The sequence below is a fragment of the Curtobacterium sp. NPDC090223 genome, from assembly GCF_044746585.1.
In the GTDB taxonomy this organism is placed as follows: Bacteria; Actinomycetota; Actinomycetes; order Actinomycetales; family Microbacteriaceae; genus Curtobacterium.
On sequence record NZ_JBIVCN010000004.1, the window covers coordinates 226,259 to 335,517 of the forward strand.

121 protein-coding genes (2 of these 121 running past the window's edge) are annotated in these 109,259 nt (G+C 70.4%); 63 read left to right on the forward strand and 58 right to left on the reverse strand.

Annotation, left to right across the window (positions count from 1 at the left end):
* The 4 genes in view from ACIPJY_RS11095 to ACIPJY_RS11110 are tightly spaced (each overlapping or abutting the next) and all read left to right on the forward strand, a layout consistent with a single transcriptional unit that may run on beyond the window.
* Positions 1–138 carry the 3' portion of an ROK family protein gene (locus ACIPJY_RS11095; protein WP_400464645.1) on the forward strand. It extends 786 nt beyond the left edge of the window, so the window shows 138 of its 924 coding nt (coding positions 787–924); its start codon lies off the left edge, out of view; its stop codon occupies positions 136–138.
* A complete protein-coding gene (locus tag ACIPJY_RS11100; RefSeq protein ID WP_400464644.1) occupies positions 135–1,244 on the forward strand; it encodes an N-acetylglucosamine-6-phosphate deacetylase in 1,110 nt (369 codons plus the stop codon). The genes ACIPJY_RS11095 and ACIPJY_RS11100 overlap by 4 nt, the downstream gene beginning before the upstream one ends.
* Entirely contained in the window at positions 1,241–2,164 is a 924-nt protein-coding gene (locus ACIPJY_RS11105; RefSeq protein ID WP_400464641.1) for a 1-phosphofructokinase family hexose kinase, read from the forward strand. Before ACIPJY_RS11100 ends, ACIPJY_RS11105 begins: the two co-directional genes overlap by 4 nt.
* Complete coding sequence (locus ACIPJY_RS11110; protein ID WP_400464639.1) at positions 2,161–2,997, forward strand: class II fructose-bisphosphate aldolase; 837 nt, start codon at positions 2,161–2,163, stop codon at positions 2,995–2,997. Before ACIPJY_RS11105 ends, ACIPJY_RS11110 begins: the two co-directional genes overlap by 4 nt.
* A gap of 12 nt (positions 2,998–3,009) precedes the next feature.
* Here ACIPJY_RS11110 and ACIPJY_RS11115 read toward each other — a convergent pair whose 3' ends face one another.
* From ACIPJY_RS11115 to ACIPJY_RS11130, 4 genes are all read right to left on the reverse strand, one after another.
* A complete protein-coding gene (locus ACIPJY_RS11115) occupies positions 3,010–5,346 on the reverse strand; it encodes a hypothetical protein (protein WP_400464637.1) in 2,337 nt (778 codons plus the stop codon).
* Positions 5,347–5,564: 218 nt separating this feature from the next.
* Complete coding sequence (locus ACIPJY_RS11120; protein ID WP_400464634.1) at positions 5,565–6,959, reverse strand: L-serine ammonia-lyase; 1,395 nt, start codon at positions 6,957–6,959, stop codon at positions 5,565–5,567.
* A gap of 34 nt (positions 6,960–6,993) precedes the next feature.
* Complete coding sequence (locus ACIPJY_RS11125; protein WP_400464632.1) at positions 6,994–7,185, reverse strand: PspC domain-containing protein; 192 nt, start codon at positions 7,183–7,185, stop codon at positions 6,994–6,996.
* A complete protein-coding gene (locus ACIPJY_RS11130) occupies positions 7,185–8,111 on the reverse strand; it encodes an NADP-dependent oxidoreductase (protein WP_400464629.1) in 927 nt (308 codons plus the stop codon). The genes ACIPJY_RS11125 and ACIPJY_RS11130 overlap by 1 nt, the downstream gene beginning before the upstream one ends.
* An 82-nt stretch (positions 8,112–8,193) precedes the next feature.
* On the opposite strand from ACIPJY_RS11130, the gene ACIPJY_RS11135 reads away from it, so the two are divergent.
* Positions 8,194–9,012, forward strand: coding sequence for a shikimate 5-dehydrogenase (locus ACIPJY_RS11135; protein WP_400464626.1), 819 nt, complete (start codon positions 8,194–8,196; stop codon positions 9,010–9,012).
* Between the two features lie 60 nt (positions 9,013–9,072).
* Here ACIPJY_RS11135 and ACIPJY_RS11140 read toward each other — a convergent pair whose 3' ends face one another.
* Genes ACIPJY_RS11140 through ACIPJY_RS11150 form a run of 3 tightly spaced genes read right to left on the reverse strand, consistent with a single transcriptional unit; the run spans position 9,073 to position 11,701 of the window.
* Positions 9,073–9,516: an SRPBCC family protein gene (locus tag ACIPJY_RS11140; RefSeq protein ID WP_400464623.1), complete on the reverse strand. Its 444-nt coding sequence runs from the start codon at positions 9,514–9,516 to the stop codon at positions 9,073–9,075.
* A 5-nt stretch (positions 9,517–9,521) separates the two neighbouring features.
* The gene (locus ACIPJY_RS11145; protein ID WP_400464620.1) at positions 9,522–10,967 is read right to left on the reverse strand and encodes a phytoene desaturase family protein; all 1,446 of its coding nucleotides are present in this window, start codon (positions 10,965–10,967) and stop codon (positions 9,522–9,524) included.
* A gap of 56 nt (positions 10,968–11,023) precedes the next feature.
* Positions 11,024–11,701, reverse strand: a complete 678-nt coding sequence (locus tag ACIPJY_RS11150) for a hypothetical protein (protein ID WP_400464617.1) — start codon at positions 11,699–11,701, stop codon at positions 11,024–11,026.
* A gap of 103 nt (positions 11,702–11,804) precedes the next feature.
* Here ACIPJY_RS11150 and ACIPJY_RS11155 point away from each other — a divergent pair, with 103 nt between their 5' ends.
* On the forward strand, positions 11,805–12,080 hold the full coding sequence (locus ACIPJY_RS11155; RefSeq protein WP_400464615.1) for a hypothetical protein: 276 nt from the start codon (positions 11,805–11,807) through the stop codon (positions 12,078–12,080).
* A gap of 19 nt (positions 12,081–12,099) precedes the next feature.
* Here the strand turns inward: ACIPJY_RS11155 and ACIPJY_RS11160 are convergent, their stop codons facing one another.
* Genes ACIPJY_RS11160 through ACIPJY_RS11170 form a run of 3 tightly spaced genes read right to left on the reverse strand, consistent with a single transcriptional unit; the run spans position 12,100 to position 14,671 of the window.
* Positions 12,100–12,627 carry a GNAT family N-acetyltransferase gene (locus tag ACIPJY_RS11160; protein ID WP_400464612.1) on the reverse strand — a complete coding sequence of 176 codons (528 nt, stop codon included), beginning with the start codon at positions 12,625–12,627 and terminating at the stop codon, positions 12,100–12,102.
* A gap of 26 nt (positions 12,628–12,653) precedes the next feature.
* On the reverse strand, positions 12,654–13,931 hold the full coding sequence (locus ACIPJY_RS11165) for an ABC transporter permease (protein ID WP_400464610.1): 1,278 nt from the start codon (positions 13,929–13,931) through the stop codon (positions 12,654–12,656).
* Positions 13,928–14,671 carry an ABC transporter ATP-binding protein gene (locus ACIPJY_RS11170; protein WP_400464607.1) on the reverse strand — a complete coding sequence of 248 codons (744 nt, stop codon included), beginning with the start codon at positions 14,669–14,671 and terminating at the stop codon, positions 13,928–13,930. Before ACIPJY_RS11170 ends, ACIPJY_RS11165 begins: the two co-directional genes overlap by 4 nt.
* 81 nt (positions 14,672–14,752) lie before the next feature.
* On the opposite strand from ACIPJY_RS11170, the gene ACIPJY_RS11175 reads away from it, so the two are divergent.
* Entirely contained in the window at positions 14,753–15,382 is a 630-nt protein-coding gene (locus ACIPJY_RS11175) for a TetR/AcrR family transcriptional regulator (RefSeq protein ID WP_400464604.1), read from the forward strand.
* Here the strand turns inward: ACIPJY_RS11175 and ACIPJY_RS11180 are convergent.
* The 8 genes from ACIPJY_RS11180 to ACIPJY_RS11215 all read right to left on the reverse strand — a co-directional run bounded on the left by ACIPJY_RS11180 (position 15,369) and on the right by ACIPJY_RS11215 (position 22,312).
* Positions 15,369–16,379 (reverse strand): glycine betaine ABC transporter substrate-binding protein, encoded by a 1,011-nt coding sequence (locus tag ACIPJY_RS11180; RefSeq protein WP_400464601.1) that lies wholly within the window; start codon positions 16,377–16,379, stop codon positions 15,369–15,371. The two genes, ACIPJY_RS11175 and ACIPJY_RS11180, sit on opposite strands and share 14 nt — an antisense overlap.
* A complete protein-coding gene (locus ACIPJY_RS11185) occupies positions 16,376–17,143 on the reverse strand; it encodes an ABC transporter permease (RefSeq protein WP_400464598.1) in 768 nt (255 codons plus the stop codon). Before ACIPJY_RS11185 ends, ACIPJY_RS11180 begins: the two co-directional genes overlap by 4 nt.
* Positions 17,136–18,413: an ABC transporter ATP-binding protein gene (locus ACIPJY_RS11190; protein ID WP_400464595.1), complete on the reverse strand. Its 1,278-nt coding sequence runs from the start codon at positions 18,411–18,413 to the stop codon at positions 17,136–17,138. The genes ACIPJY_RS11185 and ACIPJY_RS11190 overlap by 8 nt, the downstream gene beginning before the upstream one ends.
* Positions 18,400–19,077 (reverse strand): ABC transporter permease, encoded by a 678-nt coding sequence (locus ACIPJY_RS11195; protein ID WP_400464592.1) that lies wholly within the window; start codon positions 19,075–19,077, stop codon positions 18,400–18,402. The genes ACIPJY_RS11190 and ACIPJY_RS11195 overlap by 14 nt, the downstream gene beginning before the upstream one ends.
* A gap of 180 nt (positions 19,078–19,257) precedes the next feature.
* Complete coding sequence (locus ACIPJY_RS11200) at positions 19,258–19,971, reverse strand: DinB family protein (protein ID WP_400464590.1); 714 nt, start codon at positions 19,969–19,971, stop codon at positions 19,258–19,260.
* Positions 19,968–20,579 carry a hypothetical protein gene (locus tag ACIPJY_RS11205; RefSeq protein ID WP_400464587.1) on the reverse strand — a complete coding sequence of 204 codons (612 nt, stop codon included), beginning with the start codon at positions 20,577–20,579 and terminating at the stop codon, positions 19,968–19,970. The genes ACIPJY_RS11200 and ACIPJY_RS11205 overlap by 4 nt, the downstream gene beginning before the upstream one ends.
* A gap of 59 nt (positions 20,580–20,638) precedes the next feature.
* The gene (locus tag ACIPJY_RS11210) at positions 20,639–21,514 is read right to left on the reverse strand and encodes an aminoglycoside phosphotransferase family protein (RefSeq protein ID WP_400464584.1); all 876 of its coding nucleotides are present in this window, start codon (positions 21,512–21,514) and stop codon (positions 20,639–20,641) included.
* Between the two features lie 138 nt (positions 21,515–21,652).
* The gene (locus ACIPJY_RS11215; RefSeq protein WP_400464581.1) at positions 21,653–22,312 is read right to left on the reverse strand and encodes a ScbR family autoregulator-binding transcription factor; all 660 of its coding nucleotides are present in this window, start codon (positions 22,310–22,312) and stop codon (positions 21,653–21,655) included.
* 70 nt (positions 22,313–22,382) lie between these two features.
* On the opposite strand from ACIPJY_RS11215, the gene ACIPJY_RS11220 reads away from it, so the two are divergent.
* Entirely contained in the window at positions 22,383–22,844 is a 462-nt protein-coding gene (locus ACIPJY_RS11220; RefSeq protein WP_400464578.1) for a hypothetical protein, read from the forward strand.
* On the opposite strand, the gene ACIPJY_RS11225 is transcribed toward ACIPJY_RS11220, so the two are convergent.
* The 3 genes from ACIPJY_RS11225 to ACIPJY_RS11235 are packed head-to-tail and all read right to left on the reverse strand — an operon-like array spanning position 22,798 to position 25,837.
* A complete protein-coding gene (locus tag ACIPJY_RS11225; protein WP_400464575.1) occupies positions 22,798–23,967 on the reverse strand; it encodes a GAF domain-containing protein in 1,170 nt (389 codons plus the stop codon). The two genes, ACIPJY_RS11220 and ACIPJY_RS11225, sit on opposite strands and share 47 nt — an antisense overlap.
* Positions 23,964–24,716: a ThuA domain-containing protein gene (locus tag ACIPJY_RS11230; protein WP_400464572.1), complete on the reverse strand. Its 753-nt coding sequence runs from the start codon at positions 24,714–24,716 to the stop codon at positions 23,964–23,966. The genes ACIPJY_RS11225 and ACIPJY_RS11230 overlap by 4 nt, the downstream gene beginning before the upstream one ends.
* A complete protein-coding gene (locus ACIPJY_RS11235; protein WP_400464569.1) occupies positions 24,713–25,837 on the reverse strand; it encodes a Gfo/Idh/MocA family protein in 1,125 nt (374 codons plus the stop codon). Before ACIPJY_RS11235 ends, ACIPJY_RS11230 begins: the two co-directional genes overlap by 4 nt.
* A 242-nt stretch (positions 25,838–26,079) precedes the next feature.
* Between ACIPJY_RS11235 and ACIPJY_RS11240 the strand changes: the two genes are divergently transcribed.
* Complete coding sequence (locus ACIPJY_RS11240; protein ID WP_400464567.1) at positions 26,080–26,535, forward strand: DUF3817 domain-containing protein; 456 nt, start codon at positions 26,080–26,082, stop codon at positions 26,533–26,535.
* Between the two features lie 214 nt (positions 26,536–26,749).
* On the opposite strand, the gene ACIPJY_RS11245 is transcribed toward ACIPJY_RS11240, so the two are convergent.
* Positions 26,750–28,960 (reverse strand): NADP-dependent isocitrate dehydrogenase, encoded by a 2,211-nt coding sequence (locus ACIPJY_RS11245; protein WP_400464564.1) that lies wholly within the window; start codon positions 28,958–28,960, stop codon positions 26,750–26,752.
* Positions 28,961–29,130: 170 nt separating this feature from the next.
* Here ACIPJY_RS11245 and ACIPJY_RS11250 point away from each other — a divergent pair, with 170 nt between their 5' ends.
* A complete protein-coding gene (locus tag ACIPJY_RS11250; RefSeq protein ID WP_400464561.1) occupies positions 29,131–29,496 on the forward strand; it encodes a hypothetical protein in 366 nt (121 codons plus the stop codon).
* A gap of 27 nt (positions 29,497–29,523) precedes the next feature.
* Complete coding sequence (locus ACIPJY_RS11255) at positions 29,524–31,221, forward strand: cation:proton antiporter (RefSeq protein ID WP_400464558.1); 1,698 nt, start codon at positions 29,524–29,526, stop codon at positions 31,219–31,221.
* A gap of 25 nt (positions 31,222–31,246) precedes the next feature.
* Here ACIPJY_RS11255 and ACIPJY_RS11260 read toward each other — a convergent pair whose 3' ends face one another.
* Entirely contained in the window at positions 31,247–31,741 is a 495-nt protein-coding gene (locus ACIPJY_RS11260; RefSeq protein ID WP_400464557.1) for a hypothetical protein, read from the reverse strand.
* Positions 31,742–31,821: 80 nt separating this feature from the next.
* Here ACIPJY_RS11260 and ACIPJY_RS11265 point away from each other — a divergent pair, with 80 nt between their 5' ends.
* The 6 genes from ACIPJY_RS11265 (at position 31,822) to ACIPJY_RS11290 (ending at position 37,162) form a co-directional block, all read left to right on the forward strand.
* On the forward strand, positions 31,822–32,436 hold the full coding sequence (locus tag ACIPJY_RS11265) for a TMEM175 family protein (protein WP_400464554.1): 615 nt from the start codon (positions 31,822–31,824) through the stop codon (positions 32,434–32,436).
* A 53-nt stretch (positions 32,437–32,489) separates the two neighbouring features.
* The gene (locus tag ACIPJY_RS11270) at positions 32,490–33,392 is read left to right on the forward strand and encodes a M23 family metallopeptidase (RefSeq protein ID WP_400464551.1); all 903 of its coding nucleotides are present in this window, start codon (positions 32,490–32,492) and stop codon (positions 33,390–33,392) included.
* A gap of 57 nt (positions 33,393–33,449) precedes the next feature.
* Positions 33,450–34,703: a hemolysin family protein gene (locus ACIPJY_RS11275; RefSeq protein WP_400464548.1), complete on the forward strand. Its 1,254-nt coding sequence runs from the start codon at positions 33,450–33,452 to the stop codon at positions 34,701–34,703.
* A gap of 102 nt (positions 34,704–34,805) precedes the next feature.
* Entirely contained in the window at positions 34,806–35,711 is a 906-nt protein-coding gene (locus ACIPJY_RS11280; protein WP_400464545.1) for a helix-turn-helix domain-containing protein, read from the forward strand.
* A 20-nt stretch (positions 35,712–35,731) separates the two neighbouring features.
* Positions 35,732–36,517: a class I SAM-dependent methyltransferase gene (locus tag ACIPJY_RS11285; protein ID WP_400464542.1), complete on the forward strand. Its 786-nt coding sequence runs from the start codon at positions 35,732–35,734 to the stop codon at positions 36,515–36,517.
* 162 nt (positions 36,518–36,679) lie between these two features.
* On the forward strand, positions 36,680–37,162 hold the full coding sequence (locus ACIPJY_RS11290; protein ID WP_400464540.1) for an FBP domain-containing protein: 483 nt from the start codon (positions 36,680–36,682) through the stop codon (positions 37,160–37,162).
* Between the two features lie 28 nt (positions 37,163–37,190).
* Here the strand turns inward: ACIPJY_RS11290 and ACIPJY_RS11295 are convergent, their stop codons facing one another.
* On the reverse strand, positions 37,191–38,177 hold the full coding sequence (locus tag ACIPJY_RS11295) for an aldo/keto reductase (protein WP_400464538.1): 987 nt from the start codon (positions 38,175–38,177) through the stop codon (positions 37,191–37,193).
* A gap of 78 nt (positions 38,178–38,255) precedes the next feature.
* Between ACIPJY_RS11295 and ACIPJY_RS11300 the strand changes: the two genes are divergently transcribed.
* Positions 38,256–39,836 carry an FAD-binding protein gene (locus ACIPJY_RS11300; RefSeq protein ID WP_400464535.1) on the forward strand — a complete coding sequence of 527 codons (1,581 nt, stop codon included), beginning with the start codon at positions 38,256–38,258 and terminating at the stop codon, positions 39,834–39,836.
* 190 nt (positions 39,837–40,026) lie between these two features.
* On the opposite strand, the gene ACIPJY_RS11305 is transcribed toward ACIPJY_RS11300, so the two are convergent.
* Positions 40,027–40,410 carry a hypothetical protein gene (locus ACIPJY_RS11305; protein ID WP_400464532.1) on the reverse strand — a complete coding sequence of 128 codons (384 nt, stop codon included), beginning with the start codon at positions 40,408–40,410 and terminating at the stop codon, positions 40,027–40,029.
* A 75-nt stretch (positions 40,411–40,485) separates the two neighbouring features.
* On the opposite strand from ACIPJY_RS11305, the gene ACIPJY_RS11310 reads away from it, so the two are divergent.
* Positions 40,486–41,067: a YdeI family protein gene (locus ACIPJY_RS11310; RefSeq protein ID WP_400464529.1), complete on the forward strand. Its 582-nt coding sequence runs from the start codon at positions 40,486–40,488 to the stop codon at positions 41,065–41,067.
* Between the two features lie 10 nt (positions 41,068–41,077).
* Here ACIPJY_RS11310 and ACIPJY_RS11315 read toward each other — a convergent pair whose 3' ends face one another.
* Entirely contained in the window at positions 41,078–41,809 is a 732-nt protein-coding gene (locus ACIPJY_RS11315) for an SDR family oxidoreductase (protein WP_400464526.1), read from the reverse strand.
* A 103-nt stretch (positions 41,810–41,912) separates the two neighbouring features.
* Between ACIPJY_RS11315 and ACIPJY_RS11320 the strand changes: the two genes are divergently transcribed.
* Positions 41,913–42,482: a TetR/AcrR family transcriptional regulator gene (locus ACIPJY_RS11320; protein ID WP_400464523.1), complete on the forward strand. Its 570-nt coding sequence runs from the start codon at positions 41,913–41,915 to the stop codon at positions 42,480–42,482.
* 66 nt (positions 42,483–42,548) lie between these two features.
* Positions 42,549–43,430, forward strand: a complete 882-nt coding sequence (locus ACIPJY_RS11325; protein ID WP_400464520.1) for an aldo/keto reductase — start codon at positions 42,549–42,551, stop codon at positions 43,428–43,430.
* A 63-nt stretch (positions 43,431–43,493) separates the two neighbouring features.
* Here ACIPJY_RS11325 and ACIPJY_RS11330 read toward each other — a convergent pair whose 3' ends face one another.
* Positions 43,494–43,706 carry a hypothetical protein gene (locus ACIPJY_RS11330; RefSeq protein ID WP_400464517.1) on the reverse strand — a complete coding sequence of 71 codons (213 nt, stop codon included), beginning with the start codon at positions 43,704–43,706 and terminating at the stop codon, positions 43,494–43,496.
* 83 nt (positions 43,707–43,789) lie between these two features.
* On the opposite strand from ACIPJY_RS11330, the gene ACIPJY_RS11335 reads away from it, so the two are divergent.
* On the forward strand, positions 43,790–44,335 hold the full coding sequence (locus ACIPJY_RS11335; protein WP_400464514.1) for a TetR family transcriptional regulator: 546 nt from the start codon (positions 43,790–43,792) through the stop codon (positions 44,333–44,335).
* A gap of 80 nt (positions 44,336–44,415) precedes the next feature.
* Here ACIPJY_RS11335 and ACIPJY_RS11340 read toward each other — a convergent pair whose 3' ends face one another.
* Positions 44,416–45,447, reverse strand: coding sequence for an SDR family NAD(P)-dependent oxidoreductase (locus tag ACIPJY_RS11340; protein ID WP_400464511.1), 1,032 nt, complete (start codon positions 45,445–45,447; stop codon positions 44,416–44,418).
* A 32-nt stretch (positions 45,448–45,479) separates the two neighbouring features.
* Positions 45,480–46,697, reverse strand: a complete 1,218-nt coding sequence (locus ACIPJY_RS11345) for an FAD-dependent monooxygenase (protein ID WP_400464508.1) — start codon at positions 46,695–46,697, stop codon at positions 45,480–45,482.
* A 32-nt stretch (positions 46,698–46,729) separates the two neighbouring features.
* Between ACIPJY_RS11345 and ACIPJY_RS11350 the strand changes: the two genes are divergently transcribed.
* A complete protein-coding gene (locus ACIPJY_RS11350) occupies positions 46,730–47,716 on the forward strand; it encodes an aldo/keto reductase (protein WP_400464506.1) in 987 nt (328 codons plus the stop codon).
* 4 nt (positions 47,717–47,720) lie between these two features.
* On the opposite strand, the gene ACIPJY_RS11355 is transcribed toward ACIPJY_RS11350, so the two are convergent.
* Positions 47,721–48,026 (reverse strand): EthD family reductase, encoded by a 306-nt coding sequence (locus ACIPJY_RS11355; protein ID WP_400464503.1) that lies wholly within the window; start codon positions 48,024–48,026, stop codon positions 47,721–47,723.
* 38 nt (positions 48,027–48,064) lie between these two features.
* Positions 48,065–48,550: a DUF4126 family protein gene (locus tag ACIPJY_RS11360; RefSeq protein WP_400464500.1), complete on the reverse strand. Its 486-nt coding sequence runs from the start codon at positions 48,548–48,550 to the stop codon at positions 48,065–48,067.
* 70 nt (positions 48,551–48,620) lie between these two features.
* Here ACIPJY_RS11360 and ACIPJY_RS11365 point away from each other — a divergent pair, with 70 nt between their 5' ends.
* Together ACIPJY_RS11365 and ACIPJY_RS11370 are read left to right on the forward strand one after the other, a co-directional pair.
* Positions 48,621–49,151, forward strand: a complete 531-nt coding sequence (locus tag ACIPJY_RS11365) for a hypothetical protein (protein ID WP_400464497.1) — start codon at positions 48,621–48,623, stop codon at positions 49,149–49,151.
* Positions 49,152–49,324: 173 nt separating this feature from the next.
* Positions 49,325–50,050, forward strand: a complete 726-nt coding sequence (locus tag ACIPJY_RS11370; RefSeq protein WP_400464494.1) for an alpha/beta fold hydrolase — start codon at positions 49,325–49,327, stop codon at positions 50,048–50,050.
* 56 nt (positions 50,051–50,106) lie between these two features.
* On the opposite strand, the gene ACIPJY_RS11375 is transcribed toward ACIPJY_RS11370, so the two are convergent.
* A complete protein-coding gene (locus ACIPJY_RS11375) occupies positions 50,107–50,811 on the reverse strand; it encodes an SDR family oxidoreductase (RefSeq protein ID WP_400464492.1) in 705 nt (234 codons plus the stop codon).
* Positions 50,812–50,889: 78 nt separating this feature from the next.
* Here ACIPJY_RS11375 and ACIPJY_RS11380 point away from each other — a divergent pair, with 78 nt between their 5' ends.
* Positions 50,890–51,273 (forward strand): MerR family transcriptional regulator, encoded by a 384-nt coding sequence (locus ACIPJY_RS11380; protein ID WP_400464489.1) that lies wholly within the window; start codon positions 50,890–50,892, stop codon positions 51,271–51,273.
* Here the strand turns inward: ACIPJY_RS11380 and ACIPJY_RS11385 are convergent.
* From ACIPJY_RS11385 to ACIPJY_RS11405, 5 genes are all read right to left on the reverse strand, one after another.
* A complete protein-coding gene (locus tag ACIPJY_RS11385) occupies positions 51,230–51,856 on the reverse strand; it encodes a hypothetical protein (protein WP_400464486.1) in 627 nt (208 codons plus the stop codon). The two genes, ACIPJY_RS11380 and ACIPJY_RS11385, sit on opposite strands and share 44 nt — an antisense overlap.
* Positions 51,853–52,689: an endonuclease/exonuclease/phosphatase family protein gene (locus tag ACIPJY_RS11390; protein ID WP_400464483.1), complete on the reverse strand. Its 837-nt coding sequence runs from the start codon at positions 52,687–52,689 to the stop codon at positions 51,853–51,855. Before ACIPJY_RS11390 ends, ACIPJY_RS11385 begins: the two co-directional genes overlap by 4 nt.
* Positions 52,686–53,498 carry a glycosyltransferase family 2 protein gene (locus tag ACIPJY_RS11395; protein WP_400464480.1) on the reverse strand — a complete coding sequence of 271 codons (813 nt, stop codon included), beginning with the start codon at positions 53,496–53,498 and terminating at the stop codon, positions 52,686–52,688. Before ACIPJY_RS11395 ends, ACIPJY_RS11390 begins: the two co-directional genes overlap by 4 nt.
* Positions 53,499–53,537: 39 nt before the next feature.
* Positions 53,538–53,858: a hypothetical protein gene (locus ACIPJY_RS11400; RefSeq protein ID WP_400464477.1), complete on the reverse strand. Its 321-nt coding sequence runs from the start codon at positions 53,856–53,858 to the stop codon at positions 53,538–53,540.
* A 66-nt stretch (positions 53,859–53,924) separates the two neighbouring features.
* Positions 53,925–55,160: an FAD-dependent monooxygenase gene (locus ACIPJY_RS11405; protein ID WP_400464474.1), complete on the reverse strand. Its 1,236-nt coding sequence runs from the start codon at positions 55,158–55,160 to the stop codon at positions 53,925–53,927.
* 130 nt (positions 55,161–55,290) lie between these two features.
* Here ACIPJY_RS11405 and ACIPJY_RS11410 point away from each other — a divergent pair, with 130 nt between their 5' ends.
* The gene (locus tag ACIPJY_RS11410) at positions 55,291–55,719 is read left to right on the forward strand and encodes a MarR family winged helix-turn-helix transcriptional regulator (RefSeq protein WP_400464471.1); all 429 of its coding nucleotides are present in this window, start codon (positions 55,291–55,293) and stop codon (positions 55,717–55,719) included.
* 527 nt (positions 55,720–56,246) lie between these two features.
* Here the strand turns inward: ACIPJY_RS11410 and ACIPJY_RS11415 are convergent.
* The gene (locus tag ACIPJY_RS11415) at positions 56,247–56,831 is read right to left on the reverse strand and encodes a TetR/AcrR family transcriptional regulator C-terminal ligand-binding domain-containing protein (protein ID WP_400464469.1); all 585 of its coding nucleotides are present in this window, start codon (positions 56,829–56,831) and stop codon (positions 56,247–56,249) included.
* Between the two features lie 89 nt (positions 56,832–56,920).
* Here ACIPJY_RS11415 and ACIPJY_RS11420 point away from each other — a divergent pair, with 89 nt between their 5' ends.
* Positions 56,921–58,114, forward strand: coding sequence for an MFS transporter (locus tag ACIPJY_RS11420; RefSeq protein WP_400464466.1), 1,194 nt, complete (start codon positions 56,921–56,923; stop codon positions 58,112–58,114).
* 4 nt (positions 58,115–58,118) lie between these two features.
* Here the strand turns inward: ACIPJY_RS11420 and ACIPJY_RS11425 are convergent, their stop codons facing one another.
* Complete coding sequence (locus ACIPJY_RS11425) at positions 58,119–58,766, reverse strand: nucleotidyltransferase domain-containing protein (protein WP_400464463.1); 648 nt, start codon at positions 58,764–58,766, stop codon at positions 58,119–58,121.
* A gap of 147 nt (positions 58,767–58,913) precedes the next feature.
* Between ACIPJY_RS11425 and ACIPJY_RS11430 the strand changes: the two genes are divergently transcribed.
* The 7 genes from ACIPJY_RS11430 (at position 58,914) to ACIPJY_RS11460 (ending at position 64,897) form a co-directional block, all read left to right on the forward strand.
* Entirely contained in the window at positions 58,914–60,416 is a 1,503-nt protein-coding gene (locus tag ACIPJY_RS11430; protein ID WP_400464460.1) for an MFS transporter, read from the forward strand.
* Positions 60,409–61,383, forward strand: a complete 975-nt coding sequence (locus tag ACIPJY_RS11435) for an alpha/beta hydrolase fold domain-containing protein (RefSeq protein WP_400464457.1) — start codon at positions 60,409–60,411, stop codon at positions 61,381–61,383. The genes ACIPJY_RS11430 and ACIPJY_RS11435 overlap by 8 nt, the downstream gene beginning before the upstream one ends.
* Positions 61,384–61,524: 141 nt before the next feature.
* Positions 61,525–61,932 carry a cupin domain-containing protein gene (locus ACIPJY_RS11440; RefSeq protein ID WP_400464454.1) on the forward strand — a complete coding sequence of 136 codons (408 nt, stop codon included), beginning with the start codon at positions 61,525–61,527 and terminating at the stop codon, positions 61,930–61,932.
* Positions 61,933–61,951: 19 nt separating this feature from the next.
* Positions 61,952–62,326 carry a DUF2255 family protein gene (locus ACIPJY_RS11445; protein WP_400464451.1) on the forward strand — a complete coding sequence of 125 codons (375 nt, stop codon included), beginning with the start codon at positions 61,952–61,954 and terminating at the stop codon, positions 62,324–62,326.
* A gap of 64 nt (positions 62,327–62,390) precedes the next feature.
* Complete coding sequence (locus ACIPJY_RS11450) at positions 62,391–63,296, forward strand: helix-turn-helix transcriptional regulator (RefSeq protein WP_400464448.1); 906 nt, start codon at positions 62,391–62,393, stop codon at positions 63,294–63,296.
* Positions 63,293–64,282 (forward strand): aldo/keto reductase, encoded by a 990-nt coding sequence (locus ACIPJY_RS11455; RefSeq protein WP_400464447.1) that lies wholly within the window; start codon positions 63,293–63,295, stop codon positions 64,280–64,282. The genes ACIPJY_RS11450 and ACIPJY_RS11455 overlap by 4 nt, the downstream gene beginning before the upstream one ends.
* 180 nt (positions 64,283–64,462) lie before the next feature.
* Positions 64,463–64,897, forward strand: coding sequence for a bleomycin resistance protein (locus tag ACIPJY_RS11460; RefSeq protein WP_400464445.1), 435 nt, complete (start codon positions 64,463–64,465; stop codon positions 64,895–64,897).
* Between the two features lie 6 nt (positions 64,898–64,903).
* Here the strand turns inward: ACIPJY_RS11460 and ACIPJY_RS11465 are convergent, their stop codons facing one another.
* The 3 genes from ACIPJY_RS11465 to ACIPJY_RS11475 are packed head-to-tail and all read right to left on the reverse strand — an operon-like array spanning position 64,904 to position 66,662.
* Entirely contained in the window at positions 64,904–65,347 is a 444-nt protein-coding gene (locus tag ACIPJY_RS11465) for a barstar family protein (RefSeq protein WP_400464442.1), read from the reverse strand.
* Positions 65,348–65,397: 50 nt separating this feature from the next.
* Entirely contained in the window at positions 65,398–66,162 is a 765-nt protein-coding gene (locus ACIPJY_RS11470; protein ID WP_400464439.1) for a hypothetical protein, read from the reverse strand.
* A gap of 44 nt (positions 66,163–66,206) precedes the next feature.
* Positions 66,207–66,662, reverse strand: a complete 456-nt coding sequence (locus ACIPJY_RS11475) for an aldo/keto reductase (RefSeq protein ID WP_400468188.1) — start codon at positions 66,660–66,662, stop codon at positions 66,207–66,209.
* Here ACIPJY_RS11475 and ACIPJY_RS11480 point away from each other — a divergent pair.
* The 10 genes from ACIPJY_RS11480 (at position 66,549) to ACIPJY_RS11525 (ending at position 71,726) form a co-directional block, all read left to right on the forward strand.
* Positions 66,549–66,986 (forward strand): flavodoxin, encoded by a 438-nt coding sequence (locus tag ACIPJY_RS11480; protein ID WP_400465168.1) that lies wholly within the window; start codon positions 66,549–66,551, stop codon positions 66,984–66,986. The two genes, ACIPJY_RS11475 and ACIPJY_RS11480, sit on opposite strands and share 114 nt — an antisense overlap.
* Before the next feature lie 57 nt (positions 66,987–67,043).
* The gene (locus ACIPJY_RS11485) at positions 67,044–67,175 is read left to right on the forward strand and encodes a hypothetical protein (RefSeq protein WP_400464436.1); all 132 of its coding nucleotides are present in this window, start codon (positions 67,044–67,046) and stop codon (positions 67,173–67,175) included.
* Positions 67,176–67,288: 113 nt separating this feature from the next.
* Entirely contained in the window at positions 67,289–67,678 is a 390-nt protein-coding gene (locus ACIPJY_RS11490; RefSeq protein ID WP_400464433.1) for a hypothetical protein, read from the forward strand.
* Positions 67,679–67,723: 45 nt separating this feature from the next.
* Positions 67,724–67,927, forward strand: coding sequence for a hypothetical protein (locus tag ACIPJY_RS11495; protein ID WP_400464430.1), 204 nt, complete (start codon positions 67,724–67,726; stop codon positions 67,925–67,927).
* An 87-nt stretch (positions 67,928–68,014) separates the two neighbouring features.
* Positions 68,015–68,839 carry a hypothetical protein gene (locus ACIPJY_RS11500; RefSeq protein ID WP_400464427.1) on the forward strand — a complete coding sequence of 275 codons (825 nt, stop codon included), beginning with the start codon at positions 68,015–68,017 and terminating at the stop codon, positions 68,837–68,839.
* A gap of 152 nt (positions 68,840–68,991) precedes the next feature.
* Positions 68,992–69,291, forward strand: a complete 300-nt coding sequence (locus tag ACIPJY_RS11505) for a hypothetical protein (protein WP_400464425.1) — start codon at positions 68,992–68,994, stop codon at positions 69,289–69,291.
* A gap of 50 nt (positions 69,292–69,341) precedes the next feature.
* The gene (locus ACIPJY_RS11510) at positions 69,342–69,668 is read left to right on the forward strand and encodes a hypothetical protein (RefSeq protein ID WP_400464422.1); all 327 of its coding nucleotides are present in this window, start codon (positions 69,342–69,344) and stop codon (positions 69,666–69,668) included.
* Positions 69,669–69,886: 218 nt separating this feature from the next.
* Complete coding sequence (locus ACIPJY_RS11515; RefSeq protein ID WP_400464419.1) at positions 69,887–70,741, forward strand: hypothetical protein; 855 nt, start codon at positions 69,887–69,889, stop codon at positions 70,739–70,741.
* A 178-nt stretch (positions 70,742–70,919) separates the two neighbouring features.
* Positions 70,920–71,144 (forward strand): cold-shock protein, encoded by a 225-nt coding sequence (locus ACIPJY_RS11520; protein WP_400464416.1) that lies wholly within the window; start codon positions 70,920–70,922, stop codon positions 71,142–71,144.
* A 177-nt stretch (positions 71,145–71,321) separates the two neighbouring features.
* Positions 71,322–71,726, forward strand: a complete 405-nt coding sequence (locus ACIPJY_RS11525) for a hypothetical protein (RefSeq protein ID WP_400464413.1) — start codon at positions 71,322–71,324, stop codon at positions 71,724–71,726.
* Between the two features lie 72 nt (positions 71,727–71,798).
* On the opposite strand, the gene ACIPJY_RS11530 is transcribed toward ACIPJY_RS11525, so the two are convergent.
* Entirely contained in the window at positions 71,799–71,999 is a 201-nt protein-coding gene (locus ACIPJY_RS11530; RefSeq protein ID WP_400464410.1) for a hypothetical protein, read from the reverse strand.
* Between the two features lie 250 nt (positions 72,000–72,249).
* Between ACIPJY_RS11530 and ACIPJY_RS11535 the strand changes: the two genes are divergently transcribed.
* The 5 genes from ACIPJY_RS11535 to ACIPJY_RS11555 all read left to right on the forward strand — a co-directional run bounded on the left by ACIPJY_RS11535 (position 72,250) and on the right by ACIPJY_RS11555 (position 78,012).
* Positions 72,250–72,552 carry a hypothetical protein gene (locus ACIPJY_RS11535; protein ID WP_400464408.1) on the forward strand — a complete coding sequence of 101 codons (303 nt, stop codon included), beginning with the start codon at positions 72,250–72,252 and terminating at the stop codon, positions 72,550–72,552.
* Between the two features lie 84 nt (positions 72,553–72,636).
* The gene (locus tag ACIPJY_RS11540; RefSeq protein WP_400464405.1) at positions 72,637–72,918 is read left to right on the forward strand and encodes a hypothetical protein; all 282 of its coding nucleotides are present in this window, start codon (positions 72,637–72,639) and stop codon (positions 72,916–72,918) included.
* A complete protein-coding gene (locus ACIPJY_RS11545; RefSeq protein WP_400464402.1) occupies positions 72,906–73,208 on the forward strand; it encodes a hypothetical protein in 303 nt (100 codons plus the stop codon). Before ACIPJY_RS11540 ends, ACIPJY_RS11545 begins: the two co-directional genes overlap by 13 nt.
* Positions 73,209–73,867: 659 nt before the next feature.
* Positions 73,868–74,251, forward strand: a complete 384-nt coding sequence (locus ACIPJY_RS11550) for a hypothetical protein (RefSeq protein WP_400464400.1) — start codon at positions 73,868–73,870, stop codon at positions 74,249–74,251.
* A gap of 107 nt (positions 74,252–74,358) precedes the next feature.
* Complete coding sequence (locus ACIPJY_RS11555) at positions 74,359–78,012, forward strand: P-loop NTPase fold protein (RefSeq protein ID WP_400464397.1); 3,654 nt, start codon at positions 74,359–74,361, stop codon at positions 78,010–78,012.
* A gap of 1,066 nt (positions 78,013–79,078) precedes the next feature.
* Here ACIPJY_RS11555 and dnaB read toward each other — a convergent pair.
* The 6 genes from dnaB to ACIPJY_RS11585 all read right to left on the reverse strand — a co-directional run bounded on the left by dnaB (position 79,079) and on the right by ACIPJY_RS11585 (position 84,480).
* On the reverse strand, positions 79,079–80,446 hold the full coding sequence (gene dnaB / locus ACIPJY_RS11560; protein WP_400464394.1) for a replicative DNA helicase: 1,368 nt from the start codon (positions 80,444–80,446) through the stop codon (positions 79,079–79,081).
* A 669-nt stretch (positions 80,447–81,115) separates the two neighbouring features.
* On the reverse strand, positions 81,116–81,568 hold the full coding sequence (gene rplI, locus ACIPJY_RS11565) for a 50S ribosomal protein L9 (protein WP_123655007.1): 453 nt from the start codon (positions 81,566–81,568) through the stop codon (positions 81,116–81,118).
* A gap of 14 nt (positions 81,569–81,582) precedes the next feature.
* A complete protein-coding gene (rpsR, locus tag ACIPJY_RS11570; protein WP_071278496.1) occupies positions 81,583–81,840 on the reverse strand; it encodes a 30S ribosomal protein S18 in 258 nt (85 codons plus the stop codon).
* Between the two features lie 48 nt (positions 81,841–81,888).
* The gene (locus ACIPJY_RS11575) at positions 81,889–82,455 is read right to left on the reverse strand and encodes a single-stranded DNA-binding protein (protein ID WP_400464390.1); all 567 of its coding nucleotides are present in this window, start codon (positions 82,453–82,455) and stop codon (positions 81,889–81,891) included.
* A gap of 3 nt (positions 82,456–82,458) precedes the next feature.
* The gene (gene rpsF / locus ACIPJY_RS11580; protein ID WP_123655009.1) at positions 82,459–82,851 is read right to left on the reverse strand and encodes a 30S ribosomal protein S6; all 393 of its coding nucleotides are present in this window, start codon (positions 82,849–82,851) and stop codon (positions 82,459–82,461) included.
* Between the two features lie 183 nt (positions 82,852–83,034).
* On the reverse strand, positions 83,035–84,480 hold the full coding sequence (locus ACIPJY_RS11585) for a CCA tRNA nucleotidyltransferase (protein ID WP_400465165.1): 1,446 nt from the start codon (positions 84,478–84,480) through the stop codon (positions 83,035–83,037).
* Positions 84,481–84,602: 122 nt separating this feature from the next.
* Between ACIPJY_RS11585 and ACIPJY_RS11590 the strand changes: the two genes are divergently transcribed.
* The 6 genes from ACIPJY_RS11590 to ACIPJY_RS11615 all read left to right on the forward strand — a co-directional run bounded on the left by ACIPJY_RS11590 (position 84,603) and on the right by ACIPJY_RS11615 (position 93,284).
* Entirely contained in the window at positions 84,603–88,724 is a 4,122-nt protein-coding gene (locus ACIPJY_RS11590) for a DUF6049 family protein (protein WP_400464387.1), read from the forward strand.
* Positions 88,725–88,818: 94 nt separating this feature from the next.
* Positions 88,819–89,805 (forward strand): thioredoxin-disulfide reductase, encoded by a 987-nt coding sequence (trxB, locus tag ACIPJY_RS11595; RefSeq protein ID WP_400464384.1) that lies wholly within the window; start codon positions 88,819–88,821, stop codon positions 89,803–89,805.
* Positions 89,806–89,863: 58 nt separating this feature from the next.
* Complete coding sequence (gene trxA, locus ACIPJY_RS11600) at positions 89,864–90,190, forward strand: thioredoxin (RefSeq protein WP_017887828.1); 327 nt, start codon at positions 89,864–89,866, stop codon at positions 90,188–90,190.
* Positions 90,191–90,352: 162 nt separating this feature from the next.
* A complete protein-coding gene (locus ACIPJY_RS11605) occupies positions 90,353–91,657 on the forward strand; it encodes a PLP-dependent aminotransferase family protein (RefSeq protein WP_400464380.1) in 1,305 nt (434 codons plus the stop codon).
* Positions 91,658–91,702: 45 nt separating this feature from the next.
* Positions 91,703–92,665: a D-alanine--D-alanine ligase gene (locus tag ACIPJY_RS11610; protein ID WP_400464377.1), complete on the forward strand. Its 963-nt coding sequence runs from the start codon at positions 91,703–91,705 to the stop codon at positions 92,663–92,665.
* A 58-nt stretch (positions 92,666–92,723) separates the two neighbouring features.
* A complete protein-coding gene (locus tag ACIPJY_RS11615; protein WP_400464374.1) occupies positions 92,724–93,284 on the forward strand; it encodes a YdcF family protein in 561 nt (186 codons plus the stop codon).
* A gap of 210 nt (positions 93,285–93,494) precedes the next feature.
* Here ACIPJY_RS11615 and ACIPJY_RS11620 read toward each other — a convergent pair whose 3' ends face one another.
* The 9 genes from ACIPJY_RS11620 to rpmH form a co-directional block, all read right to left on the reverse strand.
* On the reverse strand, positions 93,495–94,076 hold the full coding sequence (locus ACIPJY_RS11620) for a dihydrofolate reductase family protein (protein WP_400464371.1): 582 nt from the start codon (positions 94,074–94,076) through the stop codon (positions 93,495–93,497).
* Positions 94,077–94,148: 72 nt separating this feature from the next.
* Entirely contained in the window at positions 94,149–95,129 is a 981-nt protein-coding gene (locus tag ACIPJY_RS11625) for a ParB/RepB/Spo0J family partition protein (protein WP_400464368.1), read from the reverse strand.
* Positions 95,129–96,022, reverse strand: a complete 894-nt coding sequence (locus tag ACIPJY_RS11630) for a ParA family protein (RefSeq protein WP_400464366.1) — start codon at positions 96,020–96,022, stop codon at positions 95,129–95,131. Before ACIPJY_RS11630 ends, ACIPJY_RS11625 begins: the two co-directional genes overlap by 1 nt.
* 85 nt (positions 96,023–96,107) lie before the next feature.
* Positions 96,108–96,770, reverse strand: coding sequence for a 16S rRNA (guanine(527)-N(7))-methyltransferase RsmG (rsmG, locus tag ACIPJY_RS11635; protein WP_400464363.1), 663 nt, complete (start codon positions 96,768–96,770; stop codon positions 96,108–96,110).
* Positions 96,767–97,267, reverse strand: coding sequence for a protein jag (locus ACIPJY_RS11640; RefSeq protein ID WP_400464360.1), 501 nt, complete (start codon positions 97,265–97,267; stop codon positions 96,767–96,769). The genes rsmG and ACIPJY_RS11640 overlap by 4 nt, the downstream gene beginning before the upstream one ends.
* Positions 97,268–98,236: a membrane protein insertase YidC gene (gene yidC / locus ACIPJY_RS11645; protein WP_123655019.1), complete on the reverse strand. Its 969-nt coding sequence runs from the start codon at positions 98,234–98,236 to the stop codon at positions 97,268–97,270.
* 8 nt (positions 98,237–98,244) lie between these two features.
* Positions 98,245–98,625, reverse strand: a complete 381-nt coding sequence (gene yidD / locus ACIPJY_RS11650; RefSeq protein WP_123655020.1) for a membrane protein insertion efficiency factor YidD — start codon at positions 98,623–98,625, stop codon at positions 98,245–98,247.
* On the reverse strand, positions 98,622–98,963 hold the full coding sequence (gene rnpA / locus ACIPJY_RS11655; RefSeq protein ID WP_400464357.1) for a ribonuclease P protein component: 342 nt from the start codon (positions 98,961–98,963) through the stop codon (positions 98,622–98,624). Before rnpA ends, yidD begins: the two co-directional genes overlap by 4 nt.
* An 87-nt stretch (positions 98,964–99,050) precedes the next feature.
* On the reverse strand, positions 99,051–99,188 hold the full coding sequence (rpmH, locus tag ACIPJY_RS11660) for a 50S ribosomal protein L34 (protein ID WP_071299798.1): 138 nt from the start codon (positions 99,186–99,188) through the stop codon (positions 99,051–99,053).
* A gap of 493 nt (positions 99,189–99,681) precedes the next feature.
* Between rpmH and dnaA the strand changes: the two genes are divergently transcribed.
* From dnaA to gyrA, 7 genes are all read left to right on the forward strand, one after another.
* Positions 99,682–101,142 (forward strand): chromosomal replication initiator protein DnaA, encoded by a 1,461-nt coding sequence (gene dnaA / locus ACIPJY_RS11665; protein ID WP_400464352.1) that lies wholly within the window; start codon positions 99,682–99,684, stop codon positions 101,140–101,142.
* Positions 101,143–101,614: 472 nt separating this feature from the next.
* The gene (gene dnaN / locus ACIPJY_RS11670; RefSeq protein ID WP_400464349.1) at positions 101,615–102,760 is read left to right on the forward strand and encodes a DNA polymerase III subunit beta; all 1,146 of its coding nucleotides are present in this window, start codon (positions 101,615–101,617) and stop codon (positions 102,758–102,760) included.
* 71 nt (positions 102,761–102,831) lie between these two features.
* A complete protein-coding gene (gene gnd, locus ACIPJY_RS11675) occupies positions 102,832–103,719 on the forward strand; it encodes a phosphogluconate dehydrogenase (NAD(+)-dependent, decarboxylating) (protein WP_400464346.1) in 888 nt (295 codons plus the stop codon).
* A gap of 31 nt (positions 103,720–103,750) precedes the next feature.
* Positions 103,751–104,986 carry a DNA replication/repair protein RecF gene (recF, locus tag ACIPJY_RS11680; protein WP_400464343.1) on the forward strand — a complete coding sequence of 412 codons (1,236 nt, stop codon included), beginning with the start codon at positions 103,751–103,753 and terminating at the stop codon, positions 104,984–104,986.
* A complete protein-coding gene (locus ACIPJY_RS11685; protein WP_400464340.1) occupies positions 104,986–105,486 on the forward strand; it encodes a DUF721 domain-containing protein in 501 nt (166 codons plus the stop codon). Before recF ends, ACIPJY_RS11685 begins: the two co-directional genes overlap by 1 nt.
* Before the next feature lie 133 nt (positions 105,487–105,619).
* On the forward strand, positions 105,620–107,620 hold the full coding sequence (gyrB, locus tag ACIPJY_RS11690; RefSeq protein ID WP_400464337.1) for a DNA topoisomerase (ATP-hydrolyzing) subunit B: 2,001 nt from the start codon (positions 105,620–105,622) through the stop codon (positions 107,618–107,620).
* A 113-nt stretch (positions 107,621–107,733) separates the two neighbouring features.
* Positions 107,734–109,259, forward strand: the 5' portion of a protein-coding gene (gene gyrA / locus ACIPJY_RS11695; protein WP_400464334.1) for a DNA gyrase subunit A. It continues 1,132 nt past the right edge of the window; the window shows 1,526 of its 2,658 coding nt (coding positions 1–1,526); the start codon lies at positions 107,734–107,736; the stop codon falls past the right edge of the window.

Sequence of the window (109,259 nt, forward strand, 5' to 3'; positions counted from 1 at the left end):
CTCCGCGTCGCCGTCGCCGAACGCCTGGTCGGACTGCGGGTCCCGGCGGTGGTGCCCGCCCGGCACGGCGACGCCGCCGGAGCCATCGGCGCCGGGCTGCTCGCGCGGGACCTCCTCGGGACGCTGGAGCACGCGTGAACGGGCTCCTCCGCGCCACACGGATCGTCACCCCCGACGCCGTGCTCGACGACGGCTGGCTGCTCGTCGAGGACGGTGTCGTCGTCGCACGCGGTTCCGGTGCGGCGCCCGAGCAGGCGCACCGGAGCCGGGTGCACCGGGTCGAGGGCACGGTCGTCCCCGGTTTCGTGGACATCCACGCGCACGGCGCACTCGGACACGACTTCGCGACCTGCTCCCCCGACGACGCCCGCGCCGTCGCAGCGCACCACGCCGACCGCGGCACCACGTCGCTCGTCGCCTCGATCGCGACGGGCACCCCGGAGGCCACGACGGCCGCGCTCCGCCGGTCGGCGTCGCTCGTGACCGACGGCGTCCTCGCCGGACTCCACCTCGAGGGGCCGTGGCTCTCGCCCGCCCGCCGGGGAGCGCACGCCCCGGACCTCCTGCACGCCCCCACGACCACCGAGCTCGACGCGTACCTCGACGCCGCCGCGGGCACGCTCCGGATCGTGACGCTCGCCCCCGAGCTCCCCGGCGCGCTCGACGCCGTCGCACGCCTCGCGTCCGCGGGCGTCCTCGTCGCGATCGGCCACACCGATGCCGACGCCGCGACCGTCGAACGCGCCGTCGACGCCGGTGCGCGACTCGTCACGCACGTCTTCAACGGCATGCCGCCGCTGCACCACCGAGCGCCGGGCCCGGTGGGCGTCGCCCTGACCGATCCCCGGCTGACGGTGGAGGCCATCGTCGACGGTCACCACCTCGACGCGGTCACGGTCGACCTCGTGCGCCGGAGCGCGGCGGGCCGGATGGTCCTGGTCTCCGACGCGATGGCGGCGACCGGCTGCCCGGACGGCGCCTACCGGATCGCCGGATCGGACGTCGTCGTCGCGGACGGGGTCGCGATGCTCGCCGACGGCTCGTCCCTGGCGGGCAGCACGGGTGTCGTCGCCGACGGCTTCGCCCGGTTGCTCGGCGCCGGTGCTCCGCTGATCGAGGCCGTCCAGGCGTCGTCCGGTCGCGCCGCCGCCGTGCTCGGTCTCCCGGTGCCGCTGGCGGTCGGGTCGCGCGCCGACCTGTTCGTCGTCGGCGCCGGCCCACTCCCCGAGGAGGTCCTCGCATGATCGTCGTCGTCACCCCGAACCCGGCGGTCGACGTCACCTACCGCGTCGACGAGCAGCGCATCGGGACGACCCAGCGCGTCCGGAGCGTCGAGCGTCGCCCGGGCGGCAAGGGGCTCAACGTCGCCCGTGTCCTCGCAGCCGAGGGCGCCCCGACCCACTCGGTCCTGCCCCTCGGCGGCGCGTCGGGCACCTGGGTGGCCGATGCCGTCACGGCCCTCGGGCTGCGCTCCACCGCGGTGCCGGTCCCCGGCGAGACCCGGACCACGGTCACCGTCGTGGACGACCTCGCCCATCCGACGATGTTCGGCGAACCGGGCCCGAGCGTGCCGGCCGCGGCATGGCACGTGGTCGACGACGCGGTGCGCGCCAGGCTCGACGCGGTGCGCACCGCGGCCCTGGTGGTCTCCGGCTCGCTGCCCGCCGGCACACCGCCCGACGTCGTCACCCCCTGGATCACCGACGCCGTCGCAGCCGGCGCCCTCGTCGTCGCCGACGTCTCCGGCCCGGCACTCCTGGCGGCCGCCGTCGCCGGCGCGACCGTCTGCAAGCCGAACCGCGAGGAACTGGCCGAGGCGACCGGCTGCCCCGACGAACGCGACGGCGCGCTCGAGCTGCTCCGTCGCGGCGCGGGCACCGTCGTCGTCTCGCGCGGCTCCGCGGGCATCGCCGCCCACACCGCCGACACCGTGCTCGAGGTCCCCGCCGTCCCCGGCGTCACCGGGAACCCGACCGGCGCGGGCGACGCGGCCACCGCCGGGCTCGTCCTCGCCCTGACCCGCGGCGCGGACCTGGCGACGGCCCTCCGCACCGCCGCCGCGTTCGGCGCCGCCGCCGTGCTCCGCCCCGTCGCCGGCGAGATCGACCACGACGCCGCCCACCGCTTCACCACCGACCTCGAGACCACCCGGAGCCCCGCATGATCACCGACCTCGCCCTCACCGGACTGCTCGACTCCGCCCGCTCGACCCGCAGCGGGGTCGGTGCGTTCAACGTCGTCCTCCTCGAGCACGCCGAGGCCATCGTGGACGGTGCGGCGCACGCGGGCCTGCCGGTGATCCTGCAGATCAGCGAGAACTGCGTCCGCTACCACGGTGGTCTCGCACCGATCACGGCGGCCACGCAGGCGATCGCCAGGGCTGCCGACGTCGAGGTCCTGGTGCACCTGGACCACATCGAGGACGTGGACCTCGTCGCCGAGGGCATCGCGCTCGGGGTCGACTCGATCATGTACGACGGCTCGCACCTGGACTACGACGCCAACGTGGCGGCGACGCAGGCCCTCGCCGAGCGATGCCACCGCGCCGGCATCGCGATCGAGGCCGAGCTCGGTGAGGTGGGCGGCAAGGACGGCGTGCACGCGCCCGGCGTCCGTACCGACCCGGTGGACGCGGCGGCCTTCGTCGCGGCGACGGGTGTGGACGCGCTCGCCGTCGCGGTCGGGACCTCGCACGCGATGCAGACCCGAGAGGCCGCGGTGGACCGCGACCTGATCGGACGCCTCCGTGCCGCGGTGCCGGTCCCGCTCGTCCTGCACGGCTCATCGGGGCTCTCCGACGACGAGCTCCGGGGCGCGGTGGCGGCGGGCATGACGAAGATCAACATCTCGACGCACCTCAACGGCCTGTTCACGCGGGCGCTGCGGGACGTCCTGGACGAGCGCCCCGACGTCGTCGACCCTCGGAAGTACGTTGCGGCCGGTCGGGACGCCATCGCCGCGGAGACCGCGCGGCTGCTCACCCTGCTGGCAGCGTGACCGGAACGGCGATCAGCCCTTCGTCTTGGAGTGCCACCGCATCGTCGTGCCCTGGTACAGCGTGACGTCGCCGTTCGTCTGCATCCGCAGCACCATCCCCTTGCCGCCGAACCGCGACGTCCTCGTCGACCACTTCGCCCGGCCCAGCGCGTCGTAGAGGACGACGTTGCCGTCCGCGTGCACCCGGAGCGCGCTCTCCCGGCCGCCGGACACCGCGAGGACGGTCTTCGTCCCGAGGATGATCCGGAGCTGCCCGTCGTCACGGACGAGGAACCGGCGGTGCCCCGTCGTGTCGCGGATCTCCTGCCCGGGGACCAGGCTCGCTCCGGGCAGGAGCCGGTCGCGGGTCGCCGGCACCTGCTGCCAGAGGACGGTCGTGCCGCGGACGAGCTGCACCGCCCCGAGGTCCGTCACCTGCAGTCGCGGCGCGCTGCCGGCGGAGACCTTGCCGGCACTCCACACCGTGGCGCCCGAGGTCGACCGGACGGCGAGCGTGCCGTCCGTCCCGACGACGAGCGACGCACCCTTCGACGCGACGTTCGACGACCAGACCGCCCGGCCGCCACCCCACTCGACGAGCTTCCCGTCCGCCTGCAGGTCGAGCCACCAGAGCCCGTGCGGCGAGCGGATCGACGTCCCGGACGGCACCGGCACCGCGGACCCGGTGATCCCCGTCGCGGTGGCACCCGCGTCCGCCGTGGACCCGGCGACCGGTCCGACGGTGCACTCCGCGGCCGGCAGCAGTGCGCCCAGGACGGACCAGTTCGGCGACCCGAGCCCGGTCGCCAGGTCGTGTCCCTTCGCCGCCGCGTACGTGCCGTTCGTCCCGCTGGTCACGTCCCGGAACGCGCCGGGGTTCGCGTAGAGGGTCTGGTGCAGGTCGCCGACGCCGGATGCGCAGCCGCGCGCGCTGAGCGCCGCAGCGAGCTGGCCGGCGACGACCGGGGACGCGAGACTCGTCCCACCGCCGAGCGCGAACCCGTGCGCGGCGCCGAGGTAGACCCCGGGCCCGGTCGCCGGGTCCGCCACGGACGCGATGTCGGGGACCAGGCGCTGCGTCCCGGAGACACCGGTGCCGGTCTGCCACGCCGGGCGTGCGTACGCGGCGGAGACGCCACCGCCGCTGGCGCCGTACGAGTTCCCCCAGGCCGACTCGCGCGTCGCCGAGGCCGTGGTCCGGAGCGAGGTCCCGCCGACGGCGACGACGGCCGGCGACGACGCCGGGTACGTGACCGAGGTCACCGCGGTCTTCGGCCCGGTCGGGCACGCCGCGCCGTCGTCACCGGAGGCCGCGAACACCGTCGCGCCCGCCGCCACGACGCGGTTGAGCGCGTTGTCCAGCGCGCCACGGGCGCCCGCCGACGTCGTCGACTCGCAGGACCCCCACGAGACGCTCACCGCCACGATGCCGGCAGCGCGGACGTCGTCCGCGATGCGGCTGTACGCGTCGTAGAGCCCCTGGAACGAGTTCGGCGCGACGTACACGCGCTGCCGCGCTGCCGGGGCGGTCGCCAGGATCGCCTCCTGGTCGAGCGCGACCTCGGACTCGCCGCCGCTGCCGTCCGGGCGGTGCACGTCGGCACCGTCGACGGCGACCTGGTCCAGCGCGGGGACGTCGCGTCCGACGGCCTTCGCGTACGCGACGAGGTCGTTGCGGTCCCACCCGGACAGCTGCACGGTGGCGACGGTCGTCCCCGCGCCGGCGGTCGTGGCGCTCGACGACGCGTACGCACGAGCCAGGTCGGCGGGCGCGTAGCCGCCGGGCAGCGCGGCGTGCGCGGCGGCCGGTCGGGCGTCGAGTCCGAGCACGGTCGTGACCGCTCCCCCGAAGGACGCGGGCAGGACCGGTTCGGCGGCCGGGTGCATCCCGTCGCCGCTGCCGAGCAGCTGGACGCCGAAGAGCGCCTCGGCCCGGGCGGCGGTGCCGGTCGCCTCGAGCTCCCACGTGTCGCGGTCCGTCACGGTGAAGCCGGCGGCGACGAGCGCTGCTCGGACGGCCGCACCGTGCGGCGGCTCCGGCGCGACCGCCGCGACCGCGTCGGCACGGTCGGCGGCGCTGTCACCGACGGTCGCGGTCGGCAGGGTCCGGAGCGTCGCCTCGTCGCTCGGCCGGAGCACGACCGTCAGGTCGACGGGGGCGTCCGCCGGCGTCCGTCCCACGGTCGGGTCGGACGGCACCGGGACCGCGGCCGGAGCAGCGGACGGCGTCAGAGCGGCAGCGGCAGGCGTCGCGGACGCCGGGGCGGCGAGGCCGACGGCGAGCGTCGCGGACGCCGGGGCGGCGAGGCCGACGGCGAGCGTCGCGGCGAGCGCGGTCGCCGTCACGAGGGCGAGGGGTCGGTGCAGCATCGGCGTCACTCCATGACTGGTGCGGCACCCGGTCCGTGGGTACCGGTCCACCCTGGTCGGAGTGGACGCCAGCACGCTAACCCGCCGGGGCACCTCGCCGCTCCCCCAGTTGGGAGGCGATGTACCCCGCTCGGTCCCCCTCGAGGGGGCGATCGGGTGGTCACGCCACACGGACACCCGGACGGGAGGCCGGGCCCACCTCCGCCACGGAGGTCCCGTCAGCAGAGCGGGACGTTCACCGCGAGCCCGCCCATGGCGGTCTCCTTGTACTTCGTGGACATGTCGGCCCCGGTCTGGCGCATGGTCTCGACGACCTGGTCGAGCGACACGTGGTGCACCCCGTCCCCACGGAGCGCCATCCGTGCGGCGTTCACGGCCTTGTTCGCCGCGATCGCGTTCCGCTCGATGCACGGGATCTGCACGAGCCCGCCGATCGGGTCGCACGTGAGCCCGAGGTTGTGCTCCATCGCGATCTCGGCGGCGTTCTCGACCTGCTCAGGGGTCCCGCCGAGCACCTCGGCGAGCCCGGCGGCCGCCATCGACGCCGCGGAACCGACCTCGCCCTGGCAGCCGACCTCGGCGCCGGAGATGGACGCGCGCTCCTTGTAGATCGAGCCGATCGCACCGGCGGTGAGCAGGAAGCGGACGACGGCGTCGTCCCGGAGCTCCGGCGTGATCGCGGGGACGTACGTCAGCGCGTACGCCAGCACCGCGGGGATGATCCCGGCGGCACAGTTCGTCGGTGCCGTCACGACCCGGCCGCCGGAGGCGTTCTCCTCGTTCACGGCCATCGCGGTGAGGTTCACCCACTCCATGGCGAACAGGGGGTCGTGGTCGGGGTCGTCCCGCACGAGCTGCTCGTACCAGTTCGCCGCGCGACGGCGGACGTCGAGGCCGCCGGGCAGGGTCCCGGTGCGGCGGATGCTCCGCTCGACCGAGGACTCCATGACGGCGTGGATGCCGAGGAGGCCCGAGCGGACCTGGTCCTCGGGGCGGGTCGCGGTCTCGTTGGCCAGGGCGATGCCGCTCACCGGCAGCCCGGAGCGTGCGCACGCGGCGAGCAGCTCGGCGCCGCTCGAGAACGGGTACGGCACGGCGTCGCCGACCGGGATCGCCGCGCCCGCCACACCGGCACCGGCTCCGTCCGCGGTGTCGTCGCCGTCGCGGGCGATGAAGCCCCCACCGATGGAGTAGTAGGTCTCGACGGCGATCTCGCTGCCGCCGTCGTCGAAGGCGCGGAGGCGCATGGCGTTCGGGTGGCGTGGCAGCATCGTGAGCGGGTGCTGGACGATGTCCCGGAGCCGGAACGGGACGGTCTGCCCGCCGGAGAGCCGGAGCGTGCCGGTGGCCTCGAGTCCGTCCAGCGCAGCGGTCATCGCGTCCGGGTCGACCGTCTCCGGCTGCGCACCCGTCAGTCCGACCGCGACGGCGCCGAGCGTGCCGTGGCCCTGCCCGGTGGACGCCAGGGAGCCGTACAGGTCGACGCGGATCGTGGTCACCGGAAGACCGGCGACGCGGTCGGCGAACTCCGCGGCGGCACGCATCGGGCCCACCGTGTGGGAGCTCGACGGGCCGACGCCGATGCTGAAGAGATCGAAGACGGAGACCGGCACGCCGCCACCCTAACCCGTCCGGACGGACGGCGCGTCAGCGGCGGTTGCCCTCGGCGGGCATCAGGAACCAGAGCACGACGTACGCGATCCAGAGCGGCCCGGGGAAGAAGCTCAGCACGACCCAGGCGACCCGGACGACCGTGCGGGACCAGCCGAAGCGGTCGGCGATGCCGGCGCACACGCCGGCCAGGACGCGCCCGTTGCGAGGGCGGATGAGTGAACGCATCAGGGCACCAGCACGATCTTCCCGCGGGTGTGGCCCCGCTCCAGTTCCTCGTACGCGTCCTGGACGCGCTCGAGCGGGTAGGTGTTCGCGACGGGGACCTCGATCGCGCCCTCGGCGACCATCGCGGCGAGCGCCCCGAGGATCTCCGGGTCGGCGGTGTCGGCGCTGCCGGAGGCCTTCGCCCCGACCTCCGCGGCGGCCTCGAACGCGATGATCGTCTCGATGCGGTCCGCCGGGATCCCGAGTGCGATCCCGAGGTGCACGTACTCGGCACCGTGCGTGTCGATGAGCGCGTCGATGCCGTTCGTCGCGAGTTCCTCGATGCGCTGCTGGAGTCCGTCACCGTACGCGACCGGACGTGCGCGCTTCGATGCGAGCCATTGGTGGTTGTCCTCGGACGCGACGGCGATCACGTCGACGCCCTCGTTCGTGAGCAGCTGCGTCACGAAGCCGCCGACGCCGCCGGCTGCTCCGGAGACGACGACGGTCTCCCCCGGCCTCGGGTCCACCGCGCGCACGGCGGCGGCTGCGGTGGTCGCGACGATGTCGAGTCCGCCCGCGACGTTCCAGTCCAGCAGGCGTGGCTTCTGGACGACCTGCTCGGCGGGGACGGAGACGTACTCCGCCTGGCTCGAGCGCTCCCACGACCAGCCGATGACCTCTTCGCGCTCGTCGACGCCGTCCACGCCCTCGCCCACGGCGACGACGATGCCGGCGAAGTCGGTGCCCTGACCGGACGGCAGGTCGCCGCCGAACACGCCCTGGCGGATCGCGGACTCCCCCGGGTTGACCCCGGCGGCACGGACACGGACGAGCACCCGGCCCGGCTCGACCGCGGGGACGGGGACGTCGGCGACGTGCAGGACGCCGCGGTCCCCCCACTCGTCGAAGCGGACGGCTCGCATGGTCTCAGGAAGGTCAGTCATCGTCCCCGACGCTACCCCTGCGCGCACGACCGTCCACTGTGGACCGCTCCAACCATGCCGGTTCCCGTGCGAGACTGACGACATGCCCATCCTCAACAAGGACATGCAGGTGTGCATGTCGCTCGCCGCACGGCCGAGCAACATCGGGACCCGGTTCCACAACTTCCTCTACGACGAGCTCGGGCTGAACTTCCTCTACAAGGCGTTCACGACGACCGACCTCCCCGGCGCCGTCGCCGGCATCCGCGCCCTCGGCATCCGCGGGTGCTCGGTGTCGATGCCCTTCAAGGAGGCGGTCATCCCCCTCGTCGACACCATCGAGGACTCCGCCGCCGCGATCCAGTCCGTGAACACCGTGGTGAACGACGACGGCGTCCTCACCGCGTCGAACACCGACTACGAGGCCGTCGCCGCGCTCCTCGCCTCGCACGACGTCGACCCGGCCTCCCGCGTGCTGCTCCGCGGCTCCGGCGGCATGGCGAAGGCGGTCACGGCGGCGTTCCGCGGTGCCGGCTTCGACCACCTCACGGTACTCGCCCGCAACGAGGACACCGGCCCGGCCCTCGCCGACCAGTACGGCTACGCCTGGGCGGGGTCCGAGCGCGACGCCGGCGACGCCGACCTGCTCGTCAACGTCACACCGCTCGGCATGGACGGCGACCAGGCGGAGACGCTCGCGTTCGAGCCGGACCGTGTCGACGCCGCCCACACGGTGTTCGACGTGGTCGCGTTCCCCTCCGAGACCCCGCTGGTGCGCGCGGGTCGGGCCGCGGACAAGCACGTCATCACCGGCGCCGAGGTGATCGCGCTGCAGGCAGCGCGCCAGTTCGAGCGGTACACGGGCGTCGCCCTCACCGAGGACCAGGTGACGCGCGCGAGCGCGTTCAGCCGCGCCGTCTAGCGACGGACCGACGGACAGGAGGCCCGTGGCGGCGCCGCCACGGGCCTCCTGTCCGGCTCGTCACGCGTTCCGGGCGCGACCCGTCGCGACCCAGCCGAGCCGGCGCAGTGTCTCGCGGTTCCGCACCCAGATGAGCGGCTGGATGACGAAGCCCGGCACCCAGGACCCCGGGCCCGCGACCGCGTTCTCGACGATCGTGACCTTGCACCCCTTGGCGTGCGGCTCGACCGTGAGTTCCACCCGGGCCTCCCCGATCGGCCACCCCTTCGGCTGGATCACCATGCGGTGCGGCGAGTCCCACTCGAGCGACGTGGTCACGTCGTCGATGACCACCGGCCAGACGCCGAAGGAGTGGTGCAGGCGCGTGCCGACCGCCGGCCACCCCGGCTCCTCGGCGCGCAGCCGGGACGCCCCGACCACCCACGTCGTGTACAGCCACCCGTCGGCGAACACGTCGAAGACGTCCTCGGGGGTGCAGTGCAGGATCCGCACGTTCTTCGCCATCGTGGTCAGTCCTCCGGTGTGAGATCGACGTCCTCGGGGAGCCCGAAGGTGTGTCGGAGTGCGCTCCGTGCCGCGTGCCAGCCGGCCATGCCGTGCACGCCAGGGCCCGGGGACGACGCCTCGGAGCACAGGTACATGCCGCCGCCCATCCGCCACGGGTCGCCGGAGAGCAGCGGGCGCTTGACGAGCTGCCAGAAGCTGGCGGCCCCGGCGGCGATGTCCCCGCCGACGTAGTTCGGGTTGTACGCCGCCATCTCCACGGCGGTCCGGGAGCTGGTGGCGAGGACCGTGTCCCGGAACCCCGGCGCGAAGCGCTCGATCTGCCGCGTGACGATCTCGGTGTGGTCGACGTCCGATCCGGCCGGGACGTGCGCGTACGCCCAGAAGACGTGCTTGCCCTGCGGTGCCCGGCTCGGGTCGACCACGGTGGGCTCGGCGCCGAGGACGTAGGGCCGGTCGGCGTGGCGTCCGCGGGCGACGGCGCCCTCGGCAGCGGCGATCTCCGCACGCGTCCCGCCGATGTGCACCGTCCCGGCCTTCCGCAGCTCGGCGTTGGCCCACGGCACGGGGTCGGACAGCGCGAAGTCGACCTTGGCGGCGGCGTTCCCGAACCGGAACCGGCGCAGTGCACCGCGTCTCGGCGTCGGGATCTGCGTCCCGGCGATCCGCAGCATCCCGGGGACGCTCGTGTCGAAGAGCACCGCCTTGGCGGGGGTGAGGTCCGCCAGGGAGCGCACCTCGTGGCCGGTCTCGATCGTGCCCCCGTGGGCGAGCAGGTCCGCGGCGAGCGCGTCGACGATCGCCTGGCTGCCGCCGATCGGCACCGGCCAGCCCCTGGCGTGCGCGTAGACCCCGAGCGACAGGGCTGCCGCGGCGGTCGCGAGCGAGGGCATCTGCTGGATCGAGTGGGCCGCGACCCCGGTGATCATCGCCGGGGCGACTTCCTGCCGGAACCGGGCGTTCCATGCGCTGCTGCCCTGCTCGAGCGCGCGTAGGCCGAACGCGAGCACGGTCAGCGGGTGGCGTGGGACGTTGAGGAGCGCGTCGGTGGCGAAGTCGGCCACCTGGTCGGCCCTGCTGGCGAGCGGCCCCATCAGGTTCCGGAACGCCGGGCCGTCGACGCCCAGCTCGGCCGCCGTGCGCTCGAGGTCCCGGTAGGCGATGCCGGCACGGCCGCCGTCGAGCGGGTGGCCGTACTGCACCTCGGGGAGCCGCAGTTCGATGCGGTCCTCCATCCGGAAACGTCGGAAGAACTCGGACTGCAGCGCCATCGGGTGCACGGCGGAGCAGACGTCGTGGAGGAACCCCGGCAGCGTGAGCTCGGCGGTCCGCGCTCCTCCACCGATGGTGTCGTTGCGCTCGACCACCTCGACCGACAGCCCGGCGCGCGCCAGGGTCACCGCGGCGGCGAGCCCGTTCGGTCCCGCCCCGACCACCACCGCATCGACCATGCCCCGAGCCTACGAGGTGCGGTCGTCACTCGTCCCAGGCGCCGCGGTGCCGTCGGTCAGCTGCGGGTGGTGTCCGCGTCGGCGGCGTCCGTGCCGTCGTCGTCGGCGTCCGCGTCCGAGGGGTCGTCGGTGTCCTCGACCGAGCTCGGGCCGGAGCCGACCGGGTGTTCGGCGAGCAGCGCCGCGAAGTCCTCGTCGAGCATCTGCTGCACCCGGTCGTCACGGCCGATCTCGTAGCCCTCGGTCGGGCGCTGCGCCCACCCCAGGCGGCCGACGACGGTCGCGCCGATGTCGTCCCACGCCCGGGCCCGCGCGGCGAGGACGATGCCGTCGACGAAGCCCTGGTCGTCCCGGCGGCGGTCGAGCATCGTCGCGAGCTGCTCGTACTGCGCCTCACGCGTGCGGAGCTTGACGTCGTCGCCGCGGCGGTAGTCGTGCTGGTGCTTCGAGCGGCCCTTCTGCTTGATCGCCTTCGACCGGATCTCGCGCATCCGTGCGGCGTCGCCCCGTTGCTCCTCGGCCATCCGGTGGAGTTCTTCGCGGGTCACCTCGGCCGCGACCGCGTGGTCGAAGAACCCCTGGTCACGAAGGGAGTTCGTGATGATCCGGTTCGCCACGGCGATCACGACGGCGGCCTTCGCGATGAGGAAGCCCTCGTCCACCGCACGCTTGAGCTCGACCTGGCTGATGGGTCGCTCGGTGGAGTCCTTGCCACTTCGTCCGAACAGAGCCATGACGACGACGATACCGGCGGCGGGTGACCATCAGTCCGCAGGTGGACCCGGATCCCCACCGGGAGGGACGACTCACCCCGAGCGGGTCCGTAGCGTCGCAGGCATGGTCACGTACTCCGAATCCCCCAGGACCGGCCTCGGCACCGCGAGTCTCGTGCTCGGCGTCTGCTCGCTGCTCGCGGGGTGGACGTTCTTCGCCCCGATCGTCGGGCTCTGTCTCGGTATCGCGTCCCGCAGCCGCGAACCCCTCGCCCGCGGGCGCGCCGGGTGGGGCATCCTGCTCAACGTCATCGCCCTCGCCGTCTGGATCGTGCTCGTCGCCCTGTTCGTCGGGCTCGGCACGATCGCGGCGTGGCAGCACGCCACGCAGGGCTCCTGACGGCCGACCGACGCTCGGGTCAGAGGACCAGGCCGTACAGCGCGACGTCGACCCGCGTCGGCCCGAGCGGCAGCGCGCTCCGCAGCGTCCCCTCGTGCGTGAAGCCGAGGCGCTCGGCCAGCCCGCGACTGCGCTCGTTGCCCGCGGCCGTGCGGATCTCGACCCGCTCGGCACCCCGTGCCCGGGCGACCGACACCAGGACGGACGCCGCACGCCGGACGACGCCCCGGCCCTCCGTGCCGGCGTCGATCCAGTAGCCGAGCGATGCCTGCCCGAGGTAGGTGTCGAAGGCCAGGGACGCGGCGCCGACGATCCGGTCGTCCACCCGGATCACGCACGGCAGCGAGCGGTCCATCGCGTACTGGGCGAGCATCCGCTCGGTGTGGAGCGACGTGGCCTCGAGCGTCTGCGGCCCCCACGCCCACGGCTCGGCCGCGCGCAACCGGTCGAGGTTCGCGAGCACCAGGTCGTGCACGGCCGTGACGGTCGACAGGTCGCGCAGCGTCAGCGTGCAGCCGTCGCCGAGGTCCCGCCCGAATGCCGTCACGGCTCCGACACTATGCACCTGGCCCGCTACTCGTACCGGAGCGCCTCGATCGGGTTCTGCCGGGCGGCGCGGCGTGCGGGCAGCGTGCCGGCGAGGAAGGCGATGAACATCACGACGACGATGATCGTGATCACCGAGGACGGCGCGAACTGCATGATCTGCAGGCCGGGCAGGTCCTTCAGCACGGTCCCGGCGAGGACGTTCGAGATCCCCGTCCCGAGCGCGATCGCCACACCGGCGCCGATCGCGCTGCCGAGGAAGCCGATGAACACGGCCTCGAGCGAGAACAGCGTGTAGACCTTGCCGCCGCCCATGCCCATCGCCTTCATCAGGCCGATCTCGCGGGTGCGCTCCTGCACGCTCATCAGCAGCGTGTTGATGATGCCGAACCCGGCGGCGATCAGGGCGATCACCGCGAAGGCGTTGAGCACGCCGACGATGCCGTTGATGACCGTCTGGAACTGGCCGAGCTGGTCCTGGATGGTCTGGCCCGTGTAGCCGTCCTTCGACAGCGCGCTCTTCACGTCGGCGGCGGTGGCGCCGCGCTCGAGCGTCGCCGAGGCGCTGGCGTAGGACGTCGCGATCGACGCCGGCTTGCCGGTCTCCTGTGCGGACTGCATCGCGTCGGTCAACTCGGCGTTCGCTCCGGCGCCGCCGCCGAAGAGGGACTCGTTCTGCACGCCGACGACCGTCGCCGTCAGGGTGTGCTCCTTGCCCTGGTAGTCGTCGACGGCGAAGGTGAGCTCCTTGCCGACGGCGGCCTTCTCGCTCCCGAGCCCGAGGTTCTTGAGGTAGTTGGTCGGCAGGATGACCTGGTTCGCGTCCGTGTCGTCGTCGAGCTGCTTCCCCGACGCCAGGTCGGCCTTGAGCTCCCCGGCGTTGGCGGACAGCGTGACGACGTACTTGCCCTGGTCGCCGTACTCGGCGTACTTCGGGCTCAGCGCGACGGCCGGGCGGACGGTGTCGATGCCGTCGACGTCCTTGATCTCGTCGACATCGGACTGGGACAGGTACCCGAACGACGCCGGGCCGCGGTCGACGCTCTGCGTGGACGCGTCCGGGTCGTACTTCGCGGGGCCGCTGTCGGTGGACGAGCTGTCGACGGTCTTCGTGATCGTCAGGGCCCCGGTGTCGCCGATCGACGCGACCTGGGTGTCGATGTAGTTGCCGACGCCGGTGCCGATCGCCGAGGTCAGCGTGATCGTGAAGGCACCGATGAAGATCGCGATGACCGTCAGCGTGGTGCGCAGCTTGGAGCGGAAGGTGTTGCCGACCGCGGTCCTCAGGAGGTCGAGGAAGTTCATGCGGAGTGCCTTCCGTGCTCGTGGGCACCCGGCGCGGGCGCATCGACTCCGGTGCCGGCGGAACCGCCGACGATCAGCCCGTCCCGCACGTTGACGCTCCGGTCGCAGTGCGCCGCGAGCTCTTCGTCGTGCGTGACGACAACGAGCGTGATGCCACGCTCCCGCTGCAGGCCGAACAGCATGTCCTCGACCACCTCACCCGTGTTCGTGTCGAGGTTGCCGGTCGGTTCGTCGGCGAAGATCACGCTGGGCTCCCCCACGAGCGCCCGCGCGATGACCACGCGCTGCTTCTGCCCGCCGGAGAGGTCGTTCGCGTCGTTCTTCGCCTTGTCCGCCAGGCCCAGGGCGTCGAGGGCCGCCATCCCCCGGCGCTTCCGCTCCGCCCCGGAGACGCCCGCGATCTTCAGCGGCAGCACGACGTTGTCGAGCACCGAGGTCTTCGGCGTCAGGAAGAACTGCTGGAAGACGAACCCGAAGGTGCTGTTCCTGGTGCGGTTCACCTGCCGGGCGCTCAGCGTCGCCGCGTCGGTGCCGTCGAGCCGGATCTCCCCCGACGACGGCTTGTCGAGCAACGCGAGCAGGTGCATGAGCGTCGACTTGCCGGAACCGGACTTGCCCACGATCGCCAGGCTCTCGCCCCGGTGCACGGCGAGGGACACTCCCTTCAGCGCGTCGAACCGCGTGGAGCCGCGGCCGTAGGTCCTCGTGAGGTCTCTGGCCTCGAGCACGGGAGTGGTCATGCGCCCGAGCGTACTGTCCGTTGCACGACTGAAAGTTTGCGTTTGCTGCAAACGATGTGACGTTCCGGTTACAGTCGTGCCATGCCCGACAGTGTGCCCTCCGGCGAGATGGGTCTCCGCGACCGCAAACGCATCGAGACCCGCTCCCGCATCGCCGAGTCGGCCCGGTCCCTGGCACTCGAGCAGGGCATCGACCACACCACGATCGAGCAGGTCGCGGCGCGGGCGGAGATCTCGCCACGGACGTTCTTCAACTACTTCGAGAGCAAGGAGGACGCGGTCCTCGGGCACACCGAGCTCGACCTGTCCTCCGAGACCCTCGAGGCGCACGTCCGCGCGGTCGCCGGCGAACCCGCGGCACAGGCCGTCGTGGACCTGGCGTTCCTGGTGTTCGGCCCGACCTTCGGCGACGAACGGCACCGGCACGAGCGCAAGGAGCTCATCGTGCGCTTCCCGCAGCTGATGCGCCGTCAGGTGACCCGGATGACCACGGTCGCCGAGGCGATGACGGGCGCGGTGCGCACCGTCCTGGAGCGCGACCCGGCCTGGGGCCCGGAGGCCGCGACCCCGCAGGCGGCGGAGATGCTGCTCGGCATGGTGATGACTGCCCTCCGGAGTTCCGCCCGGCACGAGGGCACGGACCCGGAACAGGTGCGCGTCCAGGTGGTCGCACTGATGCGCGACACCGCGGCCCGGATCACCGCCGGCTGATGAAGCCCTCCTTGACCATCCAGTCGAACGCGACGTCGGCCGGCTCGCGCCCCTCGACGTCCACCTGCCGGTTCAGCTCCTGCAGCACCGCGTCGGTGAGCTTCGGCGAGATCTGGTCGTAGACGTCCGCGAGCTGCGGGTACTCCTGCAGGACCGACGACGAGAGCACCGGTGCGACGTTGTACGCCGGGAAGAAGCCCTCGTCGTCCTCGAGCACCTGCAGGCCGAGCGACTTGATGCGACCGTCGGTGGTGAAGACCTCACCGAAGTTGCACGTGCCGCGGTCGGTCGCCGTGTACACGGTGCCGGTGTCCAGGATGTCGACGTTGCCCTTCGGGATCGACGTGGCGCCGGAGCCGCCGAGCTGGAGCCCGTACTTCGCGAGCATCGGCTTGAAGCCGTCGGCCCGCGAGTTGAACTCCGACTCGACGCAGAACGTGCGCTGGTCGGCCGGCAGGTCCGCGATCTGGGAGAGCTTGGTGATGCCGCCGAGCTCCGCGACCGCCTCCTTCCGCACCGCGAACGCGTAGGTGTTGTTCATCGGCGCCGGGTCGAGCCAGGTCAGCCCGTTGCCGGCGTCCTCGTCCTTGACCGCCTGCCACTGCTCGGTCTTGTCCGGGATGCCCTCCTTGTGGCCCATGTAGGTCAGCCACGCGGTGCCGGTGTACTCGTACGTCATGTCGGCGTCGTGGCTCGTCATGAGCTGGCGGACCGCGACGCTGCCGGGGACGTTCGTCTCGTCGGTCACCTCGAAGCCGGCGGCCTTCGCGGCGAGCACCGCGATCTTGCCGAGCACGAGCTGCTCGGTGAAGTTCTTCGACGTGACGGTGATGTGCGCGCCGTCGGGCAGGTCGTCGATGCGCTCGATCGTGCCGGGTCCGGCCGCGGGGACGAACGAGGTCGCGGGCTGCAGACCGCAGCCGGTGAGGGCGAGGGCCGCGGCACCGGCCACCAGGCCGACGAGGACACGACGGCGTGTGCGGGCTCGGGGGGTCATCGGAGTCCCTTCGGTCGTGCGACGGTCTCGACGATGCGGCCGATCCAGTCGATGGACAGCGCCAGGAGCGCGATGAGCAGGGCGCCGGACACCAGCACCTTCGGCAGGAACAGGTTCACACCGGTGGTGATCAGGAGTCCGAGGCCACCGGCGCCGATGAACGTCGCGAGGGCAGCCGAACCGACCAGGAGCACCAGCGCCGTGCGGATGCCGGAGAGCATCACCGGGACGGCGAGCGGCAGCTCCACCTTGAGCAGGACGGAGAAGGCGCTCATGCCCATGCCCCGGCCGGCTTCGACGAGCCGGGCGTCCACGCTCTCGATGCCGATGATCGTGTTCCGGAGCACCGGCAGGATCGCGTAGAGCACGAGCGCGATGACGGCGGCCCAGAACGAGAAGCCCAGCCAGAACGCCAGGAGCACCACGAGGCCGACGGCGGGCGCTGCCTGGCCGAAGTTGGCGACCGCCAGGATCACCCCGCTCGCCCGGCGGAGCGGCCCGCGGGTGAGCACCACGCCGAGCGGGATGCCGATCACGAGCACGATGACCGTCGAGACGATGGTGAGCAGCACGTGCTGCCACGTGAGCGCGAGCAGGTCCGCCGGGTTCAGCGTGGAGCGCTCGGTCGCGGTGAGGTCGGCGGTGGCGAGCCAGACCGCGAACGCACCGAGGACCACCAGGATCGCGATCGGCTGGATGACCAGGGGTGTCCACGACGTGCTGCGACCGGGGCGCACGCTCGGTTCGGTCACGACGTCAGTCATCGACGACCTCCGAGTCGGCGACCGATGCCGCGCGGGTCGACGGCATGGTCTCGATCGGGTTCGTGTTCGTCCCGACCGGCGTGTACGCCTGCTCCTCGGCCGCGGCGGCGCGCGACCGGGTGATCGCGTCCATCACCGTCTCGACGGTGATGACCCCGCGGAACGCGTCGCGGCGCCCGGTGACCAGCGCGGCCCCGGCGCTCGAGACGAGCATGGTGTCGAGCGCGTCGTTCAGGGTCGCGCCCTCGCCGACGACGGGCAGGTTCGGCTCGATGCCCTCCGGGATCCGGTCGAGGCGCTCGAGCTGCCGGCGTGACGGCCACCCGATCGGTCGCTGCCGACGGTCCACGACGACGGCGTGCCCGTGGCCGCCGGCCTCGCGCATCCGCTGGAGCACGGCCGCCGCCTCTTCGCCCGGCGAGCAGGTGACCGCGTCGACGACCTCGACGTCGCGGACCCGGTTCAGCGTCAGCTGCTTGAGCCCGGCGCCGGACCCGATGAAGTTCTCCACGAACTCGTTGGCGGGCTCGGCGAGGATCCGTTCCGGGGTGTCGTACTGCACGATGTGCGCACCCTCGGAGAAGATCACGATCCAGTCGCCGAGCTTCACGGCCTCGTCGAAGTCGTGGGTGACGATGACGATCGTCTTGTGCAGCTCCTCCTGGATGCGGAGCAGCTCGTCCTGCAGGCGCTGCCGGGTGATCGGGTCCACGGCACCGAACGGCTCGTCCATGAGCAGGACGGGCGGGTCGGCGGCGAGCGCCCGGGCGACGCCCACGCGCTGCTGCTGCCCGCCGGAGAGCTCCCGGGGGAAGCGGTCGCGGTAGGTGTCCGGGTCGAGCGAGACCAGGTCGAGCAGTTCGTCCACGCGTGCGGCGATCCGGTCCTTGGACCAGCCGAGCATCTTCGGCACGATCGCGATGTTCGCGGCGACCGTCATGTGCGGGAAGAGGCCGCCGGCCTGGATCACGTAGCCCATCCGGCGGCGCAGTTCGTCGCCGTCGATCGCGGTGACGTCGTCGTCGCCCACGACGATGCGGCCCTCGGTGGGCTCGATCAGTCGGTTGATCATCTTCAGCGTCGTGGTCTTGCCGCAACCGGACGGGCCGACGAGCATGACGATCTTGCCCGCCGGGATCTCGAGCGTGATGCCGTCGACGGCGGGCTTCGACTGCCCGGCGTACCGCTTCGTGACGGTGTCGAGCAGGATGCTGCGGCCGGTGACGTCGCCGGGGGCGTCGGGGGACAGGGTTGCGTCAGTGCTGGACACGGATACCTCGCGAGGTGGTCAGGCGGCCGAGGCCGAGGAGGAGCAGGTCGAGGACGAGGGCGAGCAGGACGACACCGACCACGCCCACCACGACGGAGTTGAGCGAGTTCGCGCCGCCGAGCCGCGAGAGCCCGGAGAAGATGAAGCCGCCGAGCCCGGGGCCGAGTGCGTACGCGGCCACGGCGGCGACGCCCATCACCATCTGCGCGGACACCCGCACGCCGGTGAGGATGATCGGCCAGGCCATCGGCAGCTCGACCTGCCAGAGGGTCCGGAACCGGCTCATCCCGATGCCCCTGGCGGACTCGACGACGGCCGGCGGGATCTCGGACAGCCCGACGACCGCGTTGCGGAGGATCGGCAGGGCGGCGAAGAACGTGATCGTCACGACGGACGGCACGACGCCGAACCCGAGCGGGACGAGCAGCAGACCGATCACGGCGAACGACGGCAGCGTCAGACCGATGGTCGACACCTCGTTCGCGAGCGATCGGAAGCGTGGGCTGCGGTACACGAGCGCCGCGAGCACCACGGCGATGACGGTGGCGAGCACGGTGCACTGGACCACCAGTGAGAAGTGCTGCCACGACGCGAACCAGATCTGGCCCCATCGCTCCGTGACGTAGTTGAAGAACACCGTCGCTGGTTCCCCTCCGGTCGGCATTTCTGCCCACGGTCCGGGGCACGATCGCCGCCAAACGTACGCAGGGCCCACACCGTTCGTACAACCGAGAACGGCTCGCAGAACGTCCGCCTGCACGGACGATCAGACGGAAAGCCCTGATCAGAGCGGTACTGCCGCGGTGTACCTGGGAGAACGGTAACGATGCTGCGCCCGGACGGGCTACGGGCCTGCGCTCCGCAGGCCGGCCTGCTCGGCGATCGACACCAGGTGCTCCCGCCACTCGACCCATTCGTCCGGGGTCTTCTCGGCGAGGTTGCCGTCGCCGTCACCGGCGAGGCCGTCGAGCATCTCGCGGACGATGTCGGCGTGCCCGGCGTGCCGCGCGGTCTCGTACGCCATGTGGACCAGGATCCGGTGCAGCGTGACCTGGCGGACCTCCTCCGGCCACCACGGCACGACCCCGCGCGCGTCGAGGTCCAGGGCCGCGATCGTGGCGTCGGCGTGCGCGGCGCTGGCGTGGTGGAACGCGATGACGTCGTCCATCGTCTCGTCGAGCGTGGCGTACATGTCACGGTCGTCGTCGGAGTCGAGCCAGGCCGGGGGATCGGGGAGCGGGCGGTCGAACACCCGCCCGAAGTACTCCGACTGCACCGCGGCGACGTGCTTCACGAGCCCGAGCACGTTCGTGCCCGTCGGCGTGACCGGCCACCGGGCCTGCCGTTCCGCCAGGCCGTCGAGCTTCGCGAGCAGCGCCGCCCGGTGCTTCTGCAGGTAGCGCTGCAGCGTCTGCTTGACGGCCGCCTGGTCCGTCACGGGGGACGTGCCCTCGTCGGTCAGCCGGGAGTTCCCGACCGCGGCGAGGGTCCCGGTGGGCGACGCCGCCCGGACCACCGGCACATCGTCGACATCGGGGCCCGCCGGCACGTCGCTCATGCGTCCGATCGTGCCACCACGCGTGCTCGGATGCGCTCCGACTCGGACACCGCCACGCGCTCGGCCGTCAGCAGCAGCGACGCGACGTCGGCGGACGTCCGCGACGGTGCGTCGTTCCAGCTCGTCAGGTCGCGCACGCGGCCCATCCGGACGTCGGGTGCCGGGCACCAGAGGACGGGTGCGCCCTCTTCGACGGCGAGTGCGTGCCAGACGACGTCGAGTGCGCGCTGCACCGGCTGCGAGTGGACGGCGTGCGGGCCACCGGCCGCGTAGACGACGGCGCCGACCAGGCAGGCGCCGACGAGCGGACGGCCGGCGACGTCCATCGCGGCCGCGCTCGACGCCTTGCGCATCCGGCCCCGGTCGTCGACGTAGGCGAACCAGGCGTGCTGGATCCAGCCCTGCTCGATGACGCCGCGGGCTCCGGAGAGCAACCGTTCGAGGTCCGCCAGCTCGTGCAGCTGCGCGTCGGCCCGACGGACCCTGGCAGCGGCCCGGCGCTCGGCGAGCCGGTCGAGGAGCCCTCGGAGACCGGATCGGGTGGACGGGGAGGAAGAGGGTGCGGCGTCGGTGTCGACGTCGTGCTGGACGCGGAACTCGAGGGTCATCAGGCCCCTCCGATCTTCACGTGCACGGATGGTGTGCAGTGACGATAACCCCGTTCCGCTCAGCCGTCGAGGGTGGCGTCGATCCCGCGTCGTGCGACCGTCCGGAACGCGCTGTCGTCGCTCGTCGCGAGGGCCGAGGCGATGGACACGGCCCAGCCGCGCGCCCTGGTCCAGGTGTCGTCGTCGGCCGCGACGAGCGCGCGGAAGGTGCGCCGGGCCTCCCGGTCGAGCGTCAGCCAGGCGGTCGCGAGGTCGACCGCCGGGTCCCCTGCGGTGACGTCGCCGAAGTCGACGACCGCCGACAGGCGGTCGCCGTGCGGCCCGGGCTCGACGAGCAGGTTGAACGGGTGCAGGTCGCCGTGCACCCAGACGGGAGGCCCGGCGTACGCGGGCAGGGCGGCTGCGGTCCGCCAGAGCGCGGCCAGCGCACCGGCGCGGGGCACGTCCGCGGTCCGCAGCCGTTCCAGGACGGCGTCCGACCGCGTCGCGAGCGGGACGGCCCGCACCGGGTTCACCGGCGCGTCCGCCGGGGCGGGCACGTGCAGCAGTCCGACGAACGCGGCGAGCGCCTCCGCGACGGCGGTGCCGCCGGGTCGCACGCCGGCGGCGGTGCCGGGGAGCCAGCGCACGATGCTCCAGGACCACGGGTACCCGAGTGCCGGGCGGCCGATCCGGACCGGGTCGGGCACCGGGACGATCGCGGCGACCCGTTCGGCGATCTCCGGGAGCCACCGCTGCTCGTGCTCGATGAGCCGTGCTGCGGCCTCGCGGCGGGGGAGTCGGACGGCCAGCAGGTCCCCGAGCCGGACCACGACGTTGTCCCAGCCGTCCGCGACGACCTCGAGCGGGAGCCCGGCGAGGTCCGGGTGCTGGTCCGCGAGCAGCGCGCGCACGAGCGGCACGTCGACGGTGAACTCCGCTGCTGGGGTGGGCATCGGGTCAGGCTAGCGCGCCGTCGTGGTCCCGTGAACGGGGGTACGCGGGTCGAACCTACCGCTTGGTATCTTCATAGGGTCGGATGCATGGGTGCCATCTGGGGGGACCCGTGACCCGGCCCGTGGCCGGTCGGGACGTCAGGGCATCTCGGTCGGCGCGATGATCGCGACGAGCCGGGGGATCTCCGGGCGCACGGCGTCGGTGACGATGGCCGCGAGGAGCACCGTCCACAGGTCCCGGAGGCGTTCGAACAGGTCTGCCCGCCCGGCGAGGACGTCCGAGACGGTCTGGACGCCCGTGTACGCGGGGATGATCACGCGTCCGAGCAGCTCCGGGTCCCAGTGCTCGTCGACCTGGCCGGCGGCGACGCCCTCGCGCATCAGGTCCGCCGTCACGGCCATCCAGTCCGTGTAGGGGTCCGATCGTGCGACGTCGCTCGTGGCCGCCTCGGTCGACAACCGGATGCCGGCGCTCACCGCAACCTCGGTCACCATCTGGGTGGCGAGTCCCTGCGACATCCACATGATCGCCTCGAGCGGGGAGCTCGCCTTCGCCAGCGCCGCGGCTCCGTAGCGCCGGGAGATCGCGTGCTGCTCGGCGATCACGGCCGCGGCGAGGTCCGCCTTCGACCCGAAGTGGAAGTACAGCGCGCCCTTGGTGACGCCCGCACGGTCCGCGACGCCGTCCATCGACGCACCGACGTACCCGTGCTCGTCGAACTCCCGTGCGGCGCCCTCGAGCACCGCGGTCCGGGTGAGGACTGCTCGCTGCTGTCGCGTGCGACCGTCCTGCGCCATCCCGTGATCGTAGCGGCCGTCCCGATGGGTTCACCGGCGCTCGTCAGGGAGGGTGCCCTACCGTTCCGGCATGGACGGATGGCGGAACCCGGTGCGCTGGGCACGGACGGGACGGTGGCTGCTGCTGCCGATCCTGGTGCTCGACTGGTTCACCCTCGTGCCGCAGGGCGTCTTCGTCGCGGCCTTCCTCGTCGCGGTCCTCGGGCTCGTCGGCATCGCGGCGGCACTGGTCGCCAGGATGCTCCGGGCCAGCCGCGGGGCGATGGCCGCGCTCGGCGTCGTGATGCTGCTCGGTGGGCTCGCCGTCTTCGCGCTCGACCCGTTCCCGGGGTCGTTCCCGCTCATCGAGTCGTGGTGGCCGGACGCGATCACGCAGCCGCAGCACGTCGGCAGCGCCTACTGGCAGCTCGCGGGGCTCGGCATCGAGCTCTGCGGGTTCGGGCTGCTCGCGACGCTCCTGGTCGTCGCGCTCACCCGGCCCTCGTTCACCGGCGGGTCGACTCCGGGTGGCGGCGCAGCACCACGACGGTGACGTCGGCGTCCGGGGCCGTCGGCAGCAGGCCGCGGACCCGGTCGAGCAGCGCCCCGCCACCCGCGGCGGCGAGTGCGGCGAGCGCCTGCAGGTCGCCGAGTCCGTCGAGCGTCAGGATGCCCGCGGTGACGAGCACGAGCTGGTCACCGGGGGCGAGCGTCAGGGTGCCGTGCGTCCGCGAGGTGCCCGCCGGCTGCAGGCCGATCGGCAGGTCGTGCGACCGGAGGACCGCGGCCGCACCGTCGGCGGACACGTGCAGCGCCAGGCCGTGGCCGGCGTCCACCCACGTCACCGCACCCGACGTCGGGTCGACCCGTGCGTGGAAGAGCGACCCGACGGCTTCCGCAGCCGTCAGGTCGGCGGCGATCTGGGCCTCCAGCGAGGGCCCGTCGGAACCGAGCGGGACGTCCGTGCGGGCAACGACGGCCGCGCGCATCGTGGACGCGAGCAGCGCGGCGGCCCGGCCGGCGGCCGACACCGTCCCGATCGTCAGGCGGAGCGTCCCGTCGGCGGCGAGCCGCCAGTCGACGACGTCGCCGGAGTCCTGCCGGGCCGACGAGGCCGTCTGCAGGTCGAACCCGTCGACGTCGACCGGCTCCGGGGTGAGGCCGTCGAGCACCTTCCGCACGCGGTCCCGGTCCATCGCGTGTCCGAGCTCGCGCTCCGCCCAGCGCGCCAGGTCGCGGAGCAGCTCGACGTCCTCGGGGGAGAGGTCGCGCGGCCGCGGGTCCATGATGCAGAGTGTGCCGACGGTCGTGCCGTCCGCCATCGTCAGCGGTGCGCCGGCGTAGAAGCGGATGCCCGGTTCGCCGGTCACCGCGGCCAGCGAGCTGAACCGCGGGTCGAGCGTGGCGTCCGGGATCACGAGCGCCTCGTCCTGCAGGACCGTGGTCGAACAGAACACCGCACTCGCCGGTGCGCTGCCGCCCTGCTGCCAGCCCTGGGTGGACTGCGCCGTGACGACGTTGTCGTGCACGAGGTTGAGGAAGCTCAGCGGGACGCCGAACGCCTGCTGGGTCATCCGGGTGATGCGGTCGAACCGCTCTTCCGGACCGCTGCCGAGGATGCCGAGGGCCTCGACGACGGCGGTCCGGCGAGCGGACGTCTCTGCTGTGGAGCTCACACGCCCTGTCTACCCCGAGCGGGGTCCAGGAACCAGTCCCGCGGGTGCTGGTCCGCCGTCAGCGCACGACGCGCCGACGTCGGGGCGGCCCACTCGACGGCGTTGGCGAGGACCCGCTGGATGTCCGGGTGGTGGTACACCGGGTACTCCTGGTCACCGGGGGAGAAGTAGAACACCTTGCCGAGCCCGCGGTGGTACCCGACGCCGGAGCGGAAGACCTCGCCGCCCGCGAACGTCGACAGGAAGACCTCTTCGTCCGGGCGCGGGATGTCGAAGTGCTCGCCGTACATCTCCTGACGGTCGATGACGATCGGGTGCGGCACGCCCTTCGCGATCGGGTGCTCTGGTGCGATGGTCCAGACCAGCTCGCGCTCCCCGTCGTTGCGCCACTTCAGCGAGCACGTGGTGCCCATCAGCCGGGTGAACGGCTTCGAGTAGTGCCCGGAGTGCAGGACCACGAGGCCCATGCCGGACTGCACGGCCGTGACCACGCGGTCGACGACCTCGTCCGCGACCTCGCCGTGGGCGACGTGGCCCCACCAGAACAGGACGTCGGTGGCGTCCAGGCGCTCCTGCGTCAGTCCGTGCTCGGGCTCCTGCAGGGTCGCGGTGCTGACGTCCGCGTCCGGGTGGTGCTGCCGCAGGGCGTCGGCGACGACGGTGTGGATCCCGTTCGGGTAGTGGCCCAGCACGGTCTCGTCCCCGCGGGACTCGTGCACGTTCTCGTTCCAGACGACGATGTTGGTCACGCCTGCACCTCCATTTCGTGCCCGGCAGCCGCTGACGCGTAGATCGCGTCGACGACACGGCTCCGGTGCAGCGCGAACTCCCCGTGGTGGCCGTCGTGCAGGCCGCTCCGGATGGTCGCGATGAACTCCTCGATGACCCGCTGGTGGTGCCCGGACGGCACCTGCACCCCGGGTCGGGTGACGGTCGGGACGCCCTGCTCGTCGGAGTAGAGCGTCACCGTGCCCTCGGTCGCGTAGTCGCGGACGAACAGCCGGGCGCCGCCGGTCGAGCCGAGGAGCTCGACCTCGATGTCCTCGACGTCCTTCGAGTAGGACGCCCAGCTCGCCTGGAGCTGCAGGCTGGAGCCGTCGTCGAAGCGGAGCAGGGCGCTCGCGAAGTCCTCGACGTCGAAGGGCCGCCCGGTCGCGGCGGACACCGGGGTGCGGTCGCTGCCGCCACGGCCGGCGCTGCCGAGCTCGTTGTACGCGACCGCGCTCGCGGTGACGACCCGCGGCTCGCCCATCAGGTGCAGCGCGATGTCCAGCACGTGCGACCCGAGGTCGATGAGCGGTCCGCCGCCGGCGGTCTCCTTGTTCGCGAACCAGCTCTGGATGCCGGGGATCCCGGCGCGGCGGAGCCAGCTGGCCCGGGCGTGGTAGACGTGGCCGATCGGGCTCGGGCCGCCGTCGGCGTGCAGGTGGTTCGCCAGGAACTGCACGTCCGCGCGGCGGCGGTGGTTGTAGGCGACCTCGAGGACGCGGTCGTTCCGCACGGCGGCGTCGACCATCTCCTGCGCCTGGTCACCGGTCGTGGCGAGGGGCTTCTCGCAGAAGACGTGCTTGCCGGACTCGAGCGCGGCGACCGCGATCGGGTGGTGCAGCGCGTTCGGGACGCCGATGGACACGATGTCCAGGTCGTCCCGGGCGACCAGGTCCTGCCAGTCCGCGGAGGTGTTCGGCACGTGCCGGGACTCGGCGAGTTCGGCCAGCCGCGCGGTCTCCTGTCCCGCGAGCGCCACCACCTCGACCCCCGGGAGTGCCGTGTAGGCATCGAGGTGCGTGGTCCCGGCGAACCCGAGACCCACCACCCCGACGCGGAGCGTTCGTGTTGCATCCGTCGTCGTGTTCGTCGTCGTCGACATGACATCGACGCTACCCGAGGCGCGGGTCGAATCGATACGACCGTCGGCGTGTCACGGTTCGGGGGCTGGGTGGGGGCTGGGTGGGGGCTGGGCTGGGTGGTCGAATCGCGCGTAGGTAGTTGAATCGCGCGTAGGCAGCCCGAAGTTCCGACCCCCTACGCGCGATCCGCCTTCCCATTGCGGGCGATGTGGGAAGGAACGCGCGCGGAGGTCTCCCATCTGAGGTCCGAGACCATGGAGGCATGACGCCTCGATCCCTGTTCCGCGCCCTGGCGGTCGCCGAACTCGTGACCTGGACGATGCTCCTCGTGGGCATGGTGATGAAGTACGCGCTCGGACTGGGCGACCTGCCGGTGCGCATCGGCGGCGGCGTGCACGGCTTCGTCTTCCTGGCGTACCTCGTCGTGGCGACGGTCGTCGCGGTGAACCAGCGGTGGTCGTTCCGGACGACGCTCCTCGGCTGGGCGAGTGCGATCGTGCCCTACACGACACTGCCGTTCGAGGCCGGCGTCGCCCGCCGCGGCATGCTCGACGGCCCGTGGCGCCGGTCGTCCACGTCCGGGCGTCCTGGTCCGCTCGACCGCCTGCTCTTCACCGTGGTCGCGCACCCGTTGGCCGCCGCCGTCGTCGGCGTGGTGCTGGTGGTGCTGGTCTTCGTCCTCCTGCTGACGCTCGGCCCGCCGGTCCCGTCGCGCTGACCCGTCGCGCACGCTCGGCCGTACCGGCGCGCCGCCCCCTCCCCGAGGTTCCACGACTCGCCGCTCAGGTCCGCCCCGGTTCCGCAGAGGACCGGTCCGGGCGCTCGAGATTCCGTAATTACGGAACCTCGAGGTGCGGTGGCGGCGCGACCACGGACGGACGGGAGGCCCGGTGCCAGCTGGCACCGGGCCTCCCGTTCGTGGTTCCGCGCGTCTACAGCGCGGCCAGGACCGCGTTCAGTGTCGCGGACGGGCGCATGACCGCGCTCGTCTTGGCGTCGTCGGGGCGGTAGTAGCCACCGATGTCGGCCGGGGAGCCCTGGACCGCGACGAGCTCGTCGACGATGGTGGCTTCCTGGGCACCCAGCTGCCCGGCGATCTCGGCGAACGCCGCCGCGAGCTCGGTGTCCTCGGTCTGCGCCGCGAGCTCTTCCGCCCAGTACTTCGCGAGGAAGAAGTGGCTGCCGCGGTTGTCGATCGTGCCGAGCTTGCGACCAGGGGACTTGTCCTCCTCGAGGAAGGTCCCGGTGGCACGGTCGAGCGTCTCGCCGAGGATCTTCGCGCGCTGGTTGCCCGTCACGCCGGCGAGGTGCTCGAGGGAGACCGCCAGGGCCAGGAACTCGCCGAGGCTGTCCCAGCGCAGGTAGTTCTGCTGCACGAGCTGCTGGACGTGCTTCGGTGCGGAGCCGCCGGCACCGGTCTCGAACAGGCCACCGCCGCCGAGGAGCGGGACGACCGAGAGCATCTTGGCGGACGTGCCGAGCTCCATGATCGGGAACAGGTCCGTCAGGTAGTCGCGGAGCACGTTGCCCGTGACGGAGATGGTGTCCTCGCCGCGGCGGATGCGCTCGAGCGAGAACGCCATGGCGTCGACCGGGGACAGGATCTCGATCTGCAGGCCGTCGGTGTCGTGCTCGCCGAGGTAGCGCTGCACGAGCTCGATGAGGGCGGCGTCGTGCGAGCGGCTCTCGTCGAGCCAGAAGACCGCGGGCGTCTCGGAGGCACGGGCTCGGGTGACGGCCAGCTTGACCCAGTCGCGGATGGCGACGTCCTTGGTCTGGCATGCACGCCAGATGTCGCCCTGCGCCACCTGGTGCTCGATGACGACGTCACCGGCGGCGTTCGTCACGCGGACGGTGCCGTCGCCGGGGACCTCGAAGGTCTTGTCGTGCGAGCCGTACTCCTCGGCCTTCTGCGCCATCAGGCCGACGTTCGGCACCGAGCCCATGGTGGCCGGGTCGAACGCACCGTTGGCACGGCAGTCCTCGATGACGGCCTGGTAGATGCCGGCGTAGCTCGAGTCGGGGATCACGGCGATGGTGTCGTGCTCGTCGCCGTCCGGGCCCCACATGTGCCCGGAGGTGCGGATCATCGCGGGCATCGAGGCGTCCACGATGACGTCGCTCGGCACGTGCAGGTTCGTGATGCCCTTGTCGGAGTCGACCATCGCGAGCTCCGGGCCCGCGGCGATGCCGTCCGTGAAGGCCTGCTTGATCTCCGCACCGTTCGGCAGCGCGTCGAGCCCGGTGAGGATCGAGTTGAGACCGTCGTTCGGGGTCAGGCCCGCCGCGGCCAGGTCGGCGCCGTAGCGGTCGAACACGTCGGGGAAGAACGCCCGGATGACGTGACCGAAGATGATCGGGTCGGAGACCTTCATCATCGTGGCCTTGAGGTGCACCGAGAACAGGATTCCCTCGTCCTGGGCGCGCTGGATCTGCGCACGGAGGAACTGCTCGAGCGGGCCGACGTGCAGGACGGTGCCGTCGATGACCTCACCGGCGAGGACCGGGATCGACTGCTTGAGGACCTGCTCGTGCCCGTCGGTGCCGACGAACGTGATCGTCAGGGTGTCGTCGGCGGGTGCGACCCAGGTCTTCTCGTTCGAGCGGAAGTCGTCGGCGCCCATCGTCACGACGTTGGTCTTCGACTCGGGGCTCCACGCACCCATGCGGTGCGGGTGCTTGCGGGCGTAGTTCTTCACCGAGAGGGGCGCACGGCGGTCGGAGTTGCCCTCGCGCAGGACCGGGTTCACGGCACTGCCCTTGACCTTGTCGTAGCGGGCGCGCACGTCGCGCTCGGCGTCGGTCGTCGGCTCGTCCGGGTACTCCGGCAGGTCGTAGCCCTGCGACTGGAGCTCCTTGATGGCGGTCTTGAGCTGCGGGATCGATGCCGAGATGTTCGGCAGCTTGATGATGTTCGCCTCGGGGGTCTTCGCGAGGTCGCCCAGCTCGGCCAGTGCGTCGTCGAGTCGCTGCTCGTCGGTGAGCCGCTCGGGGAAGAGCGCGATGATCCGGCCGGAGAGGGAGATGTCCCGCGTCTCGACGTCGACGCCGGCGGTGCCGGCGAACGCCTGGATGACGGGGAGGAAGGAGTGGGTGGCGAGGAACGGCGCCTCGTCCGTGAGCGTGTAGATGATCTTGGCCATGCTGGCGGGTACTCCCTTGTTCGCGCGTCGGTGCTTCCACGCTACTCGTGGTGAGTGATGTCTCGACATCAAGATACATTGCCGAGGCGTCGTCCAGCCACCGTCCAGGATTCGCAACGACGGGTCATAGGGAAGCGTCGTGGAATGGTGCACCCCGAGAGGAGCACACCATGGCCGCTGCACGACAACGTCCCGAGGACCACGGGTGGACCGCCGAGGACCTCCGTTCCGCGTACGCGTCCGACGGCAGCGGGCCGTACCGGTACGCCCCGGACGGCTCCGGACCGTTCTCGTACGACCCGGACGGCAGCGGCCCCTGGCTCGTCGGCCCGGACCCGGTCCGTGGCTTCGCCCGCTTCGCGCCGCGCAACCGGGGTTCCGCGTCCCGGCTGCGTCGCATCGGGACCGCGATCACGGCCGGCGCGCTCGCGCTCACCCTGGTCGCCGGCAGCCTGGCGTTCGTCGCCACCGAGGTCGCCCCACACCACACCGTGGACGCCGCGGCCGTCCACAACCAGGGACCCGACGCGGACTGAACCGGCGTTCGGTGTCACGCTGGGGTGGTGACAGAACTCCTCGTCGTCGGCCTCGTCGCCATCCTGGTCATCGCGGGCGCCGCCGTGCTCGGCCCCCGGATCGGCGTCGCCGCACCGCTCGTGCTCGTCGCGGTCGGCATCGTCGCGAGCCTGGTGCCCTGGATCCCGAACGCCGAGATCGACCCAGAGTGGATCCTGGCCGGGGTGCTGCCACCGTTGCTGTACTCGTCGGCGGTGTCGATGCCGACGATGAACTTCCGCCGCGAGTTCGGGGCGATCAGCGGCCTGTCCGTGGTGCTCGTCATCGCGAGCTCCGTCGTGCTCGGCCTGTTCTTCGCCTGTGTGATCCCGGGGCTCGGACTCGCCTGGGGGATCGCACTCGGGGCCATCGTCAGCCCGACCGATGCGGTCGCGACGTCCATCGTGAAGCAGACCTCGGTGTCCCGACGGGTCATCGCGATCCTCGACGGCGAGTCGCTGCTCAACGACGCCACCGCCCTGGTGCTCCTGCGGACCGCGATCGTCGCCGCGGCCGCGTCGTTCTCGTTCTGGGGCGCGGTGGGGGACTTCGCGTTCGCGGTGGCCGTCGCCGTCGCGATCGGGCTCGTCGTCGGGTGGCTGAACCTCCGTGTCCGCGCCCGCGTCCCGAACGCGACCGTCAACACGGCGCTCTCGTTCGCCGTGCCCTTCGCGGCGTCGATCCCCGCTGAGGCCCTGCACGCGTCGGGTCTCGTCGCCGCGGTGGTCGCCGGACTCGTGACCGGGATCCGTGCGCCGCGGGTCCTGCCGCCGAGCCACCGACTGTCGGACGCACAGAACTGGGGCACGGTCGAGTTCGTGCTCGAGGGAGCGGTGTTCCTGGTGATGGGACTCGAACTCGCGTCGATCATCACCGACGTGCACCAGGACCACGCGGGCATCGGCCCCGCGCTGCTCATCGCCGTCGGTGCCCTCGTGCTCACCGTGCTCGTCCGGGCGGCGTACGTCGTGCCGCTGTTCCTCGGCCTGGCGAAGAGCGCACGGCGTCAGGCGCGGATGCAGGAACGCCTCGAGGGCTTCCAGGGCGCCGATCGGGAATCGACGAGCGCCGCACTGCAGGAACACCGGTTCGGCAACCGGGAGCCGAGCGAGCGGGACCTGGAGCGCTTCGGCACCCGGGTGCGGCAGATGCTGGCGGACATCCAGTACTTCACGAAGGCACCGATGGGCTGGCGCGAGGGCACCGCGGTCGTCTGGGCGGGCATGCGCGGCGCGGTGACCGTCGCGGCAGCGCAGACGCTGCCGGACACCGCCCCGCAGAAGTCCCTGCTCGTGTTCATCGCCTTCGCGGTCGCCGGGCTGTCCCTGCTGGTCCAGGGCGGGACCATCGGCCCGCTGCTGCGCCGGATCAGTCCCCCGACGACCACGAGCGCGGCGAACGACACCGACGAACGCCAGCGCCTGATGACGGTCATGCGGGACGCGGCCGAGTCGGTCGCGGCGGAGTCCCCGGACGGCTTCACCCCGCGCACGCGTGAGGAACTCGCGGCGACGGACCCGGCGGAGCTCCGCGCGTGGTTCGGGCGCGAGAAGGTCCGGCGCCTGCAGGTCCTCGACGCCCAGCGGTCGGCGCTGCTCGACGCCCGCGACGACGGCACCTTCGACGCCGAGGTGCTGGACTCGGTCCTGCAGAACCTGGACGCCGAGCAGATCGCGCTGGAACTGCGCGGGGGTCCGACCGGCTGAGCAGCGGCCCGCACGACCGTGGCGCTCAGTGGCCGATCGTGATGCGGAACACCCGCACGCCGGCGGTCTGCAGGGCGGCCAGCCCGAGCCGCATCCGCATGTTCCGGAACGGCCGCTTCAGCCCGGTGGGGGCAGCAGCGGCGCCCATCTGGTGCAGCACCTCGGTGGTCAGGGTGCGCTCGAGCTTCGGCGCGAGCCGGGTGGCACCCGAGACCGTCACGACGATCCGGACCGCGTGCGGGGCGAGCAGGGGGTCGATGGTCTCCGCGGCCTCGTGCGCCCGGTGGAACGCGGGGTCGTCGCCCGGTCGTCGGATCGCGATCACGGCGAGTTCGGCGTTGCCGGTCTCGGAAGGGTCCGGCAGGTCGTCGACGCCGATCACCCGGAGCCGCGCAGCATCGACGCCGGCGCGTACCGCTGCGACGCGGAGCACCGGCAGGAGGTCCTGCGTGCCGGCCAGGACGACCTCGGCGTGTTCGAGGTCGATCGGTTCGTGGCGTTCCCGGGGCGTTCGGGCCATGAGGGGTCCTTCCGCTCGCTGCTCCTCGGACACTACTGATCCGCGGGCCGACACGCCCGCCCGCACCCTAGGCTGACGCCATGGCACGGATGCTCCGCACGGACCGGGGTCTCGATCGGCTCGTCAACTTCTCCGACGCGACCGTCGCGATCGCGATCACGCTGCTGCTCCTGCCCCTCGTCGACGTCGCCGACGACATCGAGCACGAGTCGCTCGGCACGCTCCTGGGGGAGAACGTCGGGACGATCATCGCGTTCTTCGTCAGCTTCGTCGTGATCTCGCGCCTGTGGCTCTCCCACCACCGGCTGTTCGAGGCGACCCAGTCGTACTCGAGCGCGGTGCTGCGCGTGAACTTCGTCTGGCTGGCGAGCATCGCGTTCCTGCCGTTCTCGTCGAACCTCATCGCCCAGACCACCCACGACCGTGGGGTCAACGCCCTGTACATCGGCACGATCGCGATGGCGAGCCTGAGCATGACCGTGATGCAGTGGACGGTGTGGCGCGACCCGACGCTCATCCGCGAGGACGGGCGTGCGATGCTCCACCCGGTCGACGGCACCGTGACGTTCTTCGCGCTCGTGGTGGCCCTGCTCGGCGCCGTCATCGTGCCGGCCGGCGGGCCGTTCTGGCTGTTCGTGCTCGTCCCCGCCGGGTGGCTCTCGACGTGGTTGGAGCGTCGCTTCCACGACCGGTGACGGCGAACAGGGGCTGTACAACCGGACAGGTTCGTGCAGAATGGTCTGCGGCCATGACGACACCACGCGACGCAGACCAGCAGCCCGACACCCCGGTCGTGCACCTCTCCCGTCGCGCCGCCCTCGAGGCCGAGCGCGCGGCAGCCGCACCGAAGCGCCGCCGCGCCGCGCCGCGACAGCCCGCCCCGAAGCAGGCCGCCCCGAGACCGCCCGCCCCGAAGCAGGCCGCGCCGCGACAGGCCGCCCCGGTGCAGGCCGTGTCGAGACGGCCCCGGCTCACCACCGGACAGCGCACCAGCCGCCTCACGCTCACCAGCGCCGTCGCCGCGATCGCCATGTTCGCCGCCTCCGCGATGCCCGCCCACGCCAGCGCCGGCACCTCGAGCGCGACGTCGACCCTCGCACCGATCGTCCGCACGCAGGACTTCGCCGTGACCCAGGCGGTCGCCACCGCCACCACCACGCGGGACGGCTTCACGGTCGGCGGCAGCGGCGGGGGCGCCCCCGGCGCCGAGGTCACGTTCGGCGGAGCGGTCCGCTCGCCGTTCCCGACCCAGGTCCGCATGAGCTCCGGCTTCGGCTACCGTTCGGCCCCCTGCGCCGCGTGCTCGTCGCTGCACCAGGGCCTCGACTTCAATCCCGGCATGGGCGCGCCGATCGGTGCCGTCGCCGCGGGGACCGTCCGGGTCTCCGGCATGTACTTCTCGTACGGCAACGCGGTCGTCATCGACCACGTGGTCGACGGGCGCGAGGTCTCGACGCTCTACGGGCACATGATCCCCGGGTCCTCGCCGCTCAAGGTCGGCGACCGGGTCGAGGCCGGCGAGTTCGTCGGCAGCGTCGGCTCCTCCGGGGTCTCGACGGGCGCGCACCTGCACCTCGAGGTGCTGCTGGACGGCACGCTGCCGATCGACCCGCGGGCCTGGATCGAGTCGCACTCCGGCCGCTCGCTCTAGACGCTTCCCCAGGCGTTCCGGGCCGGTTCCCCAGCGAACCTGTGCAGGATCACAGGCGTGGACACCTGGTTGGCCTTCGGTCTCGTCGTCGTCTTCGTGCTGGTCGGCGGGGTGTTCGCCGCGGCCGAGATCGCGCTCGTGTCGCTCCGCGAGTCCCAGCTCCAGCAGCTCGAGCACCGCGGCAGCCGCGGCGCCCGGGTGGCCACGCTCGGCCGTGACCCGAACCGCTTCCTCTCCGCCGTGCAGATCGGCGTGACCGTCGCCGGGTTCTTCTCCGCCGCGTACGGCGCGTCCTCGATCGCCCCCGACGTCGCCCCGCTCTTCGAGGGCCTGGGCCTCGCGACCGGCACCGCCGAGACGGTCGCACTGATCGCGATGACCCTGGTCATCGCCTACCTGTCGCTCGTGTTCGGTGAGCTCGTCCCGAAGCGCCTCGCACTCCAGCGCGCCGAGGGCTTCTCGATGCTGGTCGCACCGACGCTCGACCGCTTCGCGACCCTGATGCGCCCGGCGATCTGGGTGCTGTCGCGGAGCACGGACGCCGTCGTCCGGCTGCTCGGCGGGGATCCGGACGCCCGGAGCGAGTCGATGAGCACCGAGGAGCTGCGCGGGCTGGTGTCCCAGCACGATGCCATCGACGAGCAGGGGCGACGCATCGCCCGCAGCGCGCTCGATGCCCAGGGCCGGATCCTCCGCGAGTCGATGCGCCCCTGGTACGACGTCGCGACGCTGCACGACCGGCAGAGCATCGCCGAGGCCACCGACCTCGCGCTCGACCTCGGGCACACCCGGTACGTCGTCACCGGTGGCTCCCGCGACGAGGTCATCGGCTTCGTCCACCTCCGCGACCTGCTCCGGCCGGTCGCGCCCGACGCCGAGATCCGCACCGTCATCCGCCCGATCGTGGCCTTCCCGGAGACGAAGTCGCTGTCGAGCACGATCGCCGAGATGCGGACCGAGGGCGCCCAGATCGCCCTGGTCGTCGACGAGTACGGCGGCAGCGCCGGCATGGTCACGCTCGAGGCCCTGCTCGAGGACCTCGTCGGCCCGATCCGCGACGAGTACGACGCCCCGGTCCGCAACACCGGTGACGTCGACGGGGCGACCGTGCTCGAGGACCTCGTCGCGGACGGCGGGCCCGTCCTGCCCGACGGCGACTACGAGACCGTCGGCGGTCTGGTGCAGGTGCACCTGGACCGCGTCCCGCAGGTCGGCGACGTCGTCGAGGTGGGGGAGCACCGCCTCGAGGTCACCCGGATGGACGGGCACCGCGTCGCGCGCGTCGCGATCCAGGAGAACGCGACCAGATGACGGACAGGAGGCCCGTGGCGGCGCCGTCACGAGCCTCCCGTCCGCCGACGGGTTCCGCTGGTACCTGCCTCGAGCCAGGTGCCACGACGTAGCCTGTGGACCATGGGTATCGACGTGCGCAACGAGATCCGCGACTTCCTGTCCTCGCGGCGGGCGCGGATCACCCCCGAGCAGGCCGGCATGCCGTCGTTCGGCGGCGGGGTGCGCCGTGTGCCGGGGCTCCGGCGGCACGAGGTCGCGATGCTCGCCGGTGTCAGCGTCGACTACTACACCCGGCTCGAGCGCGGCACGCTGAAGGGCGTCTCGGACAGTGTCCTCGAGGGCCTGGCCGGCGCCCTGCAGCTGGACGCCGACGAGCGCACGCACCTCTGGGACCTCGCGCGCCTGGCGAACTCGGGCGTGAAGATGATGCACAAGACCATGCCGACCCGGATCCGTCCTGGCGTGCAGCGGCTCCTCGACGCGATCACCGGTGCGCCCGCCTGGGTGCGGAACGAACGCGGTGACGTCCTCGCCGCGAACGAGCTCGGCCGAGCGCTGTACTCCCCGATGTTCGCCGGACCCGGTCGTCCGGTGAACTCCGCGCGCTTCACGTTCCTCGACCCCGCCGCCCGGTCGTTCTTCGTCGACTGGCCCCGCACCGCCCGGGACTCCGTGGCGATCCTCCGTGCCGCCGCGGTGGCGAACCCCTGCGAGCCCGGGCTCGTGACGCTCGTCGGGGAGCTCTCCACCCGCAGCGAGGAGTTCCGCACGTGGTGGGCCGAGCACGACGTCCGGCTGCACCGCACCGGCAAGAAGCGGATCAACCACCCCGTCGTCGGGGACCTCGAGCTCGACTACGAGGCACTCGACCTCGTCGCCGACCCGGGCCTGACCATGTTCACCTACAGCGCCGAGCCGGGGTCGTCCTCGGAGCGCTCGCTGGCCCTCCTCGGGACCTGGGCCGCGACCGAGCGCGCCGAGCACTACGCCGCCCTGCGCGAAGCCGAGTCCGAGTCGGTCGACTGACCGCGCCGTAGGCTGACGGCGTGACGAGGACTGCGGACGGATCGGCCGGGGACGCCGACTACGGCGTGATCGGCGCCGGGTACGGCCGCTACCGTCGGCCCGAGCCGTCCTTCACCCGGGCGATCGCGAAGGAACTCGGGGACGCCCGCACGGTGCTGAACGTCGGGGCTGGCGCGGGTTCCTACGAGCCCCGCGACCGGGACGTGACCGCCGTCGAGCCCTCGGAGTCGATGCGCGCCCAGCGTCCGCCGGAGCTCGTCACGGCGATCGACGCCACGGCCGAGGACCTGCCGTTCGACGACGACGCGTTCGACGCCGCGATGACGACGTTCTCGGTGCACCAGTGGCAGGACGTCGAGCGGGGGCTCGCCGAGATGCGCCGGGTCACGCGCGGGCCCGTGGTCGTCATGACGTGCGACCCCGAGCGCGTGCAGGACTACTGGCTCGCCGAGTACGCCCCGGACGTGATGGCAACGGAGGCGCGCCGCTACCCCGCGCTCGACCGGATCGCCGCAGCGCTCGGCGGCGACGTCACGACGACCCGTCTCCCCATCCCGTACACCTGCGTCGACGGCTTCTCCGAGGCGTACTACGGCCGTCCGGAGCGGCTCCTCGACCCGGGGGCGCGCAAGGCGAACTCGGCGTGGGCGTTCGTCGACGAGATGAGCGCTGCCCGCTCCGTCGCCGCACTCCGCACTGCGCTCGAGACCGGCGCGTGGGACGACCGGCACGGCCCCCTCCGCGTGCAGCCCTCCTACGAGGGCTCCCTGGTGCTGTTGACAGCCCGTCGTAGGCTGGTGTCGTGAGCAACCGTCCCGAGGAGGTCGTCGGCGTCCCAGCCGGCATCAGGGCCTGACGCCCCCGGCTGTGTCGTCCGACACGGCCGCACTCGTCGACCCATCCTCGGAAGAACCGCCCGGTGCGGCGCCGATCAGCGCCCCGGACGGCATCACAGAACGGCCCACACCATGCTGCCCATCAGCGAGACCACCATCCGCGCGTCCTTCGTCAACGCCTCCCGCAAGGAGACGAGCGACATCACCCTGCCCGCCGACCTCGACACCCTGTCCTGGGACGACCTGGACTACCTCGGCTGGCGCGACCCGAAGATCGGCCGACGCGCGTACGTCGTCGTGCCGACGCTCGAGGGCGACCTCGTCGGGATCCTGTTCCGCCAGGCCGAGGCCTCCCCGCGCTCCCGTGCCCAGTGCTCGTGGTGCCAGGACGTGAAGCTGCCGAACGACGTCGTGTTCTACAGCGCGAAGCGGTCCGGCAAGGCGGGGCGCAACGGCAACACGGTCGGGACGCTCGTCTGCCAGGACTTCGAGTGCTCGCGGAACGTCCGGAAGACGCCCCCGCTCGCCTACGAGGGCTTCGACGTCGAGGCGGCGCGCCTCCGGCGCATCGAGGACCTGCAGCTCCGCGCGGCGGGGTTCGCCGCGGAGGTCTAGACCCGACCCGTCCGTCGTCCGGTCGCGTCTACCGGCCGATGGTCGACATGTCGGGGTACCGGTCGCCGGTCGGCGCCGGCAGCGCCGAGAGGCGCTGCACCTGCTCGGCGGACAGCGTCAGGTCGGCTGCGCCGACGTTCTCCTCGAGACGGGTGACGCGCTTCGTCCCGGGGATCGGCACGATGTCGTCGCCCTGGGCGAGGAGCCAGGCGAGCGCGACCTGCGCCGGGGTGCCGCCGACCTCCTCCGCGACGAGCTTGACCTCGTCGACGATGCGCATGTTCGTGGCGAAGGCCTCGTCCTGGAACCGCGGGTTCGCCAGACGGAAGTCGTCGGCGTCGAGGTCCGAGGGCTTCGTGATCGCCCCGGTGAGGAACCCGCGGCCGAGCGGCGAGTACGGCACCAGACCGATGCCGAGCTCGCGGAGGGTGTCGAGCACCTCGCCCTCGGGGTCGCGCGTCCACAGCGAGTACTCGCTCTGCAGCGCCGTGATCGGGTGGACGGCGTGCGCCTTCCGGATGGTCGCGGCACTCGCCTCGGAGATCCCGATGTGCCGGATCTTCCCCTCCTGGACGAACTGGGCGAGCTGGCCGATGACGTCCTCGATGGGGACGTCCGGGTCGACGCGGTGCTGGTAGTACAGGTCGACGTGATCGGTGCCGAGGCGCTGGAGCGACCCCTCGAGCGCGATCCGCACGGATTCCGGCGACGAGCTGATGCCGCGCTGACTGCTCGGCGTGATCTCGTCGGCGGTGTGGGTGATCAGCCCGAACTTCGTCGCGATCACGACGTCGTCGCGGCGGTCGGCGAGGGCCCGGCGGAGGAGTTCCTCGTTCGTGTACGGCCCGTAGGCCTCGGCGGTGTCGAAGAGCGTGACGCCGAGGTCGATCGCGCGGTGGATGGTCCGGACGGACTCGTCGTCATCGGTTCCGGCGCCCGTGTAGAAGGCGCTCATCCCCATCGTGCCGAGGCCGATCGCGCCCACGTCGAGGTCACTGAGCTTGCGTGTCTGCATGCCTCCCGGTCTACTCGCGCGTGCTGACCGACCTCGGCAGCCGTCCGGAGCGGCTCCGGGACGGGGTAGACAGGTGCGGTGACGGAACCGCGCGAAGGCAACACCACACCCAGCACCTCCACCCGCAGCACGACCACGCGACGGGGACTCATCGCCGGTGGTGTCGGGCTCGGGCTCGCCGGGGTGCTCGCCGCGTGCTCCGGGCCGTCACCGGCACCGACGCGGTCGCCGTCCGCCGGCCCGACCCCGTCCCGGACGCCGGAGCCCACCCCGTCGGGCACGACCGGGCCGACGACCTGGTCGGCGCTCGCGGCCGCGACGTCGGGCACGCTGCTGCGCTCGGGGTCGCAGGGGTGGGACAGCGCTCGGGTGCTCCGGAACCCGCGGTACGACGATGCCGACCCGCAGGGCATCCTCCGGGTGGCGAACGCCGCCGACGTGGCGGCCGGCCTGGCGTTCGCGCGGAACACGCACACGCCCGTCGCACTCCGCTCCGGTGGCCACTCGTACACGGGCTGGTCGGCCGGCGGCGCGTCGGGCACGGACGTCCCGCGGTCGCTCGTGATCAGCACGGCCGGGCTCGACGGCATCGAGGTGTCCGGTGACTCGGTGACCGTCGGACCGGGTGCCGAGCTCGGCGACGTCTACGCCGCACTCGCGAAGGCCGGCCGGGCGATCGGTGCCGGTTCCTGCCCGACCGTCGGCATCGGCGGCCTGACGCTCGGCGGCGGTGTCGGCGTGCTCGTCCGGTCGTTCGGGCTGACGTGCGACCAGCTCACGGGGGCGACCGTCGTGACGGCCGACGGCGCGGTGCACCAGGTCTCGTCGACGACGGAGCCGGACCTGTTCTGGGCGTGCCGCGGCGGGGGCGGCGGAACCGTGGGCGTCGTGACGTCGATGACGTTCCGGACCCAGCCCGCGCCTCCCGTCCTGCTCGTCACCATCGTGTTCCCATGGTCGGCCGTTGCGCGGGTGGTGCGCGCCTGGCAGTCCTGGGCGCCGCAGGCGGACCCGAAGCTCTGGTCGACCCTGAAGCTCCTCGGCGGCTCCCGGCACAGCACGCCCACCGTGACGGTGACGGGCGTGTGGACCGGCGAAAAGTCGGGAGCAGACACCTCCGTCGACGGTTTCATCGCGGCGACCGGGGTCACGCCGACGACACATACCGCGACCGACATGAGCTACGGGACGGCGATGGCGCAGCTCGGTGGGAGCGGCCAGCGGGTGTCGCAGTCGGCCACGTCCTCGATCGGGACGCGGGCGCTGACCGACGCGCAGATCGACCTGCTGGTGCAGCACGCTGCGGCGGCGTCGCAGGTGTCCGGCCTGACCGAGGGCGGCGTCGCGCTCGATGCCCTCGGTGGCGTCGTGTCGGACGTCGGCCGGACGGACAGTGCGTTCCCGTGGCGGTCGGCGCTCTGCACCGTGCAGTACACGGCGGCGTTCCGGGACGGAGCCGACCCGGCGCCGTTCGACGCGTACGTGCGGGGCTTCCGCTCGGCCATGACGCCCGCGTGGGGGAGCGGGGCGTACGCGAACTACTGCGACGCGGCGATCACGGACCCGTCGGCGTACTTCGACGTGAACACGTCGCGGCTGCACCGCATCGCGGAGCAGGTCGACCCGGGCGGGGTGTTCGCGCAGCCGCACTGGGTGTGAGTGCCGCGGGGCGGCGGTCGCGCCGGCGGCGCGTTGCGCGGCGCGGGGGCGGTGCCGATCGGCTACGCACAACGGAAACCGGCTCGCACCACGGGTTCCCGTGGTGCGAGCCGGTTTTGGTTGTGCCGCGGTGCGCCGGTCGCGCGCGAGCGCGGGTGGCCGCGCGTGCGAGCACGCGCGGCCGCGCGCGTCAGCGGCGGAAGTACGCGTTCGACGCGGGGAGGAACATCAGGACGGTGGCGACGATCACGGCGATGAGGCCGATCGTGCCCACGATGCTGAACGCACTGACGACGCCGAGGACCTGCAGGATCGCCAGGACGAGCAGCACGATGCGCGCCCAGTTCCGGCCGTCGCGCATCCGGAAGACGATGAACAGCTGGACCAGTGCGATGACGATGCCGATGATCCCGCCGATGACGACCGCGGTGCCGCTCGCCATGCCCTCGACCTGCGAGCCCGCGGAGAACAGGCTCACGATGCCGCCGATGATCCCGATCAGGACCGTCAGGAGCCAGAGGACGAACGAGATGGTGACCGACGTCGGACGACCGGAAGCAGAAGTGCTGCTCATGATGAGAGTTCCCTTCGTGGCCCCTGTGGGCCGGTTCTGCCCGACGGTAGTCGTCCGCGTCCTACGATGTGCGCCATGGACATCGATCCGTTCGTCGTCGCCGACGCCGCCGCCTGGCGGGACTGGCTCGTCGCGCACGACGAGTCCGACGGCGTGTGGCTCGTCCTGGCGAAGAAGGGCACCACGGAACCGACGTCCGTGACGTACGCCCAGGCCCTCGACGAGGCGCTCTGCTCGGGGTGGATCGACGGGCAGAAGCGGTCGCTCGACGCGGCGACCTTCCTGCAGCGGTTCACGCCGCGACGGAAGGCGTCCCTTTGGTCGGAGCGGAACATCGGCCTCGTCGCAGCGCTCGTCGCGGACGGCCGGATGCGCCCGCGCGGACAGGCCGAGGTGGACCGCGCGAAGGCCGACGGCCGCTGGGACCGTGCCTACGCCGGCGCCGCCGGGGCGACCGTCCCCGAGGACCTGCGGGCAGCGCTCGACGCCGCTCCGGCAGCCGCAGCCCTGTTCGCCGAGCTCGATGCCACGAACCGGTACGCCGTGCTGCACCGGATCATGACGGCACCGAGTGCCACGGCCCGGACGAACCGGCTCACCAAGCTGGTCGGGATGCTCGAGCGGGGCGAGACCCCGTACCCGCGCCCGGCCCGGTAGCACCCCGACGTCAGGCCGAGATCGCCTGCATGGCCGCGGCGGTCACCGCGGCGAGGTCTTCGGCCGGCCGGCTCAGCAGTCCCTTGACCATGCGGGTGTCGTCGTCGGCGAGGACCTCGAACGCGCCGGTCACGGCACCGTCGTACGCCTGCGCCACGACGCTGGCAGGGCTGACCTTCGGCACGTCGAAGCGCGCTCCCATCGCGGTGTCGACCATCCCGACCAGGACGCCGGTCACCGTCGTCCCCTGCGCCGCGAGTTCGGTCCGCAGCCCGTTCGTCGCGGACAGCGCGGCCGCCTTGGACACCGCGTACACGGTCGGGAGGGGCGTCCACGCCGCCAGCGAGAGCACGCTCAGCACCGCGCCGCCACCGTTCCGGGCGAGCACGGGAGCAAAGGCCCCGGACACCCGGATCGTCCCGATCACGTTCGTCTCGAAGACGGACCGGAGCAGATCGTCGTCCGCCGCCGCGATGGAGCTGTCGGCGGCCGGGGCGATCGCCGCGTTGTTGACGAGCAGGTCGACGTCGGACGCGGTGGCGGCCGCGGCGACGATCGAGTCCGCGTCGGTCAGGTCGAGGACGAGCGGCACGATCCGGTCGTCGTCCCACTGCCGGGGGGAACGGGCCGTCGCGTACACCTTCGCGGCACCGCGCGCGAGCGCCTGCCGCACGAACTCCTCGCCGAGCCCTCCGTTCGCTCCGGTCACGAGGACGATCCGGCCGTCGAGTCCCTCTGTCATGGTCACTCCTGTAGGTTGTACGAGAAAACGGGGATGCTCCCCGTATCAGTATGTGGGGAAAGTCCCCACTTATGTCAAGCAACCCGACGGGATCCGAGACGCCGTGGACCAGACGACCGTGAAGCCGATGCGCGCCGATGCCCGTCGCAACCGCGACGCGATCGTCGCTGCGGCGCGGCAGGTCTTCGAGCGAGAGGGGATCTTCGCGTCGCTCGACGGCATCGCCACCGCGGCCGGGGTCGGCAACGCGACGCTGTACCGGAACTTCCCGACGCGCGACGACCTGCTGGCGGCCGTCATGGCGGAGAACTTCGACGCCACACTCCGCGATGCCCAGGACCTCGACGACCTGCCCGCCGACGATGCACTCGCGGAGTGGATGTTCCGCGTGACGTGGCAGCTCCGCATCTGGCAGAACCTGCCGACCTGCATCGCGACCGCGATCGGGGACGACGAGTCACCCGTCAACACCGTGAGCGAGGGCCTCACCCGTCGGACCGCGGAGTTCCTCGATCGTGCCCGGACCGCGGGTTCGGCGACGGACGCGGCGAGCGCCGAGGACGTCTTCGAGCTGCTCACCACGCTGTCGTGGGGCGTCGACCGGTTCGGGGACGACCAGGACCGGGCACGGGCACGGGTCCGCCTCGCCACCGCCGGCCTGTTCCGCGACTGATCCGGCGTGCGTGCAGGGGGACACCGCCGCTGAGGACGATCCGCACCGACGGCGTAGACCGGGATGATGACCACAGGCACTGACACCACCACCCGTCCCGCCGACGCCTCCGGCACGTTCCGCATCGGCGGCGACCTCGAGGTCAACCGTCTCGGCTACGGGACGATGCAGCTCACCGGTCCCGGCGTGTGGGGACCGCCGAAGGACCACGACGAGGCGATCCGCGTCCTCAAGCGCGCGGTCGAGCTCGGCGTCGATTTCTTCGACACCGCCGACAGCTACGGGCCCTACGTCGCCGAGGACCTGCTCCACGAGGCGCTGCACCCCTACGGCGACGACATCGTGATCGCGACGAAGGCCGGACTGACGCGCACCGGACCGAACGAGTGGCCCCCGGTCGGCCGCCCGGAGTACCTCCGCCAGGAAGCGGAGATGAGCCTGCGCCGCCTCGGCCTCGAGCGCATCGACCTGTTCCAGCTGCACCGCATCGACCCGAAGGTCCCGCTCGAGGACCAGGTCGGCGAGCTGAAGAAGCTCCAGGACGAGGGCAAGATCCGGCACATCGGCCTGTCCGAGGTGTCCGTCGACGACGTGAAGGCGGCGCAGGAGATCGCCACGATCGTGTCCGTGCAGAACCTCTACAACCTGCAGAAGCGCGACGCCGAGGAGCTTCTCGACTGGTCCACCGAGCAGGGCATCGCGTTCATCCCGTGGTTCCCGCTCGCGACCGGCGGCCTGACGGGGAAGGACTCGCCCCTGACCGAGCTCGCGGAGCAGCACGACGCGACCCCGGCGCAGCTCGCGCTCGCGTGGCTGCTCAAGCGGTCGCCGGTCGTGCTGCCGATCCCCGGGACGTCGAGCGTCGCGCACCTGGAGGACAACCTGGCCGGGGCGAACGTCACGCTCACGGACGAGGAGTTCGAGGAGCTCTCGCGGCTCGGGAGCTGAGCAAGCGCCAGCGGCGGCGGCGACGGGCAAGCGCGTCAGCGGGGGCAGCGACGGGCCAGCGCGTCAGCGGCGGCGCCGGAACAGGTCGGCGACCGCCCACGGTCCCGGCGCCAGCCGCACGGCCGCCTCGGCCCGGACGCGCTCCTCGCGTCCGCGGTCCCTGGTGAGCTCGTGGATCTCGGTGCTCACCGCCCACCACGTGGCGATGCGCTGCCCGAGCGACAGGCGCGGGCGCACGAGGTCGGGCGTCTCGATGGTGCTCGTCTGGTCGTCCATCCCGCCACCGTAGGAGCCCGCGCCGCCGTGAGGGAGGCACCGTCGGTACACCGCCCAGCGGGACCCCCGACTACGATTCGAGCGTGACGGACGAGCCTCGGACCAAGCGCGCGGCGATCCTGGCGTCCGCCGGGCGGCTGTTCGTGGCGAACGGGTACGGCGGCACCTCGCTCCGTGACATCGGCCGTGACGCCGGTGCCGACGCTGCGCTCGTCATCCACCACTTCGGCTCGAAGGACGGCCTGTTCGTGGCCGCGATGGCCGGCCGGCTGCCGCACTTCCCGCTCACCGAGGGCACGGTCGAGTCGATCGGCGAACGGTTCATCGGGTACCTGCTCGACGCCGCGCCCGAGGTCCGCTCGACCTTCCTCGCGCTGATCCACGCCAGCGACTCGGACGAGGTCGGCTCCGAACTGCGACGGCAGCACGTCCGCTCGGTCGTCGCGCCGCTCCGGGAGCGGATGAGCGGCCCGGACGCCGAGCTGCGTGCGTCGCTCGCGGCCGCGACGGTCGGCGGCCTGCTCTACGCGCTGTGGGTGGTCGGCGACGAGACCCTGCTCGCCGCCGACCGCTCGGACCTGGTCACGCGGTACGGCCGGGTGGTCCAGGACCTCGTCACACCGGCGTGACCGCAGGGGTCACCGGACGGACCGCCCCCCGCGTGACCGCAGGGGTCACCGGACGGACCGCCCCCGCGTGAGCCCGGGTGTCACTGGACGGACCAACCACCGTCCGACGCGAGCACCGCGCCGTTGATGTTGACCCCGTCGTCGCTCAGCAGGAACGTGATCGACGCCGCGAGCTGCTCGGCGGTCGCCAGCGAGGGGATCGCCGCCTGGAACGGCCCGAGCCGCGCCGACCCGGCCTCGGAGACGTGCGCCGGCATCGGGATCCCGGTGGCCACCCCGCCCGGTGCCACGGCGTTGACGCGGATGCCCTGCGGCCCGTACATGAACGCGGCGCTCTTGGTGAGCCCGACCACGCCGTGCTTGGACACCGTGTAGGCGTTGCCCGACGCGTTGCCGCGGAGCCCGGCCTCGGACGCGACGTTCACGATCGAACCGCGACCGGCCGCGAGCATCACGGGCAGCACCGCGCGGGAGAGCTTGAACGCCCCGGTGAGGTTCACCCCGATCACCCGGTCCCACATCGCGTCGCTGGTCTCGTGCAGGGGCGAGAAGTCGTCGTTGATCCCGGCGACGTTGGCGAGGGCGTCGATCCGACCGCCCGCAGCGGCCACGACCGCGTCGACGTCGTCCTGCTGGGTGATGTCGCCGGTGACCGTGACGACCTCGCCGGCACCCGGGGCCGGAGCGACCGACGCGGCCAGCGCGGCCAACCGCTCGGCAGACACGTCCACGGCGACGACCCTGCCGCCCTCCCGGACGATGCGTGACGCCGTCGCACGCCCGATCCCGGACGCGGCCCCCGTCACGACCACGGTCCGGCCGGCGAACCGTCCGGCCGTCACCTGCTCCCGCCACGCGCCGTCGTCGTCGGACGGCTCCGGGATCTCGCCGCCGTTCGCGGCGCGGACCAGGTCGTCGACCGCGGACTGCGGCATCTGCCCGTTCGACATCGCGACCATCTGCTGCAGGGGGAGCGCCCGCACCGGCGCGAGCATCTCCTCCCCGACACCGGCCTGCGCGAGCAGGCCGCGGATCAGGTCACCGCCGACGGGATGGGCGAGCCACGTCCCGATGGTGGATCCGGCGGTGAGGGTGGTGTCGTCGTCGCTCATGCCGGTCATTCAACACTGTTGAACCGGGATGTTCAACGGTGGTGAGGAACGAGTTCCGGCAACGGCCGGTCGGCGTCCGCGATCCGGATCAACCGGGCCATCAGCGGCGCGACGGGCCTCGACGTGAGCACGTGGTGCGCCGCGCGCTGCAGCTGGAGACCGAACGCCGTCTGCGGGTACGCGAACGTCGTCACACCCTTCGGCATCGTCTGGATCCGGTCGACCAGCGGGCGCATCCAGCCCTCGTAACCAGCGAGTCCGGTTTCGATCTCCCCCGTGGAGAGCGACGCCGCGAGCACGTACCCGCCGGTCAGCGCCAGGGAGCTGCCACCACCGCCCATGGGGGTCACGCACCAAGCGGCATCCCCGAGCAGCACCGCGCGTCCGTCGTGCCAGCGCGGCGCGACGATCTGCGTGAGGTCGTCGACGTACACGTCGTCCGACGCGTCGAAGCCGTCCAGCACCCTGGGGGTCTGCCACCCGGCATCCGCGTACCGGTCCCGCAGCGAGCGCAGCGAGCCCGTCGAGCCCGTCGAGCCCGACGGGTCGTCGTCCGGCCCGCTCGTGTAGGCGAACATCGCCCGGGTCGTCCCGTGGTTGTCCGGTCGCAGGTGCACCTGCCGCCCGCCGACGGCGTTGTACCAGCTCCACCGGTCGTCGTCCGAGTCGATCCGCGGGATGGTGCCGAAGACCATCGTGACACCGACGCGCCGCTGCTCGGCCTCGTCGCCGAACACCAGGTCGCGGGTGCTCGAGCGGACGCCTTCGGCGACGACGAGCAGGTCGGCGGAGAACTCGTCCCCCGACGCGGTCCGCACCGTGACGGGTCCGGCAGCGGGCGTCGTACCGGCGACCCCGGTGATCGTCTGCCCGTACTCGATCTGCACCGACGCGGGGAGTGCGTCCCGGATCACGCGGGCGAAGTCCCCGCGGAGGACCTCGAGCTCCGCGGTCGCTTCCTCACCGCCCTCGTCGTCGGGCAGCCGCACGATGGTGTCCCCGCGCTCGTCCACGATCACCGTGCCGGTCTCGGTCGTGTTCGCGGCCCGGACCGCATCGGTCAGCCCCATCCGGTCGAGGACCTCGCGCGCGACGCCGCGGACGTCGACGTTCTGGCCGCCCTCACGGAACACCGGGGAGCGCTCGAGGACCGTCACGTCCCATCCGGTGCGGTCCAGCCAGTACGCGGCGGACAGTCCGGCGATGCTCGCGCCGGAGATCAGGACGCGTCGGTTCTCGGAAGCGGTCATGGCCCCAGCGAACACCGACTACCGTCATCGGCATGCAGCGTCGCACCCTCGGCCGTACCGGCCGGCAGTCCTCCGTCATCGGTCTCGGCACCTGGCAGTTCGGTGGTGACTGGGGTCCCGTCGCCGACGCGGACGCCTTCGCCGTGATGGACGCCTCGGCCGAGGCCGGCGTCACCCTCTTCGACACCGCCGACGTGTACGGCGACGGCCGCAGCGAGACCCTGATCGGTCGCTGGCTCCGCGCGAACCCGGACGCCGGCGTCACGGTCCCCACGAAGGCGGGCCGGCGCGCCGAGCAGGTCCCCGAGAACTACGTCGCCGCGAACCTCCGCGCCTGGGTGGACCGGTCACGGACGAACCTGCAGCAGGACACGCTCGACCTCCTGCAGCTGCACTGCCCGCCCACGGCGGTCATCGAGGACGACGGCGTCTACGACGCCCTGGACGCGCTCGTCGACGACGGATCGATCGCCGCCTACGGCGTCAGCGTCGAGACCGCGGACCAGGCCCTCACAGCGATCGCCCGGCCGGGGGTCGCGAGCGTCCAGATCATCCTGAACGCGTTCCGGTTGAAGCCGCTGGACGCAGTCCTCCCCGCCGCCCTGGAGGCCGGGGTCGCCGTCCTGGCGCGCGTCCCGCTGGCATCGGGGTTGCTCTCCGGCAAGTACACGACCGACACCGAGTTCGCCCCGCAGGACCACCGGTCCTACAACCGGAACGGCGAGGCGTTCGACCAGGGAGAGACCTTCAGCGGGGTGCCCTTCGAGGACGGCGTCCGTGCCGCCCAGGAGTTCGCGGCGTCCCTGCCCGACGGCGTCTCGGTCCCGCAGGCGGCTCTCGCCTGGGTCGTCGCCCAGGACGGCGTCACCGCGGCGATCCCGGGAGCCCGGAACGCCGAGCAGGCGCGCTCGAACGCGGCGGCCGGTTCGCTCGGACTCGATGCCCTGCCGGGGCTCGACGCCACCGTGCACGACCTCTACGACCGCTGGTTCCGCGCCACCGTGCACCCGCGGTGGTGACGGGTCACTCCTCGACGTCGGTGAAGAGCCCGGTCACCTTCCCGCCCGCCGCCCCGATGAACGCGGGGAAGAACGCCGCACCCTCGGCGGAGGACGTCGCCGCCGAGGCCTCGTCGTAGCCGGCGAAGTACAGGTCCAGGGAACGGTGCGCCGGACGCGCGGTGCCGTCCTCCTTCGGCCAGACCTTCCCGGACTCCAGTCGCTGGAGCGCAGGGAGGGCCCTGGCCAGGTCGAGCAGCCCGGGCAGCTGGGCGTCGAACGCCTCGGTGTCGTCGAGGTCGTCCACGATGAGTTCGATCTTGGTCGTCATGCCTCATCACACACCCGATCCGCGCCGAGGGCACGGGGTCAGCGCGAGGTGAGCACCTTCGTCGTGCCCGCGATCACCGCGGCGTCCTCGGCGAGCGCCACGAGCGGGTCGCGCAGCCCGGTGGTCTTGCCGACGGCCTTGCGGGCGAGGAAGCCGGCGTAGCTGCCGACGATCGCCCCGACGGCGCCGAGCACGGCACCCTCGACGCGGCGGTCGCGCTTGCCGGTCGTGCCGATCGCGAGTCCGACGAACGCACCGGAGGCAGCGCGCCCGATCAGGCCCGCGGCGGCGACGCGGCTCGGCGTCATCGGAAGCTTGTCGCCGATGAGCTCGCCGACCGCTCCGGCGACCAGCAGCCCGCGCCCGAGCGGGGTGCGGAAGGCCGGCCAGTCCTGCCAGGCGCCGGAGAGCTCCTTGCGGTCGCGGTTCAGGGCCAGCAGTGCGAGCGGGGTCGCGCTCCGACCGCCGCTCAGGATCCCGAGGAGCAGTGCCTTCGTCCCGGTGTGCTTCGTGTTCTTCGCCATGGTCCCGACGCTACCCACGCGCGCCTGGGATGCCCGGTGGCTCCGAGCGGACTGGTGTAGTCATGGTCCCGTGGGAGTGATCGACGAAGCGGGTCGGCTGCGGCTGCTCGGGAACGCGGTGGCCGGTGCGGCCTTCGCCGTCGTGCTCACCATGCTCGTGCTGTCCTCGTGGACCGCAGCGACGACGAGCGTGCTGGTGTCCGTCGGCGTCCCGGCCGCGGTGCTCGGTGCGGCGATCGGTGTCTCCGTGCTGCTGCGCTCGTGGCGCATCGAGGGCGGCTACGAACAGGCCAGCGCCGTCCAGCGGTGGATCAGCGACGGCCGGGTGCCGTCCGACGTCCCCGTGCAGGTGTGGGTGCCGTTGCTCGTGGCTCAGGCCGAGCGGCAGCGCGCCGGCTGGGGCAAGATCGTGCTCGCCGTGTTCTGGACCGCGATGACCTGGTCGATGCGCGACCAGCACGGCACGCTCATCACGGTGCTGCTCTCCGGGCTCTGGGTCGGACTCGCGCTCTGGGCCGCCGTGGTCGTCATCCCGCGCGCCCGTGCAGCCGCCGCGATCCTCCGCCGCGAGACCGCGATCGCCGAGCCGACCGCCGACTGATCCGGGGCTGTCGTCCGAGCGGCACCCGGAGTAGCCTCCGATCGTTCGATGATCCCTCATGACCGCGCGGTCGCCACGTGACGCCGGCCTCTCCCGTGTCCCGTCGCCCGAGGGGACACGTCCTGCCGCCCCGCGGCGGCGCGCCCTCCGGGGCGGAACGTGAGGAAACACGCATGCCGAAACCGACCATCGTCCTCGTCCACGGCGCCTGGGCCGACGGGTCCAGCTGGGACCTCGTCACGGCGTCACTGCAGGAACAGGGCTACACGGTCCTGGTCCCGCCGAACCTGCTGCACGGTGTCGCGAGTGACGCCGAGTACATCTCGTCCTTCGTCGCACAGCGCACGAGCGGACCGGTCGTCGTGGTGGGGCACTCCTACGGCGGCTTCGTGATCACGAACGCGACCTTCGGCGACGACGTGAAGGCGCTCGTCTACGTCGACGCGTTCATCCCGGACGAGGGCGAGTTCGTCTTCCAGCTCCTCGGCGGCTCCGGATCGGCGCTCGACGTGCCGGACCCGACGACGGTCCTGGACCTCATCGGGTACCCGACCGCGCCGGAGGGCGACCTCGAGGCCTTCCTCAAGCCGGAGACCGTGCACACGGCCTTCGCGCAGGACCTGCCCGAGCCGGACCGGCTGCTGATCGCGGCCCGGCAGCGCCCGATCACGCTCAGCGCCAACACCGCGCCGTCCGGTCCGCCGTCGTGGCGTGACCGCCCGAGCTGGGCGGTCGTCGGCACCGAGGACCTGGTGATCCCGCCTGCGGTGCTCCGCTCGATGGCGGAACGTGCGGGGGCGACCGTCACCGAGGTCGCCGCCTCGCACGTCTCGATGGTGTCGCACCCCGAGGTCGCCCTCGCGGCGATCCTCGCCGCCGCGGCGGTCGCGGAGCGGTGACCAGACGTCGGACGGGAGGCTCGGTGCCGGCCGGCGACGAGCCTCCCGTCCGGCGGTCAGGCGGGCATCTGCGCGTAGAGCGCAGCGGGGTCGCCCGCCAGGGACGCCTTCACCATCGCGCTCCAGTCGTCGACGACGACCTCGATCGCCCCGCGCTCGACCCCGTCGAGCGCCGCCTTGGCGGCCTCGGCCGGGTCGATCATCGGTCCCTCGTAGCCCGCCATGATGTCGGTGTCCGCCGCCCCGAGGTGCACGCCCTGGACCAGGACGCCCTTCGGTGCGAGTTCGAGCCGGACGGCGTTGGTCATGTTCCACTCCGCTGCCTTGGCGGCAGCGTAACCACCTGAGCCCGGGTAGGCGAACCACGAGAGCGCGGACAGGACGTTGACGATCGCGCCGCCGCCGTTGCGCTCCAGCACCGGCGCGAACGCCCGGACCATGTCCAGGTTGCCCCAGAAGTGCGTGTCCATCTCACGACGGACGTTGTCGAGGTCGTCGGTCAGCAGCGACGACTGCGTGGCGATCCCGGCGTTGTTCACGAGCAGGGTCACGTCGCTCGCGCGCTCCGCGGCCGCGGTGACGGAGGCGTGGTCGGTGATGTCGAGGGGCAGCACCTCGACGCCCTCGATGTCGACGAGCTCGGGCCGGCGTGCCGTCGCGTAGACCTTGGCGGCCCCGCGCTCGAGCAGCTGTGTGACGAAGCGGCGTCCGATGCCGCGGTTCGATCCGGTGACGAGTGCGACCGATCCGGCGATGTCCATGGGTTCCTCCCGTCGTCCGGGCGTCTCCCGGAGCGACGGAGGTACGCTAAGACCTCACATGGATGTCAGGGGCAAGTCGTGATCGACGAACGGATGCGCATCGGGGACCTCGCTGCGCGAGCAGGTGTGAGCGTGCGATCGCTCCGGTACTACGAGGAACAGGGGCTGCTCGCCGCCGACCGCACCCCGTCCGGGCAGCGCACCTACGACGAGGCCGCGGTCGACCGGGTGCGCCTCGTGCAGCAGCTCTACGCCGCCGGGCTCCCGAGCCGGACGATCGCGATGCTGATGCCGTGCGTCGACTCCGGGGTCGCCACCCCGGAGAGCTCCGCGCTCCTCACCCGCGAGCGCGACCGGATCACGGCGCAGCTCGTCGAACTCGAGGCCGTCCGAGACCGCCTCGACGAGGTCATCGCGATCACCGAGCACCCGACCCCGGAGCACTGCCCAGCACTGCGGTGACCCGGCGGTCCGTCGCACTCCACCGGACCAGGAACCCGGACGCGACCGCGCCGGCGGTGTCCGCTGCCAGGTCGCCGATCGTGTCGTCGTACCCGACGTAGATCGACGAGTCGAGGTGGGTGTGCCCGAACCACTCGCACATCTCCCACACGCCGCCGATCGCCAGGCCGGCGGTGCCGGCCAGGATCACCAGCGCGACGAGCGGCATCCGGCCGAGGTCGGGCAGGACCCCCGCGTCGGCGCCGATGACCACCACCAGGATGCTCAGCGCGCCGATGAGCAGGAAGTGGATGAGCTTGTCCCAGCCGAACACCGTCGTGTACCACTCCAGGACGCTGCTCCAGCCGGCGACGAGCGCGAGCAGGCACAGCACGATGTCGAATCCCGGCCGGAGTCCGAGCACGCGGGGGACGACGACGCCGAGCAGGGCCAGCGCCATCACGGCGAACGCCACCGCGCCCCAACCGATCGCGGCGATCGGGATGCTGACGAGCGTCAGGACCCGGAGGGCGTCGGCGACGTACTCGGCGCCGTGCGGACGGCGCAGGAAGGTCGGACCTGCGGTGGTGGCGATCCCGGTCACGGGGCCTCCCATCGGATGACGGCGTGCACGGGCAGGTGGTCGGAGGGCCAGACACCGGCCGGGCGTCGCACGGAGACGGCGACCCGGTCGACGGTGACGCCGTCGTGGCGGACCAGGATCCGGTCGAGCCGCTCGCCGTCCGGCCGCGGCGTCCGGTAGGCCGCGTAGGTCCCGAGCGTCGGCGGTCGGTCCGCCGGCGGGACGAGGTCCCAGGTGTCCAGGAGCCCCGCGGCCGTCAGGACCCGCGCCGAGGCCGAACCCGCGCCGGCGTTCCAGTCGGCCATCGCCACCGCGGGCAGTCCGGCGTCGTGGACGACCTCGCCGAGCAGCCGGGCGGACCGGACCTGCGCGAGCGGCGAGAACGGGTCGACGTGGGTGGCGACGGCGAGGAATCCGACCCCGGTGACCCGGTCCTCGAGTTCGGCCAGGACCGCGATGCGCGGGAAGAGCGCACCCCAGTCCCGGGTGCCGACGCGGTCGCGGTGCCGCGCGAGTGCGATCGTGCTGGTCTCCCCGACCCGCAGCCGGTCCTCGTCGACGAGGAACCCCACCCCCTCGCCACCGCCGGAGCGTCCGCGACCTGCGACCACGGCTCGCCACCGTGACCCCATGGCGGTCCGGAGGTGCTGCACCTGCTCGGGCACGGCCTCCTGGACGGCCAGCAGGTGGGGGGATTCGGACCGGACCAGCGCGGCGACGGCGGGTGCCCGCCGGGGCCACGCGTCCGGGTGGCCGCGGCGCAGGTGCGGTACCGGACGGCGGACGTTGAGGGTCATGCAGTGCAGCGCCGGTGCCGAGACGGGACCGATCGCGGGGACGTCCCCGCGGGTCACCGCGGCACCGTCGTCGGCTCCGGCCGATCGGACGGGGCTCGCGCGGCGCTCCGACGGACCGCCGGGACCGGACGGGTGCCGACGAGCGCCCGTCGCATGATCCGGCCGGGGGAGAAGGCCCGCATGCCGGAGCGCCACATCGTGCGACCCGCCTTCCGGGTCCGGACGACCAGGCCCCACGGGTCCTGCACCGGCGTCCCGGAGACCGACGCGACCAGGCGCGTGTCGAACACCGTCCGCCACGTCGGGTCGAACTGGATCGAGAGGTCGACGTCGTCGTGCACCATCGCGTCCTCGCGGTGCACGCGGTGCCGGATCGCGAGCCACGCACTCCGGCGCATGAGCATGTTCGAGCCGAAGAGCGGCGGCCTCCCGAGCGCCCCGGTCATCAGGAAGAAGTACGCGCGCATGTAGGCGACGTCCCAGAAGAGGCCCGCGACCGGGCCGAGTCCGCGGAACCGGCCGGGGCCGGTGACCGCGGTGACCAGGGGGTCCTCGAACCAGCTCGACGCCCGCGCCAGCCAGTCCGGGGGCAGCTCGGTGTCGGAGTCCACACGGGCGATCACCGTGCTCGTCGCTCGGTCGTACCCGAGACCCGACGCCGCTCCGATGCCCCGTCGTGGTTCGTGCAGCACCGTGGCGCCCGCCGCCATGGCGACCTCGGCGCTGCCGTCCGAGCTGCCGTTGTCGACCACGATGACCTCGTCCGGTTGTCGCGTCTGCGCGGCGAGGGACGCCAGGCACGCCGCGAGCTGTTCGGCGTCGTCGAGCACCGGGATGACGACGGACACGGTCGGCGGGGACTGCATGGCTCCACCCAACCAAGACGGGGCTGAGCACCCGGCCGTCTACGCGCCCGTCAGGTCCGCACGCGTGTCGGCGTGGATGGGTTCGCTGTGCCCGAAGGTCCGCGCCGCCGCCCGCAGGCGCGCGACGAACTCGGTGTGGTCGGGCTCGAGTTCATCGTCGTCGGCGTCCTCGACGACGACCTCGCTGGCGGGTCCGATCAGGATCTTCGTCGTCGTCATCGTGCCGTCCGCGGCGACCGCGGGTACGGCCACCGTGTCCGCGCGGTCACCGCCGGCCAGCGCTGCCGCGTACTCGATGACGGCGTCGGCGGCGTCGTCGCTGGTGAGGATCGACGCGCCGTCGTACAGGATGTGCTTCACCGGTGGGCTCCTTCCGCCGTGCAGGCGATGCTCCACCCAGTGAAACGGGTGCCCGTCACGGTGCGTTCAGGTACCCGACCGCTCCTGCAGGTGGGCGTAGTCGGGCAGGTCGATCGCGTCGGCCGGCGGCGTGAAGAGCCGTTCTCCGAGCCGACCGACCAGCGGGGTGGCACCGATCCGCACGACCGCGCCGAACGCGGCGATGCCCAGCCGCGACCGCGGGTTCGCGACCCGAGGGGTCCCCGGCGGCAGCTGCTGCGCCTGGTCGACGTACGGGCGCATGATCCGCTCGTACCCCCGGAAGGCGTCCCGGTGGTCGACGTGCGCGGCGAGTTCGCCGGCGAGGACGTAGGCGCCCGTGAGCGAGAGGCTCGTGCCCATGCCGCTGACCGGCGAGGCGCAGTAGGCGGCGTCGCCCACCAGCGCCACCCGCCCGTCCCACCAGCGGGGCGCACGGACCTGGCCGATCGACTCGGCGTACAGGTCGTCCGCGTCGTCGAACCCGGCGAGCACGCGACGGGCCTCCCACCCGGCGTCGGCGAACGCCTCGTGCAGGTGCCGACGCTGCGCGACGAGGTCGCGGCGCTCGGAGCCGGCGCGTTCCCGCTTCCGGTCCGTCAGGATCGACATCGTCGCGCGGATCGTGCCGTGCGCGTCCGGGCGCAGCGTGATCGAGCGGCCTCCGGGGGCGTTGTACCAGCGCCACCAGTCGTCGTCCGCGTCCGTCCGGGGGATCGTGCCGAACGTCGTCTCCAGGCCGAGCGACCGGATCTCGGGCTCGTCGCCGAAGACGAGACGACGGGTGCTCGACCCGATGCCGTCCGCGGCGACCACGAGGTCGAAGCGCTCGTCGGGGGCGTGCTCGAAGTGCACGAGGACCGTTCCGTCCCCGTCCTGCTCGAGGCCGGTGATCCGGTCGCCGTAGCGGTACTCGGTGTCCGACGCCGTGCGGTCCACCAGCAGCCGCGCGAGGTCACCGCGGAGGATCTCGAGCTCGGCGGTCGCCCCGCCGGAGTCGGTCGTCCCCGCGGGGAACTCGGCGATCGTGGCACCGCGCGGCCCGATGAACCGGGTCCCGACCTCACCCGTGGTGGCCGCACGGATGTCGTCCTCGATGCCCATCCGACGTGCGACCTCGCGCCCGGCTCCGCGGACGTCGACGTTCTGCCCGCCGGTCCGGAGCGCCGGGGCGCGCTCGACGATCACCGTCTCGTAGCCGGAGCGGTGGAGCCAGAACGCCAGGGCGGGTCCGGCGATGCTCGCGCCGGAGACGAGGACGCGGCCGCGGGAGGTGCTGTGCATGTTGCCTCACATCTTGATTATCAACGAGATTGGCAATGTACACGGTTAGTATGGACGGGTGTCCACGCGCCCCGAGATCGATCGCGACGACCGACGCGATCGGGAGTCCGCGCGTCGCGACGGACGTCCGATGCCCGAGGACGACATCCGCGCGCGGGTGCAGCAGGTCGCCGTGCGGCAGCAGCGGTTCGAGCGACACCTGGCCCGGGCGCTCGACGTGGACGCGATGGGACTCGAGGCGATGGACCACCTCATCACCAGCGGACCCGCCACCCCGACCGAGCTCGCCCGCCGCCTGGAGATCTCGACGGCGGCGATGACCCTCGTGCTCAACCGGCTCGAGGCGGCCGGACACGTGCGGCGGGACCGGCACCCGAGCGACGGGCGGAAGCTCGTGGTGACGGCTGCGTCGAGTTCCGCCGATCAGGCGTACGAGCTCGTGCTGCCGATGATCGAGGGGATCGAGGAGCTCGTCGAAGGGATGGACGCGGCGGAACGGGCGACGGTGCAGACGTTCCTGGACCGGTTGATCCGGATCTACGACGACGCGACGGACTAGGGCTGGCCCCGGCTCAGGGAACGCCGTGGGTGACCGTGATCCGGGCCTCCCGCGGGTTGACCAGCGTCTTCGAGACGGAGAGGGGCCGGTGCCCAGCGGGCGGCAGCACGAAGCCGCTACTGCTGTTGTACATTCTGCATCTGTACGGCAATCTGGCAGCTACGGCAACGGGCCAGCTGACCGCCGTGATGTGGTGCAACAACCAGTAACCGGCCGGAGATCTCTCATGCGGACCTTGTCGATCGTGCTCCTCGCTGTCGGAGCGGCGTGCGGGGGTGCAGCCGTCGCCCTCGCCTCGGTCGGGCTGACCCTCTTCGTCCCCGGCAGTCCCGCCGTCCACCAACTGAATGCCGCGGCGCTGTCCCTCGCACTGGCGGGTGCTCTTGCAGGGATCCTCTCGGCTCCGGTGCGGCGCCGAGCGGAGAACCGAGGGAGTGGGAGTGAGTGAGCTCGCCGACCAGCCCTCGTGCACGGAGTCGGCCGGTGGGCGGCAGTCAAGACCGCCCGCGCGCCACCCAGGCGGAGGGTCAGCGCTCCGTCGCCGCAGGACCCCGGGCGACCATCCGGAGGACGTCACGGACCAGGCGGCGCGGGCGCTCTTCGTCGACCGCCAGGGCGAAGGCCACCCGGTAGTAGAGCGGGGCGATGACGTGATCGAGGACCTGCTCGGCCGTCGGCACGACCTCACCCCTACCCTCGGCACGACGGAGGAGCACTGACGCCTGCTCGAAGCGGGTGTCGGTCACCTCGCAGTGCGCGACGACGTCCTGGCGGGCGGCCACCATCGCCCGCAGATACCGCGCGCGCTCCGGTCGGGTGATGTCGCGCGTGATGATCGTCGCCCACTCGATCAGGTCACCGACGAGCGTGCCGGTGTCGGGGAGCGCGTCGCCGTCGCGGGTGAGGGCGGCGACGGCGACCTCTTCGAGGAGGTCACCGACGTCGGTCCACCGTCGGTAGAGCGTCGTCGGGTTGACACCGGCGCGCTCCGCGATGACGGGGAAGGTGATGCGCTCCGCACCTTCGCCCACGAGCGCGCCCACCGCCGAGTAGACGGCGGTCAGCACGCGACTGCTCCGCCCGCCGGGCCTGGTCGTGGCTGTTGCGGACATGATCCAACTATCGCAAACTTCTTTGCTTTTCGTAACCACCCGGGCTACCGTCGCTAACGCCAAACTCGTTGCTTTTGATGGAGGTACCCATGGCGTTCCCCCGCCAGGTCGCGTTCGCCGTCGCCGGGGCCACCGGTGCTGCGACCCTGACGGCCGCTTCCGCGCCGTCTCCGCTGTACCCCGTGTACCAGCACTTGTTCGGCTTCTCGGCGTTCACGCTGACAGTCGTCTTCGCGGTCTACGTCGGTGCGCTCCTCGTCGCCCTGCTGACGGTGGGGTCGCTCTCGGACCGGATCGGACGTCGGCCGGTGTCGTCCGGCGCGATGGTGCTGCTCGCCCTCGGCATGCTGCTGTTCGTGGTCGCCGGGGGAACCGGGGGGCTCGTCGTCGCCCGGGTCGTCCAGGGGTTCGCGGTCGGCGCGGCCACCGGTACGGTCACGGCGATGATCCTCGACGCCGCCCCGGACCCGCGGCGTGGATCGATCGTCAGCAGTGCTGTCCCGTCGCTCGGGATCACGATCGGTGCGGTCCTGGCAGGTGCCCTCGTCGAGTTCGCGCCGTTCCCGCGCCAGCTCGTGTTCTGGGTCCTCGCCGCCGCGTACCTGGTGCTCGCCGCGGCCGTCTGGTGGATCCCGGAGCGTTCCCGACCGGCAGCGGCCGACCGTGGCCCGGTCTGGCGTTCACTCCTGCCGAGCGCCGCCCTGCCGCCGGCCGTCCGCCCGGCGTTCCTCGCACTGGTGCCGTCGATCATCGCGACGTGGGCGTTGTCCGGCTTGTCGCTGTCGTTGGGGTCGTCGGTCATCGGCACGCTGCTCGAGGTGCACAGTCACTTCGTGGTCGGCCTGGTGCTCGGGGCCTTCTTCGTCGCGGGCACGATCGGCGGCGCGGTCTCGACGTTCCTGCCGTCGCAGAGCCGCCAGTGGTTCGGGTACGGCACGCTCGCCGTCGGGGTGGTGGTCATGCTCGTGGCCGTCCTCACCACTGCGCTGCCGCTCTACGTCGTCGGCTCCGCGATCGCCGGGCTGGGGTTCGGCAGCACGTTCCAGTTCGCGGTCACCGCGCTCGGGGCCACGGCTCCGCCGGACCAGCGCGGTCAGGTGTTCGCGACGATGTACATCGTCAGCTACGCGGCCTTCAGCGTGCCCGCCCTCGTGGCCGGCCTCGCGGCAGGGGCCGTCGGGCTCGAACCCACCGTGCTCGCGTACGGAGTGTTCGTGGTCGTCCTGGTGCTGGCCGCGGTGATCGCGGCCCTGCGGTCTCGGAGCGCCGTGCGGACGCGGTGACGGCTCAGCGTACCCCGAGGGCGCGGATCCACGGGTGCGCCGGATGCGCTCGCTCCAACGCAGTGCGCAGCCATGCCGCAGCCTCCTCGCCGAGGAGCGGCAGGCACGCGTCGAAGTCCTGTTGGTCCTGCGGGCGCAGGCCTGGTGCCTTGTGGAGGAGTTGGACCTCGGGGCGCAGGTACCGGATCCCGTCGCGCTCCCAGAAGAGCTCGGCGACGGGCAGGGTGACGCTCCCGTCGCGCTTGTACGCCCACGCATCGGAGTCGATGTCCATCAGGAGCACGTCGTACTCCCACGGGTCCGCACCGCTGCGGCGGAGCCAGAGGTTGCCGCAGGTGTCGGGGAGCGTGTCGGCATCGTCCACCATCGGCCGCAGGGTTCCGCGATCCGCCGCCCAGACGTCGATCCTGCCGGCGAGGTGGGCGCGGAGCAGCGGCACGTCGGAGCGGGGGATGCTCGGGTCGATGTCGCCGTGGCGTCGACCCCGGCCCGTGAAGGCCTCGATCGCCCACCCTCCGGCGATCCACCAGGTGCCGGGGTAGCCAGCGAGGAGCGCTGCGACGTCCGCAGGCGTGCGGGGGAGCCATGGTCCGTAGAGCCGGACGAGGGCATCGTGCGGCTGCTCGCGCGCGGCGGCCGGTTCGTCGGACATCGACCCATCATCGCCGGTGACCGCTCGCGCCGCCGTGCGAGGTGGGTTAGAGTTCGTCGCAGAGGGAAAAATCCCGCTTGCTCCGGCAGGCGGAAGCGCGTACACGTCTCACGGGAGTCGTCACTTCTTCATCGAAGGAGTGCCCCCGTGTCCGTACGAACCGCATCACCGACGCTGCCCCCGGCGTCCCCGCCACGCCTGCGTGACGCATGGGTGGCGCTGGCCGGCCTCTCCGCCGTGTTCCTGTTCGAGATGCTCGACAACTCGGTCCTCAACGTCGCGCTCCCGACCATCGGCCGCGAGCTCGACGCCTCCACGACGGCGCTGCAGTGGGTGTCCGGCGCCTACTCCGTCGCCTTCGGCGGGCTCATGCTGCTGTTCGGCGCCGTCGCCGACCGCTTCGGCCGCCGCCGCACGATGCTCGTCGGCCTGACACTGCTCGCGATCGTCAGCGTCGCGACCGTGTTCGTGAGCACGCCGGAGCAGCTCATCGTCGTCCGCGCCCTCATGGGCCTCGCCGCCGCGATGACCACACCAGGATCGATGGCGTTGGCCTTCCGGCTGTTCTCGAGCGACGACCTGCGGGTCCGCGCACTCACCGTCATCTCGACCGCCGGCCTGGTCGGACTCGCGGTGGGACCGACGGTCGGTGGCTTCGTCCTGGCGGTGGCACCGTGGCAGGTGCTCCTCGTCGCGAACGCGCCGATCGCCGCGATCGCGTTCGTCGGCATCCGCGTCGGGATCGCAGCGGACCAGCCCGGCGACCTCCACCGCAACCCGGTCGACGTCGTCGGAGCCGCCCTCGGGACGGCGACGATCGTCGGTGTCCTCGTCGCCCCGACGCTGTTCGTGAGCGGTGTCGGCGGGTGGACGCCGTGGGGCGTCACGATCGCGACCGTCTTCGCGGCCGCCGGGTTCGTCGTCCGCGAGCGCACGGCCCGTCACCCGCTGCTCGATCTCCGTCTCGTGGCGCAGCCGCTGGTCGCGAGCGGTCTCGCCTACAAGGCCGCAGCGGGTCTCGCGATGGCCGGGCTGTCCTACATGGTCACGCTGCAGCTGCAGTTCGCCTGGGGCTGGCCGCCGGCCCTGGCCGCGGTGGGCACGCTGCCGCAGGTCGTGGTGCTCCTGGCCAGCGGGCGCTTCGTCGGCCCGTTCGTCCGACGGGTCGGCCTCGACCGTGCCGCGTGGGTCAGTGCTGCTGCGGTCGTCGCGGGTCTCGCCGTGTTCGCCGCCGGAGCCCGCTTCGGCTACCCGTTCGTCGTCGTCGCGCTGGTGCTCGTCGCGGCGGGCATGCGCGTCGTCGGCGTCGTGGCGGGCAACAACGTCCTCACGGGCCTGCCCGAGGACCGCACCTCCATCGGCGCTGCGCTCGTCGACACCGCGAGCGAGATCGCGACGGCGGTCGGCGTCGCTGCCACCGGCACCATCCTCGCGGCCCTCGTCAGCGGCAGCATCGCCACGACCCCGTGGACGCCGGCTCGGACCAGTGCCTTCGAGGGCGCGATCTCGGTCGCCGGTGTCACCGTGACCGCGGTCGCCGCGCTCCTGGTCGGCTTCGGCATCGTCCGCGCACGCCGCACGTCCACCCCCGCTTCCACCACCGCTTCCACCACCGCACCCACCACCGTCCAGGAGCCCACCGATGTCTGACGCCCTCGTCCGCCCGCCGTTCGACCCCGAACTCGCCACGTTCCTCACCGCGCTCGAGGCTCGCGGTCCCTTCACCCTCACCGCGGAGATGCTGCCCCACATGCGGCAGCTCGACGTGCCGGAGGACGTCCTCGACGAGCGCCTCCGGTCCCGTGGGTACCAGCGGCGGAGCGTCACCGTGCCCGGCCACCTCGGCGACCCGATCGACCTCGCGATCATCGAGCGCATCGAGCGCACCGGCACGACCACGGCCGTCTACACGATCCACGGCGGCGGGATGATGTTCGGTCACCACCTCGGGAACCTCGACGGGTACGACGACTGGCTGCTCGACCACGACGTCGTCCTCGTCAGCGTCGACTACCGCCTGGCGCCCGAGTACCCCGATCCGTACCCGGTCGAGGACTGCTACGCGGGTCTCGTCTGGGTGGCCGAGCACGCCGACGAGCTCGACATCGACCCGGCCCGGATCGTCATCGCGGGACAGAGCGCCGGCGGCGGGCTCGCAGCGGGTACCGCGCTCCTCGCACGCGACCGGAGGGGTCCGGAGCTGATGGCGCAGATCCTCGTGTCGCCCATGCTCGACGATCGCGACGACACCGTGTCGACCCGGCAGATCGACGGCGTCGGCGTCTCGGACCGGCAGATGACCCGCTTCGGGTGGGACGCGTACCTCGGGTCGCGCCGCGGCACCGGCGACGTCTCCGAGTACGCGGCACCCGCGCGCGCCGCGGACCTGTCCGGACTGCCGCGGACCTACATCGACTGCGGGAGCGCCGAGGTCTTCCGCGACGAGGACGTCACCTTCGCCAGCCGACTCTGGGCTGCGGGTGTCGACGCGGAACTCCACGTGTGGCCGGGCGCCTTCCACGGTTTCACCAGCATGATGCCCGACGCCGTGCTCTCCAGGACCGCGACCGCGGCACTCGCGGACTGGACCCGGCGGCTGCTCGGCGCACAGGAGTGACCGCGACAGCGCGACAGCGCGCCGGAGTGACGGACACGAACGGGGAAGGGTCGCCCTGTCAGGACATCCCTCACGACCGCACCGGCTCCTAGCGTGGGAGCCGGTGCGGTCCGCACCCCCACACGACCCAGGAGGAACACCATGCCGCAGGAGATCCTGCCGAAGCAGCCCACCGTCAAGAACCCGCCGGAGCAGTTCGCCGGCGACGTCTGGGTCGACCCGATCGTCACCCCGCAGGACGACGACCAGCGCGCCACCCTGGCCATCGTCAAGTTCGCTCCCGGTGCCCGCACCGCGTGGCACTCCCACGCCCGCGGCCAGTTCCTCCGGGTCACGCAGGGCGTCGCGCACTTCGGGACCCGCGACGGCGCGCTGGTCACCGCACACCCCGGCGACACCGTGTACGTCTCGCCGGGCGAGGAGCACTTCCACGCCTCCGCCGAGGGCACCTTCATGGAGCACGTCGCGATGCTCGAGAACGCCGACGACCCGTCGACCACCACCACCTGGCTCGAGCACGTCTCCGACGCGGACCTCGCCGGTCACTGACACACGAACAGGAAGCACCATGTCCACCTGGACCCCCGACACCATCGCAGCGATCGCCACGAGCGACGACCTCCACGTGAGCCCCTTCCGAGCGGACGGCACGACGTACGGCACGCCGACCTGGATCTGGTCGGTCGTCGTGGACGGCGACCTCTACGCCCGCGCCTACAACGGCCGCCGCTCCCGCTGGTACCGCTCCGCCATCGAGCAGGGTGCCGGCAGGATCAGCGCCGCCGGTGCCGAGCACGAGGTCGCCTTCGAGGCCGTCGGTCCGGACCTGAACAGCCGCATCGACGCCGCGTACGAGACGAAGTACGCGGGCAGCGAGTACCTGCCGCCGATGCTGCAGGACGGGCCGACCTCGGCGACCGTCCGGATCAGACCGCGACCGTGAGCACCGCCGTGGGGTGTCCTGCCAGTGCGTTCCTCGCCCCCACCCGCACTCGTAGGGTCGCCTCATGAGCACGAACCGTGACGACGTCAAGGACTTCCTCGTCAGCCGGCGTGCGCGGGTCCGCCCCGACCAGGTCGGGCTGCCCGCCGGGCCGAACCGACGGGTCGCGGGCCTCCGACGCGGCGAGGTCGCGATGCTCGCCGACGTGAGCGTGGAGTACTACGCCCGACTCGAACGCGGCAGCCTGTCCGGGGTGTCCGACAGCGTGCTGTCCGCCATCGCCGGTGCGCTGCTGCTCGACGACGCCGAACGCGACCACCTCTTCGACCTCGCCCGCGCCGCGAACTCCTCCCCGGTGCGCGCGCGCCGCCGGTCCGTCACCCCGAAGACGCTCCGCCCCGGGCTGCAGTACGCGCTCGACGCCTTCGCCGGTGGTCCGGCCTTCATCCGCAACGACCGCCTCGACGTCCTCGGTGCGAACGCCCTCGGACGGGCCCTCTACGCCGACCTCTTCCGGAAGGCCGAGCGCCCGAACCTCGCCCGCGCCGCCTTCCTCGACCGGGAGTGGTCCGACGCGTTCTACCCGGACTGGGACCTCGCCGCCGACCAGAGCGTCGCGATCCTCCGCACCGCCGCCGGGCACGACCCGTACGACAAGGACCTGCAGGACCTGATCGGCGAGCTCTCCACGCGCAGCCCCGAGTTCCGCGCGAAGTGGGGTGCGCACGACGTCCGCCGGCACGCCAACGGCGAGAAGCACTTCGTCCACCCGGTCGTCGGCGCGCTCGACCTGTTCTTCGAGGGGTCCCGGCTGATGAGCGATCCGAGCCTGAGTTTCCTGCTCTACACCGCGGAGCCCGGCTCGCCGACCGCCGACGCCCTCCGGCTGCTCGGCTCGCTGGACGCCACCGAACGCCGGGACGCACTCCACGCCGCCGCCCGCCCCGATCCCACCGGAGGACACTCGTGAAGACCAGGACACTCGGCACCGACCTCGACGTCGCGGAGATCGGCCTCGGCTGCATGACGATGACCGGCGGCTACGGCGGCAACCCCGACCGGACCGCGATGGTCGACCTCCTGCACAGCGCCGTCGACCAGGGCGTCACCCTCTTCGACACCGCCGAGACCTACGGCCCGCACCGCAACGAGGAACTCGTCGGTGCGGCACTCGCGCCGTTCCGCGACCGTGTGACGATCGCGACGAAGTTCGCGAACGCGATCGATCCGGACACCCACGAGCCGCTCGGCCGCCTGCTCCGCCCCGACGAGGTCCGTGCCGCCGCCGAGGGATCGCTCCGCCGTCTCCGGACGGACCACATCGACCTGTACTACCAGCACCGCGTGAACCCGGACCACCCGATCGAGGAGTTCGCCGGCGCCGTCCGCGAACTCATCGACGAGGGCAAGGTGCTGCGCTACGGCATGTCCGAGGCCGCCGAAGCGACCATCCGCCGTGCGCACGCCGTGCAGCCGGTGACCGCCGTCCAGAGCGAGTACTCGCTCTGGTGGCGCCGCCCCGAGGACGGGGTCCTCGCCGCCTGTGCGGAACTCGGCATCGGCTTCGTGCCGTTCAGCCCGCTCGGCAAGGGGTTCCTGACCGGCACCATCGACGCGTCGGCGACCTTCGGCGACAACGACCTGCGCGCCAGCATCCCCCGGTTCGAGGGCGACGCGCTCACGTCGAACATCGCCCTGGTCGACGGCGTGCGGGTGATCGCCGAAGGGCTCGGCGCGACGCCGGGACAGGTCGCGCTGGCATGGCTCCTGGCCCGGCAGCCGTGGATCGTCCCGATCCCCGGCACGACGAAGCAGCACCGGCTCACGGAGAACACCGGAGCAGCCGACGTCCGGTTGTCCGCTGCCGACGTCGACCGCCTCACGGCGCTCTCCGACTCCGTCGAGATCGTGGGCGGTCGCTACCCGGACTTCCTCGAGGCGCAGACCGACCTGTGACGACCGGTCGCGGTCGCGACCACGGATCGGACGGGAGGCCCGGTGCCAGCTGGCACCGGGCCTCCCGTCCGTCATGCGGTCCGGATGCGGGTGGCCGCGACGGTGACGACGGAGTCGGGACGATCCGCTGGGCACATCGAGTGGTGCTCGGGAACGACGATCGGGTGCGACGATGATCCGGTGACGGAAGCGATGGAACCCGTGCTCGTTCCCGAGCTGCTCGTGGCCGACCTCGATCGGAGCATCGAGTTCTGGTGCGACGTGTGCGGGTTCGACGTCGCCTACGCACGCCCTGCGGAGCGCTTCGCGTACATCGCGCTCGGTGCAGCGCACCTGATGCTCGAGCAAGCCGGCGTGGGTCGCAACTGGGTCACGGGGCCGCTCGAGCAGCCGCTCGGCCGCGGCGTGAACTTCCAGATCACGGTGCCGGACACCCGAACGCTCGCAACGGCGCTCGAACGTGCGGGCGTCGAGCTCTTCATGCAACCCGAGACGAAGTGGTACGGCGTCGGCGACGAAGAAGCCGGCGTTCAGCAGTTCCTCGTCCAGGACCCCGATGGGTACCTCGTGCGCTTCCAGTCGTCACTCGGTCGACGACCAGCGGCTGAGCGCTGATCCTGTTCAGGACAGGATGGTGAGGAGTCGGTTGCCGAAGAGCGCTGCGTACCGTCCCTGCTTCCGCAGGATCGTGGTCACCTGCTCGGCCGTCCGGGGGAGTCGATCGGCGAAGCCGTCGAAGCCGGACAGCACGACGACCAGGCCGGTCTCTGACGGGTCCCACCCGTAGTCGGGCTCGGCAACGTCCGACATGCAGTCGTCGAGCGCGTCCAGGTTCATCCCGAAGTGGCCGGGGAAGGCAAGCGCAGCCGCGAACGTGGCGTGCATGTGCCGCTCGTCACGCCAGGATCCGGCGTCCATCTCGACGACCCGGTAGCCCTCGCCCCGGAGCCAAGTCTCAGCGTCGCGGAGGACGGTACCGCCTGGCAGCCCGCGGACGAAACCGTCGCGGGCGATCGCGAAGTCCATCCTGTTGCCGAGAGCGTCGTCGGTGGAGAAGGCAGCCACGGGGGAACGGTAGTACGGACCGAGGCCAGCTGATGGACTCCGATGCCGGTTCAGACACGGTCGAACTCCACGATCGCCCTCACGTGCGCGGTCGCCGTGATCATCCGGCTGTGCCACTCCGCCGCGTCGTCGTCGCGACGATCGACGTCCGCCCCGAAGTCGTCGCGGGCGAGGAACCGGATCCCGTCCGCGTCGAAGTACCCGACCGAGCCGCCCCGGGCCTGGACGAGCATCGGCCAGGTGACGTCGCTCGTGATCGATGTCTCCTGGCTGTGGGTGAGGATCGTCTGCGCGGTGTCACGTGTCATGAGGCGCATCGCGATCATCAGATCCCACCGGGTGCTGAGCCCGTTGGCCAGGCCGTAGACGTGGTTGACGAGCTCCTCGGTACGTCGGAGTCGCTCGGGACCCGCTGCCATCGCAGCAGGCGAGCGCCCCACCACGAGGAAGTCGTGGTGGGGCTGGGCAAGGCAGGTCTCCACCTCGTCGCGCGACGAGCCGAGCCAGCGCAGGATGTGGTCCAGGTCGGAGTAGAACAGGCGACCGTCCCGGCTCCGGAGTCCGAGAGCAAGAGCATCGCGCCTCGCTGTGCCGATGCCCACGCTGCCGGCTCCGTGCTCACCGAAGAACGTCGGCAGTGACAGCGCACGGAGCGCCGCCACGGTGGCTGGGTGCGTCTCGGAGGTGACGTTGACCGCCAGCGACCCGAACACGTCCGCGAGGACACCGCCCGCTTCCTCGACACCCGTGGCGAAGCGTCCCGAGGGATCGTGACAGGTCACCGCGAGACAGGTCTGATCGTCGAGCTCGGCCATGTCTCGACCCTAGGACGCCGTCGCGGGTGCCGGTCGACCGGTGCTCAGAAACCGCCAGCGGGACGCACCTGGTAGTGCTCCTCGAGCGCGGAGACTTCCTCCGGGGTGAGATCGATGTCGACCGCGGCGGCAGCGTCGCCGAGGTGGTGGGGCTTCGTCGCGCCGATGATCGGGGCGCTGACGACCGGGTTGGCGAGCACCCATGCCATCGCGATCTGCGCCATCGGCACGTTCCGGGCTTCGGCGATCTGCTGCACGGCGTCGATGACGGGGCGGTCGCGTTCGGTGTCGGCGAAGAAGGTGTTCCCGACCGGGTCGTCGGAGGAGCGCTTCGTCTGTTCGCCAGGGACGGCGGTCGCCGCACGCTCGACGTCGGCAACACCGAGGTGCTCGCGAACCTGATCCGAGATCAGATCAGCTGTGACCTGTACCGGATCGAAGCCGCCGACGCCTACTCGGACCGCTACGACCCCACCGTCGCCCGGAACGTCGACGAGCAGAACAGCGACGCCCGCCCCGAGGTCGCAGCACCGCTCCCGGACCTCAGCCGGTACGACCGGATCCTGCTCGGCAGCCCCATCTGGAACGTGCGACCGCCGATGATCATGGCGACGTTCGCGGAGAACGCAGCCCTACGCCACAAGGACGTCCACCCGTTCGTCACCTACGCCGTCAGCGGCCTCGGCAGCACCGCGTCGTTCTACCGCGAGCTGAACACCGGAGCCCGGTTCCACAACGGCCTCGCCGTCCGCGGCGAGGAGGTCCACGACCGAAGCACCGCCGGCGCTGCGGCGCGGTGGCTGCGCAGCAGCGGCCTGCTCTGAACAGCCTCGCTCACGAACTCGGCAGCATTCATGCTCTGGTCCACGCGGAGGAACGTCGTGGCAGAACCGCTCACTGTCCTGGTCGTCGGCGCGACCGGCAGCATCAGCCGGCAGGTCATCACCACTGCGCGCGCCATGACCTCGATTCTGCGAGCACCGCCCGCGGTGGAGTGTGTGCCCATCTTCTGAACACCGCTTCAGATCTCATTTCCCGGCCTCGCTGATCACCGTTGCAAGGCCTACCCTGTGGACGTTGGAACGGGGAACGTGTGCGCTGGGGTAAAACGCAAGCATTCGGACTGTTGCTCGGCGCAGGTATCGGCGGACTCCTCGGTGGGTTTCTCTACTTCGGATCGTTCGGACTGGGCCACGGGGCCGATCTGGCGTCGCTCGTGTTCGCAGTGTCAGCAGTTCCAGCTGCTGCCATCGGCGGCTGGCTGTGCGCGCTCGGAGCTCTGGTCGCCGCCCGGCTCCTCGGCTGCCGAAGGCGGGTGACCGGCGCGGCGCTTGGAGCCGGCGTCGTAGCGCTGGTCGGAAGCGCAACGTTCTTCCGGATCTACGGCGCAGGCAGCGGAACGCCGAAGTACCTCTTCAGCACCGGGGCCGTCAGTCTCGCGCTCGTCGTTGTCGCTGCTGTCATCGCCACTGTCGCCGCGCGCGGAGCTCCGAACGAGCGCCGCGGATCGTCTTGACGGCGGATCCGTCACCGGGCTCCGAGCAGGGGTTAGGTTGGCCCCGTGGACGTGTTGAGCGCGAGGGTCGTGGGGTCGATAGCGCTCGTCTTCGGCCTGGTGTTCTTCACGACGTCGATCGTCCGCTTCATCCGGCCGGACGTGGACCTCGTCCTGGCGGTCGTGAACATCGCGCTCGGCATCTTCTGGCTCGGGGCGGGTGTCTGGTTCTGGCGCTTTGCGGTTCGGAAAGCGAAGCGCGGCCGGTAGAGGATCGCTCGCTCAGCTGGTGACGGCTGCAACGGTGCCGACCTGAACCGCGAGCCGCAGCCCCTCGGGACAGGCCATACTGCACACGTGGGGTCGGAGCAGGAAAACCGCGAGGGCGCGGCGGACGTGGCACCGCCGAAGCGTGCCCGTGCGAAGCAGGATCACGACTGGTACCGATCCGTTGAGTGGGACGCGGACATCGCTGCGGCGTTCGAGGCGAAACTCGCCCGCGCCAGATCCGCTCGGGGCGAATACCTCCGGGTCCAAGGCTCGACGCTCGCGCTGCAAGAAGGACCGCACGAGCGGCTTCGCGAGGTCGGCCGAGAGCTCCTGACACGGTTCATGGCGGAGACCGCAGCCAGTGGTGCCGGTCCGGCACGCGTCAACAGCGGCGGCAGTGCCCTTGCCCAGTCCTTCGCGCTGTCGGGCCGGTATGCGGAGGCGGCGCTGGAGTTCCGCGCGGTGCTGCGGCGCATCGATGAGGCCGGGACATCGTCGTACACCTCTGGCGCGGTCGAGTTCGAGCTGGCCGAGGTACTCCTGCACCTCGGCGGCCGGTCGTCGCTCGCGGAGGCAGATGCGCTCCTCCGCGCCGCGGAACCGGAAATGCGACGGACTCCGTTCTTCCGGAACCGGCTGGTCAGCTACCTGACCGCGCGGGCACGTGTCGCACGTCAACTCGGCGATCCCGACGCGGCGAGCAACTACGCGCGCGCTGCGCTCGACCTGATCGCCATCCAGAGTGCACCGCTGCCGCGACACCCCGGAGTCGGCGTCCCGCATGTTGACGCGACGACCCGGAAAGAACTCGAACGACTGGTCGCAGTGCGGCGACGGAGACGGTGGCCCTTCGGAGGACTCCGCAACACAGGGCAACCCACGTCCTCCCCGACCCCACCCACGCCTTCCTGAACCGCTCGAATGACCAGTGAGTCACCGTCCCGACGTGTTCGGCAAAGACCGGGGAATGCGGTCTCGGAGTTCGGCTTCCGAGCCTGTGAAACGCTCATTCGTTCGAGCATCCTCGCAACCGGGACCAGACCGCGCGCTCCTATCGTTGCCGCATGACTCGAGTGATTGCCGCCGCGCCTCTCCCGCGCGCCGTCGTCGTGGCCACTTGGGTTCTGGCCTGCCTGTTCAACGGCGTGTTCGCCGTCTTCTTCGTCTTGTACACGGCAGCAGACGAGTGGGCCGTGAACCGCTCGGAAGCGACAGGCGCGTTCGATCCGTCGCAGTTGCTCCCGCACGACGTCGCGCTGTGGCTGATCGCACGTGCCGCGCTTGGCCTGCTCGTGGTACTGGACGCGGTGGGGATCGCCCTGTTCCTGCGCGGGCGCCGGCAACGCGTCACTGGCGCCCGGTGACCGATCCGCATCGGTTGACGAGACAGTCCCTCCTGCGCGATGTTCGTGGGATGCCTGAGTGGAACGGTCTTCAGATCCCGGTGACTGATCTCCGTCTCGTGTTCGATCGGATCCTTGCGCACGTCGAACATGCGAACGGGGAGTCGATCTTGCTGCGTGAGGACTACTTCTACTCGTTGCCCGCTCCGGACCTGTACGACGTATCGAGCGATCCACCCAAAGCCACGATCGGTCAGCTGACCGAGTCGTGGGACAACCTGATTTCGACGCCGGACGCCGATCGGACGTTGAACTGGGAACTCGTCTGGCTGGGCGACGTCTTACGAGCCATCGGCCACCTTCTGCCCGAGGGCGAGCGGCGTTCGACAGACCGGTAGCCGATCGGCTACAGGGACGCGGTCACGACACAGAGCGAAGTCAGAAGGACGACAAAGAGCGACGCTGTTCACAGCCGGAAGTGGGTCGTGGAGGCGCCAGATAACCCGATCGTTCAGCGAGACGGGAAAGTGCGTCGGCGCGATTCGATCCCATCAGTCCCTCCACGGCACAACATCACATACTCATCGCCCGCAACCAGCGCACTACGATCAGCGAGATGGAGCTGATCACCGACCTCTCTCGGTCCGCCTGGTTGATCCCGCGCATGCAGGCCTTCGGGACCGTCGCCGGGACGGCCGGTTCCGGTTTCGAGGCGTATGCCCGCCTGCTGCACCCCCTGTCCGCGTACCGAGTCGACCCGTTGACGGCCGACGAACACGTGGAACCGCTGGTGCTCGAGTCGAGCGTGTGGCGGTGGTCCGACGTGGCAGCCAGGACCGGACGGACCGTGCACCACGACGTGGCGTGGAGCGCGGTGAGCGGACGCGACGACGAGACCGAGCTGGTCTTCAACGACGGGTGGTGCGTCGAGCTCCCCGAGGAAGGGTGGTTCGACCCGACGCAGCTCGCAGCACTGACGGAGCACCTCGCGGCCGCGACTACCACCCCGCTCGACGTGGTGGCGGCCATCTGGGACGGCTGGGGTGACCTGAACGGCAGCTCGATGTTGGCCGTCGGGTGGCAGGGCGGATCGCCGAACGCCGCCGAGCGCGCGGAACTCCGCGAGTACGCTGCACGCAGGGCAGCGGAGCACCGGGTGCAGCAGGAGGCCCTCCGCGCGTCCCTGGCTGGGCCGCGGCTCCACCTGCCGCGTCGTGAGTACATCGTGCTGGGGGTGACCCTGTCGGCGTTGGCGGACCCTTCGTGGTTGGACGACGCCCGCGTGGGTACGTACCTCGAGCTCGGGCACACCCCTCAGCTGCTGTGGCCCGAGGACCACACCTGGGTCGTCGCGACCGAGATTGACACGGATTCGACCATCGTCGCCGGGTCGCGGCAGCTGATCGCGAGCGTGCTCGCCGACGGACGGTTCGAAGCGTTCGAGGTCGTACCGGACAGCGCTCTCGTCTGACACGCTCGCGCAGCTCCACGGGGCGCCCGCTCACCTATCGGCTACGGGGACGCGATCACGACACAGAGCGAAGTCAGAAGGACGACGCAAAGCGACGCTGCTCACAGCCGGAAGTGGGTCGGGGGGCGCCCGACAACCCGATCCTTCTACGAGCCACACAGAGCGATAGCGTCTGCTGATGCTGAACGTCGAAGACGAGTGTGTCTGGTGGAGTGATGAAGCCGGCTGGGGTTCTCTCCGTTCGGACGACGTCGCATCGGAGGTGTTCGTGCACTTCGCGAACCTCAGGATGGATGGGTACCACACGCTCCAACCTGGGGACCGGGTGCAGTTCGACGTCGAGCCGTACCCACCGGGGCAGGATGGCTACTTCTTCCGAGCTCATGACGTCAGACCGATCTAGACCGAGCGGGACTCTGTCTGTCTGCGGATCGCTCATCGGGCCGTGCGATCGGCAGACGTCACGAACAGGTCCCACCATGGCCGAGGAACGGCCGCCGCTGGTCGACGCTGCATTCGAATCTGACCGCCGCCTGGCACCCTGTTGACATCCGACGAACGAACCAGTTGAGGAGTCCTGATGGCGTCCCGCACCCGACGCGCAACACTGAGCGACCGCGGCGCCCTGTGGAACCTCGCCCTCATCTGGGTGGTCATCGTCATCGGACTGCTCACGGCGATCGGCTGCGTCGGGTACATCCTCAACGAGAGCCTCATCTCGTACAGCACTTGCGGCGCCCGCGCTGTGGCCTGCGGTGATGCTGGCTGGTACAGCAGCATGGGCCTCACCTTCCTCGGCGGCTTCGCTGCAGTCATCACTGGGAGTGGGTTCGGCATCCGCCGCCGCTACCGGGCCAACGGCGTGTGGTACCCGCTCGCCGGCCTCGGCGGGGCACTCTTGCTGACCGCGGCCGCCGTCGTTCTCCTGAAGACTCTCACCCGCACGTACGGCCTCCGGCCTCGCCGTTTCGTAAGCCACGACTGAACAGCCGCGGTCCCTGTCTCCATGAGCCATCCGCTACCGGGCGCGGCTTGACGATGCCGATGGGAGTAGCGGTCAGCGTTGCATGTCCATGGCGAAGCCGATCAGGTCTCCGACCGCGACGTCCGAGAACTCGGGATAGAGGCCACGATGCGCGTCGCGCACGTCGGTCTCGGTCGGGCCTCCCGCTTCGCGAAGCGACCAAGCCCACTGAGCCGCGTCAGACTCCAGTTCGTCGAGCCGCTGCTGCGCCCGCTCGAATTCGTGCTCCGGCACGCGAGGAAACGCCGCTCGTACATCTAGCGGAGCCCAGTGCCGCCTACGGGCCACTGACGACCGGACCATCGCGTCGTGAAGGGACAATTGCGACAGAGTGTCTTGAGCGATCTGGTAATACTCCACGTCGCGGTCCTAAGAGAGGGCAGGGAACGCTACGGCGTCTCGATAGCCAATCGGCAATCGGACGCCGAACTATACCGTCGGCGTAGCTTTGAGCCGTCCCCCCCTTGGGGGCGAAGAGTCGGTGGTGGAGATGTCAAGCGTCGTGGTTCCGGTTGCTGTGGCAGACATGCCTGATCGGTTCCGTCAAGCTGTGCATGCTGTTCCCAACGTGACCGTAGTCGAAGCCAATGCAGAGGGCGCCATCATCGCTCGTCGCACCACGTTCGCCTTCCGGTCGGAGACGACCCGGTTCAAGTTCGAGGCGCGTCCAGAGGGAGGCACCGAGGTGAGCGTTGTCTTAACGAGCGGGGGGGCGCTCGGCTTTGCCACCTACCAGGGTGCGACGCTTGAGATGGGTCGCAAGGTTCTCGACGAGCTGGCCCGTTGAACGATCGGCTCTCGAGACGGCGCGATCAAGTTGATCGTCGTTGTGTCGCTACGTGTAGGTACGCCGGTCCACTAGCTTTCGACTGTGAGTGACGTACGCGAGCTCCGCGATTCGATCGACCAACTAACTGCGTCCTTGGGGAGCTGGGATTGGCCAACCTTCGTGTCCACGCTGGTCGCGACCCTTGCCGGTGCTGGCGTGGCGGCGGGAGTTGCCTGGGTTGTCCTGCGGCGCGAGCGCTCCGACCGTTATCGGGAACGAATGTATTGGGCAATGGCGGCCTTGGCTCCCAAGATCAATCAGTGGGCGGATCTGGCCATCAGCCGCAGCGCAACGGTGTGCCAGAGCGGAGGATGGCTTCTCTGATCGACGTCCTGTCGGAGCGGGTACTGATCGAGGCGCTTGCGAACGAGGAGGACCGGAAGAGTCTGGAGCTGTGGCAGGAATTCTTCACGTCGATTGACACCATCTCAGAGGAGAAGGATCCGCCGAACTTGCAGCGGCGCACATCGACCTTCGCTCACAAGCTGCTGGAGCACCTGCGTGACATCGTTGCCGGTGCAAAGAGTGGCCGCGTGGTTCGAGAGGAGATCCGTTCGAGCCTTCGGGAGGTCGAAGCGTTCGAGCGTGGAGCGACGGCTTCCGGAGGAGTGTGAAACGTCCGGCCGCGGATCGGTTGAAGGACACTTTCGTTAGGTTTGAAACATGCGAGCGACCAGAGCCGAGCGGCGGCTGCGCAACGTCCAAACCCTACTTCTCATCGGCGCTCTCCTCGCAGCGCTCCTCGCAGCTGTGGTACTCGTGCTCGTAGGGGCCCCTCAACCGATCGCCATAGGAATCGGTTTCGTGCTGTACCTCGCCAGCTGGAGAGCGATTCTCCGAACTATCCGTCGACGCAGAGATGCAACAGAGGACACCGACGTCCGTTAGACGATCGCTCAGCGCGACGGCACGATCTTCAGCGTCTGGGACGCGGCGGAAGTGGGTATCGCCATCGTCCTTCGCTGCCAGTCTCGTCAATCCACGTGACAGTGATCGTCGAGTCCGAGGTTCCCATGGTCCTCAACGCCATGAAAGTAACCGCCTCACCGGGTCCCACTGTCTCGCCGTCCGGAAGCGGGCGCGGCACAAGAAGCGTCTCGTGAGTGCGGACCTTCACATCGTCAGCAGGCACGCGGCCGATGTTCGTGAGCTGGTAAGTGTCTCCGTTGAAGTGCGTCAGACTCCAGGCGACAGGTTATCCGAGTGAACGCGCTCCTTGACTCCCTCTTACGAGTTCCATGACGGCCGCCTGGTCCAGGTTTCCGATGTGCGCATGGACGCCGACGCAACGCTCACCGAGCCGATTACACAAACCGTGATCGTCACCAACGCGGCGACGGCGACCGCACGAGCTCGGGTCAGCGGCACCGTCAACGTCGAGGACGGCGTTTTCGTCGCGCTGGCCACAGTATCGGGCACCGTGCACGTCGCCGCCGGGTCGATGGCGGTGTTCGCCGACCAGATGAGCGGCACGTTGCACTTGGCTTCCGGCGGGTCTGCTCGCATCCTTCCGGGGGCTTCAGCGCTCGGCACAATGCATATCGACGGTCATCTCTTGGACGAGGGTGAGCGTGGGTGCAGGTGCGTGGCGCCGGGCAGGTCGAGGACCGTGGCCGGGTCCGCGCGCCAGACGAGCTCGGCCCGGAGGGCGAGGTGACGTACCTCGGGTAGCTCGGGAGACGCGCGTCGTGGGGGAAAAGTCCTCAAAGTGTCGGTTGTCTCCGCAATACTTACTGACAACAAATCATCACTGGAAGGCTTCTTGTGTCGCTTCGCCCCGAATTGATCGCCGATGCGGAGATCACTACCGCTCAGGACGATGCGTTGGGCCATGAGCAGTTCACTGAGGAGCTGCTGCAACTCATCCGGCAGGCGAGGACGCCGAGCAACGTCGCGTTGTACGGCCCGTGGGGTGCCGGTAAGAGCGGGATCGGGCACCTGCTGGCCGCTGAGATCTCCGCGCGGTACGACAAAGAGATAGCGTTCGCCCGATTCGATGCGTTCAAGTACGCTCGGAATCCACTGCGGAGGAACTTCATTTCGGTCATCGCTGGCAGTCTCGGCGTGACCGACTCCCGCTTCGGTCAAGACTTGTACGAGACGAAGACCAGCTCAAAGGTGCAGTTTCCGCTGGTGAAGCTGTTGAAGCTGGCGGGGATCCTGTTCGGTTCGGGCGCGGTGATCGCTGCTGCGTTGGCGGGGCTCGCCGCGGTCATCGCGATGCTGCAGGACGAGCCGGTGTGGACGGCGCTGACTGGTGCGGCCTTGTCGTCCATCCCCGCGTCACTGGTGCCGGCGAGTTTACTGACGGCGGTAGTGGCGATCGCGAATAAAGCGTTCGTGACGGAGCACTCAAGCGAACGCGCGGAAAGTGACGAAGAGTTCGAACGCCTGTTCCGCGACTTGGTGACATCGAAAGTGAAGGGGCGCACCCTGGTCGTGTTCGTCGATGAGCTTGACCGTTGCGCCCCGTCGGACGTGATCGACACGCTGGATTCGATCCGAACGTTCTTCGGCGTTCCCGGCTGCGTCTTCGTCGTCGCCGCCGACCAGCAGGTTCTCGAGAGCGCGATGACGCAGTCCCTTCGGCAGGCGACCCCGCTGGATGATGTGAACCCGTACTACAGCGCCGGCAGTTCGTACCTCGACAAGGTGTTCCAGTACCAGATGACGCTGCCGCCACTGCGCGCAGGAAGTGTCACCGCGTTCGCCGCCGCGCTGGTCGCGGGACGCCGAGGGGTGTGGGAGCAAGTCAACACTGCGACGATCGCGTCGATCCTGATTCCGGCGCATGTGCGCGCTCCGCGACGCGTGAAGCATCTCCTCAACTCATTCGTGCTGGCGCATCGTCTCGCGACCGCCCGGGTCCGATCCGGCGATCTCGCGTTCCAGCTGGGCCGCGGGGAGGCCGAAGCGCTTGCGCGGCTGATCTGCCTGCAGGTGGAGTTCCCGCTCTTCGCCCGCGACATGGTCCTCGACCCGGAGCTGCCGCAGCATGTCGTCGGCGTCGCGACGGACGGGCGGGACCAGTACTGGCGGGCCCACCCCAGTGTTGAAATGCGCGTGCAGCAGCTGGTCGACGACTACCTGGAGAACACGCGGTGGGCGGGCGCCATGGTGTCCCCTGCGGACGCTGACGACCAGGACGCGGCGGACGCCGTTCGGTCGACGCAAGGGAACCAGCTGCTGAGCTACTTGCATCGCACCAGCAACGTCACAGGGCCATACCGGGACCTGCTGTTCCTCGAAAGCGCGGGCGTGGCATCGAATCTCCCCGGCACGCTCGCCCAGCAGGTTGAGCTCGCAGCACGCGACGGTGGAGTCGTGGAGATCCGGAACTTGTTCAGCAGGATCAACGGTGAGCAGCGTTCTGCTGCGGTGCACTTCCTCACGCAGATGCTGCGCACCGCAGTCGGTATTGAAGGACCCAACATCACGAGGACGTTGCTGGTAGCAGTCCCAATGACACCCATCGATGCGGCAACTGCCGACGCGATCGCGTTGGAGATCGATCAGAACGACGCGTTCCCTCCGAACGTGGTCGGATCATCGACGCTGGAGGGGGCACTCGAGGTTGCCTCGTCAGCGTCAGAGATCCGCCGGCGCTCGTTGGTGCGCCGTATCGCTGAGTCCGGCGCCACCGCGGCATCCGATGTCGGAGCGCGGCTCGCGATCGACTTCTGCGCAACGCTGCGCACGGCGGAAACACTCGTGCATGACGCGATGCGGACCCGCCTGATCAGCGAACACGCGGAGCAGTTCGCCGCCGAGCTGGAATTCGTCAAGCCGGAAGCTCTTGCGGCGGTGATCAGCGAGTCCGAGGAGTCGCTTGCCGAATCGCTGCGGGACGTCATCAGAGCGCATGAAGCTTGGCGAAGCGACCGCGAAGCCGCAGCATCGCCGAAAACGACGCGTCGCGTCGAGTCGGACACTGACGAGGAGCTCACCGAGCCTCTCAACCCGGCGGGTATCATCGCCGCGATCAGCAGCATTGCCGCCATACAGGTCGATCGGGAGTATCAGCCTGCGCTCATTCCGCTGATCCGCGTGCTGCTTCAGACCGGACAGGACACCGCCGCCGACGCCGTTCACGCGCTGCTGCCGTCGGTGGAGACCGCCATCGATGACACATTCGCCGAGCTGCTGCTGCGTGTGGGGCGACGTCGGTACCCCGATGAGTGGTCCGAGTGGACGGCGCTGCTGGTGCAGAGCCCGGAGTCGATCACCGCGGCGATCCGCCCGCACCTGGCGCACATGGTGGACCGGCTGTGGACGCGGCGCTTCATGGACAAGAGCCCGGACAGCATCGACGTATTCACCGAGCGGGCCCGCATCATCGCCCAGTGCAACGACTACCTGCCGGCCACGGAGCAGCACGAGCTATCCGCAGCGAGCCTGGAACTGCCGGATATCCTCGAGACCGAAGGCGACGTGGAGGAGCTGCGCGAGCGGCTCGAATGCCTTGACGTGCTCCGCCGTGTGGGGATCGTCGCCCAGCAAGACGCCTCCCACGCGCAGCTGGCGTTGGCGGAGCGCACCCTCGCCGCCGAGGTGGAAAATGAAGACGCCGTCGCCCTTGCTGACGGCATCCGGCGGCTGCTGCACGGATTCCTCGCATTTACCGCTCCGCGAACGGAGGAGACGGTTGCATCGTTGCTGCAGGCCATCGCTGCGTCCGGCTGGATGCCCGCCGCACTCGGGGCGGAGCTTCGCAACATCATGCTCGGCGCGGAACCAACCTTCGTTGCATCACACCCGGATGTAGAGCTCACCGTGGCTGAGGTGCAGGCCAGCATCGCGGCCGCGCCGCAACGGCGCTGGGACACTGTTCAGGACTGGCTCCGATACACCACCTCTGATGCTGCGACGGTCGCCGCGACGATCGGGCCTTACCTGTCGGGTGCTGGTGCCACTGCCGCGGAACTTCTGAGCGAAGTGGACCGATGGTGCCGCGCATTGCCGCAATCAACGCATGAACACGTCCTCGAGATTCTTGTCGGTCAGCCCACGTCACCGGATCTGACTGTGGCGGGTCTTGCCGCCGTCCGCGTATCAGCGCTGCCAGACGCGCGCACCGCGACACTCCTCAGCGCCCGCTATCAGGCCGAGTCGACCATCGATGGCCGTAAGCAGGTGCTGCGTGTGTGGCGCGCCGCGGCGATCCGAGCAGAGCAGCCCAAGCGACTGCTGGTGCGGACCGTGCTGCTAGACATGTTGACCCGGAACCAGGGGTCCGCTGAAGCTGCACTCGATGCTGCCGTCGCCCTCGTGCGGCCGCTGCCGTCGGGGACGAAGATTGACGTCCGGGATGCCCTCACAGTTGCGGGACACCGATGGTCGCCTCTGCGGAAACGAGCCGAACGCGTCGCCGACGAGTTGGGGCTGCCCGAACCCAAACGAGCGAAGCGCGGGAAGTGACGGTGCCCCTGCCGCCGCGCGAGCGACGACAGGGGCACCGTTGTCCGCCCTCGGCGCTGGCCGGCCGTGCGATCGGCAGCCGTCTTGGCCCGTGTGTCGGTCGGAACACTCCGATCCGGCGGGTGTCGAAGCCTCCCATCGTCGGTTCAACGGTCCGCTTCAGCCGTTCCGGTCCCGGCCCGAACCAATCGGAGAGCGATGCGAGCGGGTCAATATCGCGGAACGCTGGGAGATCTCGTCCTACCCACAGCTGCTGTTCGGTCGCCCGGAGAAGGGCAAGCGCCCGATCACGAATCCCCTGAAACGTCGTCGACGTGATCCTCCTCTCCACGCGCTGTAGCCGTTCCGACGACATCGAACTGCGTGGTCCACTCGACTTGCGCATAGTGCGATGGAAGCGGTCGCGAACTTCCAGAACCTCGGCGGACTTCGACGGGGCATCCCAGCCGAGCTCAACGTGTTCGATGTCGATGACATTGATTCAGCCATCCATCCGACCTGGGCCGTGAGCCACACAACCGTGTTCATCGAGCTCGATAGACCGTTCAACCAGATACGCCGCAACTGCGCGGCCACAACGGATCTCTACCCAATTTCGAACACCACTCCACGAAGTCTCGCCAAGCGTCAACCTTGCGCTGGTATCGGTCGCGGAAGGTCTGCTTCCACGTGTTTTGCATCGATGACATCAATCCAACTTTGAAGTCGACCAGGCGAATGAGCGAGTGCGCCTGAGTCATCGATCTCCCGGGACCGATCGAGTAGATAACTTCCAACAACCGGGCCCGAGGCGGGCAACGAGCTGATCCCGCGCCGTGCACACCACGCTTCGAAATCCGCCCAGGGGTCCGGGGTACGACGACGTCGAGGCTCGGGGCCGAGGGCGAAGCTCCTGGGTGCTCCAGTGAACGGCCCAGACGCCGGCGCGGGTAGGTAGGGCGGGAACCTCATAACGTCGATCCGATCATCGGGTCACCGTCCGCCACGCAGATGGTCAGTCTCACAGGAAGGGACCATCTCCTAGGCGGAGAGACCATCTAGCTGGGACACCGACAACAAATGCGCCCTACTGCGGCATGTCAACGAACCGCGAGAACATCCCGTGGAACGCCACCGTGATGGTGTCCGTCGGCCCGTTGCGGTGCTTCGCGACGATGAGGTCCGCCTCACCCTGACGCGGGTTGTCCTTCTCGTACGCCGACTCGCGGTGGAGCAGGATCACCATGTCGGCGTCCTGCTCGATGGAGCCCGACTCACGCAGGTCGGAGATCATCGGCTTCTTGTCGGCACGCTGCTCGGGACCACGGTTCAGCTGCGACAGCGCGATGACCGGGACCTGGAGCTCCTTCGCCATGAGCTTGAGCGCGCGGGAGAACTCGGAGACCTCTTGCTGGCGGCTCTCCACCTTCTTGCCCGAGGTCATCAGCTGCAGGTAGTCGATGACCACGAGCTTGAGGTTGTGCTGCTGCTTGAGACGACGGCACTTGGCGCGGATCTCGACGAGCGTCATGTTGGGGGAGTCGTCGATGAAGAACGGCGCGTCGTTGATCCGCCCGCGGGTCTGCGCGATGGTCGTCCAGTCGCGGGAGTCCACGGTGCCCTTGCGCATGTTCTGCAGCGGGACGCTGGTCTCGGCGGAGAGCAGACGCATGGCGATCTCGGCGCGACCCATCTCGAGCGAGAAGAAGGCAGCCGTCTGGTTGTGCTTGACGGCCGCGGCGCGGCACAGGTCGAGCGCGAGCGTGGACTTGCCGAGCGCCGGGCGGGCGGCGACGATGATGAGCTGTCCGGGGTGGAACCCGTTCGTCAGACCGTCGAGCTGCGCGAAACCGGTCGGTACGCCGGTCATCTGCCCGTCGCGGCCCTTCGCCGCTTCGATCTCGTCGATCGCGGCGGAGATTGCCTCGGTCAGGGGGACGTAGTCCTCGGTCTGCACACCGCCGGCGACGTTGTACACCTCGGCCTGGGCGCTGTTGACGAGGTCCGTGACCTCGCCCTCTGACGCGTAGCCCATCTGGACGATGCGGGTGCCAGCGTCGACGAGGCGACGGAGCACCGCCTTCTCGGCGACGATCGCGGCGTAGTACCCGGCGTTCGCGGCAGTGGGAACCATGCTCGTGACGCTGTGCAGGTACTCGGCACCGCCGGCGCGGGACAGCAGACCGGTCTTCGTCAGCTCGTCGGTGACGGCGATGACGTCGGTCGGCTCACCGTGCGAGTACAGCGACAGGATCGCGTCGAAGATGACCTCGTGCTTGGGGATGTAGAAGTCCACACCACGGGCGGTCTCGATGACGTCGGCGACGGCGTCCTTCGACAGGAGCATGCCGCCGATCGTCGACTGCTCCGCCAGGAGGTCGTACGGCGGCGTGCGCTCCATGCCCCCGCGCTCCGCGTAGTCCTGCGGCGCCGGGTCCAGATGCGCGATCGACACACTTGCTCCTCTTGTTGGTCGTGCGGACACGAGCTGTCGCCCACACGGCTGTTCTACCCCGAGCGACCGACATCCCCGAGTCGCTGGGTCAAGCTACGGGGGGCAAGTTATCCCCAGCAAACGGCCCTGTGGATAACTCTGTGGAGGACTTGCGGAACACGCCGGAAGTTCGTGTGGAAAACTGTGGACAGCCATGTGGAGAACACGGCCACCGAACACACTTTCGACCGACTGACCTGGGGTTTTCGTTTCCACACTGTGTGTGGACAACTGGGATTCAAGGTGCACTTGAAGGTTCTCGATTTGACGTTTCCACTGTGTAAAACGACTTGACAAACGGCCCCGCTGGGGAGAGTGTTCCCGGCTGGCTCCCAGCCACCCCGGCCACCCGCAGGACGTAACCGGTCAGCCCGGGGCGACCCGAGCCTCCCGGCCGAAACCGGGGGGTACGTAACCCGCCAGGACAGACGTTACGCAGCGTGGGACGTTGCGGACAGTGTGGCAGGCGAGAGCCCTCGCACGGTGTACGGAACCTCGCACACCGCGCCCGCGCCCGCGCCGCCCCGCGCACACAGCACCCCGCCCCGCCGCGCCCGCGCACACCCCCCCGCAACGCCGAAAGGCGGGCCTCCCCGAAGGGGAGACCCGCCTTTCGACGCAGACGCAGCCTTACTTGGCGGCGACGACCTTGAGCGAGATCACTGCGGTGATGTCCTCGCGCAGGCGGACGGTGGCCTCGTGGTCACCGACGGTCTTGATGGTCGCGGGGACCTCGACCTTGCGCTTGTCGAGCGAGCCGACGCCCTGGGCCTCGACGGCCGAGGCGACGTCCGCCGGACGGACGGAGCCGAACAGACGACCGTCCTTGCCGGCCTTGACGGACAGCTGGATGGTGGCGTTCTCGAGCTTCATCTTGAGGTCCTGTGCCTCTTCGATGGTGGCGAGCTCGCGAGCGGCACGGCCGGCGCGGATCGACTCGACCTGCTTCTCGCCGCCCTTGGACCACGCGACAGCGAAGCCCTGGGGGACGAGGTAGTTGCGGGCGTAGCCGTTCTTGACGTCGACGACGTCACCGGCGGAACCGAGGCCGGAGACCTCGTGGGTGAGGATGAGCTTCGACATGGTGATCCTCCTGATCAGCGGCCGGAGCCGGCGTAGGGGAGGAGCGCCATCTCTCGGGCGTTCTTCACGGCACGGGCGATGAGGCGCTGCTCCTGGACGGAGACGCCGGTGATGCGACGGGCGCGGATCTTTCCACGCTCCGAGATGAACTTGCGAAGGGTCGCAACGTCCTTGTAGTCGATGACACCGACCTTGATGGACTTCGCGGGAGCGGCGTTCTTGCCGCCCTTGCCGCGAGGCTTGCGGCGGTCGCCGCTGCTCTTTCCAGCCATTGTGTTTTTTCCTTAGAGAAGAAGAAGTTGTGTTCTACCGCGAACGGATCAGAACGGGGTCTCGTCGTCGTAGGTGCCACCGGGGGTCGACCACACGTCGTTCGACTGTGCTCCACCACCCTGCTGGCCACCCTGCGGGGACCACGGCTCGTCGGAACGGCCACCGCCGGCAGCGTTGCCGCCGCCGTTGTTGCCACCGAAGTTGCCGCCGCCCGAACCGCCGCCGACCTGTCCACGACCGCCGCCGCCACCCGCTGCACGGGTGACCTGCGCGGTCGCGTACCGGAGCGACGGGCCGATCTCGTCGACCTCGAGCTCGATGCTCGTACGCTGCTGGCCCTCACGGTCCTGGTACGAGCGCTGACGGAGACGACCCTGCGCGATGACGCGCGAGCCCTTCGTCAGCGACCCCGCGACGTGCTCGGCGAACTCGCGCCACACGCTCGCACGGAGGAACAGCGCGTCGCCGTCCTTCCACTCGTTCGCCTGACGGTCGAACGTGCGAGGGGTGGATGCGATGGTGAAGTTCGCCACAGCGAGCCCGTTCTGCGTGTAGCGCAGCTCCGGGTCAGCAGTGAGGTTCCCCACCACCGTGATGACGGTTTCGCCGGCCATCGGTTACTCGGCGCTCGCGGTCGCGGCGGCCGGGGCAGCAGCAGCGTTGGCTGCCTTGCGCGCGGCACGGGCCTCGTCGCGCTGCTTCTGGGCGGCGACCTGCGCGATGCCCTCTTCGGCGCGGAGGACCTTGGTGCGGAGCACGGCCTCGGAGAGACCGAGCTGGCGGTCCAGCTCCTTGGCGGCGTCGGATGACGACGTGAAGTTCACGACGGCGTAGAGGCCTTCGTTCTTCTTGGCGATCTCGTAAGCGAGACGACGACGACCCCAGACGTCCACGTTGTCGACGGTGCCACCGTCGTTGCGGATCACTGCGAGGAACTTGTCCAGGCTGGGAGCGACGGTGCGCTCGTCGAGCTCGGGGTCGAGGATCGCCATCAGTTCGTACTGGTGCATGCGGAACCCACCTCCTTTGGTCTTGGCGGCTCCGGGCGGTTCCCGGAACAGGAGGGTTGATGCATGTGTGCCGACACGCAGGTGCGTTCGGCACAACCCGGCAAGCTTAGCCCACGGCCGGGAGGCCCGCCACCGGTCTGTGGAGAACGAGCGTCCGCAGGGTGGCCGGGTCCAGGGCGCGGGTCAGCGCGTCACGCGTCGCGCGTCGCGCTCGGCCCACCACGCCCGCAGGCGCTCCTCGGCGAGGTCCGCCCCGAGCGGCCCTTCCTCCATGCGCGCCTCGAGCAGGAAGCGGTACGCCTCGCCCACCGCACGCCCCGGCGGGATGTCGAGGATGCGCATGATGTCGTCGCCCGTCAGGTCCGGGCGGATCGAGTCGAGTTCCTCCTGCTTGGAGAGGACGTCGATCCGGTCCTCCAGGTCGTCGTACGCGAACGCCAGACGGTCGGCCTTCCGCCGGTTCCGCGTCGTGACGTCGGAGCGGGTGAGCTCGTGCAGGCGCTCGAGCTGCGGGCCGGCGTCCCGGACGTAGCGACGCACGGCCGAGTCGGTCCAGGCGCCGTCGGTGTAGCCGAAGAAGCGCAGGTGCAGCTCGATCAGCCGTGCGACAGCAGCGATCGTGTCGTTGTCGAAGCGCAGGGCACGGAGGCGCTTCTTCGCGAGCTTCGACCCGACCAGGTCGTGGTGGTGGAAGCTCACGGCACCGCCCGGCTCGAGCTTCCGGGTCGCCGGCTTGCCGATGTCGTGCAGGAGCGCCGCGAGCCGCAGCACGGTGTCTGGTGCGTCGCCGGCGTGCCGCTCGTGCTCGTACCCGATCGCCTGGGACAGCACGGTGAGCGAGTGCTCGTACACGTCCTTGTGGTGGTGGTGCTCGTCGATCTCGAGGCACATCGCCGGGAGCTCCGGCAGGAACCGCTCGGCGAGCCCGGTGTCGACGAGGAGCCGGAGACCGGGGACCGGGTCGTCGGTGTTCAGCAGCTTGACGAGTTCGTCCCGGACGCGTTCGGCGGAGACGATGTCGATCGAGTCGGCCAGCTCCGTCATCGCCGTGCGGACCTCGTCGGCGACCGTGAAGCCGAGCTGCGACGTGAACCGGGCGGCACGCATCATCCGCAGCGGGTCGTCGCGGAAGGAGACGGTGGCGGTCTGCGGCGTGCGGAGGCGACCGGCCAGCAGGTCCTCGACGCCGCCGTGCACGTCGACGAGTTCCCGGGCCGGGAGCCGGAGCGCCATCGCGTTCACGGTGAAGTCGCGCCGGAGCAGGTCGTCCTCGATGGTGTCGCCGAACGCCACCTCGGGCTTCCGGGTCTCCCCGTCGTAGACGTCGCTCCGGTACGTGGTGATCTCGACCTGCTCGCCCTCGATCCGCGCGGCGATCGTGCCGAACTGCCGGCCGATGTCCCAGGTGGCGCTCGCGATCGGCTCGACGATGCCCAGGACGACGTCCGGGCGCGCGTCGGTGGTGAAGTCGAGGTCGGTCACCGGGCGGCCGAGGAAGGCGTCCCGGACCGGACCACCGACGAGCGCGAGTTCGTGGCCCGCATCCGCGAACGCGCGGGCGAGGACGGCGACGGGCGCGGTGGCGGCGAGTGCGTCGAGACGTTCGACGGCCTGGGCAACGGACTGCATGACGGTCTCGATCATCCCAGATCGACGCCGTCGGTTCTCCACGACACCGGGGTCACGCCCGTCTCTCATGGTCCGGCCTCATACACTCGTCCGAGGTCTGCTCCGATCACGGACCCTCCAGCATGCACATTCTCCGCACCTCGCTCGCCGCCGCCGCGTCCGCCCTGGTCGCCCTCGGTCTCGTCGTCACGCCCGCGTCCGTCACCGCCGCGCAGGCCACGACGACCTCCGCCACGACCACGCACCTCGCGCACCCTGCGGCAGCCCAGGAGGGCAAGGCGTCGATCGAGATCGTGCCGGCCGGCCGGGGGATCCTGCAGCCCGACCAGGACCTCTCGCTCACGCTGACGGTCACGAACGACACCGACGCGGCCCTGCCCGCCGGCACCGCCGAACTCGACATCTTCCGGCAGTACGCGGGCACCCGCGACGTGCTCAGCGACTGGCTCGCCGACACCAGCACGACGGGTTACCTCGGCGCCCCGATGGACTCCGTGGACATCCCGGCGGTCCCGGCGCACCGATCGGTCACCCTGGACGACGTCACGATCGTCTCGGGCAACGTGGCCCTCGGCGGGTACTCCTCCTTCGGTGCGCGACGCATCGCCGCCGAGTACACGGCGGGGTCCACCTTCGCCGTGGACCGCTCGGCGATCACCTGGTACCCCGACTACGAGCAGACCCCGGTGGGCGTCTCGGTGGCGATGCCGATCACGATGCCCGCCAACGCCGACGGGCTGATCGCCGCGAAGGACCTCGCCGCCGCGACCAGCGTCGACGGCACCCTCACGCAGCAGCTCGACGCCGCACAGGACCACAACGTCGCACTCGGCATCGACCCGCGCATCATCGCCTCGATCCGGATCCTCGGCGAGAACGCCCCGTCCTCGGCGACCGCCTGGCTCGAGCGGCTGCAGCGGATGCGCAACGAGACGTTCGCGCTGTCCTACGCCGACGCCGACGTCACCGGGCTCCGGCAGGCGGGCGCCTCGGGCATCCTGTCGCCGATCTCGCTCGACCAGTCCGTCGACCCGGACGACTTCCCCGGGGCCACCACACCGGCGCCCACCGCGACGAACACCCCGAGCGCGACGAACCCCGCACCGTCCTCCACCCCGGAGTCCAACCCGACGACGGACGCCGCTCCCGACCAGGGCACCGACGCGGACGCCGTGCCGACCCTGCCGACCACGGCCTCGCTCCTCGACTTCCCGTACTCGATGTCCGCCATCTCCTGGCCGTCGGACGACACCGTCACGAGCGACGACATCGACGCCCTCGCCACCGCCGGCACCAAGTCGACGATCGTCTCGAGCGGCAACACCTCGGCCGGTGCCGCCACCACCGTCACCGCGTCGGAGAAGATCGACGACCACCAGGTGCTCGTCTCCGACGAGGGCATGTCGGCACTGCTCCGCGACGCCGCGACCGCCACCACGCAGCGGGCCTGGTCCGGGGCGATGAGCGAGCTCACCGCCACCCTCGCGACGGCGTCCCGCCAGGGCGGCACGACCGGCCCGGTGCTCCTCACCCTCGGCCGGGACTGGCCGACGGACTCCGCGCGCCTCAGCCAGGCGCTCGACGCCCTCGAGAGCACCGCGTGGGTCTCCCCGTCCGACCTCTCGACGGCCGCCGCGACGACCCCCGGGTCCCTGACCCTGAAGAGCACCGCGGAGAGCAAGACCCGGCTCGACCAGCTGCGCCGCATCGTGCAGTCCGAGCGCAACCTCACCGACTTCGCGTCCGCGATCGAGGACCCCGTCGAGCTCACGGCACCCGCACGGCTGACGAACCTCGCCGCGGCGTCGAACGCATGGCGCGGTGACGACGACGGACTCGTCCAGGCCGTGGACGACATCGTCACCGCGTCCGCCAAGACCGTCTCGAGCGTCGGGATCCTCGACGGCAGCAGCATCACCCTGCTCGGCGACCGGTCCTCCCTGCCGATCTCGATCCGGAACCGCTCCGACTACCCGGTCACGGTGTTCCTGACCGTGCAGCCGTCGAACTCGTTCCTCCGCATCGAGAAGAACGCCGTGAAGGTGACGGTCCAGGCCGACTCCTCCAGCCGCGTGACCTTCCCCGTGCAGTCCGTCGCGAACGGCAAGGTCGAGCTGACCATGTCGCTCACCAGCGCGACGGGCGTCCGGATCGCCGACCCCGCGACGGTCGAGATCAACGTGCAGGCGCAGTGGGAGACCGTCATCACGGCCGCCGCGGCGATCGCCGTCATCGCGATCTTCGGCCTCGGCATCTTCCGCAACGTGCGCCGCCGCATCCGGCGGCGCCGCAACGGCGAGCCGGAAGAAGAGGACGAGGACCCGAACCGCCTCTACGTGGAGCCTGCTGCGCAGGACACCCGGACAGGAGGCCCGGATCACCTCCCCGGGTCCGCCACCCCCCTGGCCGCGGCCGGGTCCGCCACCGCGCTGGCCGCTGCCGGGTCCGGCAGTCCGCTCGCCGCCGCGGAGAGCGGTGACCACCTCGACGACGCGATCCGGCCTGCCGGGGCCGTGTCCAGCCTCCAGGCAGACCGACAGTCCGACGTGAGCGCCGCCGAGGAGCCGACCATCAGCACCACCCAGTCTCCGACCGCCGTCGACGCCGAACCCGTCGCCGAACGCAGCCTCGGCCGCGCGAGCGCGATGCTCGCAGCCGGCACGATGATCTCGCGCGTGCTCGGCTTCGCGAAGACGTTCGTGCTCGCCTACGCGATCGGCAACTCGGGGTCGCGGGCCGCGAACGCGTTCGCGGTCTCGAACCAGCTCCCGAACAACATCTACGCGCTCATCGCCGGCGGCCTGCTCTCCGCCGTGCTCATCCCGCAGATCGTGCGCGCGATGAAGAAGAACGCCGACGGCGGGTCCGCCTACGTCAACAAGATCGTGACGCTCGCGGGGTCGGTCTTCGTCGTGATCACGATCGTGGCGACCCTGCTCGCGCCGCTGCTCGTGCAGGCGTACCGGCAGTCCGCGGGCGCCGACGGCAAGGGCTTCACCGCGGCCCAGACCGACCTCGCCGTGGCCTTCGCGTTCTGGTGCCTGCCGCAGATCCTGTTCTACGCGATGTACTCGCTGCTCGGCGAGGTCCTCAACGCGAAGCAGGTCTTCGGACCCTTCACCTGGGCGCCGCTCATCAACAACGTCATCGCGATCGCCGGACTCATCGTCTTCATCGCGATGTTCGGCGGCCGCGACCTCAACTCCGGCGTCGACTCCTGGACCCCGTTGAAGATCGCCGTGCTCGCCGGCAGTGCCTCGCTCGGGGTGTTCGCCCAGGCGGCCTTCCTGCCGCTGTTCTGGCGCCGCGCCGGTCTGTCGTTCCGGCTCGACTTCCGCTGGCGGGGCGTCGGCCTCAAGTCCACGGGGACCGCAGCGGGCTGGCTCTTCGGCATGATCCTGGTCACGCAGCTCGCCGGGCTGGTGCAGTCGCGCGTCGCCTCGCTCGCCGACGGTGCCGGGAACGCGACGCTCGCCACCAGCTGGCTGCTGTTCATGCTCCCGCACTCGATCATCACCGTCTCGATCGCGACGGCGTACTTCACCCGGATGAGCCACGACGCCGAGCGCGGGGACCTCGCGGCGGTGCGACGGAACCTGTCGCTGTCGCTGCGGATCGTGGGGCTGTTCACGGTGTTCGCGTCCGTCGCGCTCGTGGTGACCGCGACGTCGTTCGCCCGCATCTGGGAGAACACGTTCTGGAACACGCAGTCCATGGCGTGGGTCCTCGTCGCCTACATGCCCGGCCTGGTGCTGTTCAGCATGCTCTTCATCATCCAGCGGGTCTTCTGGGCCCTGCACGACCACCGGACGCCGTTCCTGATGCAGATCGTGCAGTCGGCGCTCTTCGTGATCGGCGCCCTCGCGGTGGCCACGCTGCCCGGCGAGCACATCGGCGTCGGGATCGCGCTGTGCACGACGATCGCCGGCACCGCGCAGACGATCGTGGCACTCGTCCTCGTCCGGCGCCGCCTGAACGGCATCGACGGTCCGAACGTCACCCGCTCGCACGTCCAGTTCGTGATCGCCGCGCTCATCTCCGGCGTGGTCGGCGTCCTCGTCGCCAACTTCTTCGGGGCCTTCTCCGCCGACGGCTTCGCGATGGCCGACGTCACCGGCGCCCTGATCACGCTCGCGATCACCGGCGCCGTCATGGTCCTCGTCTACTTCGGAGCCCTGGTCGTCGCGAAGAACGGCGAGATCCGCGGGGCCGTCGACATGCTGAAGGCACGCCTCGGCCGCTGACGCTTCCGTCCCGCGCACGTTCCCGGGTGCCGTGGAATGGCGCGCCGGTAGCATGTGTTGACCCGGTCAGAAGCAACGGAAGGGCACTGAAGGCATGCGCCAGCTCATCATCATCGGTTCCGGCCCGGCCGGGTTCACCGCCGGCATCTACGCCGCGCGGGCCCAGCTCAAGCCGCTCATCGTCGCGTCCAGCGTCGAGACGGGTGGCGAACTCACCAAGACGACCGAGGTCGAGAACTTCCCGGGCTTCCCGGAGGGCATCCAGGGCCCCGACCTCATGATCAAGATGCAGGAGCAGGCCGAGAAGTTCGGCGCCGAGGTCCTGTACGACGACGCCGTCTCCGTGGAGCTCACCGGCGACGTCAAGAAGGTCACGGTCGGCTCCGGCGAGACGTACGAGGCCCTCGCGGTCATCTACGCCACCGGCTCGGCCTACCGCCAGCTCGGCCTCGCCGACGAGGAACGCCTGTCCGGCCACGGTGTCTCGTGGTGCGCGACCTGCGACGGCTTCTTCTTCCGCCAGAAGAACATCGCCGTCGTCGGCGGCGGTGACTCCGCGATGGAAGAAGCCACGTTCCTGACCCGCTTCGCGGACAAGGTCACGGTCATCCACCGCAAGGACACCCTGCGCGCGTCGAAGATCATGCAGGACCGTGCCGTCAACGACCCGAAGATCGAGTTCGCGTGGAACAAGGAGGTCGTCGGGATCACCGGTGCCTCCTCGGTCGAGGGCGTCACGCTCAAGGACACCGTCACCGGCGAGACCTCGGAGCTCGCGCTCGACGGCCTGTTCATCGCGATCGGCAACGACCCGCGCGTGCACCTGGTCCACCAGCAGCTCCAGCTCGCCCCCGAGGGCACCATCGCGGTCGAGGGCCGCACCTCGAAGGCCGTCGGCGTTCCCGGTGTCTTCGTCGCCGGCGACGTGCTCGACCACACCTACCGGCAGGCGATCACCGCTGCCGGCTCGGGCGCGGTCGCCGCACTCGACGCCGAGAAGTACCTCGCCGACCTCGACGACACCCTGACCAGCGCAGCCGAGGGTGACACCCCGGCCGAGCCCGTCACCATCTCCGCGTAGGGAATGGTCCGGCGCCCTTCGCCGTTCCACCCACCAACGACTTCTCGAAGGAGTACACATGTCCAACGCCAAGGCAGTCACCGACGCCACCTTCTCGGACGAGGTCCTGAAGTCCGACAAGACGATCCTCGTCGACTTCTGGGCAGAGTGGTGCGGCCCGTGTCGCGCCGTCTCCCCGATCCTCGACCAGATCGCCGAAGAGCACGCCGGCAAGATCGAGATCGTGAAGCTCAACGTCGACGACAACCCGCAGTCGGCCATGAACTACCAGATCACGTCGATCCCGGCGATGAAGGTCTTCAAGGGTGGCGAGGTCGTCAAGACCGTCATCGGCGCCAAGCCGAAGCCCGCCCTCGAGGCAGACCTCGCGGAGTTCCTCGCGTAGGCACCCGGCACAGACTCGAACGCCCCGTCCTCCATTCCATCGGAGGGCGGGGCGTTCGTCCGTCCGTCCGGGCCACCCGTTGCCGATCGGCCTGTGCCCCGGAGCCCGGGTTTCCGGGCGTGATGTCGTACTGTGGCTGAACGCCTGTGAACGGAGAACTCGATGACCAACGGCAACAGTCTCGACCCCTGGTACGACTCCTACGCCCAGCGCACCGCCGGGCTGAGCGCCTCCGAGGTCCGAGCGCTGTTCGCCGTCGCGTCGCGGCCCGAAGTGGTCTCGCTCGCCGGCGGCATGCCGTTCGTCTCCGCGCTCCCGCGTGAGCTCGTCACGGGCTCCCTGGACCGCGTGATGGCGGAGGACGCCGCCATGGCCCTCCAGTACGGCGGGGGACAGGGCCTCAGGGCCCTCCGCGAGCACATCGTCGACGTGATGTCCCTCGAGGGCATCCGTGCCAGCGCCGAGGACGTCGTCGTGACCACGGGCTCCCAGCACGCCCTCGACCTCGTCACGCGCCTGTTCATCGACCCGGGCGACGTCGTCCTGGCCGAGTCACCGTCCTACGTCGGCGCGATCGGGGTGTTCCGCTCGTACCAGGCCGAGACGGTCCACGTGACGACGGACGAGCACGGTCTCGTGCCGGAGGCACTGCGCGAGACGATCGCGAACCTCCGCGCCGCCGGCAAGCGGATGAAGTTCCTCTACACGATCCCGAACTTCCACAACCCGGCCGGTGTCACGATGAGCCGCGAGCGCCGCATCGAGGTGCTCGACATCTGCCGCTCGAACAACATCCTGGTGCTCGAGGACAACCCGTACGGGCTCCTCTGGTTCGACGAGCCGGCACCGCAGGCCATCCGGTCGATCGACGACGAGGGCGTGGTCTACCTCGGTTCGTTCTCGAAGACCCTGGCGCCGGGCTTCCGCGTCGGCTGGGCCCTCGCGCCGCACGCCATCCGCGAGAAGCTCGTCCTGGCCAACGAGTCCGCCGTCCTCGCGCCGAACTCGTTCGGCCAGTACGTCGTCAACGCCTACCTCGACGCGGCCGACTGGCGCGGGCAGATCGACACGTTCCGCGGCATCTACGCCGAACGCCGTGACGCGATGTTCCAGGCGCTGGGGGAGTTCCTGCCGGACCTCACCTGGACGCGACCGAACGGCGGCTTCTTCGTCTGGCTCACCCTGCCGGACTCGCTCGACTCCAAGGGCATGCTCCCGCGTGCGGTCAAGGAACTCGTCGCGTACACCCCCGGGACGGCCTTCTACGCCGACGGTCGGGGTGCGCAGCACATCCGGCTCTCGTTCTGCTACCCGACACCGGAGCAGATCCGCGTCGGTGTGAAGCGCCTCGCCAACGTCGTCAACGACGAGCTCGAGCTCATCGAGACGTTCGGCCCGAGCACGCGCCCGAACGCGGTCGTCTGCCAGACCTCCTCGGTCAGCGGTCCGCCACCGAACATGTCCTGACCAGCACTTTCCGTATTTCGACAGCAGTTCCGGAGGACCTCTCGCATGGCCGAGCTCACCCGTCGTCACGTGGTCGTCGTCGCCGGCGGCATCTCGCACGAACGCGATGTCTCACTCCGATCGGGGCGCCGGGTCGCCGACTCCCTGACCGGGTACGGCTGGCAGGTCGACCTCCGGGACGCCGACGCGTCCCTCCTGCCCGCCCTGCGGGAATCCCGCCCGGACGTCGTGTGGCCGGCCCTGCACGGCGCCTCCGGTGAGGACGGCGCGCTGCGCGGGATCCTGGAGGCCGTGGACATCCCGTTCGTCGGCTCACGTTCCACGTCGGCCCGGCTGGCGTGGGACAAGCCCACGGCATCCGCGCTGGTCGCCAGGACCGGCGTGCGGACGCCCCGCTCGGTGACGCTCTCGCACGACGTGTTCCGCGAGCTCGGTGCGGTCGGTGTGCTCGACAGCATCGCCGCCGAGCACCCGGTGCCCCTCGCGGTGAAGCCGGCACGCGGTGGGAGCGCCCAGGGCGTGACGCTCGTCGAGGACCCGAACGACCTGCCGCGAGCGATGGTCACGGCGTACACGTACTGCGACGACGTCGTCGTGGAGCAGCTCATCCGGGGCACCGAGGTCGCCGTCGGCATCATCGACACCGGCGACGGTCCGGTCGCGCTGGCACCCGTGGAGATCGTCCCGCGGAACGGCTTCTACGGCTTCGAGGCGCGCTACAACGCCGGGGAGACGACGTTCTACACGCCGGCCCGGCTGTCCGACGAACACGCGGCAGCGGCGGCTGCAGCGGCCGTCGCGGCGCACGAGGCACTCGGCCTCCGTCACATCTCCCGGGTCGACCTGATCATCGACGGTGCCGGCACCCCGTGGTTCCTCGAGGCGAACGTGCTGCCGGGCCTCACCGAGACCTCACTGGTCCCGCAGGCCCTGTCCGCCTCCGGGTTCGACCTCGGGTGGACCTACGCCGAGCTCGCCGAGCAGGCCATCCGCGACGACCGCGACTGACGTGGTCCCCCTGCGCCGGCGCAACGTTCCACGTGGAACACTCCCGGTCCTCGCAGGTGTGATCGTCGGTACCGCCGCGGTGCTCGGCTGGGCAGAGGTCCTGCACGCCCGCGCTCGCACCCGACGTGTCGGACTGCAGCCGTGGTCCCGCGCCGGCACGGGAGCCGTCGTCGTGCTCGGGTTCGCCAACCGCGGCCCCAGAGCCAACATGGTGAACCGCTGGCGTGCGCGGATGGCAGTCCGCACTGCGAGGCTCGGCGACGCCGTGACCGTCATCACGAGCGGGGGATCCGTGAGCGGACCCGTCCCGGAAGCCACCGTGCTCGCCGAGTACATGCGGTGCGAACTCGGATGGACGGGGCCGCTCCTGCAGGACACGGAGAGCCGTTCCACGTGGGAGAACGTCCGCAACGTCATCCCGATGCTCGAGTCGGCAGACTGGATCGTGTTCGCGTCCAACGGTCTGCACGCCGAGAAGGCTCGGGAGTACCTGCGGCGTCAGCGCCCGGACCTCGCGTCGCGCTTGGTCCCGGGGGAGGAGTACCGGTTCGGCGAGATGATCCTCGCGAAGCCGCTCTTCGCGGCGGTCGGTCTCCGGAAGTTGCGCGCCCTGCGCTGACGGCAGGGCGCCGCGTCCGCTCGGGTTCGTGCCGCGACGCCCGGCGCGACGCTGAGCATGTTCCACGTGGAACGTGCGGAACGCCCTCCGCCTCGCTGCCGCGTCACCAGCACGCCGTACGGGCCGATGCTGGCTGCGCGCCTGCTCGGCCCGCAGACGCCCACACAGCCCCGCTGAGCCTCGACCACGGCGCTCGCCGCGCCACGCGGATCAGGTCCGGTCGTACCGCGCGACAGCGAGCCCACTCGAGCTTCGAGTGACGTCCTGCAGTGCGAACCGCGCGGACACCCCGTCGCCGAACAGCTTCCGCCCAGCACCGAGCACGACCGGATGCTGGATCAGGAGCAGGGTGTCGACGAGCCCGACGGGCAACAGCGAACGGACGAGTACCCCGCTGCCCATGACCACGAGGTTGCCCGGCCCGTCGCGAACCGCCGCACGCAGCTCCTCGAGGACGTCCCCGGTCACGAGGCGAGAGTTCGGCCACGGCAACGAAGCGCCCGGGTCCCGCGAGACGACGAGCTTCTCCACGTGGTTCAACCCGTCCTTGAACGGTCCACCCGCGGCGTTCCAGTGGCCCAGCAGGTCGTCATAGGTGCGACGCCCGAAGAGCCACGAGAAGGCCGGGCCCATCACCTGCCCCATCGCCGCCCCCACGACCTCGTCCGAGCCGGTCGAGCCGACGTCAGCCCACCCGCCGGCTGCGAACCCGTCCCGGGGGTCCTCGTCAACCCGCCCGGGAGCCTGCATCACCCCGTCGAGACTGACGTGGTTGATGACGACGATTCCCATGGCTGGCTCCTCGCGGTGTTGCACGTGGAACAGTTGCCCTTCGTGGATGTTCCACGTGGAACCTACGCCGGCTCAGCCGTTGACGTCCTCTGCACCGAGCTCGCCGAGGATGCGGTTGAGGTCCGCTGCGTTCGCGAAGTCGATCGTCACGCGGCCCTTCCGAGCACCGACGGCGATCCGCACTCGGGTGTTCAAGCGATCCCCGAGGCGCTCAGCGACGTCCGCGAAGTGCGCATCGCGCTTCGAGGGCTGCGCCGGAGCCTTCTTCGGCGTGCCCTGCGCCAGCTGCTGCGCAGCCGCCTCGGCCTGCCGTACGGAGAGATCCTCGTTGACGATCTTCTCGGCGAGGTACTCCATCGCCTCCGCGTCCGGCGCAGCCAGGATCGCCCGGGCGTGGCCGGCTGACAGGACTCCGGCCGCCACACGACGCTGTACGGGGGAGGGCAGGCGGAGCAGGCGGATCGTGTTGGTGATCTGCGGCCGAGACCGACCGATGCGCTGTCCGAGCTGCTCCTGCGTGATCCCGAAGTCGGCAAGCAGCTGCTGGTACGCGGATGCCTCTTCCAGGGGGTTCAGCTGCGCGCGGTGCAGGTTCTCCAGCAGCGCGTCACGCAGCATGGCGTCATCGGGGGTTTCCTTGACGATCGCCGGGATCGTCGCGAGTCCGAGTTCCTTCGTGGCACGCAGACGCCGCTCACCCATGATGAGCTCGTACTGCGGCTGCGCACCCACCGCCCCGTCGATCGGCCGCACGACGATCGGCTGCAACAGGCCGATCTCGCGGATGGAGTGGACGAGCTCCTGCAGCTCTTCCTCGCGGAACTCCTTGCGGGGCTGCTGCGCGTTGGGAACGATGTCGAGCGGGTTGAGGTTCGCCAGGCGAGCACCCGGCACCGCGACGAGCTCCTCAGCGGTGCCACCCTCTGCCGCGGGTGCGGACGCCGGCGTCCCTCCGGTCGGGAAGAAGACGTCAACGGGGCGGTCCTGCTGGTCGGATGCCGTGGGGATCAGCGCGCCGATGCCTCGGCCGAGTCCGGTCCGCTTGGGTGCCATCAGTGCTTCGCTCCTCGTGCTGCGATCTCGGCGGCCGCCTCCAGGTAGGAGAGCGACCCGGTTGAGTTGACGTCGTACGCCACAACACTCTGTCCGTAGCTCGGTGCCTCGCTCACGCGGACCGACCGGGGGATCATCGCCTTGAGGACCTGGTCACCGAAGTGTTCACGGACGTCCGCCGCGACCTGGTTGGCCAGGTTGGTCCGTCCGTCGTACATGGTCAGCAGGATCGTGGACACACGGAGGTTCGGGTTCAGATGCCGCTCGATCAGCTCGATGTTGCGGAGGAGCTGGCTCAGACCTTCGAGCGCGTAGTACTCGCACTGGATCGGGATCAGGACCTCCTCCGCAGCGACGAAGGCGTTGATCGTCAGGAGTCCCAGCGACGGCGGGCAGTCGATGAAGACGTAGTGGTACGGCTCGTCGAGCGACGACAGGTACTGGTCGAGCGCGGTGCGGAGTCGCTGCTCCCGGGCCACGAGCGAGACCAGTTCGATCTCCGCCCCCGCCAGGTGGATCGTCGCGGGCACGCACCACAGCGTGTCCGACTCGGGGGACTGCTGGACCGCATCGGCGATGGGGGCCTCGTCGACGATGACGTCGTAGATGCTGGCGACCTCGGCCTGGTGGTTCACGCCGAGCGCGGTCGACGCATTCCCCTGCGGGTCGAGGTCGATCACGAGCACTCGTGCTCCGCCGCGAGCGAGCGCCGCCGCCAGGTTCACCGTGGTGGTTGTCTTGCCGACGCCGCCCTTCTGGTTCGACACCGTCAGGATGCGCGTCTTCTCGGGCAACGGGAACTGCTCCGACGCGATTGCGCGCCGGCGCCGGTTCAGGTCAGCGATCTCGCGAGCGAGCGGCGTCGACGCGTCGTAGTCGGTCGATGAACTCAACGAGTGCCTCTTCCCCGGTTCGATGTTTCACGTGGAACGCGGGGCGCTGCACACGATCTACGAGTGGTCTCAGCGCCGCGCGGCGTCAGTCAACTGTAGCCCGGAAGACCCGCGTGGTCTCCTCGACCACACCGACACCGAGCTCCATGACCTCGACGTCCGTGAGTCGCTTGCGCAGGATGACCTTCCGCGCCGCGACCACCTCGTCGTCGACCCGGGCACCCTTCATCAGGATGAGCTGCCCGCCGGATCGGACGAGCGGCACCGTGATCGGGATGAGCTTCGACAGCGCACTCACGGCGCGAGCCGTGACCTGGTCGAGCACGAGCGAGTCCGCGACGTCCTCGGCTCGGCCGCGGAGGACGGTCACGTTGGTCAGGCCCAGCCGATCGGCCTCAGCCGTGAGCCACTCCACTCGGCGCTCCATCGGCTCGATGAGCGTGAACGTGACATCGGGACGCGCGATCGCGAGGACGAGTCCGGGGAGCCCTGCTCCGGAGCCGACGTCACCGACGTGACCATCAGCCTCCAGGAGGGGTGCCACCAGCGCGGAGTTGAGGATGTGTCGAGTCCACAACCGTGGCAACTCGAGCGGGCCGATCAGGCCCAGCTCCTCACCCCGGCGTGCGAGCTCGTTCGTGAACGACCGAGCAACGTCGAGACGGTCACCGAAGAGCGTCGCCGCGACCGCGGGTTCGGCCTCGAGGGCCGGTGCTTCGGACGGAGCGGAGCCGGCGGCATCCGTCATCGGGTGATGACCGTGTGACGGTCGCGGCCCTCGCCCTCGGACTCCGAGCGGAAGCCCTTCTCGGCCACGAGGTCGTGCACCAGCTTGCGCTCGTACGACGACATCGGGGGGAGCGACGCGGTCGCGGAACCGGCCTCGATCCGCTCGACCGCGGTGTCCACGAGGCGCTGGAGCTCGGACGCACGGGCGTCTCGCGAGCCGCCGACGTCGAGGATGAGCCGGCTGAACTCGCCGGTCTCGGCCTGCACGGCGATGCGCGTGAGTTCCTGCAGTGCGGAGACGGTGTCCGGCTTCGCGAGGACCCGCAGAGCGTTGCCCTCGTCGGTCACCGACAGGTACACGCGCCCGGCGCGCTCCTCGATCTCGATGTCACCGTCGAGGTCGCAGATGTCGAGGAGCTCCTCGATGTAGTCCGCGGCGATGTCTGCTTCGTCGCGGGTGTCCTCGGCCTCGGTGTCGGTCGTGTCCACGGCTGCGGCGGTGTCCTGCTCGGTCACTTACTTCTTCCCGTTCTTCTTCGAGCGCTGCTTGCCGACCGGCTGCGAACGCTGGGTCGTGACGCGGACCGCCTCGATCTCCGCGGCACCGGCACCGGCGCCTGCCTCGGCGAGGACGCCGGCGGGGACACCGCGGCGCTGCGCCTTCTTGGCCAGGCGCGCTTCACGGGCGAGCGCTGCCTCGGAGCCGGGCGTCGGCATGCTGCGGATGACGAAGTACTGCTGCGCCATCGTCCAGAGGTTGGAGGCCAGCCAGTAGAACATGACGCCGAGGGGGAACGAGAGACCCGAGATCACGAAGATCAGCGGGAGCACGTACAGCATCATCTTCTGCTGGCGGTACATCGGGGACGCCTTGGTCTCCGGCGACATGTTCTTCGCGACGAGCTGCAGCTGCGTGATGAACTGCGACGCGGTCATCACGACGATCATGAACCCGGCGATCGCGCGGACTTCCCAGCCTGAGGCGTTCGTGAAGGTCTCGTGCAGCGGGGCGCCGAACAGCGCCGCATCGCCGAAGGACTTCGCGAGGTCGTTCGTCAGCAGGCCGATGCCCACCTTGTTGATCTGCGCCTCGTGCAGCACCGAGTACAGCGAGAAGAAGATCGGCATCTGCAGCAGCAGCGGCAGGCAGGAGCTCAGCGGGTTGGTCCCGGTCTCCTTGTACAGCGCCATGGTCTCGCGGGACATGGCCTCACGCGAGAACTGGTCCTTCTTGCCCTTGTACTTGTCCTGGATCTTCTTCAGCTGCGGTGCCACCTCGAGCATCCGACGCTGCGACTTGATCTGTCGCACGAAGATCGGGATGAGCGCCGCGCGGACGACGAACGTCAGGAAGATGATCGACAGCACCCACGTGATGCCCGCGGACGGGTCCATGCCGATGCTCTCGAAGATCCAGTGGAAGCCGACGAGGATGGCGGAGACCACCCACTTGAGGGGCCAGAGGATCGTTCCGATGAGGTCCATGAGGACGGTCACGCCTTTCGAGTGCGCTGGGGGAGCAGGACCGGACGGACGATGCCGGCCGGGGACTGCGACTGCTGCCGTGCCGGGGCGAGCACGAAGCCGAACCGGTTGACGTTGTAGGGGCGACGACGGTCAGGGACGTCGTCGATGCCGCCGGCCGCCCAGGGGTTGCAGCGGCCGATGCGCCATGCGCCCATCGCGGTCCCGCGTACGACGCCGTACTGCTGGATCGCTTCGAGCGCGTAGCGCGAGCACGAGGGGTGGTACCGGCAGACGTTGCCGTAGAGCGGGGAGATCACGGCACGGTAGGCCCGGAGCACGACGACGCAGGCGTTGCGCGGGAGCAACGCCACGGTCCACAGGACCTGCACCAGGAGCGTCCGGTTCATGCTGCCTTCTCCACACCGCGCGCGAACGATCGCGAGACGTCTTCGAGCAGGGTAGGCCATGTGGCCTGCGCAGCGGCTGGCAGTGCGCGCACCACCACGTCGTACCCGGTGGGGTCCGACGCCAACAGCTCGTGGGCGATGCCCTTGAGCCGCCGCCGCACGAGGTTGCGGGTCACCGCGTTGCCGACCGTCTTCGCCACGATGAAGCCGAAGCGGGTCGGCTCCGAGGGTCGCGGCACCACCGAGACGACCACGTTCGCCGTGGCGCTCCTGCGGCCACGACGGACGGTCGCTCGGTAGTCGTTCCCGAGGACGATCCGGTTCACGCGCGCGAGCACGACGTCACCACGAGGGCCGCAGGCGCACCGAAGCGCCGCGCGGCAGGACGACGGGTCCCGCCGGCACGGCGCCGGATGCAGCTCGGATCAAGCAGAGAGCTCGGTGCGGCCCTTGGCACGACGAGCGGCCAGGATCGCACGACCCGCACGGGTACGCATGCGGAGGCGGAAGCCGTGCTTCTTGGCCCGGCGACGGTTGTTCGGCTGGAAGGTGCGCTTGCTCATGATCTTCTCCACACGGCTGCTCGACGCGAGCCGTCACGAATACGTTTGGTTGACGCAGGTGGGCGCGACCAAGGGGCCGCAGTCAACTTCTCAACGGTACGTGACAGACCCGGAGAGGTCAAACCCCGGGCGGGACCGGGGGTTCTCCACATTGGGGACAACTTCCGTTCGGTAGGACCGGCCTCGGTCCTTTACAGTTGGTGGATCGAACCGCCCTCTGGCCCGGTACGACGGGGGAGTACCCGGTCGCAGCGGACCTGGGCGGTCGTGGACAAGACTGTGGACAACCCTGTGGGAAGCCCGCGGCACAACGGCGTCGACGAAGCCACCCGAGCCACGGACGACCCGTCGGGAACCGTGTCGCTGCGCCCGCCCGAGCGCCCGGAACGCCCTGCCCACCACGCCGCGGTGCACCGCCACGCGCCACCACGACGAGCACCACGGCACCACGAACAGCAGACGGACGACACGAGACCCTGGAGACGAGCGCGACATGACGATGCCGGCCGACCCCGTCGAGGACCTCTGGTCTTCCGTCCTCGGACTCCTCGCTGACGACGACCGCATCACGCCGCAGCTGCACGGCTTCCTCAACCTCGTCGAGCCGAAGGGCGTCCTCGCCGGCACCCTCTACCTCGAGGTACCGAACGACCTCACCCGCGGCATGCTCGAGCAGCGCATCCGCGTCCCCATCACCGAAGCGGTCTCACGCATCGGTGACGACACCGTGGCGAACTTCGCGATCACCGTGAACCCGGACATGGCGTCGGAGCCCCGCGTCGAACCGACCGTGCCGAACTACGCCGAACCGGTCGCCGCCGACCAGGTCGTGGAGCAGAGCGCGGCACCCCGCCAGTACATCGAGGCGCCGTTCGTGCCGAGCCAGATCGACGCCCCCGGCACCAGCGGCCGCCCCGAGTCCCGGCTGAACCCGAAGTACAACTTCGACAACTTCGTCATCGGCGCCTCCAACCGGTTCGCGCACGCAGCGGCCGTCGCCGTGGCCGAAGCGCCGGCCAAGGCGTACAACCCGCTCTTCATCTACGGCGACTCCGGCCTCGGCAAGACGCACCTGCTGCACGCGATCGGCCACTACGCCGAGAGCCTCTACCCGGGGATCCGGGTGCGGTACGTGTCGAGCGAGGAGTTCACGAACGACTTCATCAACTCGATCGCGAACAACCGCTCGAACCAGTTCCAGCAGCGGTACCGCGACATCGACATCCTGCTCATCGACGACATCCAGTTCCTCCAGGGCAAGGACTCCACGCAAGAGGCCTTCTTCCACACGTTCAACACGTTGCACGACCACAACAAGCAGGTCGTCATCACGTCCGACGTCGCGCCGAAGCACCTCACCGGGTTCGAGGACCGGATGCGCAGCCGCTTCGAGTGGGGCCTGATCACCGACGTCCAGGCGCCCGACCTCGAGACCCGCATCGCGATCCTCCGCAAGAAGGCGCAGTCCGACCACCTGCAGGTCCCGGACGACATCCTCGAGTTCATGGCGTCGAAGGTGTCGAGCAACATCCGGGAGCTCGAGGGGACGCTCATCCGCGTCACCGCGTTCGCGAGCCTGAACCGGACGGCCGTCGACATGGCGCTGGTGCAGACGGTCCTGAAGGACCTGATCACGCTCGACGAGGACAACGTCATCGCGCCGACGGACATCATCAACCACACCGCGGAGTACTTCAAGCTCTCGGTCGACGACCTCTACGGCTCGTCCCGGTCCCAGGCGATCGCCACGGCACGGCAGATCGCGATGTACCTGTGCCGTGAGCTCACGAGCCTGTCGCTGCCGAAGATCGGACAGCTGTTCGGCAACCGCGACCACACCACCGTGATGTACGCGAACAAGAAGATCGCGGAGCTCATGAAGGAGCGCCGGTCCATCTACAACCAGGTCACCGAGCTGACCAGCCGGATCAAGCAGGACCGCCGGTACCGCTGAGCGCACTGCGCTCGCGTCCGCCAGAACAAACGTTCTGGCTGTCTGGAGGCTGGACTCACCCCCGTGAGATCGGCATCCGTTGGCGCGCGTCCACCATCTGAGACGGTTCCATGCGGCGGAGTTCTCACAGTGTGGAAAGCCTGTGGATAACTGTGGATGACACGCCGGACGGTTGTACACAGTCGGAGGGGCATCTGTGGAGACTGGGGATGGAAGTGGATAGATGAGATTCATTCATCCCGAGAGCGCCAACAGGCCGCTCACAAGTCACATGGTTGTAGTTCCCTGTCGCTGACCGGCATCCCCAGGGTTATCCACAGTGTGCACAGGCGTTAATACTCTTGTTCCTGTTCTTCTATCGGGATCCCTGGGCCAACCTTGTGGACGGCCGAATCACACGAAATCCGGGTCCGGCTCCGCTGTGCCACAATGGGGCGGCCGGACAGTCCAACGATCGACAGGGGTCCCAGCTGTGAAGTTCGAGGTCAACCGGGACGTCTTCTCCGAAGCCGTCTCCTTCGCGGTGAAGCTCCTCCCACAGCGAACGACCCTCCCGATCCTGTCGGGTGTCCTGATCCACGCAGAGGGCGACCGGCTCACCCTCTCCTCGTTCGACTACGAGGTCTCGGCGCAGACCTCGATCTCGGCGCAGATCGACGACGCGGGCACGGTCCTCGTCTCCGGCCGGCTGCTGAACGACATCGCGAGCCGACTGCCGAACGCCCCCGTCACGTTCTCCACGGAAGAGTCGCGGATCACCGTGACCTGCGGTTCGGCGCACTTCACGCTGCTGAGCATGCCGGTCGAGGAGTACCCGACCCTGCCGGAGATCGGCGCGCAGACCGGTGTGATCCCGGGCGACGCCTTCTCGGAGGCCGTCTCGCAGGTCGCCGTCGCCGCCAGCCGCGACGACGTGACCCCGGTCATCACCGGTGTCCAGCTCGAGGTCGGCGACAACGACCTCTCCCTGATCGCCACGGACCGCTACCGCGTCGCCGTCCGGACCATCGCCTGGGACTCCGGCCGCGTCGGTTCGGAACCGATGCACGCGCTGGTCCCGGCCCGCACCCTGCAGGAAGTGGGCCGCACGTTCGGCTCCGCCTCGACGGTGTCGGTCTCGATCAGCGGCACCTCGGACCGCGAACTGATCGCCTTCCAGGCCGACGACAAGACCGTGACGTCGCTGCTCATCAAGGGCAACTACCCGCCGGTCCGCCGGCTCTTCCCCGAGACCGTCGAGGACCACGCCGTGATCAACACGGCCGAACTGGTCGAAGCGGTCCGACGGGTCTCCCTCGTCCTGGAGCGCGAAGCGGCGCTCCGGTTCTCCTTCACGGTCGACGGGCTCACGCTCGAGGCGATCGGTTCCGAACAAGCGCAGGCGTCAGAGTCGATCGATGCGTTGCTGACCGGTGAGGAAACGGTGGTCTCGCTGAAGCCCGCCTTCCTCCTGGACGGGTTGAACGCGGTGCACTCCGAGTTCGTCCGGATCTCCTTCACCAAGACGGAGAACCCCAACAAGCCGGGCCCGGTGCTCATCACCGGCCAGTCCTCGCGTGAGGAACCGGCGACGGACGGATACCGGTACCTGCTGCAGCCCAATCTCCTGCTGCGATAGCGCAGGCAGCCGCACACTGCGCTGACGCCCCACCCCCTGCATCAGCGCGACGACGAACAGAAGAGGAAATCATGCACATCGGTCTTGTCGGCCTCGGTCGCATGGGCAACAACATGCGTGCCCGTCTCCGCAACGCAGGCATCGAGGTCACCGGGTACGACGCCAACCCCGCCGTCTCCGATGTCGCCAGCCTCGCCGACCTCGCGGCCGCGCTGCCCGAGGGTCAGAAGCTCGTGTGGGTCATGGTCCCGCACGGCAAGATCACCGACGACGTGATCACCGAGCTCGCCGGCGTCCTCGCCGAGGGCGACCTGGTGATCGACGGTGGCAACTCGAAGTGGCTCGACGACACCACGCACGCCGAGCAGCTCGGTGCGCGCGGCATCCGCTACATGGACGCCGGCGTCTCCGGTGGCGTCTGGGGCAAGGACAACGGCTACGGCCTCATGGTCGGCGGTGACGCGAAGGACGTCGAGTTCGCCATGCCGGTCTTCGACGCGCTCCGTCCCGAGGGCCCCCGCGAAGAGGGCTTCTCGCACGCCGGCCCGATCGGCGCCGGTCACTACGCGAAGATGGTGCACAACGGCATCGAGTACGCGATCATGCAGGCCTACGGTGAGGGCTACGAGCTCCTCGAGGCCAAGGACCTGATCACCGACGTCCCCGCCGTCTTCGCCGGATGGCAGCGCGGCACGGTCGTCCGCTCCTGGCTGCTCGACCTCATGGTGCTGGCCCTCAACGAGGACCCGAAGCTCGCCGAGCTCGAGGGCTACGTCGAGGACTCCGGCGAGGGCCGGTGGACCCTGGAAGAGGGCATCGAGCTCGCCGTGCCGATGCCGGCGCTCTCCGCGTCGATCTTCGCGCGCTTCGTCTCGCGTCAGGGCAGCGCGTCCCCGACGATGAAGGCCGTCGCGGCGCTCCGCAACCAGTTCGGCGGCCACGCCGTCAAGAAGTCCTAGGACTTCCCGGGGAAACCCGGCCTCGGCCCGCGTGCACGTCGACCATCTCCAACTGACCGACTTCCGGAACTACCGGGAGGCGGACGTCGACCTCGTACGCGGGCCGAACCTCTTCGTGGGGCGGAACGGCCAGGGCAAGACCAACCTGGTCGAGTCGATCGCCTACCTGTCCACGCTCGGCTCGCACCGCGTCCCCACCGACGCGGCCCTCGTCCGACAGGGCTGCGACGCGGCGATCATCCGCGCACGGCTCGCCCACGACGACCGCAGCATCCTCGCCGAGGTACAGATCAACCGCTCGGGGTCGAACCGGGCGCAGATCAACCGGGCCGCGATCAAGCCGCGCGAGCTGCCGCGGTACTGCTCGAGCGTGTTGTTCGCGCCGGAGGACCTCGCGCTGGTCCGTGGCGAACCGGCCGGCCGACGCCGGATGCTCGACGAGCTCCTCGTCCAGATCGCGCCCCGGATGCAGGGTGTCATCGCCGACTACGACCGCACCCTCCGGCAGCGGAACACCCTGCTGAAGTCCGCGCGGGCGACCGGCGCGAAGTCCGGTTCGCTCGCGACGCTCGACGTGTGGGACGAACGACTCGTGGCGTTCGGCTCCGAGATCATCGCCGCGCGCGACCACCTCACGCGCCGACTCGCACCCTTCGTCGCCGAGGCGTACGCGACCGTCGCCGGTGAGCGCCACGAAGCGTCGATCACCGGCGTGCTGAGCGTCCGCGGGGGCGACCCGGAGGACGCCGCCGCGACCGACCCCGTCCTCGGGACCCCGGACGAACCGGTCTCCGTCCCGGCAGCGGCCGAGGCCTTCCGCGGCGCGCTCGAACGACGGCGACGCGACGAACTCGACCGCGGGCTGACGCTCGCCGGCCCCCACCGGGACGACGTGCTCTTCACCCTGAACGGGTTACCTGCCCGTGGATACGCCAGTCACGGCGAGTCCTGGTCCTTCGCGCTGGCGATCCAGCTCGCGAGCGCATCGATCCTGCGCGCCGAGTCCACCCTCGGCGACCCGATCATCATCCTCGACGACGTGTTCGCCGAGCTCGACGAATCACGGCGTGAGCGACTGGGCAACGCGGTGGCGGACTACGAGCAGGTGCTCATCACGGCAGCGGTGTTCGGCGACGTGCCGGCGCAGCTGGCGGCGCACACCGTCCGGATCGAGTCCGGCACCATCGTGACCGAGGAGACGGAGTCGACCACGGCCTCCCGTCCGGACGACACCGCGGCAGACCACGCGACGGAAGCCGGCGCCTGATGCCGCGCCCGTGGAAGCCCACCGAGCCGAGCCGGGTGTACCAGCACCTCAAGGCCGTCTTCGGCGACCCGGCGAAGCGCGGTGTCGACGCCCGTCGTCGCCGGGCCAAGGAGATCGACGCGGACACCGTGCCGTACGGCCGCGGGCGCGAGCCCAAGGGCCTCGGCGACATCGTCGGTTCCCTCGCCGCCGAACTCGGGTGGACCGAGCCGCTCGCGCGGTCCGAACTCTTCGTGGACTGGCCGAGCGTCGTCGGCGACGAGCTCGCCAAGCACTCCCGCCCGGTCACGATCGAGGACGGCGCACTCGTCATCCGGTGCGACTCGACGGCGTGGGCGACGCAGCTCCGGCTGATGCGTGCGAGCGTCACGACGACCATCGCGGAGCGGCACCCGGAAGCGGGCGTGGAGTCGATCCGGGTTTCCGGCCCGGACGCCCCCACCTGGAAACGGGGTCCCAGGACGGTCCAGGGGCGCGGTCCTCGCGACACCTACGGTTGAGCAGACGAAATCATCCTCTGGTCGCGAAATCGGCCGTCCAGGGGCCGTTTTCGCCCTCGGGAGATGGCCTCCTGCGATAGACTGGGCGGTGCAGTGCGCGGGCGTTCCGCGCGCAGGCAGGAGCACTCTCGACATGGCATCAGGATCTGAAGAGGACCGACAGGACCCCCGCGGCAACCCCGCCGCAGAAGAACCGTCGTACGGCGCAGACCAGATCCAGGTGCTCGAAGGGCTCGAGGCAGTCCGCAAGCGCCCGGGCATGTACATCGGGTCCACCGGTCCCCGTGGTCTCCACCACCTGGTGCAGGAGATCGTCGACAACTCGGTGGACGAGGCCCTCGCCGGGTACTGCGACACCATCGACGTCACCATCCGCGAAGACGGCGGCGTCCGCGTGGTCGACAACGGCCGTGGCATCCCGGTCGGCATCCACGCGGCCGAGGGCGTCTCGACCGTCCAGGTCGTCCTGACCGTCCTGCACGCCGGCGGCAAGTTCGGCGGCGGCGCGTACGCGGTCTCCGGTGGTCTGCACGGCGTGGGTTCCTCCGTCGTGAACGCGCTGAGCTCGGAGCTCGACGTCGAGGTCCGCCAGCAGGGCCACGTGTGGCGTCAGAGCTACACCGACGGTGTCCCGGTCGCGCCCCTGTCCAAGGACGAGGCATCCGACGACCACGGCACCACCATCACGTTCTGGCCGAACGCCGAGATCTTCGAGACGGTCGTCTTCGACTACGAGACCCTGCGCGCCCGGTTCCAGCAGATGGCGTTCCTGAACAAGGGGCTCCGGATCAACCTCCGTGACGAGCGCACACCGGACGAAGGGGAAGAGTCGCGCCACGACTCCTTCCGCTACGAGCGCGGTCTCGCCGACTACGTCGAGTACATCAACGCGCAGAAGAAGGCGGACCTGGTCCACCCGGACGTCATCGGTTTCGAGGCAGAGGACACCGAGCGCAAGATCGCGCTCGAGGTCGCGATGCAGTGGAACACCTCCTACCAGGAGAGCGTCCACACCTTCGCGAACACGATCAACACGCACGAGGGCGGCACCCACGAAGAAGGGTTCCGCGCAGCGCTCACCACGCTCGTGAACCGCTACGCGCGTGAAGCCAAGATCATCAAGGAGAAGGACGACAACCTCACGGGTGACGACATCCGTGAAGGACTGACCGCCGTCATCTCCGTCAAGCTCGGCGAACCGCAGTTCGAGGGCCAGACGAAGACCAAGCTCGGCAACACCGAGGCGAAGTCCTTCGTGCAGCGCGTCGTCGGCACGGAGCTCACGCACTGGTTCGAGAGCAACCCGACCCAGGCCCGCGACGTCGTCCGCAAGGCCATCCAGGCATCGCAGGCGCGCCTCGCCGCCCGCAAGGCCCGCGAGACCACCCGCCGCAAGGGCCTGCTCGAGTCCGGTGGCATGCCGGGCAAGCTGAAGGACTGCCAGTCGAAGGACCCGACGCTGTCGGAGATCTTCATGGTGGAGGGCGACTCGGCCGGCGGTTCCGCCGTGCAGGGCCGCAACCCGATGACCCAGGCGATCCTGCCCCTGCGCGGCAAGATCCTGAACGTCGAGAAGGCGCGCCTCGACCGTGCCCTGGCGAACCAGGAGATCCAGTCGATGATCACGGCGTTCGGTGCCGGCATCGGTGAGGACTTCGACCCGGACAAGGCCCGCTACCACAAGATCGTGCTGATGGCCGATGCCGACGTCGACGGCCAGCACATCACCACGCTCCTGCTGACGCTGCTCTTCCGCTACATGCGGCCGCTCATCGAGCGCGGGTACGTGTACCTCGCGCAGCCGCCGCTGTACCGCCTGAAGTGGTCGAACTCCGCGCACGAGTACGTGTTCAGCGACCGTGAGCGCGACGCCCTGCTGCAGTCGGGCATCGCCGCCGGCAAGCGCATCCCGAAGGACAACGGGATCCAGCGCTACAAGGGCCTCGGCGAGATGGACTACAAGGAGCTCTGGGACACCACGATGAACCCGGACACCCGCACCCTGCTCCAGGTCACGCTGGAGGACGCGGCCGCGGTGGACAGCGTCTTCGCGACCCTGATGGGTGAGGACGTCGACGCACGTCGTCAGTTCATCCAGCAGAACGCCAAGGACGTCCGCTTCCTCGACATCTAGGGGCCGGCTGCGCGGCGTGAGCCGCGCGGACCAGTCCGGACCACCTGTGGTCGCGCCCGGCGCGACTGACGGCACCACGGCCTCCAGACCGTGCAGAAAGGGAACGAAGCCACATGGCTGACGACAACGACACCGGCGCCGACGAGCAGCCCGAGATCGTGCACGGCGACAGCGGGGACATCGTCGTCTCCGGTGACCGCATCTCGCAGGTCGACCTGCAGCTCGAGATGCAGCGCTCGTACCTCGACTACGCGATGAGCGTCATCGTCGGTCGCGCGCTGCCCGAGGTCCGCGACGGCCTGAAGCCCGTGCACCGCCGCGTGATCTACGCGATGTACGACGGCGGCTACCGCCCGGACCGCGCGTTCTCCAAGTGCTCGCGCGTCGTCGGCGACGTCATGGGGCAGTTCCACCCGCACGGTGACAGCGCCATCTACGACGCGCTCGTCCGCCTGGTGCAGCCGTGGTCGCTCCGCTACCCGCTCGCGCTCGGCCAGGGCAACTTCGGTTCGCCCGGCAACGACGGCGCAGCGGCCCCGCGGTACACCGAGACCAAGATGGCCCCGCTCGCCATGGAGATGGTCCGGGACATCGACGAGGAAACCGTCGACTTCCAGGACAACTACGACGGCCGCACGCAGGAGCCTGCGATCCTGCCCGCCCGCTTCCCGAACCTGCTGGTCAACGGCTCGGTCGGCATCGCGGTCGGCATGGCGACGAACATCCCGCCGCACAACCTGCGGGAAGTGGCCGCCGGCGCGAAGTGGGCGCTCGAGCACCCCGATGCCACGCGTGAAGAACTCCTCGGCGCGCTCATGCAGCGCATCAAGGGACCGGACTTCCCGACCGGGGCGCAGATCCTCGGCACCAAGGGCATCCAGGACGCCTACCGCACGGGCCGCGGCTCGATCACGATGCGCGCCGTCGTCAGCGTCGAGGAGATCCAGGGCCGCACCTGCCTGGTCGTCACCGAGCTGCCGTACCAGGTCAACCCGGACAACCTCGCGATCAAGATCGCCGAGCTCGTCAAGGACGGCCGTCTCGCCGGCGTCGCGGACATCCGCGACGAGACCTCCGGTCGTACCGGCCAGCGCCTGGTCATCGTGCTGAAGCGCGACGCGGTCGCCAAGGTCGTCCTGAACAACCTGTACAAGCACACGCAGCTGCAGGAGAACTTCGGCGCGAACATGCTCGCGATCGTCGACGGTGTCCCGCGCACCCTGGCGCTCGACGGCTTCATCTCCGCCTGGGTCGACCACCAGATCGACGTCATCGTCCGCCGTACCCAGTACCGGCTGCGCGAGGCCGAGAAGCGCGCGCACATCCTGCGTGGGTACCTGGCGGCGCTCGACGCCCTCGACGAGGTCATCGCGCTCATCCGTCGGTCGCCCGACGTCGAGGAAGCCCGCACCGGCCTGATGGACCTGCTGTCCGTCGACGAGATCCAGGCCCGCGCGATCCTCGAGCTCCAGCTGCGTCGTCTGGCCGCCCTCGAGCGCCAGAAGATCCACGAGGAAGCCGAGGCCCTCGAGCTCAAGATCGCGGACTTCAACGACATCCTCGGCTCCGAGACGCGCCAGCGGTCGATCATCGGCGAGGAGCTCGACGAGATCGTCGACCGCTTCGGCGACGACCGCCG

Bases quoted from the DNA above. Each gene is read 5' to 3' on its own strand.
- ACIPJY_RS11395 (WP_400464480.1), bottom strand. From the start codon at position 53,498: ATGCAGTCCCCGCCGACCGTGTCCGTCGTCATCCCGGTGCTCGACGAC.
- ACIPJY_RS11625 (WP_400464368.1), bottom strand. From the start codon at position 95,129: ATGGCACCCAAGCGGACCGGACTCGGCCGAGGCATCGGCGCGCTGATC.
- rpsF (WP_123655009.1), bottom strand. From the start codon at position 82,851: ATGCACCAGTACGAACTGATGGCGATCCTCGACCCCGAGCTCGACGAG.
- ACIPJY_RS11410 (WP_400464471.1), top strand. From the start codon at position 55,291: ATGCCCGAGGACGACATCCGCGCGCGGGTGCAGCAGGTCGCCGTGCGG.
- rsmG (WP_400464363.1), bottom strand. From the start codon at position 96,770: ATGACGGATGCCGCCGGCTCCGCTCCGTCCGAAGCACCGGCCCTCGAG.
- rpsR (WP_071278496.1), bottom strand. From the start codon at position 81,840: ATGGCTGGAAAGAGCAGCGGCGACCGCCGCAAGCCTCGCGGCAAGGGC.
- ACIPJY_RS11420 (WP_400464466.1), top strand. From the start codon at position 56,921: ATGGCGTTCCCCCGCCAGGTCGCGTTCGCCGTCGCCGGGGCCACCGGT.
- rplI (WP_123655007.1), bottom strand. From the start codon at position 81,568: ATGTCGAAGCTCATCCTCACCCACGAGGTCTCCGGCCTCGGTTCCGCC.
- ACIPJY_RS11220 (WP_400464578.1), top strand. From the start codon at position 22,383: ATGGACGGATGGCGGAACCCGGTGCGCTGGGCACGGACGGGACGGTGG.
- yidC (WP_123655019.1), bottom strand. From the start codon at position 98,236: ATGGACCTCATCGGAACGATCCTCTGGCCCCTCAAGTGGGTGGTCTCC.
- ACIPJY_RS11155 (WP_400464615.1), top strand. From the start codon at position 11,805: ATGGTCACGTACTCCGAATCCCCCAGGACCGGCCTCGGCACCGCGAGT.
- ACIPJY_RS11575 (WP_400464390.1), bottom strand. From the start codon at position 82,455: ATGGCCGGCGAAACCGTCATCACGGTGGTGGGGAACCTCACTGCTGAC.
- ACIPJY_RS11130 (WP_400464629.1), bottom strand. From the start codon at position 8,111: ATGACTGACCTTCCTGAGACCATGCGAGCCGTCCGCTTCGACGAGTGG.
- ACIPJY_RS11140 (WP_400464623.1), bottom strand. From the start codon at position 9,516: ATGGCGAAGAACGTGCGGATCCTGCACTGCACCCCCGAGGACGTCTTC.
- gyrB (WP_400464337.1), top strand. From the start codon at position 105,620: ATGGCATCAGGATCTGAAGAGGACCGACAGGACCCCCGCGGCAACCCC.
- rpmH (WP_071299798.1), bottom strand. From the start codon at position 99,188: ATGAGCAAGCGCACCTTCCAGCCGAACAACCGTCGCCGGGCCAAGAAG.
- ACIPJY_RS11415 (WP_400464469.1), bottom strand. From the start codon at position 56,831: ATGTCCGCAACAGCCACGACCAGGCCCGGCGGGCGGAGCAGTCGCGTG.
- ACIPJY_RS11590 (WP_400464387.1), top strand. From the start codon at position 84,603: ATGCACATTCTCCGCACCTCGCTCGCCGCCGCCGCGTCCGCCCTGGTC.
- ACIPJY_RS11195 (WP_400464592.1), bottom strand. From the start codon at position 19,077: ATGCCGACCGGAGGGGAACCAGCGACGGTGTTCTTCAACTACGTCACG.
- ACIPJY_RS11235 (WP_400464569.1), bottom strand. From the start codon at position 25,837: ATGTCGACGACGACGAACACGACGACGGATGCAACACGAACGCTCCGC.
- ACIPJY_RS11375 (WP_400464492.1), bottom strand. From the start codon at position 50,811: ATGGACATCGCCGGATCGGTCGCACTCGTCACCGGATCGAACCGCGGC.
- ACIPJY_RS11170 (WP_400464607.1), bottom strand. From the start codon at position 14,671: ATGACCACTCCCGTGCTCGAGGCCAGAGACCTCACGAGGACCTACGGC.
- ACIPJY_RS11240 (WP_400464567.1), top strand. From the start codon at position 26,080: ATGACGCCTCGATCCCTGTTCCGCGCCCTGGCGGTCGCCGAACTCGTG.
- ACIPJY_RS11435 (WP_400464457.1), top strand. From the start codon at position 60,409: ATGTCTGACGCCCTCGTCCGCCCGCCGTTCGACCCCGAACTCGCCACG.
- ACIPJY_RS11265 (WP_400464554.1), top strand. From the start codon at position 31,822: ATGGCACGGATGCTCCGCACGGACCGGGGTCTCGATCGGCTCGTCAAC.
- ACIPJY_RS11325 (WP_400464520.1), top strand. From the start codon at position 42,549: ATGACCACAGGCACTGACACCACCACCCGTCCCGCCGACGCCTCCGGC.
- ACIPJY_RS11520 (WP_400464416.1), top strand. From the start codon at position 70,920: ATGCTGAACGTCGAAGACGAGTGTGTCTGGTGGAGTGATGAAGCCGGC.
- ACIPJY_RS11515 (WP_400464419.1), top strand. From the start codon at position 69,887: ATGGAGCTGATCACCGACCTCTCTCGGTCCGCCTGGTTGATCCCGCGC.
- ACIPJY_RS11345 (WP_400464508.1), bottom strand. From the start codon at position 46,697: ATGACCGCTTCCGAGAACCGACGCGTCCTGATCTCCGGCGCGAGCATC.
- ACIPJY_RS11445 (WP_400464451.1), top strand. From the start codon at position 61,952: ATGTCCACCTGGACCCCCGACACCATCGCAGCGATCGCCACGAGCGAC.
- ACIPJY_RS11280 (WP_400464545.1), top strand. From the start codon at position 34,806: ATGGGTATCGACGTGCGCAACGAGATCCGCGACTTCCTGTCCTCGCGG.
- ACIPJY_RS11210 (WP_400464584.1), bottom strand. From the start codon at position 21,514: ATGCCCACCCCAGCAGCGGAGTTCACCGTCGACGTGCCGCTCGTGCGC.
- ACIPJY_RS11290 (WP_400464540.1), top strand. From the start codon at position 36,680: ATGCTGCCCATCAGCGAGACCACCATCCGCGCGTCCTTCGTCAACGCC.
- ACIPJY_RS11165 (WP_400464610.1), bottom strand. From the start codon at position 13,931: ATGAACTTCCTCGACCTCCTGAGGACCGCGGTCGGCAACACCTTCCGC.
- trxB (WP_400464384.1), top strand. From the start codon at position 88,819: ATGCGCCAGCTCATCATCATCGGTTCCGGCCCGGCCGGGTTCACCGCC.
- ACIPJY_RS11185 (WP_400464598.1), bottom strand. From the start codon at position 17,143: ATGACTGACGTCGTGACCGAACCGAGCGTGCGCCCCGGTCGCAGCACG.
- ACIPJY_RS11180 (WP_400464601.1), bottom strand. From the start codon at position 16,379: ATGACCCCCCGAGCCCGCACACGCCGTCGTGTCCTCGTCGGCCTGGTG.
- ACIPJY_RS11250 (WP_400464561.1), top strand. From the start codon at position 29,131: ATGGCCGCTGCACGACAACGTCCCGAGGACCACGGGTGGACCGCCGAG.
- ACIPJY_RS11505 (WP_400464425.1), top strand. From the start codon at position 68,992: ATGACTCGAGTGATTGCCGCCGCGCCTCTCCCGCGCGCCGTCGTCGTG.
- ACIPJY_RS11295 (WP_400464538.1), bottom strand. From the start codon at position 38,177: ATGCAGACACGCAAGCTCAGTGACCTCGACGTGGGCGCGATCGGCCTC.
- ACIPJY_RS11450 (WP_400464448.1), top strand. From the start codon at position 62,391: ATGAGCACGAACCGTGACGACGTCAAGGACTTCCTCGTCAGCCGGCGT.
- gnd (WP_400464346.1), top strand. From the start codon at position 102,832: ATGCACATCGGTCTTGTCGGCCTCGGTCGCATGGGCAACAACATGCGT.
- ACIPJY_RS11620 (WP_400464371.1), bottom strand. From the start codon at position 94,076: ATGGGAATCGTCGTCATCAACCACGTCAGTCTCGACGGGGTGATGCAG.
- ACIPJY_RS11245 (WP_400464564.1), bottom strand. From the start codon at position 28,960: ATGGCCAAGATCATCTACACGCTCACGGACGAGGCGCCGTTCCTCGCC.
- ACIPJY_RS11150 (WP_400464617.1), bottom strand. From the start codon at position 11,701: ATGGCTCTGTTCGGACGAAGTGGCAAGGACTCCACCGAGCGACCCATC.
- ACIPJY_RS11270 (WP_400464551.1), top strand. From the start codon at position 32,490: ATGACGACACCACGCGACGCAGACCAGCAGCCCGACACCCCGGTCGTG.
- ACIPJY_RS11585 (WP_400465165.1), bottom strand. From the start codon at position 84,480: ATGCAGTCCGTTGCCCAGGCCGTCGAACGTCTCGACGCACTCGCCGCC.
- ACIPJY_RS11360 (WP_400464500.1), bottom strand. From the start codon at position 48,550: ATGGCGAAGAACACGAAGCACACCGGGACGAAGGCACTGCTCCTCGGG.
- trxA (WP_017887828.1), top strand. From the start codon at position 89,864: ATGTCCAACGCCAAGGCAGTCACCGACGCCACCTTCTCGGACGAGGTC.
- ACIPJY_RS11525 (WP_400464413.1), top strand. From the start codon at position 71,322: ATGGCGTCCCGCACCCGACGCGCAACACTGAGCGACCGCGGCGCCCTG.
- ACIPJY_RS11330 (WP_400464517.1), bottom strand. From the start codon at position 43,706: ATGGACGACCAGACGAGCACCATCGAGACGCCCGACCTCGTGCGCCCG.
- ACIPJY_RS11370 (WP_400464494.1), top strand. From the start codon at position 49,325: ATGCCGAAACCGACCATCGTCCTCGTCCACGGCGCCTGGGCCGACGGG.
- dnaA (WP_400464352.1), top strand. From the start codon at position 99,682: ATGACGATGCCGGCCGACCCCGTCGAGGACCTCTGGTCTTCCGTCCTC.
- ACIPJY_RS11125 (WP_400464632.1), bottom strand. From the start codon at position 7,185: ATGCGTTCACTCATCCGCCCTCGCAACGGGCGCGTCCTGGCCGGCGTG.
- ACIPJY_RS11110 (WP_400464639.1), top strand. From the start codon at position 2,161: ATGATCACCGACCTCGCCCTCACCGGACTGCTCGACTCCGCCCGCTCG.
- ACIPJY_RS11205 (WP_400464587.1), bottom strand. From the start codon at position 20,579: ATGACCCTCGAGTTCCGCGTCCAGCACGACGTCGACACCGACGCCGCA.
- ACIPJY_RS11510 (WP_400464422.1), top strand. From the start codon at position 69,342: ATGCCTGAGTGGAACGGTCTTCAGATCCCGGTGACTGATCTCCGTCTC.
- ACIPJY_RS11175 (WP_400464604.1), top strand. From the start codon at position 14,753: ATGCCCGACAGTGTGCCCTCCGGCGAGATGGGTCTCCGCGACCGCAAA.
- ACIPJY_RS11340 (WP_400464511.1), bottom strand. From the start codon at position 45,447: ATGAGCGACGACGACACCACCCTCACCGCCGGATCCACCATCGGGACG.
- ACIPJY_RS11610 (WP_400464377.1), top strand. From the start codon at position 91,703: ATGGCCGAGCTCACCCGTCGTCACGTGGTCGTCGTCGCCGGCGGCATC.
- ACIPJY_RS11545 (WP_400464402.1), top strand. From the start codon at position 72,906: ATGGCTTCTCTGATCGACGTCCTGTCGGAGCGGGTACTGATCGAGGCG.
- ACIPJY_RS11470 (WP_400464439.1), bottom strand. From the start codon at position 66,162: ATGGCCGAGCTCGACGATCAGACCTGTCTCGCGGTGACCTGTCACGAT.
- ACIPJY_RS11315 (WP_400464526.1), bottom strand. From the start codon at position 41,809: ATGACAGAGGGACTCGACGGCCGGATCGTCCTCGTGACCGGAGCGAAC.
- ACIPJY_RS11405 (WP_400464474.1), bottom strand. From the start codon at position 55,160: ATGCACAGCACCTCCCGCGGCCGCGTCCTCGTCTCCGGCGCGAGCATC.
- ACIPJY_RS11260 (WP_400464557.1), bottom strand. From the start codon at position 31,741: ATGGCCCGAACGCCCCGGGAACGCCACGAACCGATCGACCTCGAACAC.
- ACIPJY_RS11550 (WP_400464400.1), top strand. From the start codon at position 73,868: ATGGACGCCGACGCAACGCTCACCGAGCCGATTACACAAACCGTGATC.
- ACIPJY_RS11310 (WP_400464529.1), top strand. From the start codon at position 40,486: ATGGACATCGATCCGTTCGTCGTCGCCGACGCCGCCGCCTGGCGGGAC.
- ACIPJY_RS11145 (WP_400464620.1), bottom strand. From the start codon at position 10,967: ATGGTCGATGCGGTGGTGGTCGGGGCGGGACCGAACGGGCTCGCCGCC.
- ACIPJY_RS11115 (WP_400464637.1), bottom strand. From the start codon at position 5,346: ATGCTGCACCGACCCCTCGCCCTCGTGACGGCGACCGCGCTCGCCGCG.
- ACIPJY_RS11215 (WP_400464581.1), bottom strand. From the start codon at position 22,312: ATGGCGCAGGACGGTCGCACGCGACAGCAGCGAGCAGTCCTCACCCGG.
- ACIPJY_RS11605 (WP_400464380.1), top strand. From the start codon at position 90,353: ATGACCAACGGCAACAGTCTCGACCCCTGGTACGACTCCTACGCCCAG.
- ACIPJY_RS11105 (WP_400464641.1), top strand. From the start codon at position 1,241: ATGATCGTCGTCGTCACCCCGAACCCGGCGGTCGACGTCACCTACCGC.
- ACIPJY_RS11135 (WP_400464626.1), top strand. From the start codon at position 8,194: ATGCCCATCCTCAACAAGGACATGCAGGTGTGCATGTCGCTCGCCGCA.
- ACIPJY_RS11440 (WP_400464454.1), top strand. From the start codon at position 61,525: ATGCCGCAGGAGATCCTGCCGAAGCAGCCCACCGTCAAGAACCCGCCG.
- ACIPJY_RS11425 (WP_400464463.1), bottom strand. From the start codon at position 58,766: ATGTCCGACGAACCGGCCGCCGCGCGCGAGCAGCCGCACGATGCCCTC.
- ACIPJY_RS11200 (WP_400464590.1), bottom strand. From the start codon at position 19,971: ATGAGCGACGTGCCGGCGGGCCCCGATGTCGACGATGTGCCGGTGGTC.
- yidD (WP_123655020.1), bottom strand. From the start codon at position 98,625: ATGAACCGGACGCTCCTGGTGCAGGTCCTGTGGACCGTGGCGTTGCTC.
- ACIPJY_RS11305 (WP_400464532.1), bottom strand. From the start codon at position 40,410: ATGAGCAGCACTTCTGCTTCCGGTCGTCCGACGTCGGTCACCATCTCG.
- ACIPJY_RS11350 (WP_400464506.1), top strand. From the start codon at position 46,730: ATGCAGCGTCGCACCCTCGGCCGTACCGGCCGGCAGTCCTCCGTCATC.
- ACIPJY_RS11355 (WP_400464503.1), bottom strand. From the start codon at position 48,026: ATGACGACCAAGATCGAACTCATCGTGGACGACCTCGACGACACCGAG.
- ACIPJY_RS11685 (WP_400464340.1), top strand. From the start codon at position 104,986: ATGCCGCGCCCGTGGAAGCCCACCGAGCCGAGCCGGGTGTACCAGCAC.